Origin of the sequence: Micromonospora citrea, from assembly GCF_900090315.1 — a bacterium.
Taxonomy (GTDB): domain Bacteria; phylum Actinomycetota; class Actinomycetes; order Mycobacteriales; family Micromonosporaceae; genus Micromonospora; species Micromonospora citrea.
On sequence record NZ_FMHZ01000002.1, the window covers coordinates 6,203,371 to 6,318,713 of the forward strand.

General features: G+C 73.7%; 90 protein-coding genes, 4 tRNA genes, 3 rRNA genes and 2 pseudogenes (2 of these 99 only partly in view). 47 read left to right on the forward strand and 52 right to left on the reverse strand.

Annotated elements, in window-relative coordinates; translation table 11 throughout:
- From GA0070606_RS28280 to GA0070606_RS28315, 6 genes and pseudogenes are all read left to right on the forward strand, one after another.
- Window positions 1–815: the 3' portion of a cysteine desulfurase gene (locus GA0070606_RS28280; protein WP_091106272.1), read on the forward strand. The gene continues 454 nt to the left of window position 1, outside the view; the window shows 815 of its 1,269 coding nt (coding positions 455–1,269); its start codon lies beyond the left edge, outside the window; its stop codon occupies window positions 813–815.
- Window positions 779–2,335: a TldD/PmbA family protein gene (locus GA0070606_RS28285; protein WP_091106273.1), complete on the forward strand. Its 1,557-nt coding sequence runs from the start codon at window positions 779–781 to the stop codon at window positions 2,333–2,335. Before GA0070606_RS28280 ends, GA0070606_RS28285 begins: the two co-directional genes overlap by 37 nt.
- The gene (locus GA0070606_RS28290; protein WP_091106274.1) at window positions 2,332–3,705 is read left to right on the forward strand and encodes a metallopeptidase TldD-related protein; all 1,374 of its coding nucleotides are present in this window, start codon (window positions 2,332–2,334) and stop codon (window positions 3,703–3,705) included. Before GA0070606_RS28285 ends, GA0070606_RS28290 begins: the two co-directional genes overlap by 4 nt.
- 298 nt (window positions 3,706–4,003) lie before the next feature.
- On the forward strand, window positions 4,004–5,206 hold the full coding sequence (locus GA0070606_RS28295) for a DUF6004 family protein (RefSeq protein ID WP_091106275.1): 1,203 nt from the start codon (window positions 4,004–4,006) through the stop codon (window positions 5,204–5,206).
- 89 nt (window positions 5,207–5,295) lie between these two features.
- Window positions 5,296–7,797, forward strand: a pseudogene (locus tag GA0070606_RS33585) (ATP-dependent Clp protease ATP-binding subunit).
- Window positions 7,794–9,332, forward strand: coding sequence for an ABC transporter substrate-binding protein (locus GA0070606_RS28315; protein WP_091106277.1), 1,539 nt, complete (start codon window positions 7,794–7,796; stop codon window positions 9,330–9,332). The pseudogene GA0070606_RS33585 and the gene GA0070606_RS28315 overlap by 4 nt, the downstream one beginning before the upstream one ends.
- Before the next feature lie 114 nt (window positions 9,333–9,446).
- Here GA0070606_RS28315 and GA0070606_RS28320 read toward each other — a convergent pair whose 3' ends face one another.
- Window positions 9,447–10,343, reverse strand: a complete 897-nt coding sequence (locus GA0070606_RS28320; protein WP_091106278.1) for a LysR family transcriptional regulator — start codon at window positions 10,341–10,343, stop codon at window positions 9,447–9,449.
- A gap of 79 nt (window positions 10,344–10,422) precedes the next feature.
- Between GA0070606_RS28320 and GA0070606_RS28325 the strand changes: the two genes are divergently transcribed.
- Window positions 10,423–11,328, forward strand: coding sequence for an EamA family transporter (locus tag GA0070606_RS28325; protein WP_245724844.1), 906 nt, complete (start codon window positions 10,423–10,425; stop codon window positions 11,326–11,328).
- On the forward strand, window positions 11,325–11,951 hold the full coding sequence (locus tag GA0070606_RS28330; protein WP_091106279.1) for an NAD(P)-dependent oxidoreductase: 627 nt from the start codon (window positions 11,325–11,327) through the stop codon (window positions 11,949–11,951). The genes GA0070606_RS28325 and GA0070606_RS28330 overlap by 4 nt, the downstream gene beginning before the upstream one ends.
- Before the next feature lie 203 nt (window positions 11,952–12,154).
- Here the strand turns inward: GA0070606_RS28330 and GA0070606_RS28335 are convergent, their stop codons facing one another.
- The 4 genes from GA0070606_RS28335 to GA0070606_RS28350 all read right to left on the reverse strand — a co-directional run bounded on the left by GA0070606_RS28335 (window position 12,155) and on the right by GA0070606_RS28350 (window position 17,028).
- Window positions 12,155–13,525, reverse strand: coding sequence for an ABC1 kinase family protein (locus tag GA0070606_RS28335; RefSeq protein ID WP_091106280.1), 1,371 nt, complete (start codon window positions 13,523–13,525; stop codon window positions 12,155–12,157).
- A gap of 35 nt (window positions 13,526–13,560) precedes the next feature.
- Window positions 13,561–14,196: a YncE family protein gene (locus tag GA0070606_RS28340; RefSeq protein WP_091106281.1), complete on the reverse strand. Its 636-nt coding sequence runs from the start codon at window positions 14,194–14,196 to the stop codon at window positions 13,561–13,563.
- Complete coding sequence (locus GA0070606_RS28345; protein WP_091106282.1) at window positions 14,193–15,086, reverse strand: class I SAM-dependent methyltransferase; 894 nt, start codon at window positions 15,084–15,086, stop codon at window positions 14,193–14,195. Before GA0070606_RS28345 ends, GA0070606_RS28340 begins: the two co-directional genes overlap by 4 nt.
- Before the next feature lie 76 nt (window positions 15,087–15,162).
- The gene (locus GA0070606_RS28350) at window positions 15,163–17,028 is read right to left on the reverse strand and encodes an ATP-binding protein (RefSeq protein WP_091106283.1); all 1,866 of its coding nucleotides are present in this window, start codon (window positions 17,026–17,028) and stop codon (window positions 15,163–15,165) included.
- 285 nt (window positions 17,029–17,313) lie between these two features.
- Between GA0070606_RS28350 and GA0070606_RS28355 the strand changes: the two genes are divergently transcribed.
- A complete protein-coding gene (locus GA0070606_RS28355) occupies window positions 17,314–18,144 on the forward strand; it encodes an NADPH-dependent F420 reductase (protein ID WP_176737457.1) in 831 nt (276 codons plus the stop codon).
- Here GA0070606_RS28355 and GA0070606_RS28360 read toward each other — a convergent pair.
- Window positions 18,072–18,785 carry a winged helix-turn-helix transcriptional regulator gene (locus GA0070606_RS28360; RefSeq protein ID WP_091106284.1) on the reverse strand — a complete coding sequence of 238 codons (714 nt, stop codon included), beginning with the start codon at window positions 18,783–18,785 and terminating at the stop codon, window positions 18,072–18,074. The two genes, GA0070606_RS28355 and GA0070606_RS28360, sit on opposite strands and share 73 nt — an antisense overlap.
- Window positions 18,786–18,941: 156 nt before the next feature.
- Between GA0070606_RS28360 and add the strand changes: the two genes are divergently transcribed.
- Window positions 18,942–20,006: an adenosine deaminase gene (gene add, locus GA0070606_RS28365; protein WP_176737458.1), complete on the forward strand. Its 1,065-nt coding sequence runs from the start codon at window positions 18,942–18,944 to the stop codon at window positions 20,004–20,006.
- 10 nt (window positions 20,007–20,016) lie between these two features.
- Here add and GA0070606_RS28370 read toward each other — a convergent pair whose 3' ends face one another.
- From GA0070606_RS28370 to rfbD, 5 genes are all read right to left on the reverse strand, one after another.
- Window positions 20,017–20,931 carry a homocysteine S-methyltransferase family protein gene (locus GA0070606_RS28370; RefSeq protein ID WP_245724845.1) on the reverse strand — a complete coding sequence of 305 codons (915 nt, stop codon included), beginning with the start codon at window positions 20,929–20,931 and terminating at the stop codon, window positions 20,017–20,019.
- Between the two features lie 171 nt (window positions 20,932–21,102).
- Entirely contained in the window at window positions 21,103–22,281 is a 1,179-nt protein-coding gene (locus GA0070606_RS28375; protein ID WP_176737459.1) for an aminotransferase class V-fold PLP-dependent enzyme, read from the reverse strand.
- A gap of 312 nt (window positions 22,282–22,593) precedes the next feature.
- Window positions 22,594–22,866, reverse strand: coding sequence for a hypothetical protein (locus GA0070606_RS28380; RefSeq protein ID WP_091106287.1), 273 nt, complete (start codon window positions 22,864–22,866; stop codon window positions 22,594–22,596).
- A gap of 39 nt (window positions 22,867–22,905) precedes the next feature.
- Window positions 22,906–23,934, reverse strand: a complete 1,029-nt coding sequence (rfbB, locus tag GA0070606_RS28385) for a dTDP-glucose 4,6-dehydratase (RefSeq protein WP_091106288.1) — start codon at window positions 23,932–23,934, stop codon at window positions 22,906–22,908.
- Window positions 23,931–24,926 carry a dTDP-4-dehydrorhamnose reductase gene (gene rfbD, locus GA0070606_RS28390; RefSeq protein WP_091106289.1) on the reverse strand — a complete coding sequence of 332 codons (996 nt, stop codon included), beginning with the start codon at window positions 24,924–24,926 and terminating at the stop codon, window positions 23,931–23,933. The genes rfbB (GA0070606_RS28385) and rfbD overlap by 4 nt, the downstream gene beginning before the upstream one ends.
- 168 nt (window positions 24,927–25,094) lie before the next feature.
- Between rfbD and GA0070606_RS28395 the strand changes: the two genes are divergently transcribed.
- Window positions 25,095–25,667 carry a dTDP-4-dehydrorhamnose 3,5-epimerase family protein gene (locus GA0070606_RS28395; RefSeq protein WP_091106290.1) on the forward strand — a complete coding sequence of 191 codons (573 nt, stop codon included), beginning with the start codon at window positions 25,095–25,097 and terminating at the stop codon, window positions 25,665–25,667.
- Between the two features lie 60 nt (window positions 25,668–25,727).
- Here GA0070606_RS28395 and GA0070606_RS28400 read toward each other — a convergent pair whose 3' ends face one another.
- On the reverse strand, window positions 25,728–26,663 hold the full coding sequence (locus tag GA0070606_RS28400) for a hypothetical protein (RefSeq protein WP_091106291.1): 936 nt from the start codon (window positions 26,661–26,663) through the stop codon (window positions 25,728–25,730).
- Window positions 26,664–26,935: 272 nt separating this feature from the next.
- On the opposite strand from GA0070606_RS28400, the gene GA0070606_RS28405 reads away from it, so the two are divergent.
- A complete protein-coding gene (locus tag GA0070606_RS28405) occupies window positions 26,936–27,556 on the forward strand; it encodes an acyl-CoA-like ligand-binding transcription factor (protein WP_245724846.1) in 621 nt (206 codons plus the stop codon).
- Between the two features lie 62 nt (window positions 27,557–27,618).
- Window positions 27,619–29,211 (forward strand): MDR family MFS transporter, encoded by a 1,593-nt coding sequence (locus GA0070606_RS28410; RefSeq protein ID WP_091106292.1) that lies wholly within the window; start codon window positions 27,619–27,621, stop codon window positions 29,209–29,211.
- Window position 29,212: 1 nt separating this feature from the next.
- Here the strand turns inward: GA0070606_RS28410 and GA0070606_RS28415 are convergent, their stop codons facing one another.
- The 7 genes from GA0070606_RS28415 to GA0070606_RS28445 all read right to left on the reverse strand — a co-directional run bounded on the left by GA0070606_RS28415 (window position 29,213) and on the right by GA0070606_RS28445 (window position 36,845).
- The gene (locus GA0070606_RS28415; protein ID WP_091106293.1) at window positions 29,213–30,118 is read right to left on the reverse strand and encodes an STM4011 family radical SAM protein; all 906 of its coding nucleotides are present in this window, start codon (window positions 30,116–30,118) and stop codon (window positions 29,213–29,215) included.
- On the reverse strand, window positions 30,115–31,437 hold the full coding sequence (locus GA0070606_RS28420) for an STM4012 family radical SAM protein (protein WP_245724847.1): 1,323 nt from the start codon (window positions 31,435–31,437) through the stop codon (window positions 30,115–30,117). The genes GA0070606_RS28415 and GA0070606_RS28420 overlap by 4 nt, the downstream gene beginning before the upstream one ends.
- Entirely contained in the window at window positions 31,434–32,237 is an 804-nt protein-coding gene (locus tag GA0070606_RS28425) for an STM4013/SEN3800 family hydrolase (RefSeq protein WP_091106295.1), read from the reverse strand. Before GA0070606_RS28425 ends, GA0070606_RS28420 begins: the two co-directional genes overlap by 4 nt.
- Window positions 32,225–33,496, reverse strand: coding sequence for an STM4014 family protein (locus GA0070606_RS28430; protein WP_176737460.1), 1,272 nt, complete (start codon window positions 33,494–33,496; stop codon window positions 32,225–32,227). Before GA0070606_RS28430 ends, GA0070606_RS28425 begins: the two co-directional genes overlap by 13 nt.
- Before the next feature lies 1 nt (window position 33,497).
- Window positions 33,498–34,454, reverse strand: a complete 957-nt coding sequence (locus GA0070606_RS28435) for an STM4015 family protein (RefSeq protein WP_245724848.1) — start codon at window positions 34,452–34,454, stop codon at window positions 33,498–33,500.
- Window positions 34,451–35,383, reverse strand: coding sequence for an STM4015 family protein (locus tag GA0070606_RS28440; protein WP_091106296.1), 933 nt, complete (start codon window positions 35,381–35,383; stop codon window positions 34,451–34,453). Before GA0070606_RS28440 ends, GA0070606_RS28435 begins: the two co-directional genes overlap by 4 nt.
- A gap of 262 nt (window positions 35,384–35,645) precedes the next feature.
- Window positions 35,646–36,845: an MFS transporter gene (locus GA0070606_RS28445; protein ID WP_218106082.1), complete on the reverse strand. Its 1,200-nt coding sequence runs from the start codon at window positions 36,843–36,845 to the stop codon at window positions 35,646–35,648.
- Between the two features lie 109 nt (window positions 36,846–36,954).
- On the opposite strand from GA0070606_RS28445, the gene GA0070606_RS28450 reads away from it, so the two are divergent.
- Complete coding sequence (locus tag GA0070606_RS28450) at window positions 36,955–37,830, forward strand: LysR family transcriptional regulator (RefSeq protein ID WP_091106298.1); 876 nt, start codon at window positions 36,955–36,957, stop codon at window positions 37,828–37,830.
- A gap of 50 nt (window positions 37,831–37,880) precedes the next feature.
- Here the strand turns inward: GA0070606_RS28450 and GA0070606_RS28455 are convergent, their stop codons facing one another.
- Window positions 37,881–39,092: an AfsR/SARP family transcriptional regulator gene (locus tag GA0070606_RS28455; protein ID WP_091106299.1), complete on the reverse strand. Its 1,212-nt coding sequence runs from the start codon at window positions 39,090–39,092 to the stop codon at window positions 37,881–37,883.
- A 158-nt stretch (window positions 39,093–39,250) separates the two neighbouring features.
- On the opposite strand from GA0070606_RS28455, the gene GA0070606_RS28460 reads away from it, so the two are divergent.
- The 7 genes from GA0070606_RS28460 (at window position 39,251) to GA0070606_RS28490 (ending at window position 48,603) form a co-directional block, all read left to right on the forward strand.
- Window positions 39,251–42,208 (forward strand): glycoside hydrolase family 183 protein, encoded by a 2,958-nt coding sequence (locus GA0070606_RS28460; RefSeq protein WP_091106300.1) that lies wholly within the window; start codon window positions 39,251–39,253, stop codon window positions 42,206–42,208.
- Between the two features lie 296 nt (window positions 42,209–42,504).
- Complete coding sequence (locus tag GA0070606_RS28465) at window positions 42,505–43,437, forward strand: alpha/beta hydrolase family protein (RefSeq protein WP_091106301.1); 933 nt, start codon at window positions 42,505–42,507, stop codon at window positions 43,435–43,437.
- 215 nt (window positions 43,438–43,652) lie between these two features.
- Complete coding sequence (locus GA0070606_RS28470) at window positions 43,653–44,438, forward strand: ABC transporter ATP-binding protein (protein WP_091106302.1); 786 nt, start codon at window positions 43,653–43,655, stop codon at window positions 44,436–44,438.
- Between the two features lie 67 nt (window positions 44,439–44,505).
- Window positions 44,506–45,228, forward strand: a complete 723-nt coding sequence (locus GA0070606_RS28475; protein ID WP_091106303.1) for an ABC transporter ATP-binding protein — start codon at window positions 44,506–44,508, stop codon at window positions 45,226–45,228.
- 27 nt (window positions 45,229–45,255) lie between these two features.
- Complete coding sequence (locus GA0070606_RS28480; protein WP_091106304.1) at window positions 45,256–46,134, forward strand: branched-chain amino acid ABC transporter permease; 879 nt, start codon at window positions 45,256–45,258, stop codon at window positions 46,132–46,134.
- The gene (locus GA0070606_RS28485) at window positions 46,131–47,240 is read left to right on the forward strand and encodes a branched-chain amino acid ABC transporter permease (RefSeq protein ID WP_091106305.1); all 1,110 of its coding nucleotides are present in this window, start codon (window positions 46,131–46,133) and stop codon (window positions 47,238–47,240) included. The genes GA0070606_RS28480 and GA0070606_RS28485 overlap by 4 nt, the downstream gene beginning before the upstream one ends.
- A 79-nt stretch (window positions 47,241–47,319) precedes the next feature.
- Window positions 47,320–48,603 carry an ABC transporter substrate-binding protein gene (locus tag GA0070606_RS28490; RefSeq protein WP_091106306.1) on the forward strand — a complete coding sequence of 428 codons (1,284 nt, stop codon included), beginning with the start codon at window positions 47,320–47,322 and terminating at the stop codon, window positions 48,601–48,603.
- Between the two features lie 168 nt (window positions 48,604–48,771).
- Here the strand turns inward: GA0070606_RS28490 and GA0070606_RS28495 are convergent.
- A pseudogene (locus tag GA0070606_RS28495) lies at window positions 48,772–49,045 on the reverse strand (thiolase family protein); the annotation flags it as partial.
- A gap of 255 nt (window positions 49,046–49,300) precedes the next feature.
- Between GA0070606_RS28495 and GA0070606_RS28500 the strand changes: the two are divergent.
- The 6 genes from GA0070606_RS28500 to GA0070606_RS28525 all read left to right on the forward strand — a co-directional run bounded on the left by GA0070606_RS28500 (window position 49,301) and on the right by GA0070606_RS28525 (window position 56,959).
- Window positions 49,301–50,071 (forward strand): SDR family oxidoreductase, encoded by a 771-nt coding sequence (locus tag GA0070606_RS28500; protein ID WP_091106307.1) that lies wholly within the window; start codon window positions 49,301–49,303, stop codon window positions 50,069–50,071.
- On the forward strand, window positions 50,068–50,874 hold the full coding sequence (locus tag GA0070606_RS28505) for an SDR family NAD(P)-dependent oxidoreductase (protein WP_091106308.1): 807 nt from the start codon (window positions 50,068–50,070) through the stop codon (window positions 50,872–50,874). Before GA0070606_RS28500 ends, GA0070606_RS28505 begins: the two co-directional genes overlap by 4 nt.
- 210 nt (window positions 50,875–51,084) lie before the next feature.
- Entirely contained in the window at window positions 51,085–51,909 is an 825-nt protein-coding gene (locus tag GA0070606_RS28510) for an acyl-CoA dehydrogenase family protein (protein WP_091106309.1), read from the forward strand.
- A 48-nt stretch (window positions 51,910–51,957) separates the two neighbouring features.
- A complete protein-coding gene (locus GA0070606_RS28515; protein ID WP_091106310.1) occupies window positions 51,958–52,569 on the forward strand; it encodes a TetR/AcrR family transcriptional regulator in 612 nt (203 codons plus the stop codon).
- 81 nt (window positions 52,570–52,650) lie between these two features.
- On the forward strand, window positions 52,651–55,377 hold the full coding sequence (locus GA0070606_RS28520) for a helix-turn-helix transcriptional regulator (protein WP_245724850.1): 2,727 nt from the start codon (window positions 52,651–52,653) through the stop codon (window positions 55,375–55,377).
- Window positions 55,378–55,492: 115 nt separating this feature from the next.
- Window positions 55,493–56,959: a serine/threonine-protein kinase gene (locus GA0070606_RS28525; RefSeq protein WP_176737461.1), complete on the forward strand. Its 1,467-nt coding sequence runs from the start codon at window positions 55,493–55,495 to the stop codon at window positions 56,957–56,959.
- 164 nt (window positions 56,960–57,123) lie between these two features.
- Here the strand turns inward: GA0070606_RS28525 and GA0070606_RS28530 are convergent, their stop codons facing one another.
- Genes GA0070606_RS28530 through GA0070606_RS28540 form a run of 3 tightly spaced genes read right to left on the reverse strand, consistent with a single transcriptional unit; the run spans window position 57,124 to window position 60,326 of the window.
- Window positions 57,124–58,197, reverse strand: coding sequence for an alcohol dehydrogenase catalytic domain-containing protein (locus GA0070606_RS28530; protein WP_091106313.1), 1,074 nt, complete (start codon window positions 58,195–58,197; stop codon window positions 57,124–57,126).
- Window positions 58,194–59,612 (reverse strand): aldehyde dehydrogenase family protein, encoded by a 1,419-nt coding sequence (locus tag GA0070606_RS28535; RefSeq protein ID WP_091106314.1) that lies wholly within the window; start codon window positions 59,610–59,612, stop codon window positions 58,194–58,196. The genes GA0070606_RS28530 and GA0070606_RS28535 overlap by 4 nt, the downstream gene beginning before the upstream one ends.
- A 48-nt stretch (window positions 59,613–59,660) precedes the next feature.
- Window positions 59,661–60,326, reverse strand: coding sequence for a TetR/AcrR family transcriptional regulator (locus GA0070606_RS28540; RefSeq protein ID WP_091106315.1), 666 nt, complete (start codon window positions 60,324–60,326; stop codon window positions 59,661–59,663).
- Window positions 60,327–60,415: 89 nt separating this feature from the next.
- Here GA0070606_RS28540 and GA0070606_RS28545 point away from each other — a divergent pair, with 89 nt between their 5' ends.
- From GA0070606_RS28545 to GA0070606_RS28560, 4 genes are read left to right on the forward strand one after another with little or no spacing between them, the layout of a single operon-like run.
- The gene (locus GA0070606_RS28545; protein WP_091106316.1) at window positions 60,416–61,564 is read left to right on the forward strand and encodes an acyl-CoA dehydrogenase family protein; all 1,149 of its coding nucleotides are present in this window, start codon (window positions 60,416–60,418) and stop codon (window positions 61,562–61,564) included.
- Between the two features lie 17 nt (window positions 61,565–61,581).
- Window positions 61,582–62,340: a 3-oxoacyl-ACP reductase FabG gene (fabG, locus tag GA0070606_RS28550; protein WP_091106317.1), complete on the forward strand. Its 759-nt coding sequence runs from the start codon at window positions 61,582–61,584 to the stop codon at window positions 62,338–62,340.
- A 34-nt stretch (window positions 62,341–62,374) separates the two neighbouring features.
- A complete protein-coding gene (locus tag GA0070606_RS28555) occupies window positions 62,375–63,547 on the forward strand; it encodes an acyl-CoA dehydrogenase family protein (RefSeq protein WP_091106318.1) in 1,173 nt (390 codons plus the stop codon).
- Window positions 63,544–64,011 carry a MaoC family dehydratase gene (locus tag GA0070606_RS28560; protein ID WP_091106319.1) on the forward strand — a complete coding sequence of 156 codons (468 nt, stop codon included), beginning with the start codon at window positions 63,544–63,546 and terminating at the stop codon, window positions 64,009–64,011. Before GA0070606_RS28555 ends, GA0070606_RS28560 begins: the two co-directional genes overlap by 4 nt.
- Window positions 64,012–64,097: 86 nt before the next feature.
- On the opposite strand, the gene GA0070606_RS28565 is transcribed toward GA0070606_RS28560, so the two are convergent.
- A complete protein-coding gene (locus GA0070606_RS28565; RefSeq protein WP_091106320.1) occupies window positions 64,098–64,913 on the reverse strand; it encodes a formate/nitrite transporter family protein in 816 nt (271 codons plus the stop codon).
- Between the two features lie 191 nt (window positions 64,914–65,104).
- On the opposite strand from GA0070606_RS28565, the gene GA0070606_RS28570 reads away from it, so the two are divergent.
- The 3 genes from GA0070606_RS28570 to GA0070606_RS28580 all read left to right on the forward strand — a co-directional run bounded on the left by GA0070606_RS28570 (window position 65,105) and on the right by GA0070606_RS28580 (window position 69,688).
- A complete protein-coding gene (locus tag GA0070606_RS28570; protein WP_091106321.1) occupies window positions 65,105–65,914 on the forward strand; it encodes a SigB/SigF/SigG family RNA polymerase sigma factor in 810 nt (269 codons plus the stop codon).
- Window positions 65,915–66,227: 313 nt separating this feature from the next.
- Window positions 66,228–67,238 carry a dTDP-glucose 4,6-dehydratase gene (gene rfbB, locus GA0070606_RS28575; protein WP_091106322.1) on the forward strand — a complete coding sequence of 337 codons (1,011 nt, stop codon included), beginning with the start codon at window positions 66,228–66,230 and terminating at the stop codon, window positions 67,236–67,238.
- Window positions 67,239–67,522: 284 nt separating this feature from the next.
- Complete coding sequence (locus tag GA0070606_RS28580) at window positions 67,523–69,688, forward strand: heavy metal translocating P-type ATPase (protein ID WP_091106323.1); 2,166 nt, start codon at window positions 67,523–67,525, stop codon at window positions 69,686–69,688.
- A 66-nt stretch (window positions 69,689–69,754) separates the two neighbouring features.
- Here GA0070606_RS28580 and GA0070606_RS28585 read toward each other — a convergent pair whose 3' ends face one another.
- From GA0070606_RS28585 to GA0070606_RS28655, 16 genes are all read right to left on the reverse strand, one after another.
- Entirely contained in the window at window positions 69,755–71,422 is a 1,668-nt protein-coding gene (locus tag GA0070606_RS28585; protein ID WP_091106324.1) for a CotH kinase family protein, read from the reverse strand.
- Window positions 71,422–72,099 carry a DUF4956 domain-containing protein gene (locus tag GA0070606_RS28590; protein ID WP_091106325.1) on the reverse strand — a complete coding sequence of 226 codons (678 nt, stop codon included), beginning with the start codon at window positions 72,097–72,099 and terminating at the stop codon, window positions 71,422–71,424. The genes GA0070606_RS28585 and GA0070606_RS28590 overlap by 1 nt, the downstream gene beginning before the upstream one ends.
- 5 nt (window positions 72,100–72,104) lie before the next feature.
- A complete protein-coding gene (locus GA0070606_RS28595; protein WP_091106326.1) occupies window positions 72,105–73,031 on the reverse strand; it encodes a polyphosphate polymerase domain-containing protein in 927 nt (308 codons plus the stop codon).
- 152 nt (window positions 73,032–73,183) lie between these two features.
- Window positions 73,184–73,849, reverse strand: a complete 666-nt coding sequence (locus tag GA0070606_RS28600; RefSeq protein WP_091106327.1) for a lysoplasmalogenase — start codon at window positions 73,847–73,849, stop codon at window positions 73,184–73,186.
- On the reverse strand, window positions 73,846–74,697 hold the full coding sequence (locus tag GA0070606_RS28605; protein WP_091106328.1) for a sterol desaturase family protein: 852 nt from the start codon (window positions 74,695–74,697) through the stop codon (window positions 73,846–73,848). The genes GA0070606_RS28600 and GA0070606_RS28605 overlap by 4 nt, the downstream gene beginning before the upstream one ends.
- Window positions 74,694–75,419, reverse strand: a complete 726-nt coding sequence (locus GA0070606_RS28610) for a FadR/GntR family transcriptional regulator (RefSeq protein ID WP_091106329.1) — start codon at window positions 75,417–75,419, stop codon at window positions 74,694–74,696. The genes GA0070606_RS28605 and GA0070606_RS28610 overlap by 4 nt, the downstream gene beginning before the upstream one ends.
- A 75-nt stretch (window positions 75,420–75,494) precedes the next feature.
- A complete protein-coding gene (locus tag GA0070606_RS28615; RefSeq protein ID WP_091106330.1) occupies window positions 75,495–76,676 on the reverse strand; it encodes a vWA domain-containing protein in 1,182 nt (393 codons plus the stop codon).
- Window positions 76,673–77,860, reverse strand: coding sequence for an AAA family ATPase (locus GA0070606_RS28620; RefSeq protein WP_425413072.1), 1,188 nt, complete (start codon window positions 77,858–77,860; stop codon window positions 76,673–76,675). The genes GA0070606_RS28615 and GA0070606_RS28620 overlap by 4 nt, the downstream gene beginning before the upstream one ends.
- A complete protein-coding gene (locus GA0070606_RS28625) occupies window positions 77,857–79,518 on the reverse strand; it encodes an ankyrin repeat domain-containing protein (protein WP_091106332.1) in 1,662 nt (553 codons plus the stop codon). The genes GA0070606_RS28620 and GA0070606_RS28625 overlap by 4 nt, the downstream gene beginning before the upstream one ends.
- Window positions 79,515–80,651, reverse strand: a complete 1,137-nt coding sequence (locus GA0070606_RS28630) for a leucine-rich repeat domain-containing protein (protein ID WP_091106333.1) — start codon at window positions 80,649–80,651, stop codon at window positions 79,515–79,517. The genes GA0070606_RS28625 and GA0070606_RS28630 overlap by 4 nt, the downstream gene beginning before the upstream one ends.
- Window positions 80,648–82,012, reverse strand: a complete 1,365-nt coding sequence (locus GA0070606_RS28635) for an SDR family NAD(P)-dependent oxidoreductase (RefSeq protein WP_091106334.1) — start codon at window positions 82,010–82,012, stop codon at window positions 80,648–80,650. Before GA0070606_RS28635 ends, GA0070606_RS28630 begins: the two co-directional genes overlap by 4 nt.
- 24 nt (window positions 82,013–82,036) lie before the next feature.
- Window positions 82,037–82,112: transfer RNA gene (locus tag GA0070606_RS32770), tRNA-OTHER, on the reverse strand.
- 40 nt (window positions 82,113–82,152) lie between these two features.
- On the reverse strand, window positions 82,153–83,736 hold the full coding sequence (locus GA0070606_RS28640; RefSeq protein ID WP_091106335.1) for an ankyrin repeat domain-containing protein: 1,584 nt from the start codon (window positions 83,734–83,736) through the stop codon (window positions 82,153–82,155).
- A 24-nt stretch (window positions 83,737–83,760) separates the two neighbouring features.
- Window positions 83,761–83,833: transfer RNA gene (locus GA0070606_RS28645), tRNA-Ser, on the reverse strand.
- 21 nt (window positions 83,834–83,854) lie between these two features.
- Window positions 83,855–83,929: transfer RNA gene (locus tag GA0070606_RS28650), tRNA-Trp, on the reverse strand.
- Window positions 83,930–83,956: 27 nt separating this feature from the next.
- Window positions 83,957–84,034: transfer RNA gene (locus tag GA0070606_RS28655), tRNA-Glu, on the reverse strand.
- 67 nt (window positions 84,035–84,101) lie between these two features.
- On the opposite strand from GA0070606_RS28655, the gene GA0070606_RS28660 reads away from it, so the two are divergent.
- Together GA0070606_RS28660 and GA0070606_RS28665 are read left to right on the forward strand one after the other, a co-directional pair.
- On the forward strand, window positions 84,102–84,653 hold the full coding sequence (locus GA0070606_RS28660; protein ID WP_091106336.1) for a PadR family transcriptional regulator: 552 nt from the start codon (window positions 84,102–84,104) through the stop codon (window positions 84,651–84,653).
- A gap of 25 nt (window positions 84,654–84,678) precedes the next feature.
- Window positions 84,679–86,400, forward strand: a complete 1,722-nt coding sequence (locus GA0070606_RS28665; RefSeq protein WP_091106337.1) for an acyl-CoA dehydrogenase family protein — start codon at window positions 84,679–84,681, stop codon at window positions 86,398–86,400.
- A gap of 88 nt (window positions 86,401–86,488) precedes the next feature.
- Here the strand turns inward: GA0070606_RS28665 and GA0070606_RS28670 are convergent, their stop codons facing one another.
- The 10 genes from GA0070606_RS28670 to GA0070606_RS28715 all read right to left on the reverse strand — a co-directional run bounded on the left by GA0070606_RS28670 (window position 86,489) and on the right by GA0070606_RS28715 (window position 100,645).
- Entirely contained in the window at window positions 86,489–87,931 is a 1,443-nt protein-coding gene (locus GA0070606_RS28670; RefSeq protein WP_091106338.1) for a coiled-coil domain-containing protein, read from the reverse strand.
- Between the two features lie 202 nt (window positions 87,932–88,133).
- A complete protein-coding gene (locus GA0070606_RS28675; protein WP_245724851.1) occupies window positions 88,134–90,410 on the reverse strand; it encodes a glycoside hydrolase family 44 protein in 2,277 nt (758 codons plus the stop codon).
- A gap of 162 nt (window positions 90,411–90,572) precedes the next feature.
- Window positions 90,573–90,776 (reverse strand): pectate lyase, encoded by a 204-nt coding sequence (locus GA0070606_RS28680; RefSeq protein ID WP_218106083.1) that lies wholly within the window; start codon window positions 90,774–90,776, stop codon window positions 90,573–90,575.
- Between the two features lie 269 nt (window positions 90,777–91,045).
- Entirely contained in the window at window positions 91,046–91,732 is a 687-nt protein-coding gene (locus GA0070606_RS28685; RefSeq protein ID WP_091106340.1) for a hypothetical protein, read from the reverse strand.
- A gap of 427 nt (window positions 91,733–92,159) precedes the next feature.
- Window positions 92,160–93,524, reverse strand: a complete 1,365-nt coding sequence (locus GA0070606_RS28690) for a pectate lyase family protein (RefSeq protein ID WP_091106341.1) — start codon at window positions 93,522–93,524, stop codon at window positions 92,160–92,162.
- A 185-nt stretch (window positions 93,525–93,709) separates the two neighbouring features.
- Window positions 93,710–94,891 carry a Gfo/Idh/MocA family protein gene (locus GA0070606_RS28695; RefSeq protein ID WP_245724853.1) on the reverse strand — a complete coding sequence of 394 codons (1,182 nt, stop codon included), beginning with the start codon at window positions 94,889–94,891 and terminating at the stop codon, window positions 93,710–93,712.
- Window positions 94,892–95,079: 188 nt separating this feature from the next.
- Window positions 95,080–96,570 (reverse strand): mannitol dehydrogenase family protein, encoded by a 1,491-nt coding sequence (locus GA0070606_RS28700; RefSeq protein ID WP_091106343.1) that lies wholly within the window; start codon window positions 96,568–96,570, stop codon window positions 95,080–95,082.
- Window positions 96,561–97,865: an enolase C-terminal domain-like protein gene (locus tag GA0070606_RS28705; protein WP_091106344.1), complete on the reverse strand. Its 1,305-nt coding sequence runs from the start codon at window positions 97,863–97,865 to the stop codon at window positions 96,561–96,563. The genes GA0070606_RS28700 and GA0070606_RS28705 overlap by 10 nt, the downstream gene beginning before the upstream one ends.
- Window positions 97,862–99,286 (reverse strand): glucuronate isomerase, encoded by a 1,425-nt coding sequence (gene uxaC, locus GA0070606_RS28710; protein ID WP_176737462.1) that lies wholly within the window; start codon window positions 99,284–99,286, stop codon window positions 97,862–97,864. Before uxaC ends, GA0070606_RS28705 begins: the two co-directional genes overlap by 4 nt.
- A 30-nt stretch (window positions 99,287–99,316) precedes the next feature.
- A complete protein-coding gene (locus GA0070606_RS28715) occupies window positions 99,317–100,645 on the reverse strand; it encodes a Gfo/Idh/MocA family protein (protein ID WP_091106346.1) in 1,329 nt (442 codons plus the stop codon).
- Between the two features lie 239 nt (window positions 100,646–100,884).
- Between GA0070606_RS28715 and GA0070606_RS28720 the strand changes: the two genes are divergently transcribed.
- From GA0070606_RS28720 to rrf, 11 genes are all read left to right on the forward strand, one after another.
- On the forward strand, window positions 100,885–102,015 hold the full coding sequence (locus tag GA0070606_RS28720) for a LacI family DNA-binding transcriptional regulator (RefSeq protein ID WP_091106347.1): 1,131 nt from the start codon (window positions 100,885–100,887) through the stop codon (window positions 102,013–102,015).
- A 19-nt stretch (window positions 102,016–102,034) separates the two neighbouring features.
- Window positions 102,035–103,381, forward strand: a complete 1,347-nt coding sequence (locus tag GA0070606_RS28725; protein ID WP_091106348.1) for an ABC transporter substrate-binding protein — start codon at window positions 102,035–102,037, stop codon at window positions 103,379–103,381.
- Window positions 103,382–103,409: 28 nt separating this feature from the next.
- Window positions 103,410–104,390 carry a carbohydrate ABC transporter permease gene (locus tag GA0070606_RS28730; protein ID WP_091106349.1) on the forward strand — a complete coding sequence of 327 codons (981 nt, stop codon included), beginning with the start codon at window positions 103,410–103,412 and terminating at the stop codon, window positions 104,388–104,390.
- Window positions 104,387–105,274, forward strand: a complete 888-nt coding sequence (locus GA0070606_RS28735; RefSeq protein ID WP_425413073.1) for a carbohydrate ABC transporter permease — start codon at window positions 104,387–104,389, stop codon at window positions 105,272–105,274. The genes GA0070606_RS28730 and GA0070606_RS28735 overlap by 4 nt, the downstream gene beginning before the upstream one ends.
- Entirely contained in the window at window positions 105,271–105,945 is a 675-nt protein-coding gene (locus tag GA0070606_RS28740; RefSeq protein WP_245724854.1) for a hypothetical protein, read from the forward strand. The genes GA0070606_RS28735 and GA0070606_RS28740 overlap by 4 nt, the downstream gene beginning before the upstream one ends.
- Entirely contained in the window at window positions 105,942–106,793 is an 852-nt protein-coding gene (locus tag GA0070606_RS28745) for a DUF6807 domain-containing protein (protein ID WP_091106350.1), read from the forward strand. Before GA0070606_RS28740 ends, GA0070606_RS28745 begins: the two co-directional genes overlap by 4 nt.
- Complete coding sequence (locus tag GA0070606_RS28750; RefSeq protein ID WP_091106351.1) at window positions 106,790–107,776, forward strand: sugar kinase; 987 nt, start codon at window positions 106,790–106,792, stop codon at window positions 107,774–107,776. Before GA0070606_RS28745 ends, GA0070606_RS28750 begins: the two co-directional genes overlap by 4 nt.
- Window positions 107,763–108,365, forward strand: coding sequence for a bifunctional 4-hydroxy-2-oxoglutarate aldolase/2-dehydro-3-deoxy-phosphogluconate aldolase (locus GA0070606_RS28755; RefSeq protein ID WP_091106352.1), 603 nt, complete (start codon window positions 107,763–107,765; stop codon window positions 108,363–108,365). Before GA0070606_RS28750 ends, GA0070606_RS28755 begins: the two co-directional genes overlap by 14 nt.
- A 635-nt stretch (window positions 108,366–109,000) precedes the next feature.
- Window positions 109,001–110,515: ribosomal RNA gene (locus GA0070606_RS28760) — 16S ribosomal RNA — on the forward strand.
- 372 nt (window positions 110,516–110,887) lie between these two features.
- Window positions 110,888–113,998: ribosomal RNA gene (locus GA0070606_RS28765) — 23S ribosomal RNA — on the forward strand.
- A 73-nt stretch (window positions 113,999–114,071) separates the two neighbouring features.
- A 5S ribosomal RNA gene (rrf, locus tag GA0070606_RS28770) occupies window positions 114,072–114,188 on the forward strand.
- Together the 16S, 23S and 5S rRNA genes form the textbook arrangement of a ribosomal RNA operon.
- Before the next feature lie 91 nt (window positions 114,189–114,279).
- Here rrf and GA0070606_RS32775 read toward each other — a convergent pair.
- Window positions 114,280–115,343 carry the 3' portion of a hypothetical protein gene (locus GA0070606_RS32775; RefSeq protein WP_176737172.1) on the reverse strand. Its footprint extends 676 nt past the window's final position, so 1,064 of the gene's 1,740 nt are visible here — the last part of the coding sequence; its start codon lies off the right edge, out of view — the gene reads right to left on this strand; its stop codon occupies window positions 114,280–114,282.

A 115,343-nucleotide genomic window follows, 5' to 3' on the forward strand; every position in this document is an offset into this window, starting at 1 on the left:
CCGGCGGGCCGGTCCGGCCGGACGACCTGGCCGCCGTACTGGGCCACCGGACCCGCCTCGTCGCGGTCAGCCACGTCTCCAACGTGCTCGGCACCGTCAACCCGGTACGGGAACTCGCCGCCGTGGCGCACGACCGGGGCGTGCCGGTGGTCGTCGACGGCGCGCAGGCGGTCGCGCACCTGCCCGTCGACGTGCGGGAGATCGGCGCGGACTTCTACTGCTTCTCGGGTCACAAGGTGTACGCCCCGATGGGCTCCGGGGTGCTCTACGGCCGCCGCGAGCTGCTCGCCGACCTGCCGCCCTACCAGGTGGGCGGCGGGACGGTGAAGGGCGTCTCGCACGACGCCCCGGTGTCCTACGTGCCGGTCCCGGCGCGGCTGGAGGCCGGCACCCCCGACATCGGCGCGGCGGTCGGGCTGGCCACCGCGCTGACCTGGCTGGACGGCCTCGGCCGGGACGCGGTGCGGGCACACGACGCGGACCTGGTCCGGTACGCCGTCGAGGTGCTGCGCGGCGTCGACCGGGTCCGGGTCGTCGGCGACCCGGCGGCGGACCCGGCGGGCATCGTCTCCATCGCCGTGGACGGCCTGCATCCGTACGACGTGGGCGGGCACCTCGACCGGCACGGCATCGCCGTGCGGTCGGGCGTGCACTGCGCCAGCGCGTTCCTCGACGACCTGGGGCTGCTCGGCACGGTGCGGCTCTCCTTCGCGGTCTACAGCACCCGCGACGAGGTCGACCGGGTCGCCGAGGCGCTGCGCACCGTGCGGGCGGGGGAGTGGACCACCGACTACCCCGACACGCGGTTCCGGTGACCGCCGGGCCGAGCCCGGTCGTCACCCGGGAGCCGGGCTTCGACACGCTGCCGGCCGAGGAACTGGCGTCGGCCGCGCTGGGCGGGGCCCGCCGGCACGGCGCCGCCTACGCCGACGTACGGCTGCGGCGGGTGCGGACGCTGCGCGAGCGCGTCCGCGACGGCCAGCCCGAGGGCACCCAGGAGAGCGTCGAGACCGGGGCGGGCGTGCGGGTCCTCGTCGACGGCACCTGGGGGTTCGCCGCCGGCGTCGACCTCACCCCGCCGGGGCTGGCCGCGCTGGCCGCCCGCGCCTGCGAGCAGGCCCGGACGCTGCGCCCGCTGCGGGGCGCGCCGGCGCGCCTGGCGCCCGAGCCGGTCCACGGCCCGGCGGTCTGGGAGTCGCCGTGCGAGGTGGACCCCTTCGCCGTACCCGCCGCCGAGCGGACCGCCCTGCTGGCCCGCTGGTGCGACGTGCTGCGCGCCGGCGGCGTCGACCTCGCCGAGGCGTTCCTGCAGGTCTTCCGCGAGTCCACCGTCTACCACGACAGCGAGGGCCGGCGGATCCGGCAGCGGCGGACCTGGCTGCACCCGATGGTGATCGGGTTCCGGATCGACTCCGACAACGGCGCCTTCGAGACCATGCGTACCCTCGGGCCGCCGGCCGCCCGAGGCTGGGAGTACCTGACCGGGACCGGCTGGGACTGGGCGGGGGAACTCGCCCGGATGCCCGGCCAGCTGGCCGAGAAGCTGGCCGCCCCCTCCGTCGAGCCGGGCGAGTACGACCTGGTCGTCGACCCGACCAACCTGTGGTTGACGATCCACGAGACCGTCGGGCACGCCACCGAGCTGGACCGGATCCTCGGCCGGGAGGCGGCCTTCGCCGGCACCTCGTTCGTCACGGGCGACGACGTCGGGTCGCTGCGCTACGGCTCGCCCGCGATGAACGTGGTCGCCGACCGGACCACCCCGCACGCGCTCGCCACGATCGGCTACGACGACGACGGCGTGGCCGCCCGGTCGTGGCCGCTCATCCGCGACGGGGTGCTGGTGGGCACGCAGCACGACCGGCAGACCGCCGGCGCCGCCGGGCTGGAGCGCTCCACCGGCTGCGCGTACGCCGAGTCGTACCGGCACCTGCCCGTGCAGCGGATGCCGAACGTGTCGCTGCGTCCCGCGCCGGGCGGGCCGGACACCCGCGAACTGATCGGCCGGGTCCGGGACGGGCTGTACGTGGTCGGCGACAACAGTTTCTCCATCGACATGGCGCGGGTGAACTTCCAGTTCACCGGGCAGCGCTTCTACCGGATCCGGGACGGCCGGCTCGCCGGTCAGGTGCGCGACGCCGCGTACACCGGGACGACGCTGGAGTTCTGGCGGTCCCTGGAGGCGGTGGGCGGCCCGCAGACGTGGCTGCTGTCCGGCGCGGGGCAGTGCGGCAAGGCCCAACCGCTGCAACTCGCCGCCGCCGGACACGGGTGCCCCTCGGCGCTGTTCCGCCGCGTACGCGTCACCAGCACCCGGGCGGAGGTGCCCGCGTGAGGACGCCACGGCCACGGGAGACTGTCGAGATCGCGCTCGCCGCCGCGCGCGGCGGCGACTGCGTGGTGATCGTGGAGCAGGGCCCCGACACGCACCTGCGCTGGGCGGACAACGCGCTGACCGGCAGCGGCAGCGGTGACGTGCACCGGGTGTCGGTGGTGAGCGTGGTCGCCGGCCGGGTGGGCGCGGTGTCGCTGTGCGGGCCGGCCGACCGGGCCGAGATCGTGGCGCTGGTCCGGGCGGCGGAGGAGGCCGCCCGGCAGGCCCCGCCGGCCCCGGACGCGCGACCCCTGCCCGCCCCCGGGGCCGGGTCGCCGCACTGGGACGATCCGGTCCCGGCGGCGCCGCCGGTGCTGGCCGGGCTGGTCGACCAGCTCGCCGCGGGGTTCGCCCGGGCCCGGCGCGACGGCGGCGTGCTGCACGGGTACGCCGAACACCGGCTGCGCAGCACGTTCCTCGGCACCTCGACGGGCGTGCGGCTGCGGCACGACGAGGCGGCCGGGCACCTCGAGCTGACCGCGCGCGGGCCGGACGGCCATCCGGTGTGGACGAACGCCGTGACGACCGACTTCACCGACGTGTCGGTGGCGGCGTTGCAGGACGAACTGGACCGGCGCCTGCGCTGGGGGCGGCGGCGGGTCGAGCTGCCGCCCGGCCGGTACGAGTGCCTGCTGCCGCCGACCGCCGTCGCGGACCTGATGAACTACGCCTACACCACGGCGGGCGCCCGGGCGGCGGCGCAGGGCAGGACGGTCTACAGCGGGTCGGGCGGTCGCACCCGGATCGGCGAGCGGCTCGCCGGCGTGCCGTTGACCCTGCGCAGCGATCCGGCGGTCGACGGGCTGCGCTGCGCGCCGTTCCTGGTGGCGCCGTCGTCGACGCCGACGAGGTCGGTGTTCGACAACGGTCTCCCGCTGGGCCCGACCCGCTGGTGGGACGAGGGCCGGCTGCGGTCGCTGGTGCAGACCCGCGACAGCGCGGACGAGCTGGGCATGCCGCTCACGCCCGTGGTGGACAACCTCATCCTCGAGGGGCCGGGCGGCGCGTCCCCCGCCGACCTCGTCGCGGCGACCCGCAACGGCCTGCTGCTGACCAGCCTCTGGTACATCCGCGAGGTCGACCTCGCCACCATGGCCCTGACCGGGCTGACCCGCGACGGCGTCTACCTGGTGCGCGACGGCGAGGTCGTCGGCGCGGTCAACAACTTCCGGTTCAACGACAGCCCGCTGGACATGGCGGCCCGGGTCACCGAGGTGGGCGCCACGGTGCCGACCCGCGCCCGGGACTGGGGCGACGCCGTGGCGCGTACGGCCATGCCGATGCTGCGCGTCCAGGACTTCCGGCTGACCGCCGCCACCCACGCGGTCTGAGCCCCGCCGCGCCTCCGTGCGCCCCCACCAGCCCGTCCGGGCGATTTCGATTCGTCGTGGCGTGGGCCGGTTGAGGAACAAATAGCGTCCGTGGGATGTGCGGCTGCGGCGATTCGATCCTCCCGTGCGGTGATCCCCTTCAGTCATACGCGAAAGCGGACATTATTTCGCAAACGATCAATGTGAGCCCGTTGACAGTCACTTTAGAAAACAATAGCGTTCGGGTCAGTGGTCCTCCGGGTTGAGCAAGCGTCAAAGACGGCGCCAAGGCATCCGGGGAATACAGGGAGGTGGAGCCGTGACTGACACGGCGAGAGAGACCTACGAGTCACTCAACATCGAGCCGAAGCCGCTGCGGCCGCACATCCTGGCTGCGGCGACGGTCGTCTTCGGCGACGACTACTACGGTGGCCGTCGGGAGACGATCAACCTGTCGGGCTTCGTGCAGATGAACAAGTGGCCGATGCCGGGGTTCAAGCACACCGTCGACGAGGACGGGACGGCGAGCTTCAACCTGGAGCTCATCAGCGCCCCCGAGGTCGGCATCAAGGGGTTCAGCTACACGCTGAACGACCGGATCCAGATCCTGTCGAACCCGTACCTGCCGAACACCGGTCACATCAAGCAGATCGTGCCCGGTAAGAACTTCCCCGCGGAGTTCTACATCCGGCGGTTCGGCATCCTGGAGACCAGCACCATGCGGCTGGCCCACCGGGGTGTCATCGACGTCAAGGGCATCGTGGACGGCCTTCCGCCGTACAAGACCCCGCTCACCTCGCCGTTCCTCGGCCGCCCGTACGGCGACCAGGGCGAGGTCATGCCGGCGCACAACGTGGTCCGGGGCACCAACCTCCCGGCCGCGTGGTACCCGTCGAACGACGACAACGAGGCCGTCGGCAACACGCCGAGCGCCTTCTTCGCGTCGAGCATCGGCCCGTGCGTCTCGATGCTGGTCGACCCGTCGATCATCATCCAGGCCTCGACCGAGGCGAAGATCAAGGTCGAGGTCAACGGCCGCACCGAGGAGATCGAGCTCGCCGGCGACTACCCGCTCGCCGCGGGCGCCGAGATCCTCCTCTTCGGGCCGGAGAAGCACGACCAGGGCTCCGGGGTGCTGGCCCAGCTCGCCCGTGTGGCGCTGGTGGGCAACAGCCCGGCGCTGGGCGGCAAGGTCATGCTGCGGGCCAGCTTCTTCACCGTCTCGGGCGGCCAGCTCGGCGACGGCAACGAGGAGAGCCTGAGCCGGCTGCGCTACCCGGGTGAGCTGCACTTCGACGCTCACTTCGAGCTGGTGACCCCGTCCGCCACGCTCTACGCGGCGGCCCCGGTCCACCTGAGCGGCCAGCTCAAGGACCTGGAGCCGACCGGCACGCTGCTGACCGCCGACCACGCCGACGCCGCGCTGCGGACGAAGGACGGCGAGTCCCGGGCGCGCCTGACCGGCGTGTCGCTGAAGCTCGGTGACGCGCTGGTGGGCTCGGAAGCCTACGTCAGCGCGTGACGACCAACCGCCGTTGGTAGTCCCGAAAGACGTCGTCCCGGGTGGCCTCCTGTCACCCGGGACGCCGTCACTCTCCAGGGGTGGCAGACATGTTCGAGCGGTTCACCGACCGAGCGCGACGGGTTGTCGTCCTGGCCCAGGAAGAGGCCCGGATGCTCAACCACAACTACATCGGTACGGAGCACATCCTGTTGGGCCTGATCCATGAGGGTGAGGGTGTCGCGGCGAAGGCTCTGGAGAGTCTCGGCATCTCGCTTGAGGGTGTGCGGCAGCAGGTCGAGGAGATCATCGGCCAGGGTCAGCAGGCGCCGAGCGGGCACATTCCGTTCACGCCGCGGGCGAAGAAGGTGTTGGAGCTGTCGCTGCGTGAGGCGTTGCAGCTCGGGCACAACTACATCGGCACGGAGCACATTCTGCTCGGTTTGATCCGTGAGGGTGAGGGCGTCGCCGCGCAGGTGCTGGTGAAGCTGGGGGCGGATCTGAATCGGGTCCGTCAGCAGGTGATCCAGTTGCTGTCGGGTTATCAGGGTAAGGAGCCGGCCGCGGCGGGTGCCGCGCCGGGTGAGGCCGCGCCGTCGACGAGTCTGGTGCTGGACCAGTTCGGCCGGAACCTGACCCAGGCCGCGCGTGAGGGCAAGCTCGACCCGGTGATCGGGCGGGAGAAGGAGATCGAGCGGGTCATGCAGGTGCTGTCCCGCCGTACGAAGAACAACCCGGTCCTGATCGGTGAGCCCGGTGTCGGTAAGACCGCCGTGGTGGAGGGGCTATCTCAGAAGATCATCAAGGGTGAGGTGCCCGAGACGCTGAAGGACAAGCAGCTCTACACGCTTGACCTGGGTGCCCTGGTGGCTGGTTCGCGTTACCGCGGTGACTTCGAGGAGCGTCTGAAGAAGGTGCTCAAGGAGATCCGCACGCGGGGTGACATCATCTGTTCATCGACGAGATCCACACCCTGGTGGGTGCGGGTGCGGCGGAGGGCGCGATCGACGCGGCGAGCATCCTCAAGCCGATGCTGGCCCGTGGTGAGCTGCAGACCATCGGCGCGACGACTCTGGATGAGTACCGCAAGCACCTGGAGAAGGACGCGGCGTTGGAGCGTCGGTTCCAGCCGATCCAGGTGGGTGAGCCGTCGCTGGCCCACACCATCGAGATTTTGAAGGGTCTGCGCGACCGCTACGAGGCGCACCACCGCGTCTCCATCACCGACGCCGCCCTGGTGGCGGCCGCGACGCTGGCCGACCGGTACATCTCCGACCGGTTCCTGCCGGACAAGGCGATCGACCTGATCGACGAGGCGGGTGCGCGGATGCGGATCCGTCGGATGACGGCGCCGCCGGACCTGCGGGACTTCGACGAGCGGATCGCGCAGGTGCGTCGGGACAAGGAGTCCGCGATCGACGCGCAGGACTTCGAGCGCGCCGCGCAGTTGCGTGACACGGAGAAGCAGTTGCTCGGTCAGAAGGCGCAGCGGGAGAAGGAGTGGAAGGCCGGCGACCTGGACGTCGTCAGTGAGGTCGACGACGAGCAGATCGCGGAGGTGCTCGGCAACTGGACCGGTATTCCGGTCTACAAGTTGACCGAGGAGGAGACCTCGCGTCTGCTGCGCATGGAGGACGAGCTGCACAAGCGCGTCATCGGGCAGGAGGACGCGGTCAAGGCGGTGTCGAAGGCGATCCGGCGTACCCGGGCGGGTTGAAGGACCCGAAGCGCCCGTCGGGGTCGTTCATCTTCGCCGGCCCGTCGGTGTCGGTAAGACCGAGCTGTCCAAGGCCCTGGCGGAGTTCCTGTTCGGGTCCGAGGACGCGCTGATCCAGTTGGACATGTCGGAGTTCCACGACCGGTACACGGTGTCGCGGCTGGTGGTGCTCCTCCCGGCTATGTCGGCTATGACGAGGGTGGTCAGCTGACGGAGAAGGTGCGGCGTCGGCCGTTCTCGGTGGTGTTGTTCGACGAGATCGAGAAGGCTCACCCGGATGTGTTCAACACGTTGTTGCAGATCCTGGAGGACGGTCGGCTGACCGATGGTCAGGGTCGGATCGTGGACTTCAAGAACACGGTGATCATCCTGACCACGAACCTGGGCACCGCGACGTGGCGAAGGCGGTGTCGCTGGGCTTCCAGGCCTCGGAGGACTCGGAGTCGAACTACGACCGGATGAAGCAGAAGGTCAACGACGAGCTCAAGCAGCATTCCGGCCGGAGTTCCTGAACCGTATCGATGACACGATCGTGTTCCATCAGCTGCGGCAGAACGAGATCCTGTCGATCGTGGACATCATGATCGCGCGGATCGAGACGCAGTTGCGGAACAAGGACATGGGTCTGGAGCTGACCGACAACGCCAAGAAGTACCTGGCCACGAAGGGCTTCGACCCGGTCCTCGGTGCCCGTCCGCTGCGTCGCACGATCCAGCGTGACATCGAGGACAACCTGTCCGAGCGGATCCTGTTCAACGAACTGACCCCCGGCCAGATCGTCGTCGTCGACTGCGAAGGCGACCCCAACAACACCGACAAGTCCACACTCGTGTTCAGAGGGGCCGACAAACCGGCCCCCGGGCAACTTCCCGAAACCGGGGCGGTGACGGCATGACCGGCGTACGCGAGCACGAGCCCGTCACCGACCCGCCCACGGGGGCGGACACGCTTCGCTTCCTGGGCCCGGTGGACGGTGGGCTGCCCGACGAGCCGACCTCGGAACACGTCGGCACCGGGCAGATCCTCCGGCTGCTCACCCGGCAGTTGTTCGCGATCCCCACCACCACCGACCCGTCGGCCCGGCCGGTGGCGGACGCGGCCGTCGAACTGCCCACGGTGGGCAACGGGGGCATCAGCGCCGACGGGCGTACCTGGCGCGTCCGGCTGCGCGGCGGCATCCGGTGGGACGCCCAGGCCGCCCGCGAACTGACCGCCGGCGACGTCGTGCGTGGCCTCAAGCGCAGCGCCCACCCGCTCGCCCGGTCGATGCGCCCGTACCTCGGCGAGATCATCGAGGGCATGGCGGACTACTACCGGGCGTACGACGAGGCGCTCGGGCACTGGGAGGCGCACGCCCCCGCGTTCGCCCAGTTCCAGCAGAGCACCCGGATCCCGGGGCTGCGCGCCGAGGGGGACACCGTCGTCCTTCGCCTCACCGCGCCGGCCAACGACCTCGTCGACCTGCTCGCCACGGGATTCACCGCGGCGGCACCCCGGGAGTACGACTACTACGTGCCCGAGAGCCCGGAACTGTACCGCTGCACGCCCTCCGCCGGGCCGTACCGCATCGCCAAGCGGTTGTCTCCGGGCGGCGACCTCGTCCTGGAGCCCAACCCCCGGTGGGATCCGGCCACCGACCCGGTACGCCGCCGCACGGCGCGGCGCATCGAGGTCGTCGCGGCGGCCGACGGCCAGCCGACCCACCCGGCAGCGGGCTTCGGAGTGCTGTCCTGGTCGGTGCCGTCGCCACCGGCCGGGTTCGCGGCCACCGGGTGCAGCTACTACCTCTCGGCGGGCGCCGGTGGGGCGGCCCAGCCCTTCGCCGTACGACACGCGCTGTCCTGGGCGCTGGACCGCGCGGCGCTCGCCGAGGCGGCGTGCAAGGCCGGCGCCGACGGGGCCGCCACCCAGCACGGCGTCCTGCAGCCGGGGCACCCGGCGTCGGAACGCGACGCCGACGGCGCGCCCGACGTCGGCGACCCGGAGCGGGCGAGGCCCCTGCTCGCCGACGCCGGGCTCACGGAGGGGACCCGGCTGACCCTGGGCGTTCCGGCCGGCTCCCGGGCGGGCGCGGTGGCCGCCGCCCTGGTCGCGGTGTCGGCGCGGTACGGGATCACCCTCGTCCCCGTCCCGTCGGCCTCCACCGGGGGGCCGGGCGTCGACCTCGTGCTGCACGAGTGGGCGCCGGCCTGGGCCGGCGACGCCGGCCGCGACCTGGTGCACCGGATGTGGCCCTCCGACGGCCGCTCCGGCGACCCGGCCGCGGTGGCCCGGGAGGCGCTGCGGGCCATGGACCCGGGCACGGCGCTGGCGCTGTGGCGTCGCTTCGACCGGTCGGCCACGGCGGACCTGCGGCTCGTACCGCTGATCGTGGCGGCCTGGCCGCGGGCGCGGGCGGACGCCGTGGCCGCCGGGGCGGCCCGGTGGTAGGGACCGCCCCGGGCTGACCGGCCCGGCGGCGTGGCGGGCCGGTCGTGGACGCGACCGGCCCGCGCCACGTGCGGAGGCCGTGCACGCGACCGGCGGCCCCGGCGGACGCCGTCGTCACGACCCGCCGGCCTCGGGGTCCACCGGGAGATCCAGCTCGGCGAGGAACGCCGTCGCCGCGGGGGTGAGGGTGAAGCGGTTCCAGACGAGGTGCTCGACCCGGACGGGGGCGTCCCGCACCGGCACCGTGACCACGCCCGTGAGGTGCGGCGTGTAGTTCGACGGCAGCAGGGCGACGGCGAGGTTCTGCCGGATGAGCCGGGTCATCATGACGTCGACGGTGGTCACCTCGAAGGCGACCTCGCGGCGGACGCCGGCGGCGGCGAAGGCCTGGTCGGACTGGGCGCGTCCCGCCGTGCCCGCGGGCAGGTCCACGAACGCCTCGGCGGAGAGCCGGGCGAGGTCGACCTCGGACTCCCCGGCGAGCGGATGGTCGGGCGCGACGACAGCGACCAGCCGATCGTGGGCCAGCCGCCGGGTGCCGACCCCCTCGGGCCGGGCCGTCACGGGCAGACCGAGGAAGGCCACCTCGATCCCGCCCTCCTTGACCTGCTCGACCAGCTGCTCGCTGGCGCCGACGCGCAGGCCGATGCGGACGTGCGGGTGCCTCCGGTGGAAGGCGTGCAGGGCGGCCGGGATGTCGACGGCCGCGACCGTCGGGATCACGCCGACGGTGAGTCGCCCGCGGATCTCGCCGACGGCCGAGGCCACCTCGGCGGCGGCGCGTTCGGCGGCGTCGAGGCACTGCCGGGCCGCCGGAAGGAACGCCGCGCCCGCCGGGGTCAACCGCACCCGGCGGCTCGTCCGGTCGAAGAGCCGGGCGCCGAGTTCCCGCTCCAGGCGGGCGATCTGGTGGCTGAGGGCGGACTGGACGACGAGGCACCGCTCGGCGGCACGGGTGAAGCTGTTCGTCTCCGCGACGGCGACGACGTACCGCATCTGCTGAAGCTCCATCGATCCATCGTGACTCACGATGGATCGGGTGACGAACATGTGTTGGACTCATCGATCCCGGGCGCCGACGCTGGATCCCGTGAAGAACCTGGGAACATCACCGCTCCCGGCCCGCCTCACGGGCACCGCCATGACGGCGTTCGCGCCCATGGTGTGGGGCACGACGTACGTGGTGACCACCGAACTCCTGCCCCCGGGCCACCCGCTGTTCGCGGGGCTCGTACGCGCCCTGCCCGCCGGCCTGGTCGCGCTGGCGGTCACCCGGACGCTGCCGCGCGGCGCCTGGTGGCTGAAGGCGGCGGCGTTGGGACTGCTCAACATCGGCGTGTTCCTGCCGCTGCTCTTCGTCGCCGCGGAACGACTGCCCGGCGGGGTGGCCGCCACGCTGGCCGCGGCGCAGCCCCTGGTCGTGGCCCTCCTCGCCGTGGCGGTGCTGCGCCAGACTCCGTCGGCCTGGAGTCTCGCCTGGGGCGTCGCGGGCGCGGTGGGCGTCGGGCTGGTGGTCCTCGGCCCCGACGCCGGATTCGACGTGGTCGGGATCCTGGCGGGCCTCGGCGGCGCCGCCGCCATGGCGCTCGGCGTGACGCTCACCAAGCGCTGGGGCCGCCCCGACGGTGTCGGCCCGACGGCGTTCGCGGGCTGGCAGCTCGCCGCGGGGGGCCTGTTCCTGGTGCCGGTGACGTTCCTCTTCGAGGGCGCGCCGCCGGCCACCGACGCGGGCGCCGTGCTCGGCTACCTCTGGCTCGGCCTGCCCGGCGGCCTGATCGCCTACATCCTCTGGTTCCGCGGCATCACCACGCTGCCGGTCACCTCCGTCGCCGTCCTCACCCTGCTGTCGCCGATGGTGGCCGCCCTGCTGGGCGCCGTACTGCTCGACCAGGTGCTCGGCCCGCTCCAACTGCTCGGTTTCGCCCTCGCCCTCGCGGCGATCCTCGCGAGCCAGGTCACCCCGAAGTCCATCAAGGAAAGGATCATCACCCGATGAAGATCACCGTGGTCGGCGCCGCCGGCATGGCGGGCTCCCGCGTCGTCACCGAGGCCCTCGGTCGAGGCCACCACGTCACCGCCGTCCTCCGCGGCCCGCGCCCCGACACCCTGCCGAAGGAGGCGACCGTCGTACGCGGCGACGCCACGGACGTCGAGCACATGACCAGCCTGTTCACCAGCGCCGACGCGATCGTGGGCGCCACCCGCCCCGCCCCCGGCGCGGAGGACACCGTCACCGCGACCACCACGGCGCTGCTCGACGCCGCCGCCTCGGCCGGAACCCGAGCCCTGTTGATCGGCGGTTCCGCCCCCCTGCGAAGCCCGTCGGGCGGACTCGTGTTCGACGATCCCCGCTACGTACCCCCGTTCGTACGCGCCATCGCCGCCGCCAGCATCGCGCAGCTGGACGCCTGCCGGTCCCACACCGCCGACTGGGTCTACGTGAGCCCGCCCGCGCTGCTGGAACCCGGGACCCGCACCGGCGGATACCGGCGGGGCACCACCTCTCTCGTCGTGGCGGCGGACGGCTCGTCGCGGATCTCGGCGGAGGACCTCGCCGTCGCCGTCGTCGACGAGTTGGAGAACCCGGGGGCGGAACGCCACTTCGCCGTCGGCTACTGAGACGGGTAGCCGGCGGGCCGGGTGCCACGGGGACCCGGCCCGTCGGCTACCCCGGCTCCGGCTCGGCGACCGGGACCGGGACCGGGATCAGGCCCGCTCCCGGTCCCGGCGTCGGACCGCCCGTGCCCGTCGGACCGCCCGCGCTCAGCGGATGCCGAACAGCGCCCGGTCGGACCGCCCGTGCCCGGTCGGACCGCCCGCGCTCAGCGGATGCCGAACAGCGCCCGGTTGAGCACGGGCTTCGCCGTCTCCTGGAAGTCGATGTCGGGATCCAGCGACCGCACCGTGCCCTCCACCACGAGCAGCGACAGCAGCGGGAACACCAGCTCGGGGGACGCGGCCACCCCGTAGCGACGCTGCAGGTCGAACAGTTCGCCGGCGAAGGCGATGAGGCTGAACTCCTTGGCGGGCAGGCGGTAGCTGCGGGCCACCAGGTCCTTCACGCCCTCGGTGAAGGCGGGCACGTTCGCGTCGTCCGCCACGCCGAGGGCGCTCTCCAGCACGATCCCGGCGCAGCGGTCGCCCCGGCCGATCGACATGTTGAGGAAGAAGTCGGCGAAGAGTTCGCGCATCTTGTCCGACAGTTGGACGCTGAAGCCGGCGTCCAGCACCACCACCTGCCCGCTGCGGGTGAAGTAGAGGTTGCCGGGGTGCAGGTCGCAGTGGACGAAGCCGTTGATGAACAGCATCTGGTAGACCACGGTCAGGGTCGACGCCGCGAACGTCCGGCGCATGGCGCGGGGGCACCGGGCGCCGGTGTCGACGGCCAGGTCGGGGATGAAGTCCATGACGATGGCGGCCGGCCGGCTCGCCGAGGCGTGCACCCGGGGCACCCGTACGCGGGGGATGGAGCCCAGGTCCTCGCGCAGCCGGTCCAGGTCGCGCCCCTCCCGGCCGAGGTCGAGCTGGCCCAGCACCGACTCGCAGAGGTTGTCCACCACCTCGCGGACCGGCACGCCGCGGAACATCGGCAGCCTGGCGACCACCGCGGCGCCCCGGCGCAGCAGGCCGAGGTCGGCGTTCATCTGCGGGCCGATGCCGGGCCGACGCAGCTTCACCGCGACCGTCGCCCCGTCGGCCAGGGTCGCCCGGTAGACGCAGGCGATGCTGCCGCTCGCCACCGGCGTCTCCTCGACGGAGGCGAAGACGGTGTCCAGGCGGTCGCCGTACACCTCGCGCAGCGCGGCGCGGCTCTGCGCGGCGTCCATGGGCGGCACGTCGTCCTGCAACATCGACAGCTCGTCGCAGAGCAGCGCCGGCACGACGTCGCGGCGGGTGCCCAGGACCTGCGCCGCCTTGATGAACGTCGGGCCGAGCCGGGCCACCGTCCGCGCGACCTCCCGGGCGAAGCGGCGCCGGCCCGCCGCCCGGCCGTGCCGCAGCGCCGTCGTGGCGGCCGCGGCGAGCCCCGCGGCGAGGGAGGCGGTCGCCACCGAGCCGATGACGACCGCCCGTGCGCCCAACCCCGCCCCGCCCGACGAGAGCGGGGGGCGGCGGGATCCGGAGGGTGGGGCGGCGCGCAGGGCCGCCGAGCCGAGGGGGGAGAGGCTGAAGATGAACTTGGACGGAACCATCGTGCGCCTTTCTGCCGAGGGGTCAGCAGGCCGGGTCAGGCGGTGGTCGCGGAGAGTCCCGGCACGTCCAGCGCCCGCAGGCGCAGGTTGGCGGCGTCGGCGTACCACAGGCGCAGACCGTCCCAGGTCAGGCTGGTGGGTCGGCCGTCGACGTGGATCTGCAGCACGTTCCGCCCGGCCCGCAGGTCGAAGACGGTGATCGCCTCGCCGAGCCGGTCGGTGTGGGCGACGTACCGGTCGGTCACGGTCACGCCGGTGATCCCCAGCGGCGCGGGTACGGTGGCCAGGAGCCGCAGGTCCGAGGCGTGCCGCAGTTCCAGCGCGTCGGACCAGCCCAGCCAGATGCCGTCCTTGCCCGCCTCCATGCCGCAGATCGGCACGCCCGGTCGCGGGCTCGGCACGTCCCGGAGGATGTCGCCGGTCTGCGTGTCGCACAGCCGCAGCGCGCCCTCGGCGGCGTAGAGCAGGTGCCCGCCGAGCGTGGTCAGCCCGGCCGTGAGCCCCGGGCAGGGCAGGGTCTGCCCGAGGGCTCCGGTGCGCGGGTCGAGGCAGGTGGCCTGCCCCCGGCCCTGGTCGGCGTACCAGAGCGCGTGGCCGGACCAGGTGAGGCCGGCGAGCTGGTCGGCGTCGACGGAGAGGTCGTGCACCGACGCCGCGGTGTAGATGATCATCGCTTGTCCGCCCGGTCGAGGTGACAGTCGAGGCGCCACCGGGTCACGTCCCGCGCGGCGGGACCCTCGGGACGCCGGGGGCGCACGTGCACGGTGTCGCCGGCGGCGACCCGCGTGTGCCGCAGCGGCCAGACGAAGACCGCCCAGTTGCAGCCCAGGTAGGAGGGCATGTTGGACAGCTCCACCCCCGGCGCGAGGGTCGCGGTGAAGTAGCCGAGCACGGCGTGCAGCGTGCCGTCCCGGTCCAGCGGCAGGGTCAGCGGTCTGGCCGTACGCAGGCCGGTGTCGCCACGGCCGGTGTCCACCAGGACGGCCGGCTCGCCGAGCAGGACCGGCTCCCGGCTGAGGAAGTGCAGGTGCGCGGACGGCTCGACCAGCTCCTGCACCACGTCCAGCCGCATACCGAGGAAGTCGTCGCTCCAGATGCCCCAGCCCTCGTCGTCGAACTGGACGGCGGCGAGCCGGGTGACCACCCGCTCCGGCACGACGGCGCCGCCGGGCCGCAGGTTGCGCCGGTTGAACGTGCGCAGGATGCGGGCCATGTCCTCCTCGGGCCCGAGGTTGCCCATCAGCTCGCAGACGGTCACGTCGACCTGCCGGGGCAGGCGGGCGAGGCGGGCGTCCCCGACGACCAGGGTCACCCGGTCGTCCCAGTCGTTGGCCTTGATGATCCGGTCGGCGACGGCGGCGACCTGGGGGTCGGCCTCGACGGCGTAGACGTGGGCGGCGCCGTGGCGCAGCGCCAGCGCGGTGAGCGCCAGGGTGCCGGCGCCGACGTCGGCGACCACCGTGTCCTCGTGTACGACCGTGGCCAGCGCCCGGTCGTAGGACTCGATGCGTCGCCGGTCGCCGAGCATCGCCTGGTGCATGAGCAGGTGGCGCTGGTCCATCGTGGGATCTCCCGCTCGTCGACCGGGCAAATCTACTGGAGAATCATATAGCAAGAATTGACGGTTGTCCCGTCTCTCAGTGACTCGTGTGGCAACCGCAGGTGCACCCGACCGACGGCGGCTCGCCGTCCACGCCGTGCTCCCGCAGGAGCTGCCGGGCCAGGGCGTGCACCGTGCCGAGCATCCGGTAACGCCGGCCCGACGAGCTGTGCCGCACCTCCAGGACCGACTTGTCCACCAGCCGCTCCAGCAGCATCTGCACCGTACGCGGCTCGCCGGCGATCGCCTTGTCGGCGACCGCCGCGGCCTCCAGGCAGAACGCGGCCGGCATCGCGCCGAGCGCGGTGAAGCAGCGCTGCTCGGCCGGATCCAGCAGCTCGATGCTGCGGTGCACGGCGGCGTGCAGCGAGCGGTGGTGGCTGGGCACGCCCCGGCGGGGCGGCTGGATCCGCCGCAGCGGGTCGCCCACCCCGTCCACCAGCGCCTCCAACCGCTGCGTACGCAGGCAGGCCGCCGCGAGCTCGATGGCCAGCGGCAGCCCGTCGAGGGCCCGGCACACCGACGCCACCGCCTCGACGTTGGCTTCGGTGAGCCGGAACCCGGGCCGCACCTGCGCCGCCCGACGCGCGAACAACTGCAGGGCGGGCTGCGCGGCCAGGTGGGCCGGCTCCGCGTCCACGTCGAGCGGTCGCACCGGGTACACCGCCTCGTAGGGCAGCCCGAGCAGCTCCCGCGAGGTCAACAGGACGGTGATCTGGGGACAGTTCCGCAGGACGTCGTCCACCAGGTCGGCGGCCTCGTCGGTGACCAGTTCGGCGTTGTCGAGCACGAGCAGGAGCTTCCGGTCGTGCAACCGGTGCACCAGCGGATCGGCGCGACCGGCGCCCCGGGCCGGCGGCTCGTCGACGGCCACCTCGACCGCCCGCGTCAGGTCCGGCCCGGTGCGGACGTTCGCCAGGTCGGCCACCGCGACGCCGTCGGCGAACCGCTCCCGCAGCTCGTCGGCCGCCGCCAGGCCGAGCGCGGTCTTGCCGACGCCGGCCGCGCCGGTCAGGCTCACCAGGCGGTACTCCCGCAGCAGGTCGCAGACCGCCGCGAGGTCCGTCGCGCGGCCGATCAGCTCGTCCACCACCGGTGCCGGCCCCCGCCACGGCGGCTGGTGGACCCCCGGCCGGGCGTCCAGCACCTCGCGGTACGCCGCCATCAGCTCGGGGCCCGGGTCCACGCCCAGGTCGAGCTTGAGCCGGGTGCGCACGTCGGCGTACCGCTCGATGGCCCACGCGCGCTGGCCGATGTGGGTGAGCGCCTGGAGCACCCGCGCCTGCGCCCGCTCGTTGAGCGGCTCGGCCTGGGCCAGCCGTTCGGCCAGCGGCAGGACCGCGTCCGGCCGGCGCAGCTCCAGGCCGAGCGCGACGTAGTCGAGCGCGGCGGCCAGGAACTCCTGCCGCAGCGGACCGATGTCGTCCTGCTCGGCCAGCAGCAGGGACAGGTCTCCGACCTGCGGGTCCTGCCACCGGTCGATGCTCTCGCCGTAGCGGGCGAAGGCGCTCTCCAGCTCGCCGCTCTCGCGCAGCGCCGACGCCTTCCGGACGCCGGTGCGGAACACGTGCAGGTCGAGCTGGTCGTCGGCGACGGTCAGCCGGTATCCGCCCGGAACCGACACGATGACGTTGGTGCGTTGGCGCCGGGGCGTGTCGGGCTCGACCGCGTGGCGCAGCCGCGCGACATAGGTGTGTACGAGGTTGGCGGCCCGCGTCGGTGGCTGTCCCGCCCAGAGTGCGGCGATCAGATCGTCCAGCGGCACATGTCGTCCGGCCCGCAGGGCCAGTAGGGCGAGGACCGCCCGCTGCTTCGGAGGGCCGAGGTCGACCTCCCTGCCGCGAATCGTCGCTCGGACGGGACCGAGGATCTGAATTCGGAGTTCGATCTCGGTCCGGCTCACACGTCCCCCAGCTGTCGTGGCGCTGTGCTCGGTGCTCCTCCACTTTAAGTGAAGAACTTCCATACACAAAGAGGTGGAGCTGTCGCCCTGGGTAGTCGGCCCGGGTTCATCCCGGCGTCAAGAGCCCGTCAAGAGCGGTGCCGGAGACTGGCGCCGGCCGCCGGCGGCACTCGGTCGGTCGGGTCCGGCGCAGGCCGGGCGGCTCGAGACCACGACCCGGAGCGGAGAGATGCGGACGCTCGTACCCCACGGTTCGTACCCCCACCTCGCCCCACGGAGCCGCCCATGATCGTCGGCATCATCGGCCGTGGCCGAATGGGATCCGCCCTGGCCAGGGCGCTTGCGGCGCACGGGCGGCCGGTGCTGATCGCCGGTCGCGGCGACCCCGCGCGGCCGCCCGAGGCCCTCGCCCCGTATCCCGGAATCCGGCCGGTCCCGACCGGCGCGGTGGTCGCCGGCGCCGACCTGGTCGTGCTGATGCTGCCGTTCGCCGCCGCCGTGGAACTGGCCCTGGCCGGGCGGCTCGACGACGGCCGAGGCCGCACGGTCATCGACGCGACGAACCCGCCGCCGGCCGACCCCGGACAGTCCGCTCCCGCCGGTTCCGGCGGTCGGTTACTAGCGGAACTTTTACCGCAGTGGCGCCTCGTCAAGGCGCTCAACACCGTGCCGGCCGGCATGCTGGGCGATCCCGTCCTCGACGGACGCCCGGTCACCGTGCCTCTGGCCGGCGACCATCCGGGCGCGAAGGCGGAGGCGAGCGCGTTGGTGCGCCGCCTCGGGTTCGCTCCGATGGACGTCGGCGGCATCGACCGCGCTCCGGCCCTCGAGTCGCTGGCCGACCTGCTGATGGCGATCAGCAGCCGGCACGCCCTGCGGGGCCGGATCGGCTTCCAGGTCGCCGTCGCCGAGCCGCTGGCCGTGGTGGACGGCGGGCTTCCCGGCCCGCGGAACGGCGGGCTTCCCGGCCCGTTGGGCGGCGGGCCGCCCACCGCCGCGCAGGTCGAGGCGGCCGGGCGGGTGCCGGCCGCCGGCGGCGAGCGTCAGCGCCGCCCGCCGCCCGCCGCGGAGAGCGCCCGCTCGCCGGCCGGTCGGCCGCCCAGGCCGAGCAGGTAGAGGCAGCGGGGCAGCGCCGCCGGCGGGCCGGTGACGGAGACCGCCCCGCTGACCACGGCCTCGACCGGCTCGATCGCGCCGCTGCCGAGGTCGAAGAAGGTCCGGGCGTCCGTGGCGACCCGCAGCGTCGCGTCGGCCCCGGCGGTGCCCTGCACCGTGCGCGCCTCGCCGTCGGCGACGCGGACGTGGAACACCTCGCCCTCGATGTCGAACTCGTAGACCTCGTCGACGAAGGCCCTGGCCGGGTCGACCATGGACTCGATCGCAAGGACGGCCCAGGAGGCCCGGGTGACCGAGGCGCCCGTGCGGGCGGGCTGCTCGGCGAGCAGGGTCAACCCGAACCGGGCCAGCACCAGGACCGGCTCCCGCAGCTTCTCGCCCAGCTCGGTGAGCGCGTAGCCGGCGGTGCGTCGCTCGGCGTCGAGCGGTTGGATGATGCCGGCCTCGGTGAGGAAGGCCAGCCGGTCGGCGAGCAGATTGGTGCCGATGCCCGGCAGGGCGTCCAGCAGGTCCCGGTAGCGGCGCGGCCGGACCAGCAGCTCACGGATGATGAGCAGCGTCCACCGTTCACCCACCACGTCCAGTGCGAAGGCCAGCCCGCATTGCTGGCCGTATGTCCGACGGTCCCGTTGCTCTTTCACGGCGCTCCTCGATGCCGCAGCGCGGACTCGGCCACGCCTCTTTACTTAGACATAGTACATGACTGCCTCTTCCAGATTGCCCTGCTGCCTCGGTAAATTCCGGCGACGTCGATACGTGGCGGTTTGTCCATCGGCGACGTGCCTAGAATCGGCCCGGTGACGACCGCCGTACCGGCCGGGCCCGATCTCGCCGACCTCCTCGCCCGCCTGCCCAAGGTCGAGTTGCACGTGCATCTCGAAGGGTCGGTGCGCCCGGGGACCCTGCTGCGCGTCGCCCGCCGGCACGGCCTCGACCTCGGCCGGCTGGACGAGGCGGCGGTGACGGAGCTGTTCCGTTTCCGCGACTTCCGGCACTTCACAGATCTGTACGAACAGTGCTGTGCGGCGCTGCGCGACCCGGCCGACCTGCAACTGATCACCGAGGAACTCGGCGACGAGGCCCACCGACAGAACGTCCGCCACCTGGAGGTGACGTTCAGCCCCGGCACGCACTGGCGGGGCGCGGGCATCCCGTTCGACGAGCAGTTGGACGCCGTGGCCAGGGGCGCCGAGCGGGCCCGGCGTCGTACCGGCGTCACGATGCGTTTCATCGTCGACCACGTCCGGGGCGGCCCGCCGGAGGAGTGCCAGCGGGTCGCCGAGTGGGCGGTGGCCGGCGCCGACCGGGGCGTGGTGGCGCTCGGACTCGGCGGTTTCGAGCCGGGGCGTCCCGCGTCGCTGTTCGGGGAGGCCGTCGGGTGGGCCGCGGCCCGGGGGACGCCCCTCGTGCCGCACGCGGGCGAGGCGGTGGGGCCCGAGGGCGTCTGGGACTGCCTGTCGTTCCACCCGCCCCGCATCGGGCACGGCGTCCGGGCGGTCGAGGACCCGGGCCTGGTGGCCGCGCTCCGGGAGCGGGGCGTGGTCCTCGACGTCTGCCCCGTCAGCAACCTGCGTACCGGCGTGGTCTCCGAGCCGGGGGCGCACCCGCTGCGCCGGCTGTGGGACGCCGGGGTGCGGCTGACCCTCAACACCGACGACCCCAGCATGTTCCACACCGACCTACTCGCCGAACACCGGTTCGCCGTCGAGTGGCACGGCTTCACCGTCGCCGAACTCGCCGCCATGACGCTGATCGGCGTCGACGCCGCGCTGCTGCCCCCGACCGAGCGCCAGGCGCTGCGCGAGCGGGTGACGACCGAGCTGGCCGGGCTGGGCGTGACCGCCGCCCGCCTGCCCGCCTGACCGGGCACGGTCAGCCGGGGCACGGCGACAGGCGGGACCGGAGCGCGGCGATGTGCGCCGGCGTGGTGCCGCAGCAACCGCCGACGACGCCGAGCCCGAGCGGGCGCCAGGCGTCCCAGAGGCCGGCGAAGGCGTCCGGCGCCAGGCGGGGCGGCAGGTACCGGTCCACCGGAGTGGCCGGCGGCACGCCGCTGCGGTCCTCCACGTTCGGGTAGGCGCCGAGCAGGCCCGGCCCCGCCTCCCGGAGCCGCCGCAGCGCCCGCCCCGTCCCGGCGGGATCCGTGCAGTTCACCAGGACCGCCGTCGCGCCGGCCACCCGCACCGCGTCGGCCGCCGCCACGAGGTCCTCACCGGACAGCAGGCGCGCGTCGCCGGTGCAGACGAAGCTCACCCAGGCCGGCAGGCCGCGCTCGCGTACCGCCCGGGTCGCGGTCACCGCCTCCCGGACGGTGTTCATGGTCTCGACCAGCGCCAGGTCGACGCCGGCGCGAGCGAGCTGCTCGGCCAGCCAGCCGTGCTCCCGCCGCAGCGCCGCCGCGCCGGGCACCAGGTCGGGCCGGTAGCAGTCCTCGACCGGGGCGACGGAGGCGGCGACGAGCACCCGGCGACCGGCCGCCGCGGCGTCGGCGGCCCGGCGGGCCAGCGTCACGGCGGTACGGACGAGGCCCGCCGCGGTGGCGTCGTCCGCCCCGGCCCGGCACGCCGCCCGCAGGGTGGTGCGGAACGTGTCGGCGGTGAGCACGTCCGCCCCCGCCGCGACGTAACCGTCGTGGACCCGGGAGACGAGGCGGCGGCCCTCGGCGTCCAGCAGGCAGCGCGCCGTCCACCACGGGGCGGTGACGGAGCGCCCGTGGCGCTGCAACTCGGTGCCGAGCCCGCCGTCGAGGAGTAACGGTCCGGCCGCCGGCACCCCCGACCCGTCCACCGGCGCCTCCCCGGTCCCGCCGGCCCCGCGCGCCGGGGCCGGTCCCGCCCGATCGTGGCACGACCCGCCGGGGCGGCACGACGCCCGCGCGCCGCCGTGGGACAACTCCGCAAGCTGCGAGAGCGGCACGACGCCGACGGCCACGACCCTACGGCGCGCGCCGGGCCGGGGTCAGGACCGGGGTGCGGCGATCGCCGCGACGCTGCCGAGCAGCGCCCGCACGTCGTCGCGGGTGGTGTAGCGGGCCACCCCGGCCCGCAGGGAGTCGGGCCGGCCGGGGGAGACGGCCCGCAGGGCCCGCTCCGCGCCGAAGGTGCCGTGCCCCACGGTGATCCCCTCCTCGGCGAGGATCGCCGCCACGTCGGCGGCGGACCGGCCGGCGACCTGGAAGGAGACGATCGGCACCGGGGACCTGCCGTCCGGGCGGCCGAGGACGCGCACCCCGTCGATCATCCGCAGCCCGCGTGCCAGCAGGTTGGCGAGGCGATCGCCGTGCCGGAACACGGCGGCGCGATCCCAGTGCAGCAGCACCTCGGCCGCCACCCCGGCGGCGAGCACCACCTCGATCCCCGGCCCCCGCGCCGCGCCCGCCCGGTCGGCCGTCCGGGCGACCGTCGCCCCGAGCCGCCGGTCGCGGTTCCACAGCAGCCCGCACCGCGGGCCGTACCACTTGTCGGCGGAGGTGACGAAGGCGTCGCAGCCCCACGCGGCGACGTCCACGAACCGGTGCGCCGGCGCCTGCACCCCGTCGACGAAGATCCGCGCGCCGGTGGACCGCGCGGCCGCGCAGATCGCCGGGATGTCCGGCGCGCTGCCCAGGACGTTGGACCCGGCGGTGACCGCGACCCACCGGGTACGCGGGGTGAGCTGCTCGGTCACCGCGTCGACGGTCAGCTCGCCGTTCGGCGACAGGTCCGCCACCCGGACGACGGCGCCCTGCCGCCGGGCGGACTCGCGCCACGGGTCCACGTTCGCGGCGTGGTCGAGGGCCGTGCACATCACCTCGTCGCCGGGGCGGAGGGTGGGCGCGACGGAGCGCACGAACCCCTCGGTCAGGCTCGTCATGTCGGCGCCGAACGACACGACGCCGCCGGGCGCCCCGATCAGTGCCCGGAACCGGCCGGCCGCCCAGTCGAGCACCGTACGGGACCGGGGGTGGGCGACGTCCGCGCCGGGGGCCCCGGCGTGCGCGGGATACCGGGCCATCACGTCGTGGACCGCGTGGTGCACGAGCGTGCCGGCGGGGGCGTCGAACCGCGCGACGCCCGGTCGCAGCTCGGGGAACTGCTCGGTGACGGGCCGCGTCACCAGGGCGGTCAGGGGGAGCGTACTCAGCTCGCCGAAGGTCATCTCAACGGGAGGGATCAGATCGTCGCGGCGGTCGTACGGGCGCGCGCGGCGGTGCCGGTCGACAGCGGGGAACCAGGCAGAGCACGGTCCCGACAGGGCACCGGCACGGTGTCTCCTCGATGGGCGCATGTGGACATCGCGTTCGTCGCAGCTGCGTGCTATCCCAGAGTGTTGCTGACGGGCCGCGTGGAACGGCTCTTCTCAGTTCGGCAAAAACTATCACATCCGACGTCGTACGGGGAGCCCGTGGTGACACTGGTGTAATTCGCCCGTCGCGCTGGGTGCCGCCCGCCCCGAGGAGGGTGCGCCCGGCTAGGGCATGAGCCCGGGGCCGCCCGGCCCGGCGTCGGTCGCCGCCGGGCCGGCGTCCGCGTCGGCGTCCCGGGGGCCGCCCCACCACCAGGGGTCCGTGTCGCTCGCCCGGGCGGGTGGGGGGTTCCGCTGTGCCGCCCCGCCGTCCGGGCCGGTTCCGGTCTGCCACGACATGTGCCGGGCGTCGATCTCGGGCACCTCGGCGGGTGCGCCGGCGTCGGCGGCCCGCCCGTCGTCCGGCGCGAACCCGCCGTGACAGGCGACGGACACCATCGCGGACCTCCCGTCCGGTGTCGATCGAGGACAGCCAGGCTAACCCGCGGCCCGCTGCTGCCGGTCTCCCAGCTTGCGCAACAGCGGGCGTCGTTTCAGCGGCTCCCACCAGGGGCGGTTCGCCCGGTACCAGGCGACGGTCTCGGCGAGCCCGTCGGCGAGATCCCGGCGCGGCGCGTACCCGAGCTCGCATCTGATCTTGTTCCAGTCGACCGCGTAGCGCCGGTCGTGCCCCTTGCGGTCCTCGACGTACCGGATCCGGTCGGGGGCGGCCCCGCACGCCTCCAGCAGGCGCTCCGCCATCTCCCGGTTGGTCAGCTGCGTGCCGCCGCCGATGTTGTAGACCTCGCCGGCCCGGCCCCGCGTCCGCACCAGCTCCAGCGCCCGGACGTGGTCGTCGACGTGCAGCCAGTCGCGTACGTGCAGCCCGTCGCCGTAGAGCGGGACGTCGCCGCCGTCCAGCAGGTTCGTGATCGCCAGCGGCACCAGCTTCTCCGGGTGCTGGTGCGGGCCGTAGTTGTTGGCGCACCGCGTCACCCGCACGTCCAGCCCGTGGGTGCGGACGAAGGCGAGGGCGAGCAGATCGCTGGCGGCCTTCGCGGCGGCGTACGGCGAGCTCGGCAGGACCGGGTCCGTCTCCGGCCACGTGCCCTGCTCGATCGAGCCGTACACCTCGTCCGTCGAGACGTGCACGAAGGCCGCGCCGTCGCCGTGCCGCCGCCGGACCGCCTCCAGCAGCGTGTAGGTGCCCAGCGCGTTGGTGCGGACGAAGTCGCCGCCGTCGGCGATGGACCGGTCGACGTGGGACTCGGCGGCGAAGTGCACGACCTGGTCGTGCTCCGCCACCAGCCGGTCGACCAGGAGGCTGTCGCAGATGTCGCCGCGGACGAAACGGTAGCCGGGGTGGGCGGCGACCGGGCGCAGGTTGGCGAGGTTGCCCGCGTACGTCAGCTTGTCCAGCACGGTGATCCGGACGCCGCGCGGTCCGGCGGGGCCCAGCAGGGTCCGGACGTAGTGCGAGCCGATGAAGCCGGCCCCGCCGGTGACGAGGATCCGCGTCGCCGTCATGCCGGCCTCCGTCGCGTGCGACCCGCGCCGCCGGCCACGGCCGGGCTCCGCTGCTCGGCCACGGCCGGGCTCTGCTGCTCGGCCACGGCCGGGCTCTGCTGCTCGGCCACGGCCGCGCTCTGCTGCTCGGCCACGGCCGCCTCGATCATCCGCCGCCACGGCGGCAGCGGGCCGAGCCCGGCCCGCGCCCACCCGTCGTGCCCGAGGACGGAGATCCGTGGCCGTCGCGCCGGCCGGGCGGCGACCGCCCGGCTGTCCGTCGGGCGCACCCGGCCCGGGTCGAGCCCGTGCAGCGCGAAGACCGCGCGGGCGAAGCCGTACCAGGTGGTCCGGCCGGCCGCGGTGCCGTGGTAGATGCCGGCCGGCGCCCGTCCGGCGGCGGCCAGCCCGGCCAGCGTCACCAGGCGGGCGGCCAGCGCCCTGGCCCAGGTGGGCTGGCCGTGCTGGTCGTCCACCACGTCCACGAACTCCGTCTCGGCGGCCCGGCGCAGCACCGCCCGGACGAAGTTGGGGCCGTGGCGGCCGTACAGCCAGCCCGTGCGGACGACGTAGCCCCGACCGGGTAGCAGGTCACGCACGGCCCGCTCGCCCGCGAGCTTGCTGCGGCCGTACGCGTTCAACGGCGCCGGCGGGGCGTCCTCGGGCCAGGGCACCTCGGTCTCGCCGGAGAAGACGTAGTCGCTGGACAGGTGGATCAGGACCGCCCCGCTGCGCGCGCAGGCCCGGGCCAGGTGGGCGGGGCCGGCGCCGTTCACCGCCGTGGCGCCGGCCTCGTCCGACTCGGCCCCGTCGACGTCGGTCCAGGCGGCGGCGTTGACGACCACGTCGTGGCCGGGCACCGCGCGCCGGACGGCGGCGGCGTCGGTGATGTCGAGCCCGGCCCGGTCGAGGGTGGTGTGCCGGCCCTCGGCGACGGCGAGGACCTCGCACAGCTCGCGGCCCAGCAACCCGCCCGCCCCGGTCACCAGCAGCCGCGGTGCCGGCGCGCTCATCGCCGAACTCCGGTGCGTCGTCGCCTCCGCCGTTCCGAAGTCGTAATCCACAATGGACGATGGACGCTCCGGCGTGGCCGGTGGACGCCGCGTCGGTTTTCGGATTCGCTGGCCCGGCGGCCGACCGTGGCCGGCCGCGGGGTTCCGCGACGGGCGAGGAGGACAGTGGTGGACATCCGGGCGTTGACGATCGAGGGTTCGTGGCTGGTAACCCCGGAGCAGCACCACGACGACCGGGGCATGTTCCTGGAGTGGTACCAGGCGGGCCGCTTCACCGAGGCGGTCGGACGGCCGTTCACGCTGGCGCAGTCCAACGTCTCCGTCTCGGGACGGGGGGTGATCCGCGGCATCCATCTGGTGGACGTGCCACCCGGCCAGGACAAGTACATCACCTGCGTCTCCGGTGCCGTGCTCGACGTCGTGGTGGACCTGCGGGTGGGCTCGCCGACCTTCGGCCGGTGGGAGGCGGTGCGGCTGGACGACGTCGACCGGCGGGCCGTCCACCTCGACGCCGGGCTCGGGCACGCGTTCTGCGCGTTGACCGAGCCGGCCACCGTCGTGTACCTGTGCTCGTCGCCGTACGACCCGGCGGCCGAACGCACCGTCAACCCCCTCGACCCGGAACTCGGAATCACCTGGCCGGCCGGGCCGAGGCGACTGTCGACCCGGGACGCCACCGCCCAGACCGTGGCGCAGGCGCTGGCCGCCGGGGTGCTGCCGGCCTACGTCCCGCACGGGTAGCGGGACGCGGCACCGCCCGGACGCCACCGCGGGTCCGACGCCGGGCCCGCGCGGCATCCCTCACCTGCTGTTGTACGGCATGGTCGGGAACCATCCGTAGTCGAACATCGCCGGTAGCCGGACGTCCCAGTAGACGACCATGAACACGCCCAGCGCGATCAGCATCCCGCCGGTCAGCGCGGCGGTCCGCTGCGGGCTCGCCGCCAGCCAGCGCACGAACCGGCCGCGGGTGAGCACCACGACCAGGGCGAACAGCACCGTGACGATCGCGACGTTGCCGAGGGACTGGAGGACGAACGCGCCGGCCCCGTAGAGCGGGTTGCCGGTCTCCACGGCCCAGTGGAAGAGCTTGTTGAACAGCGGGTACGGCCGGCCGATCAGGAAGCCGCCGACGAGGGCGCCGAGCACCACCACCCGGGCCGCCGGTCGGTTCGCGAACGGATCCCGCAGCACCCCGAGAGCGGCCAGGCCCAGGTAGACGAAGGCCAGCCCGATCACCCCGAAGACGATCATGGACTGGACCAGGCGTACCGGGAGGCCGCCGACGGTCCCGGTGGACAACTGGGGCAGCCCCTCGCCGACCAGCACGCCGACGAAGCCGTAGACCGCGGCGACGGCCACCATGCCGGCCGTGAGCCAGGCCACCGGCCGCACCAGGCTGCGCAGCCCCGTCCTCGTCGCCGAGGCCCCGCCGGCCTGGCTCATCGGCCCGATCGACGCCGCCATGGCGATGTTGCAGGCGGTGAACGTGCCGGCCAGCCCGGACACGAAGGCGAAGACGAGGCCGGCCAGGGTGCCGCCGATCGCGGTCGCCTTGGCGTCGTGGCCGAGCAGCGCGTTGGCCACCGAGTCGCCGATGACGTGGTCGACGAGTTCGTAGGACCACAGCACCGACAGCAGCACACCCGCGGCGGTGGCGAGCAGCACGACCCGTCCCCGCCCGACCGGTGTCTCCCGCGGCGCGACGGCCGCGGCTCCTTGCCCAGTGACAGTCATGACTGGATTTTGGTGACCGGCCGCACGTCGGTGTTCTCGCAGGTTGCCCGATGCCCCGGGAGGCGCCGCCGGCTGCTCGACGCCGGCCGCCGGGCGTCCCCGCCTACGGCCACCGGCCGCACCGCCCGCGGCCGGTGGCCGCGTACGGCCGAGCGGGGCGGTGGTTGGTCGCCGGCGCCGGATGGCGGCGCGTCGCCCGGCGGGGCCGTGGCCCGCGTCACTTGACGGATTACTTATTGCAGAAACTGCAAGATCGCTTGTAGCGTCGCCGCGTGGACATCGAGGCGGCCGGACCCGCTCCCGGCCGGCGTGACCGCAAGAAGCGCCTCACCCGGGCCGCGCTGACGGAGGCCGCCCTCCGCCTGGTGGCCGAGCGCGGGCTGGCCCAGGTGACGGTGGAGGAGATCAGCGAGGCGGCCCAGGTCTCCCCGCGTACGTTCTTCAACTACTTCGCCTGCAAGGACGAGGCGCTGGTCGGCGACCACGCGGGCGACGCGATGCGACTGGTGGCGCGGCTGGCCGCCGTGCCGCCGCAGGTGCCGGTGCTGACCGCGCTGCGGACCGCGCTCGACGAGGTGATCGACGAGGTGCGGACCGAGCGCGAGCTGTGGCGTCTGCGGATGGACGTGGTGGCGCGCAACCCGGTGTTGCTGCCCCGTCTGGTCGCCGGCAACGCCGAGGCCGAGCGGGCCGTCACCGAGGTCGTCGCGGCGCGGATCGGGGTCGGGCCCGACCACGGCTACCCGGCGCTCGTCACCGCCGTGACCGGCGCGGCGTTGCGCGTCGCGATGACCCGGTGGGCCACCCGGTCCGACGGACCGGAGCTGGCCGACCTCGTCGACGAGGCGTTCGCCGCGCTCGCCGCGGGGCTGCCGCAGCCGGACCCGTCCTGACCCTGCAATCTCCTACCGGGGAAACGGTCCCCGGAAGGCCCGTGACCCGTGAGGAAGCGTCAATGACCGCCACCGTGCCCGCCAAGACCCCCGAGGTCGGCGCCGGCCGCATGTCCCGCCGAGAGGTGCTCCAGGCGCTCTCCGGCCTGATGGTCGGCATGTTCGTGTCGATCCTCGCCTCCACGGTCGTGGCGAACGCGCTGCCGCGCATCATCGCCGACCTGAACGGCACCCAGACGGTCTACACCTGGATCGTCACCACCGAGCTGCTGGCCATGACGGCGACCGTGCCGCTGTGGGGCAAGATGGCCGACCTCTACAGCAAGAAGCTGCTGATCCAGCTCTCCCTCGGCCTCTTCGTGATCGGCTCGCTGATCGCCGGGCTGACCCCGAACGTCGAGGTGCTGCTGGTCAGCCGGGTCGTGCAGGGCATCGGCGCCGGCGGCATGACCGCCCTGGCCACCGTCGTGATGGCGGCCATGATCCCGCCCCGGGAGCTGGGCCGCTACGCCGGCATCTTCGGCGCCGTGTTCGGCGTGGGCACCATCGCCGGCCCGCTGATCGGCGGCGTCCTGGTGGACACCTCCTGGCTCGGCTGGCGCTGGTGCTTCCTGATCGGCGTCCCGTTCACCCTGCTCTCCATCTTCCTGCTCCAGCGCACCCTGCACCTGCCGGTGACCCGCCGCAAGGTGAAGATCGACTGGCTGGGGGCGCTGCTCATCACCTCCGGGGTCTCCACCGTGCTGGTCTGGTCGTCGCTGGCCGGCAACAAGTTCGCCTGGGCCTCCGGGTGGACGGCGCTCATGGTCGGTGGCGGCCTCGCCCTGCTGGCGCTGGCCGTCTGGGTGGAGTCCCGCGCCGAGGAGCCGATCGTGCCGCTGGACATCTTCCGCAACCGGACGGTCTCGCTGACCACCGTCGCCAGCGTCCTGGTCGGCGTGGCCATGTTCGGCGGCACCGTGTTCCTGTCGCAGTACTTCCAGCTCTCGCTGGGCAAGTCGCCGACGGTGGCGGGCCTGATGAGCCTGCCGATGATCATGGGCCTGCTGGTCTCGTCGACGGTGGCCGGCCAGCTGATCACCAAGTACGGCCGCTGGAAGCGTTACCTGGTGGCCGGCGCCGCCGTGATGGTCGTCGGCATGCTGCTGCTGGCCACCATCGACACCGGGACCAGCGTGCTGCTGCTCAGCGTCTACATGGCGGTGCTCGGCGTCGGTGTCGGCATGCTCATGCAGAACCTCGTGCTCGCCGCGCAGAACGACGTGCCGGCGCACGAGCTGGGCGCCGCCACCTCCGTGCTGACCTTCTTCCGCAGCATGGGCGGCACGATCGGCGTCAGCGCGCTCGGCGCGGTGCTGGCGAACCGGGTGGCCACGCTGAGCGCGGAGAAGCTCGGGCCGCTGGCCGGCGGCGCCCCGGGCGGGGAGGGTTCCACCGAGGTGCCCGACCTGTCCGCCCTGCCCGAGCCGGTGCTGAGGATCGTCCAGGACGTGTACGGGACCGCCACCGGCGAGCTGTTCCTGGTGGCCACCCCCTTCGCGGTGCTCGCCCTGGTGGTGGTGCTGTTCATCCGGGAGAAGCCGCTGCACACCCTCAGCGGTGACGAGCGGCGGGCCCGGGAGGAGGCGGTCGCGGCCGTACCCGGCGCGCACTGAGTCACCCGCCGGAAGGGGCGGCCCGGCCCGTGTCGGGTCGCCCCTTTCCCGTGTGCGCCGCCGGCCAGGCGGCCGGGATGCGCTCCAGCACCCCGCCGGCGAAGACGTCGCGCAGGCCGAGCGGCTTGAGGTGGACGTACCCGATGTGGCAGTCGCAGACCGCGTTGACGCACGGGCGGGGGCGCAGGGCCGAGCGCCACGAGCCGTCGTAAAGGTTGCCGATCGGCTCGGCGACGAAGTGGCAGCGGCGGACCGTGCCGTCGCCGAGTACCGAGATCGCCGTCTCGCCCGCGTGGCACGGCCGGTCGAGCGACACGTGCGGGCGGACGCTCCAGCCGAACAGCGGATCCAGCTCCGTCCAGGTCGCCTCCTCGGCGGCGTCGTAGCGCCGGCCCTCGGCGGCGTTGACCCACAGGTAGACCTCGGCGGGCAGGGCGGCCCGCAGCGCCCGCGCCTCGTCGAGGTGCTCCGGCAGGCCCACCACCCCCACCGAGTAGCGGACGCCCAGCTCGGTCAGCCGGGCGCAGCGGCCCAGGAAGCGGTCCCGGTCGACCTGGCCGGGGTGGTAGGTCGTCCACAGGGCGGCGGCGCGCGGGTCGGCGTCGGCCAGCCAGTCCACCCGGGCGGCGAGGTTGGTCTGGATGACCACCCGCTCGACGTGCGGCAGGTGCGACAACGACACCATCGCGTCCCGGTACCAGCGGCGGGTCAACCCCTCGCCCCACGGGGTGAACAGCACCGACAGCCGCACGTCGGTGGTGGCCGTCACCCAGCCGGCGAAGCGCTCCAGCGCGGCCCGGTCGGCGCGCAGCAGCTCGGGCGGGTCGTGCCGCTTGGCGAAAGGGCAGTACGGGCAGTCGTAGTTGCAGCTCGCCAGCGGGCCCCGGTAGAGGATCGCGAGGTTCACCTCGGCACGTACCCGGTCATCGCGTCGCGGACCCGGGCCGAGGTCAGCCACGGGCCGATCGCGTCGGAGCGGGCCAGCCCGGCCGGCGTCAGCCGCAGCCCGCCGTCGGTGGCCCAGCCCCGGTCGACCAGCCGGCCCAGCTCCGGGAAGTCCTCGCCGGGCGGGCGGCCGAACCGCGCCCGGTAGGCGGTCGCGTCGACGCCGTCGGCGCGCAGCAGCGACTTGAGCAGCCACCGGCGGCGCTGCTCCGCGCCGTCGAGGGCGAACCCGAACTCGGCGTACCGGAAGTCGTCGGCCGGGCGGGCCAGGTAGTCGTCGAGCACCGCCCGCACCTGCGACACGCCGACGGCGTAGTCGAACGAGTAGTGCAGCGACGTGGTGTAGGAGCGGGCGCCGCAGCCCAGGCCCACCATGCCGTCGTCCTGACAGCAGTAGTCCGGCCCGTCCGGCACCGGCGCGTCGGCGCGGCGGAACTGGCGCATCGACTCCTGCCGGTAGCCGGCCGCGCGCAGCGTCGCCACCGCCTGCTCGTAGAGGGCGAGCCGCTGGGCGTCCCAGTCCGCGCGGGCGTGCGCCCGCCGCCCGAGCCCGGTCAGCGGGCGCACGTAGAGCGGGTAGAGGTAGAGCTCCTCCGGGCGCCACGCCAGGGCCGCGTCGAGGCTCTCCCGCCACGTGTCGGCGGTCTGCCCGTCGATGCCGTAGATCAGGTCGACGTTGAGCACGGGGATCCGGGCGTCGCGGATCGCGGCCAGGGCCGCCTCGACCTCCGCGCGCCGCTGCGGGCGGCCGGCGGCGCGGGCCTCGGCGTCGAGGAAGCTCTGCACGCCGATGCTCACCCGGGTGGCGCCGTGCGCGGCGAGCACCGCGAGCCGGTCCGGCGTGGCGGTCGCCGGCGAGGTCTCCACCGACAGCGGTACGCCCGGCAGCCGGGCCCCCATCGCGGTGGCGACGGCGAACAGCTCGGTCAGTTCGTCGGCGGTCAGGTAGGTGGGCGTGCCACCGCCGAACGCCGCGCGCGCGTAGCCGGCGTCGGGGCCGAGCGCGTCGGCGATCCGCCCGGCCTGCCGGCGCAACTGCCGCAGGTACGCCGTCACCTGCTCGGCGGGCGCGTTGGCGCGGGTGAACAGGTTGCAGAACCCGCAGCGCATCTCGCAGAACGGCACGTGGACGTAGAGGAAGAGCGCGTCGCGCGCCTGCGCCCGCCACACGTCCGTCAGCAGCGGGCGCGGGCGCAGCGGCCGGTAGGAGGTCTTGTGCGGGTACGCGTACAGGTACTGCTGGTAGGGCGAGCCGTCGAGGCCCGTGTCGGTGCTGGTCACCATTCTCCCGGGTGCAGGGTGAAGTGGGCGTACGGGACCGTCCACACCACGTCGTGGCCGATCCGGTGGCCGGTGTGGCCGTCCTCGCCGTAGGCGGTGCCGTGGTCGGCGCAGACGATCGCGAACACCGGCCGGCCCCGCCCGGTGAGCAGGGCGAAGAGCCGGTCGATGCGGCCGTCGACGTACTCCAGGGCGGCGGCGTGGCTGGCCAGGTCGTCGACCCGCGCGCCGGGCAGGTGGTGCCGGTTGGGCTGGTGCAGGGCGGCGACGTTGAGGAACGTGAACAGCGGCCGGTGCGCCGGCACCCGGGGCAGCACCTCGGCCAGCCGGTCGAGCTGCGCGTCCAGGCAGGTGGGGGAGGTGACCCCGAACTCCGGCTCCCAGTGCGCCTCGGCGAACAGCCCCGGCAGCACCGCCCCGAGCGGGCTGCGTCGGTTGAAGAAGCCGACGCCGCCCAGGCAGAGCGTGTGGTAGCCGACGCCGGCGAGCGCCGTGGGCAGGTCGGGGGCGTCGAAAACCCAGGTGTCGGCGCCGGACGTCTCGCTGCCCGGGAAGGCCGCCGCGTACAGCCGCTCGTGCCGGCCCGGCGTGACCGGGGTCGGCAGAAATCCGGCGAAGAACGCGTGGTGCGCGGCGTAGGTGAAGCTGGCGGGGGAGTGCCGACGCTCCCACCGGCCGCCGGGCAGTGCCCGCGCCAGGTGCGGTGTGCGCCCCCGCTCCGCCAGGTCGGCGGCGACGTCGTAGCGGAGCGTGTCGAGGGTGAGCAGGAGCAGGTCGTGGCTTCCGATCAGGCTCCGCACGGCAACGCCTCCCGCCCCACCGCGTCGCGCGTCGCCTGCCGCCCCGGCGCGCCGCCGCGCGTGTTCTCGCGCCCCGGCGCGCCGCCCGGCACCGTCTGCGTTTCCGGCGCGTCGCCGTGCGTGGTCCCGCGCCCCGCCGCGTCGCCGTGCGCCGTCTGCCTTGCCGGCGCGTCGCCGTGCGTGGTCTCCGGGAGCGCCGCTGCGCCGCGCCAACGCTGCCAGCGGCCGTCGGTGAGGGCACGCACCTGCTCGGCGTAGGTGTCCCGCCCGTCGGCCAGCACGCCGGGCAGCAGGTCGCCGAACGCGTTGACCTCGGCCACCGCGTGGCGCCGCCAGCCGACGAGGAACATCAGGTCGACCCCCACCTGGAGGGTGCGGGGAAAACACGCCGCGACCCGCTCGCAGGTCTCCATCGCCGCCGCCCAGCCCGCCGGCCCGGCGGCGGCCCGCAGCGCGGCGAGGTCGCCGCGCGCGTTGCCCAGGTGCAGGTTGGTCAGCGGCCCCCGGGCGGCCCGCACCACGGCGTGGGTGGGCCGCCCGGCGACCACCACCACCCGCAGGTCGACCACCCGGTCGCCGAGCCCCGCCTTGGGCAGCCACCGCTCCACGTGCAGGCCGTCGGGGGCGAGCCGGTCGACGATCGCGGCGACCTCGGCCTCGTCGGCGTAGCGGCGCGGCCGCAGCGAGTTGAACAGCCCGTCGGGGGTGACCTCGACGGTGGTGACCGCCTGCACCCGGTGCCCGGCGACCGCCAGCGCGATCACCCCGGCGGCGGACGAGCCGTGCGCCGGCTTGACGAACACGCGGCTCCAGCCGGCCGCCGCCATCGCCGCCCGCAGCTCCCGCCACCCGCGCACCGGTGGCAGCGCTGCCGGCACCGGCACCCCGGCGGCGGAGAGCCGCGCGTGGCAGCGCCGCTTGTCGCACATGGCCGCGACGTCGGCCGGGTCGTTGAGCAGCTCCGCGCCGCCGGCGGCGACCCGGCCCAGGCCGGACACCAGACCCGCGTACGTGTCGGCCAGGCCGACCAGCTCGCCGTGCCGCGCCGGGACGGCGGCCCGGCGCAGCAGCCGGTCCACCTCCGGGTCCTCACCGGGCGAGTCGACCCGCACCAGCGTGCCCGGCGCCGGCGGGGCGGCCCCGGTGAGCACGTCGGCCCAGGGCAGCACCGTCGGCCGGGGCAGGCCGGCGGCCAGCGCGGCCCGGGCGAACAGGTCGACCCGGCGGTTGCCGGGGTTGCCGACGACGGTCAGCCGCATGTCACTCCGACACCGCCGTGTAGCGGTAGCTCTCGCCGTCGTACTCGTCGGGCTCCTTCGGGTCGGACACGTCGACCCGGACACCCGGCAGTGCGGCGGCCACCGCGGCGGCCATCTCCTCCGACAGGTAGTGGTGGTGCAGGTCCAACTCCGCCAGGTGGGTCAGCGTCCGCCCGCCGGTCAGGGCCGCCGCGCCCCGGTCGCCGAGCGTGCCCAGCGACAGGTCGAGGCGTTCCAGGCGCGCCGTCACCGGCGCCGACGCCAGCGCCTCGGCGAGGTCGTCGGCGATCTCCGCGTTGCGCAACCCGAGCCGGCGCAGCGCGGGGAACCGTTCCCCGGCCAGCAGCGGGGCCAGGTCGGCCACTCGGGCGTCGCCGCCGTAGTCGGCGGTGCCGAGCCACAACTCCAGGTCGGTCAGGGCGGGCAGGTCGGAGTCGAGCACCGCGCCGACGAACTCCCGGGACAGCCCGCCGCTCTCCACCGCCAGCTCCCGCAGCCGGTCGTGCCGGACGGGGGAGAAGGCGAGGTCCTCGCCGCCGCGCACGCGCAGCACCTCCAGGGCCGGATAAGCCGTCAGCAGCGGGCTGACGTCGCCCACCCTGATCCAGGAGACCTCGCAATCCTCGCTGGTCATGTCACCGAGGAACAGGGCACGCAGGGCGGGCAGGCGGGACGCCGCCGCGCAGAGCTGCGCGATCGGGGCGGGGTGGAACGCGGCGTAGCCCCAGGGGCCGACGACCAGGGACTCCACGGACGGCCCGGCCTGCGCGACGAACTGGTCGAACGCCACCCGGAACTCCTCCGAGAGGCCCTCGTCGGTGGCGCCGTCGAAGTGCCAGACGCCGAACCGCCACGAGACCGGGCCGTCCACGGTGGGCAGTGGCCCGTCGTCGGGGACGTCCACCACCGGCCGGCCGGCGAATTCGCGCGCGTGCGAGACGAAGGTCAACGCGATCACTCCCCGACCGCGGTGTAGCGGTGGAGTGTGCCGTCGTAGTCCTCGGCGGTCTGCGGGTCGGACAGGTCGACCCGCACGCCCGGCAGCGCGGCGGCCACCGACGCGGCCATCTCCTCGGAGAGGTAGTGGTGGTGCAGGTCGAGGCGTGCCAGGTGGGTCAGCGGCTGGCCGGCCAGCAGCGCCTTCGCGCCCTCGTCGGTCAGCGTGCCCTTCGACAGGTCGAGGATCTCCAGCCGGGGCACGACCGGCGCGGTGGCGAGCGCCGCCGCCACCGCGTCGGCGATCTCGGCGTTGCACGCCCCGAGGTGGCGCAGGGCGGGCAGGCCGACACCGGAGAGCACCCCGGCCAGGTCGTCGACGCTCGCGTCGCCGCCGTAGTCGGACCGGCCGAGCCACAGGTCGAGCCGGCGCAGGGCGGGCAGCTCGCAGGCGCCGACGGCGCGGACCACCTCGGCGGGCAGCCCGCCGGACTCGAACCGCAGCTCGCGCAGCCCGGTGTGTCGGACCGGCTCCAGCCGTAGGTCCTGCGCGCCGCGCACCCACAGCACCTCCAGCGCCGGGTACGCCCGCAGCAGCGGGGTGAGGTCGCCGTGCCGGAGCCAGGAGATCTCGCACTGCTCGTAGGTCAGGTCGGCGAGGAAGACCGCCCGCAGCCCTGTCCACGCTCCGGCCGCCTCGACCAGCGGCTCGATCGGCAGCGGCCGCTCGTACGCCTCGCCCCACTCGCCGATCACCAGGGCGCGCACCGCGTCGGCGGGCACCTGCCCGCGCATCGCCCCCATCAGGCCGGCGAACTCCTCGGGCTCCGCGTCGAAGTCCTCGACCTCCAGCCGCCAGGCGACCGCCGACGGATCGTCGGGGAGTGTCATGCCCGGGGTGAACGGGACAACCGGCAATCCGGCGAACGACGACACGTGCGAGCTGATCACGCCTACCTCCGGTCGACTGGCGCAGCGGCGGCGCGACCGTAACAGGTCCGCCCGACAAGATGATCAGCGACGGCCGACCGGCCGGTTCCGGCCCGGCCGCGGCCGGCGCGCGTCCGGCCGCCGCCTGCGTCGGCCCGGACCGTCCGCCGGCCCGGACCGTCCGCCGGCCCGGACCGTCCGCCGGCCCGGACCGTCCGCCGGCCCGGACCGTCCGCCGGCCGGACCGTCTGCCGGCCGGGGGGACCGCCGGCCGGGGGACCGGTCAGGGCGCCGGGCGGTCGAGGCGCCGCGCGCGGCCCGACCCGGCCGCGAGGACGGCCAGCCCGACCAGCACCAGCGCGCCACCGACCACCGTCGCGGCGGCCGGGCCGGCCGTGTCGACGGCTCGACCGCCGAGCAGCGCTCCGCCGGCGATGGCCAGGTTGAACACCGCCACGAAGAGGGCGGTCACCGGCTCACCGGCCCCCGGCGCGGCCCGCAGCAGCCAGTTCTGACAGGTGACGGAGACGCCGCCGTACGCGACGCCCCAGGCCAGCATGGCCGTGGCGGCGCCGGGCAGCCCCGCCGCCGCGAGCAGCGGCACCGCGAGCACGGCCGCGCCGAGCGCCGCCGCGACCGCCAGCAACGTGCGGTGCGGGGTGCGGGCGGCGAGCGCGCCGCTGACGAAGGTGCCGGCCACCCCGGCCAGGCCGTACGCGAGCAACAGCGCGCCGACGAGTCCCGCCTCGACGCCGCCGAGCCGCTCCAGCACGGGCCGCACGTACGTGTAGGCGGCGAAGTGCCCGACGACCACGGCCGCGACGGCGACCAGTCCGACCCGCACGAGGCGGTCACCGAGCAGTTCGCGCATCGCCCGCAGGCGCGTCGGCTCCCGTACCGGCATCGCCGGCAGCGTGGCGGCCAGCAGCCAGGTCACCGCCAGCGACAGCCCACCCACGGCCAGGAACGCGGCCCGCCAGCCGACGAGGTCGCCGAGCAGGGCCCCGGCCGGCACGCCCAGCACCGAGGCGACGGCGACGCCGCTGAAGACGATCGACGTGGCGGTGCCGACCGAGCGGGCCGGCACGAGCCGGACGGCGAGCCCGCCGGCCACCGACCAGATGCCGCCGATGCACACGCCGACGAGCAGGCGCAGCGCCACCAGCGGCGCGATGTCGGTGACGGCCGCCGAGGCGACGTTCGCGACGGCCAGCAACGCGCCGAGCGCGACCAGCAGCCGGCGGCGGTCCATGGCCCCGGCCACCAGCGGCACCAGTGGCGCCACGGCCGCCGCGACCAGGCCGGGTACCGTCATGGTCAGCCCGACCGTACCGGGGCTGCTGTCCAGGCTGGCGCCGATCGCGGTGAGCAGCCCGACGGGCAGCATCTCCGTGGTCACCACGGCGAACACGGCGCCGGCCACCGCGCCGACTCCGGTCCACCGGGTGCGGGCGGCCGAGGCCGCATCGTCGATCTTGGTCATGTTGCTCAGCCTGGTCCGGCCGGGACGGCGGAACAACGGCGAAGTGTTCGTCGGACGATGAGCCTGGCTCATCGATCGGGCGGGCGGCACGACGGGGGAGGGGTGCGGCATGGCCGGCGGGCCGGAGCTACGCGAGCTGGAGTGCTTCCTGGCGCTCGCCGAGGAACTGCACTTCGGCCGCGCCGGTGAGCGGTTGCGGGTGTCGCAGAGCCGCGTCAGTCAGCTCCTCGCCACCCTGGAGCGGCGGATCGGTGGCCGGCTCGTCGACCGCACCAGCCGCCGGGTCGCGCTCACCCCGCTGGGGCGACGGCTGCTCGCCGGGGTGGGGCCCGCGTACGCGGCGCTGCGGCAGGCGGTCGAGGAGTCCCGAGACGCCGCCCGGGGCGTGCACGACGTGCTGCGCCTCGGATTCCAGGGGCACGTCGACGCGGGCATCGCCGCCGCCGTCAACGCGTACCAGGCGCCCGGCCGGCGGGTGGACCTGACCGAGCTGCCGCTCAGCGACCCGTTCGGGGCGCTTCGGCGCGGCGAGGTGGACGCCGCGATAGTGCTGCTGCCGGTGCGGGAGCCGGGCCTGGCGCTGGTGCGGGTCTTCTCCCGGCAGCAGCAGACCGTCGCCGTGTCAGCGCGGCACCCGTTCGCCGCGCTCCCCGCCGTGGACGCCGAGCGGTTGGCGGGGCTGCCGTTGATCGGCCCGGCCACGCCCGCGCCCGAGTACTGGCGGGCCGAGCAGGCGCCCGCCGTCACGCCCGACGGCCGGTCGATCCCGCCCGGGCCGGCGGTGACCACCCTGCAGGAGGGCATCGCGCTCGTCGCGGCCGGCCGCGGCGGCATGCTGGTGTGCCGGCGTACCGCGGGATTCCAGCCCCGCCCGGACGTCGCCTTCGTGCCGGTCACCGGGCTGCCGGAGTCGGCGCTCGGCCTGGTCGTGCGGGCGTCGGGCCCCGACGCGCGGGCCTTCGCCGCCGCCCTGCCCGCCGCGTGACCCCTCGGACGGTCGGCCGCAGCCGCCCCGGCCGGGCCCGGCCGAACCGGTCAGGCCGGTCCGCCCCCGGCGGCCTCGACGTCGACCGGGCCGGCCCAGCTGCGCTCGAAGAGGTCGGCGAGGGCGGCCACGACGCCAGGGTTGCGGATCACCAGCGCCCCGCCGCGGCGTCCGTCGCCCGGCGCGCCGGAAAGGAACGCGATCCGCCGGTCCACCAGCACCATCCACTGCACCGGGTGTTCGGCGGCCCGGTGCCGCTCCCCGCCCTGGTGCGCCCCGGCCGACCGGGACGCAAGGCGCCGGTGGACGATCGTGCGCCACCCGGAGCCGGCGCGACCCTGCCCCGGCGGGAGACGGAGCAGGGTCTCCAGGTGCGCCCCCCGGTCGGGTTGCACGGTGAGCACCTCGTGCGCGTCGCGGGTCACGGACCACAGCCGGTCGGCCACCAGCGTCGGGTCGTCGATGCGCTCGACGTCGGTGCCGTACCGGCCGGCGGTGTGCGCGACGTCGGCCTCCGGCGGCGACGCGGCGTGGCCCCGGCGGATCGAGGCGTACAGCCGGCGCAGCTGCGGGCCCGGCTCCGTGCCGAGCTCCCGGGCCAGCCGCCGGTCCAGCGCCCGGTAGGCGGCCACCGCCTCGGCCGACCGGCCGGTGCCGTGCAGGGCCCGCATCAGCAGACCGTGCACCGACTCCCGGTACGGGTGCGCGGTGGTCAACGCGACCAGCTCGCTGACCACCTCGTGGTGCCGGCCGGCGTCGAGGTCGAGGGCGATCCGTCGGTGGAGCGCGGCCAGCCGTTCCTCGACGAGCACCGGCACGAGCGACTGCGCCAGCGGGGCCTCGCCCAGGCCGGCGAGCGGCACGGCGCCGCGCCACTGCGTCAGCGCCCGGCGCAGCAGTTCGCGGGCGTGCTCGCCGGTCGCCGCGCCGGCCGCCCGAACGAGCGCCCGGAAGCGGTGCACGTCCACCCGGTCGGGCGCGACGTCGAGCAGGTAGCCCGGCGGCCGTCCGCGCAGGTCGAGAGTGGGCAGCGCGTGGCGCAGCCGCGAGGCGTACACCTGCACGGCCTTGCGGGCGGCGGCCGGCGCGCGCTGCCCCCAGACGGCGTCGATCAGGTCGTCGACCGGCACCACCCGGCCGGGCTCCATCAGCAGCGCGGCCAGCATCGTGCGCTGCTGCGGCGCGCCCAGTGGTATCTCGGTCCCGTCCCGGGTCGCGGTGACAGGCCCGAGCAGGTGCAGATCGATGACGGCGTGTGACATGCGGCCTCCCCCGAAGACGGCCGCAATCCTACGGACGTCCACCGTGGACGGGATGCCAGCCGATCGTTAACCGACCGTCGCTACCGTGCCCGCCGCGGCCGGTGCCGCCGCGTCGCGACGGCACCGGCCGACGTCGGTCATCGATCACAGGGAGCGAGATGAGAAACCCTCTTGCCCTGGTCACCGCGGCGGTCGTGCTGACCGCCGCCGTGCTGACCAGTGGCGCCGCGCAGGCGGCCCCCGACCCGGGCCCCGCGCCGGCCGCGGGCCGTACCGTCGGCACCGCCCAGCAACCCCAGGCGCCGGACGTGGGGGCGAAACCGCCGCCGGTCCAGCGTGCCAAGCCGTTCAAGGCGGTGCCACCCACCGGCGGGAAGCGGAAGAAGGCCGCCCCGCCGGACTTCGGGCCCGACGAGAAGATCCTCTCGGCGTACCACCGGGGGAAGCTCTCCCGCGACGAGGCGGTGCGGTACGGCCTGGCCGCGATGCGGGCGCCCGGTTCGGTGCCGACGCACCTGCGGCCCACCGGTGCGATCCGCGATCCGCAGCGCTACCTGACCTACCTGTCCATGTTGGCGGCGGACGCCGCGCCCGACGCGGCACGGAGCATCGCCCCGAGCGTCACCGCGCCGGCCGGTGCCTCCGCCGCGCAGGAGGAGTACAACGACTGCGTCGAGCCGCACGAGTACCTCAACGTCACGTTCCGGTGCCGGGCGGCCTCGGGTGATTTCCTCATCATGTACAACATCGCCTCCGGCAGCCAGCCGGGCGTTCCCGCGAAGTTCAACGGCAACGGTCGAGCGACCGCGGTGCAGTACATGCTGAACGCGCTCAACCTCGCGGTGGCCGAGTACCGGGCGATGGGCTATCCGCTGCCGGTGCGGGAGGACAAGCCCTGGGTGCTGGTCTACGGCGTGGACGAGCTTCCCGTGATCGGTGGCTTCGGCATCGAGATCACCGCGCCGTTCGTGCTGCCGTTCGGGATGAACCAGCAGGCCACCATCCTGGTGCCGCACAGCGAGGACGACTGGGACTACATGCCCAGGCACGAGCTGTTCCACGTCATGCAGTACCAGTACTGGGACCGCAGCGACGTCGGGATCGACTTCATCACCGACTTCCTCGGGGGCAAGGAGTTCGGCTCGATGAACTGGTGGATGGAGGCCACCGCCGAGTGGGCCGCCCACCAGACGTACGTGCGCATGCCGTACGTGCCGATCTCGGGCAGCGACAGGCTGTACGCCCGCAACGTCTACGACGTGCTGAGCAAGCCCGGCGCGGCGATCAACTCGTGGGGCGGGCTCGGCGGCGGGCCCCAGTACGGCGCGTTCCTGCTGCCGGCCTACCTCACCGAGCAGGTCGACGCGGCATTCGTGCGGCGCACGTGGGAGAGCGTCCGGGACCACGACCACCTGCCGATCGAGGCGATCCGGCACACCGCGCAGGGCTACGGCCTCAACTTCAAGGACATGCTGCTCGGCTACCACATCGCCAACTACCGGCTGGCCAAGGCGAACGCCGCGCCCGCCCCCACGCCGGACGCGTGGCGCAACTACGGCTACACCGACGCCCACGCCGGCACGTTGTGGCGCAACGAGCTCATCGGCATCACCCCGACCGGCGACGACGGGCTCGGCTTCGCCCGGCCGGCCCGCAAGAAGCACTCCACCCCCGCCGGCACCCACGTCACGTACCAGGACATCCTGCGCAAGGGCGGCGCCGTCTACCACGACTTCTGGGCGGTGCAGAACTCCGGCGACTCCAGCTGCGGGTACTGCTCCACGCTGCTGGTCGACGTCACCAAGGACACCAACCGCAGCTCCGCGGTGGTCGTCTGGAACCGCTCCGGCGGCGGCGGGACGGAGTACCCGAGCATCCAGACCGTGCGCTACCCCGACGCGGGCGGCCTGATCACCGTGCCGAACTTCAAGTACCCGATGGTGGCCACCCTGGTCTCCACCTGGACCGAGCTGGACATCCACTCCGAGGACGCGGCCAACAGCCCGAAGACGTTCTCCACCTACGTGGAGACGACGCTGCCGCTCAAGCCCCGCTCGTGCACGCTGCGCCCGCTCTCGGTGAAGAGCGTGGAGATCAACGTCGAGCCGCAGGGCACCTTCAACCGGTACGCGGCCAGCACGCCGGACGGCTGGACCGGCGGCGACTCCACGTACTCGGTCAAGCTGCCGGACGGCCGGCTCGTCTGGCTCTTCTCCGACACGTGGATGGGCCCGCTCAACGGCGACGGCACCCGGCCGGTCAGCGCGCCGCTGGTGAACAACACGTTCGTGGTGCAGAACGGCGGCAACCTGAGCACCTACCACGGCGGCACCTCGGGGTCGCCGCAGCCGCTGATGCCGCCCTCCGGCCCCGGCAAGTGGTACTGGGTCGGTGACGGCCACCTCTCCGACGGCCAGCTCCAGGTCGTCTACCAGGAGTACGAGCGGTTCGGCTCGGGCGCCTGGGACTGGCGGTTCAACCGCAACGTGGTGGCGAACTTCGCCCTGTCCAACCTGCGCGAACCGGTCAGTGTGCGGCAACTGCCGTCGGCCAGCGGGGTGGCGTGGGGCTCGGCGCTGCTGCCGGCCAGCCGCAGCATGGACGGTTTCACCTACGTCTACGGGGTCGACGACTCGCCGATCAACAAGCAGATGCGCATCGCCCGGGTCTACGGCGACGACCTGGCCGACGGCACCTGGCAGTACCACACCCCCTGGGGGTGGACGTTCCGGGAGCAGAGCTCCCGCAACCTGCTCACCGGCATCGCCAACGAGTACAGCGTCACCCCGTGGGGCGGGCAGTTCCTGCTGCTCAGCCAGGACAGCACCCAGGCGTTCAGCGGCCAGATCAACGCCTGGACGTCCTGCTCGCCGTTCGGCCCGTTCACCCAGAAGACGCCGGTCTACCGGATGCCCGAGCCCGGGCCGTACGGCAGCTACTGGAACCCGAACGTCATCTCGTACAACGCGCACGTGCACGCGTCGCTGAGCTCGGGTGACACGTTCATCGCGTCGTACAACGTCAACAGCATGGACACCCGGATCTCGCCGGACGGGGACCACTACCGCGATCCGGGGATCTACCGTCCCCGGTTCTTCCGGTTCACGCTCGGCTGAGTCCTCCGGTCGGGCCGGGGCGCGCCCCGGCCCGACCGGAACCTGCGGCCGGCCGTCGGGCGGCGTCCCGCGTCCGGCCGCCGCGGGTCAGGCCGTGGCGGGCGCGCCGATCGGGCTCCACGACGGGCTCGCGCCGGTCGCGGTCCTGGCTCTGCGGTGGAACCTCCCCGTGGTCCAGCGGACCGGACACGGTACGGGGTGCCAGGCGGTCGCCCCCGAGGCCTGGCCGAAAGCTCGCGGCCGGGGACTGGCGATTTCACCGATGCGCGGTCCCCGCCACCGACGAAGACTGATGCATGTCGATATGCCCCGACCCGCAGGGAGTGCCCGACGTGTCATCACCCACCACCACCCGCCCCCGTTCCGCCGTCCGCGCCGCCGGGCTGGCCCTGGCCGCCGCCCTGGCCGCCACCGCCGCCCTGGCGGCCCCACCCGCAGCCAGCGCCGCCGACAACCCGTACGAGCGCGGTCCCGCCCCGACCGTCGCGCTGCTGGAGGCCAGTCGCGGCCCCTTCGCCACCGCCTCGCAGAGCGTCTCGTCGCTGAGCGTGACCGGCTTCGGCGGCGGGGTGATCTACTACCCGACCAGCACCAGCGAGGGCACCTTCGGCGCCGTCGCCATCTCGCCCGGCTACACCGCCGCCTGGTCCAGCATCGACTGGCTCGGGCCGCGGATCGCCTCGCACGGCTTCGTGGTGATCGGCATCGAGACCAACACCCGCCTCGACCAGCCGGACAGCCGGGGACGACAGCTGCTCGCCGCGCTCGACTACCTCGTGGAGCGCAGCTCGGTGCGCGGCCGCATCGACCCCACCCGGCTCGCGGTGTCCGGGCACTCGATGGGCGGTGGCGGCAGCCTGGAGGCCGCCGTCGCCCGGCCGTCGCTGCAGGCCGCCGTGCCGCTCGCGCCGTGGAACCTGGACAAGAGCTGGTCCGACGTCCGGGTGCCGACGCTGATCATCGGCGGTGAGAACGACAGCGTCGCGCCCGTCTCGTCGCACTCCGAGCCGTTCTACACCAGCATCCCCGCCAGCTCCGAGAAGGCGTACCTGGAGCTCAACGGGGCCAGCCACTTCTTCCCGCAGACGGTCAACACGCCCACCGCCCGGCAGGCGGTGGCCTGGCTGAAGCGCTTCGTCGACAACGACACCCGCTACGAGCAGTTCCTCTGCCCGGGCCCGAGCGGCAGCGCGATCCAGGAATACCGCAACACCTGCCCGAGCGCCTGACGGGCACCGGGGCGGCCGCCGCGGGCGGCCGCCCGCGGCGGCGCGTCCGGCCCCGCGATCGACTGCCCCGCCGGTGCGGAAACCGAATGGTCCCGCCGCCCGGCGGACGGAGATCGTGGTGCGTGGCGCGACGGCGTATCGAAGGTATTGACGGCGGACCTCAGAAACGTACACTCCCAGTGTAAATAACTGCCATCGAACTCCGAGGATGGGTGATGGAGCAAGGGCTCGCGCTGCACCACGTCGGGGTGCGTTTCGGTGGCCTCACCGCCCTCGACGACGTCTCGCTGCGGGTGCCCCCCGGCCGGGTGGTCGGGGTCATCGGCCCCAACGGCGCCGGCAAGACCACCCTGTTCAACGTCGTCTGCGGCTTCGTCACCCCGGACGAGGGCTCGCTGACCCTCGACGGTCGGCCGCTGCGACCCCGCCCGCACCGGCTGACCCGGCTGGGCATCGCCCGGACGCTCCAGGGCACCGGGCTGTTCGCCGGCCTCACCGTGCTGGAGAACGTCATGACGGGCGCCACCCACACGGCCCGCGCCGGGTTCCTGCCCGCCCTGCTCGGGCTGCCGCGCAGCGACCGCGACGAGCGCCGGCTGCGCCGGCACGCCCTCGACGTGCTCGACGGCCTGGGCATCGCCGGGCACGCCGACGCCGCGCCGGGCACGCTGCCCTTCGCCGTACGCCAGCGGGTCGCACTGGCCCGCGCGCTCGCCGCGCGGCCCCGGCTGCTGCTGCTCGACGAACCCGCCGGCGGTCTCGGCGGCGACGACGTCGCCGAGCTGGCGGAGCTGATCCGTGCGCTGCCCCGGCGGGCGGCCGACCCGTGCGCGGTGCTGTTGGTGGAGCACCACATGGACCTGGTGATGTCCGTCTGCGACGAGATCGTCGTGCTCGACTTCGGCCGGGTGATCGCGGCCGGCACGCCGGACGAGGTGCGCGACGACCCGGCCGTCACCGACGCCTACCTCGGCGCCGCCGTCGACGAGGCCGCGGCATGACCGAGCGGACCACCGGGCTCGGCGCGCTGCCGCCGCCAGCCCGCCCGGAGCGGAGCGGGGCGCGGGCATGAGCGACGGGGACCTGCTCGTGGTGCGCGGTCTGGTCGCCGGCTACGGCGGCGCGCCGGTGCTGCACGGGGTCGACCTCACCGTCCCGGGCGGCACCATCGCGGCGGTGGTCGGGGCCAACGGCGCCGGCAAGACCACCCTGCTGCGGACCCTGTCGGGCATGCTGCGCCCGGCCGCCGGCCGCGTCGTGCTGGCGGGGGAGGACCTGCGCGGCGTCCCCGTGGAGCGGCTCGTGCGCCGCGGCATGGCGCACGTGCCGGAGGGGCGCGGCGTCGTCGGCGAGCTGACGGTGGAGGAGAACCTGCGCCTCGGCGGGCTGTGGCGGCGCGACCGGCCCGACGCGGCCCGCGCGCTCGACGAGGTCTACCAGCTCTTCGAGCCACTGGCCCGGCGGCGACGCCACCTCGGCCACCAGCTCTCCGGCGGCGAGCGGCAGATGCTCGCCCTCGGCCGGGCCCTCGTGGGCCGCCCCCGGCTGCTGCTGCTCGACGAGCCGTCGCTCGGGCTGGCGCCCCGGGTGGTGGCCCAGACCATGGCCCTGCTGCGCCGGCTGCGCGACCGCACCGGGCTGACCGTGCTGCTCGTCGAGCAGAACGTGCGCAGCGCGCTCTCGGTCGCCGACCAGGGCGTGGTGATGTCCCTGGGCCGGGTCGTGACCACCGCGCCCGCCGCCCGGCTGCGCGACGACACCGACCTCCGCCACGCCTACCTCGGCTTCTGACCACCTCGTCCCCGCATGGGAGGACCGTTGGACCGCTTCGTCTTCCTCACCCTCGACGGCCTGTCCAGGGGGGCGGTCTACGCGGCGTTCGCGCTGGCCCTGGTGCTCATCTGGCGGGCCGCCCGGATCGTCAACTTCGCCCAGGGCGCGATGGCCGTCGCCTGCGCCTACGTGGCCTACGGCGTCGCCGCCGCCACCGGCTCGTACTGGCTGGGGTTCGTGGCCGCGCTGGCCGCCGGGCTGCTCCTCGGCGCGCTCGTCGACGTGGCCGTGATGCGCTTCGTCGACCACGCGTCGCCGCTCAACCCGGTGATCGTCGCGCTCGGGCTGGTGCTGCTGATCCAGGCGGTGCTGGGCATGGTCTACGGCAACGAGTTCCGCCCCGCCGAGGCGCCGTTCTCCCGCACGGCGCTGACCGTCGGCGGGGTCGCCGTCCTCTCCCCGTACGACCTGTTCGTCTTCGCCGCGGTCGCGGTCGTGGTCGTCGGGCTGGCCTGGACCTTCACCCGCACGGCGGTGGGCCTGCGGATGCGCGCGGCGGCGTTCGCCCCCGAGGTCTCCCGGCTGCTCGGGGTGAACGTCGGCGGCATGCTGACCCTCGGCTGGGCGCTGGCCTCCGGGGTCGGCGCGCTGGCCGGCATGCTGGTCGTCCCCACCGAGCTGGGCCTGCACCCGCACGCGATGGACCTGGTCTTCGTCTCGGCGTTCACCGCCGCCGTGGTCGGCGGGCTGGACAGTCCACCGGGGGCGGTGGTCGGCGGCCTCGCCGTCGGCCTGGTGCTCTCCTACGTCAGCGGGTACGCCGGCAGCGACCTCACCCCGCTCGCGGTGCTGGTGCTGCTGCTGGCCGTGCTGCTGGTCCGCCCGGGCGGCCTGTTCGCCCCGGTCGCGGCGAGGCGGGTGTGACCGCCACCCGGGCGGCGACCGCGCCGAGCGCGCCGGTCACCGCCGCCGGTCCGGACGACGCGCGCCGCGTCCCGACCCTGCTGCGTCACCTCGGCGTCGCGGCCGTCGCCGCGCTGCTGCTGGTGGCCGCCAGCTACGGGCTGGAACCGTTCCGCAACTTCCAGCTCGCCACCGTGGCGGCCTACCTCTGCGCCACCGCCGGGCTGACCGTCCTCACCGGCCTCAACGGGCAGCTCTCGCTGGGGCACGGCGCGCTGATGGCCACCGGGGCGTACACCGTCGCGCTGTGCCAGAACGCGTTCGCCGACGCCGGGGCGACCGGCGGCTGGCTGCTGGCGGTGTCGCTGGGCGCCGCCGTCCTGGCCGCCCTCGCGGTCGGCGCCGTGGTCGGGGTGGCCGCCGCCCGGCTGCGCGGCCCGTACCTGGCCGGCGTCACCCTCGCCGTCGCGGTGGTGGTGCCGGCGCTCACCGTCACCTTCGACGGTGTCCTCAACGGCGAGCAGGGGCTGGCGGTGCCGGTCGAGCCCCCGCCGGCCGCGCTCGGCCCGTACTTCCCCTACGAGCGGTGGCAGCTCTGGGTCGCCGCGGCGGCCACCCTGCTCGCCCTGCTGCTGCTGGCCAACCTGGTCCGCAGCCGCTACGGCCGCACCTTCCGGGCGGTCCGCGACGACGAGGTCGCCGCCCGGCTCGCCGGCATCCACGTCGCCCGCACCCAGGTGCTCGCGTTCGTGGTCAGCGCCGCCGGCGCCGGACTCGGCGGTGCCCTGCTCGCGGTGCTCGCCCAGAGCGTGTCGCCGGGGGCCTTCTCGCTGACGCTGTCGCTGTTCCTGCTGATGGCCGTCGTCGTCGGTGGCCTGGGCAGCCTGAACGGTGCGGTCTGGGGCGCCGTGCTGCTGGTAGTCCTGCCCGACCTCACCCACGCCCTGACCGAGAAGCTCGATCTCTCCCCGGCGGCGGCGCAGCGGATGGAGGGCAACCTCCCGCTGGCCATCTTCGGGGTGACGCTGGTCCTCGTCATGATCGCCGCTCCCGGCGGCGTGCAGGGCCTGCTGGCCCGGCTCGGCCGGGCCCTGGCCGCTCGCCTGCCGGGCCGGCGACGCTCCTGAACCGTCCGGTCCCCCGCACGCGCACCCACCCCATCCGCCCACCACCACCCAACCGGACCGAGGAAAGGTCGGTGTCCCCATGCGACCCTCGACACGACGCGCTGTCGCGATCGCCAGCGCCATCACCCTGCTCGCCGCCGCCGCCGGCTGTGGTGACGACGGCGGCGGCGCAGGCCGCGGGCCGGTGCCCGGTGTCACCGACACCGAGATCGTGGTCGGCACCCACATGCCGCTCACCGGCCCGGCGGCGGCCGGCTACTCCAAGATCGCCCCGGCGACGAAGGCGTACTTCGACCACGTCAACGCCAACGGCGGGGTGCACGGCCGCAAGATCACCTACAAGGTGATGGACGACGGGTACAACCCGGCGAACACCCAGCAGGTGGTGCGCCAACTGGTCCTTCAGGACAAGGTCTTCGCCATCCTCAACGGGCTCGGCACGCCGACGCACAGCGGCGTGCTGGACTTCCTCAAGAGCAACCGGGTGCCCGACCTCTTCGTCGCCTCGGGCAGCCGCAGCTGGGACCAGCCCGACCGGTATCCCGGCACGTTCGGGTTCAACCCCGACTACACGGTCGAGGGCAAGATCCTGGCCCACCACGTCAAGACCGAGCTGCCCGGACGCAAGGTGTGCTTCCTCGGCCAGGACGACGACTTCGGGCGGGACAGCCTGGCCGGCGTGGAGAAGGTGCTGGGGGCCGGCGCCGTGGTGGCCAAGCAGACGTACGTCACCAGCAACCCCAACGTGGCACCCCAGATCGGGGCGTTCAAGGCGGCCGGGTGCGAGGTCGTCATCCTCGCCACCGTGCCCGGCTTCACCGCGCTCGCCGTCGGCACCGCCGCGCGGCTGCGCTTCAGGCCCCAGTGGCTCGTGTCCAACGTCGGCGCCGACCAGCCGACCTTGGCCAAGCAGCTCGGCGCCAACGCGGGGCTGCTGGAGGGCATGATCGGCGCCAACTACCTGCCGATGCAGAACGACACCGCCAACCCCTGGATCCAGCTCTTCACCAAAATCAACAAGGAACACAACGGTGACGCGCCGTTCGACGGCAACACCGTCTACGGCATGGCGGTCGGCTACCTCTTCGTCCAGGTGCTCCAGGCCGCCGGCCGGGACCTCACCCGGGAGGGCGTGCTGGAGGCGGTCGGCAGGGGCGGCCACCAGGGCCCGGGGCTGGCTCCGCTGCGGTACTCCGCCACCGATCACTCCGGCTACGGGGGGCAGCGGCTCAACCGGGTCAGCGGGGGAGCGCAGACCTACTTCGGGCCGACGTACGAGACCGACGAGGGCGACGGGCCGGTGCGCGAGTACGCGGCCCAGCCGGTGGCCCCGCCCGCCAACGGGATCCCGTCGGCCTCCTGAGTCCCGCAGACCGGGCGCGGCCGGCGACCGCGCGAGCGCCCGACCGGTCGGCGCGGCGGTGCCGGCGCGAGTGCCGTGACCGGTGGGTGCGGCCGGTGCCGGCGCGAGCGCCTCGACCGCGCCCGGTCCAGGGTGGCCGGGCGCGGTCGGGCGCGCCGTGGGCCGGGGTCAGCTCAGCCGCTCGATGATCATCGCCATGCCCTGGCCGCCCCCGACGCACATGGTCTCCAGCCCGATCCGCCGGTCGTGCCAGCGCAGCGAGTTGATCAGGGTGGTGGTGATCCGGGCGCCGGGCGCTCAGGCCCGTGGCGACTATCCGGGCCAGCGGGGTCACCCCCAGCTCGCGGGCCCGCACGTCGGACATCACGACGAGCGCGGCGGCGCCGTCGTTGAGCGGGCAGCGGTTGCCGGCGGTCACCGTGCCGTCGGGCCGGAACACCGGCGGGCGGCCCGCACGCTCGTGGCGGCCAGGTCGTCGGCGCGCGGGTCGCGCAGGGAGCCCTTGTGCGCCCGACCGATCGGTGATCGGGCGGCGGCGACGATGACGGCCTCCGGCAGGGCGGAGGTCCCTTTCCCGAGCGGGGAACAATACATGCACCGGCGGTGCAGTTATCTTGGCGGCCGTGTCAACGGAATGTGAGAAGCTCACCGGAGTTCCTCGTTGACGCCCCGGCACCCCCCTCCTACTATCTGCATCGTGAATGCAGATTCAGGCCGGTTGTCCGGCCAGGTGGCTCTCGTCACCGGGGCCAGCCGCGGGATCGGTCTCGCGGTCGCCCGCCGGCTGGTCGCCGAGGGCGCCCGGGTCGGTCTGACCGCCCGGCGTCCCGAGGCGCTGGCCGAGGCCGTCGCCGAGCTGGGCGGCCCCACCCGCGCCGTGGCCGTGCCCGGCCGGGCCGACGACGCGGAGCACCGCCGGGAGGCGGTCCGGCTGGTCACCGAGGCGTTCGGGCCGGTGGACGTCCTGGTCAACAACGTCGGCATCAATCCGGTCCACGGGCCCCTCGCCGAGCTGGACCTGGCCGCGGCCCGCAAGATCCTCGACGTCAACCTGGTCGGCGCGCTCGGCTGGGTGCAGGAGGTGTGCGCCGCGGGGATGGCCGAGCGGGGCGGCTGCGTCGTCAACGTCTCTTCGATCGCCGGCCTCACCCCGTCGCCCGGCATCGCGTTCTACGGGGTGAGCAAGGCGGCCCTCAACCACCTCACCGCGTGCTTGGCCGTCGAGCTCGCCCCGGCGGTCCGGGTCAACGCGGTCGCCCCCGCGGTGGTGAGGACCCGCTTCGCCGCGGCGCTGTACGAGGGCCGGGAGGAGGAGGTCGCCCGCGCGTACCCGCTCGGGCGGCTCGGCGTACCGGAGGACGTGGCCGGTGCGGTCGCCTTCCTCGCCTCCGCCGACGCCGCCTGGATCACCGGGCAGACCCTCGTCCTCGACGGCGGCGTCGGCCTCGCCGGCCGGATCGCGGGATGACCCCGCCGCCCGCCGCGCGCGGGCTGACGGTGGCCGGGGCGGGTGTGGTGGTCACCGGTGCCGGGTCCGGCATCGGGGCCGCGCTGGCCGCCCGGTTCGCCGCCGACGGCGCCCGGGTGGTGGTCAACGACGTCGACGCGGTGGCGGCCCGCGCGGTGGCGGCGCGCATCGGCGGGCACGCCTGCCCGGGCGACGCGGCCGATCCCGCCGGGGTGGCCGCACTGGTCGGCTTCGCCCGGGAGCGCCTCGGCGGGGTCGACCTGTTCTGCGCCAACGCCGGGGTGGCCCCGGGCGGCGGCGTCGACGCCCCCGACGAGGCGTGGGAGCGGGCCTGGCGGGTGAACGTGATGGCGCACGTGCTCGCCGCGCGCGAGCTGCTGCCGCACTGGCTCGCCGCCGGCCGGGGCCGGCTGCTGGTCACCGCCTCCGCGGCGGGGCTGCTCACCCTGCTCGGCAAGGCGCCCTACTCGGTCACCAAGCACGCCGCGCTGGCGTTCGCCGAGTGGCTGCGGGCCAGCTACGCCCACCGGGGGATCACCGTCCAGGCGCTCTGCCCGCAGGGGGTACGCACGCCGATGCTGGCCGCCGCCGACGACCTGAGCGCCGCCCTGCTCGACGCCGGCGCGGTCAGCTGCGAGCAGGTGGCGGAGTGCGTCAGCGCGGCGCTGGCCGACGACCGCTTCCTGGTGCTGCCCCACCCGGAGGTGGCCGCCTGGTACGCCCGCCGCGCCGCCGACCCGGACCGCTGGCTGCGCGCCATGAACCGGACCCAGCGCGCCGCCGAGCGCCGCCGGCATGGCTGAGTCGCCGGACCCCCACGGGCCGGCCGGGAGGTCTCGCCGCCGCCCCGCGCCGGTCGGCCGGCGGGGACCCTGCCGGCGGCGCCGTGACGTGGCACGCCGGCCCGGCGGGCGCGCCGCCGCGGTCTCGCGCCCGCGGGCCTGCCGGCGGGACCCCGGGGTGGCGCCCCGGCCGGCGGGCGGGCCGCTTCCACCGAGGACGGAGAACGCCTGATGGACTTCCGCCACGACGAGACCACCGAGCGACTGCGGGGGCGGCTGCTCGCCTTCATGGCCGAGCGGGTGTACCCGGCCGAGCCGGCGTTCGAGGAGCAGGTGCGCGCCCGGGCCGATCCGTGGGCCGCCCCGCCGGTGGTCGCCGAGCTGCAGGCCGAGGCACGTCGCCGCGGCCTGTGGAACCTCTTCCTCCCCGGCGGGCACCCCGGGGTCACCGTCCGCCGCGGCCTGCGGACCTTCGGGTACGACGACGGCGACCACGGCGGCCACGCCGAGATCGACTTCGTCGACGTCCGGGTGCCGGCGGGAAACCTGATCGGGGCGGAGGGCGACGGCTTCGCCATCTCCCAGGCCCGCCTCGGGCCGGGCCGGGTGCACCACTGCATGCGGCTGCTCGGCATGGCCGAACGGGCCCTCGAGCTGATGTGTCGCCGGGTCGGCGACCGGAACGCGTTCGGCGCGCCGCTGGCCGAGCAGGGCGTGATCCGGGACTGGATCGCCGAGGCGCGGGTCCGCGTCGAGCAGGCCCGGCTGCTGGTGCTCAAGACCGCCTGGCTGATGGACACCGTCGGCAACCGGGCCGCGCACACCGAGATCCAGGCGATCAAGATCGCGGTGCCGGCGACCGTCGAGTGGGTGATCGACCGGGCCATCCAGGCGCACGGGGCGGCCGGGCTCAGCCAGGACACGCCGCTGGCCGGGCTCTGGGTCCGGGCCCGCGCGCTGCGGCTGGCCGACGGCCCGGACGAGGTGCACCGGCAGTCGCTGGCCCGTCGTGAGCTGCGCCGGCACCAGCCGGATCGCGACACGGCGCGCGTCTAGACTCGCGAGGCGGTGGGCGCGATGGCGGCGGCGAGGGGGAGAGCGCGGATGGGCGGGGTCGAGGCGCCGGGCCGGGTCGACGGGCGGACGGCCCGGGCGGCGCGCACCCGGGCGGCGATCGTCGAGGCGCACCTCGCGCTCATCTCGGAGGGCGACCTGCGACCGACCGGCGAGCGCATCGCCGAGCGGGCCGGCATCTCGCTGCGGACGCTCTGGACCAACTTCAAGGACATGGAGACCCTCTTCGAGGCCAGCGGCGCGGAGGTGCTGCGGCAGCAGGACGCCGCGTACCGGCCGATCTCGCCCGCGCTGCCGCTGGCCAAGCGGGTCGACGCCTACTGCCGGCAACGCGCCCGGCTGCTCCAGCTCATCGCGCCGTCGGCCAGGGCCGCGCAGATGCGCGAGCCGGTGTCCGAGCAGCTGCACCGCAACCGGCTCAAGCACATCGCCCGGGTCCGCGACGAGGTGGAGCGGCTCTTCGCGGCGGAGCTGGCCCAGGCGGGGCCGGGTCGGGAGCAGCTGGTGCACGCCCTGGTCGCGGCGAGCATGTGGCCGGCGTGGTCGATGCTGCGCGACGGGCTGGGGCTCGGCGTCGACCAGGCCAGGGCGGTGATGGCCCGCACCGTGGGCGCGCTGCTGGCCGGCGCGGCGGCCGGCTGACGCTGCCCGCCCGGGCGGCAGCCGACTCTTTCCTTCCGGTTACTTATGGGTAAAACTCGATGCATGGTTAGTGCATCGAGAGTGCAACTATCCGGGCTGTGGGGCCGCGACGCCGAGTGCCTGGCCGTCCGCCGGCTGCTCGACGGCGCCCCGGACGCGGGGGCGGCGCTGCTGCTGCGGGGCGAGCCGGGCACGGGCCGCAGCGCCCTCGTGGCCTACGCCCACCGCCACGCCGGGGATCGCGCCGTCCTGACCGGCGCCGGCCTGGCGGAGGAGGCGGAGCTGCCGTACGCGGGCCTGCAACGCCTGCTCGACCCCGTGCTCGACCGCGCCGTCGCGCTGCCCGAGCCGCAGCGCCGGGTGCTGTGCCGGACGCTGGCCGGCGAGGGCTGCCCCGCCCACCGTCGCCTCGCCCTGTCGACGGCCGTGCTGAGGCTGCTCGCCGTCGCCGCCCGGGAACGCCCGCTGCTCTGCACCGTCGACGACGTCGACCGGGGCGACCGGCCGACCGCCGACGTGCTGGGCTTCGTGGCCCGCCGGCTGCGCCACCTGCCGGTCACCGTCCTGCTCACCGCCGGTGCCGACACCGCGTTCGGCGGGGTGCCCCAGCACCGGCTCGCGCCCCTCGACGAGCGCGCCGGCACCGCCCTGCTCGCCGACCGCGTGCCGGGGATCGCGCCGGCGGTGGCCGCCGCGCTCACCGCGATCGCCGGCGGCAACCCGCAGGCCCTGGTCGACCTCGCCGAGGTGCTCAGCCCCGGGCAGCGCCGGGGCGACGAGCCGCTGCCCGAGGCGCCGCCGGTCGACGGGGCGCTGGGCCGCGGCTACCGGGCCCGGCTGGAGCGGCTGCCCGCCGACACCCGCCGCGTGCTGCTGCTCGCCGCGCTCGACGAGGACGGCGAACCGGCCACCCTGGTGCGGGCCGCGCGCGCCGCCGGCACGACGGTCGAGGCACTCGCCCCGGCCGAGGCCGCCGGCCTGGTCCGGGTCGGCCCAGGGCGGGTCGCCCTGCCGCAACCGCCGGCCCGGGCGGTGGTCGTCGACGGCGCGCCGCTGGCCGAGCGGTGCGCGGCCCACCTGCTGCTCGCCGGCGTACTCGACGGCCCCGCGCAGCGGCTGCGCCGCGCCCTGCACCTCGCCGCCGCGGCCGAGCGCCCGGACCCGGCGCTGGCGGCGGAACTCGAGGCGGCGGCCGCCGACGCGACGGGGGAGGACGCGGCGGCGGCGCTGCACCGGGCCGCCGAACTCAGCGTCGAGCCGCGGCACGCCGCCGCCCGCCTGGTGGCCGCCGCCCGCCACGCCTGGTCGGCCGGCCGGCCGCAGCGGGCCCGCCGGTTGCTGGCCGGGCTGCCGCCCGGCCCGGCCGACCCCGTCGTGGCGGGCCGGGCCGAGCTGCTCCGCGGGGAGCTGGAGCTGCGGTGCGGCTCGCCGTCGGTCGCGTCGGCCACGCTGCTGGCCGCCGCCGGGCCGGTGTCCGGCGCCGACCGGCTCGCCGCCCTCGGCGCGCTGGTGCGGGCCGGCGAGGCGGTCTGCTTCGCCGGCGACCAGTACCGGTACGCGGAGGTGGCGCGACGGGTGGCGGCACTGCGCCGCCCCGGCGACCCGCCCGCCGCCGAGCTGATGGCCTCGCTGGTCACGGGGGCGGCCGCCACGCTGCGCGGGGACCACGACCAGGGCGGGCCGGCGTTGCGGCGGGCCGTCGTGCTCGGGAACCGGTTGACCGGGCCGGCGCTGACCCCGACCGCCCTGACCTGCGCGGCGGTCGCCGGCCTGCTGGTCGCGGTGGACAACGCCGCCCACCGGCTCGCCGGGCGCGCCGTCGAGCTGGCGCGCGCCGGGGGAGAGCTGTCGGTGCTGCCCCGGGCGCTGGAACTGCGCGCGATCGCCGAGTACTGGCTGGGCCGGCACGAGGCCGCGGCGGACAGCTCCCGGGAGGGCCTGCGCGTCGCCCGCGACACCGGTCAGGTCAACTCCGCCGGCGTCCACCTGGGCATGCTGGCGGTGCTGGCCGCCGTCCGGGCCGACCGGGACGCGAGCCTGCGCCGGATCCGGGAGATCGGCGAAGGGCCGGCCCCGCACAGCCGGCCCCGGGCCCTGGCGCAGTGGGCCCTCGCGGTGCTCGACCTGGTCGACGGCCGGCACGCCGCCGCGGCGGCGCGGCTGACGGCGCTGGCCCGGCCGGGCACCGGCCGCGGGCAGGTGCTGATCCAGGTGATGGCCACCCCGTACCTGGTGGAGGCCGCCGCGGGCTCGGCCCACCGGCCGGCGGCCGCCGCCGCGCTCGCCGTCTTCGACCGCTGGGCCAGCAGCACCGCCAGCCCGTCCCGCCGGGCGCTGTCGGCGCGCTGCCACGCGCTGCTCGCGCCCCGGGGCAGCGCCGAGGCCGAGCGCCGGTTCCGCGACGCGTTGCGGCTGCACCCGGGGGACGCCGCCGCGTTCGAGCGGGCCCGCACCGAGCTGCTCCTCGGCCGTGAGCTGCGCCGCAGCCGTCGCCCCCGGGACGCCCGCGAGCACCTGCACGCCGCCCGGGAGACCTTCGACCTGCTCGGGCTCGCTGCGTGGGCGGAGCAGGCCACCACGGAGCTGCGGGCGGCCGGGGAGTCCGTCGGCGGGCCGGACCTGTCGGCGGCCCGGCTGCTCACCGGCCAGCAACTGCGGATCGCGCAGCTCGTCGCCGAGGGCGCCACCAACCGGGAGATCGCCGCCCGGATGTTCCTCTCCACCCGCACCGTCGACCACCACCTGCGCAACATCTTCCACCGGCTCGGCATCCGCTCCCGCACCGAACTGGCCCGAGCGCTGTCCTAGTTCGACAGCCCGGTCGCGGACGCGGCGCCCGGAATCCGGACCACGCGGCGACCCGGCCGGCCCCGCTTCGTCGACCTGGTTGGCCGGTACCCCTGACGCCACTAGGCTGCGTCCCGTGCAGTCCCTCGTGTCCACGGATCCAGGAAACATCGCCGACTTCCGCCTGTCGGGTGTGCTCGGGAGGGGCGGACAGGGCACCGTCTATCTGGGACAGGACTCTGCCGGCCACAAGGTAGCGGTGAAGGTGCTCAACATCCACGTGGCCGCCGATCAGGCTGCCCGCCGGCGATTCGAGCGCGAGGCGGAGGCGGCGCGCCGCGTCGCGGGATTCTGCACGGCACGGGTGCTGGACGCGGGCGTCGCGGACGGCAGGCCGTACATCGTGAGCGAGTTCGTCGCGGGGCAGACGCTCGACAGTCTGGTGCGCGGCGACGGCGTGCGGTCCGGCAGCGGCCTCGAACGACTGGCGGTGGCGACCCTCACCGCGCTCACAGCCATCCATCGGGCGGGGATCGTGCACCGCGACTTCAAGCCGAGCAACGTCGTCATGGGCGCCGAGGGGCCGGTGGTCATCGACTTCGGGATCGCCCGGGCCTTCGACCAGACCGTCACGAGCAGCGTGATCGGCACGCCGGCGTTCATGGCTCCTGAACAGTTCATGGGCGGCGCGATCGGTCCCGAGGCGGACCTGTTCAGCTGGGCCGGGACGATGGTGTTCGCCGCCACCGGACGGCATGCGTTCGCGGGCGACACGACGCCGTCGGTGATGCGCGCCATCCTGGAGGCCGAACCGGATCTGACGGGAGTGCCGGGCGCGCTGCGTCCGGTGCTCGGGAAGTGCCTGGCCAAGGACCCGAAGCGCCGGCCGAACGCCGCCGAGGTGCTGCGCTGGGTCACCGGGGAGCAGCCCGCGCTCTCGGTCGATGATCAGGCGACCGCCCCGCTGACACCGCCTACGCGTCCGATGTTCGCCCAGCCGCGAACGCGACTGCTCGACCCGGACGAGCGGACGCCCCCGGCCGCCGTGCCCGGTGCTGACCGGCCGAACATTCCACTGCTGACTGCTGCATCGGTAATCATCAACGCCGCCGGGTTGGTCGGGCTCTTGTCCATGCCCATGGCGCTCGACATCAGCATTCTGGCGACAATCAGTATGAGCCTCCTGTTGCTGTCCAGCCCTGTCCTGGGGGCGGCAGTCTGGCGCTACCACATCGGTGCACGGTTCGCCCTGTGCTCGACGCTCCCGTTCAGTCTGCTCTTCCTGGCCTGGCTGGCCACTCCAGAAATGAGTTACGGCTTTCCGGACATGTTGTTCGTGTTCATGCCTCTCGCCCTGCAGGGTGTCGCGTTCGTCGTGGCGGCAGCCTTCCTGCGGCGGACAGGCACGACCGTGACGATCCTCGGGGTGGCCGCCGGCTCGGCGCTGGCGGTCTGCGCGACCGGACGCGTCCTGGCCGGGCTGCCGACCGTCCACGTCGATGACGGCCTTTTTGTATTCCTGATGATGATGGGCGCGGCCAGCATCGTCCTGGGATGCGCATGGGTCACCCTTCTCAGCATCGCGTCGGTGCGCCGGCCCTGACCTGGCTCCACCACTCAACGATTCTCGGCCCTGGCTCTCATCCGCCGCTACGACGGAAGTTCCAGAGGTGGACCGGGTCGCAGCGGGCGCTGCTGACGATCACGCTGCTGATGATCGCGGGGCGGCTGTCGGGATCGGGCGACCGGAGCGCGCGGGCGGCTGGGTCAGGGCCGCACGACGGTGCGGGCGCCCTCGCCGCGGGCCATCCGGTCGAACGCCGCCGCGACGCTGTCCAGGTCGCACCGGTCGGTGATCAGGGGAGCGAGGTCGAGGGTGCCGTCGAGCACGGCCCGGGCCAGCTCGGGCACGTCCCGGTCGGGATCGGACGAGCCGTACACCGAGGAGCGCAGCGTCCGCGCCGAGTGGAAGATGTCCAGCGCGCCGAGGCCCACCACGTCGTCCTTGGCGCCCATGCCGACGACGATGACCTGGCCGCCGCGCCGGGCGGCCCGCCACGCCGTACGGATGGTGGCGCTGCGCCCGACGCACTCGATCGCGTGGTCGACGCCCCGGCCGCCGGTGCGTTCCCGGATCGCCCGGGTGAGCGAGTCGTCGGCGAGCAGGAAGTCGGTGGCGCCGGCGGCGGCGGCCAGCCCCGCCTTGGCCGGCGAGACGTCGACGGCGAGCACCTGCTCCGCGCCGGCGGCCCGGGCGGCCGAGACCACCGAGAGCCCCACCCCGCCGAGCCCGATGACGGCCACCGACTCGCCGGCGGCCACCCGCGCGGTGCGCCGCACGGCACCGACGCCGGTGAGCACGGCGCAGCCCAGCAGCGCGGCGGCCTCGAACGGCAGCTCCGCCGGGACGGGGATCACCGCCTCCTGCGGCACCACCACCGCCTCCGCGAGGGCGCCGAGGCCGAGCGTGACGTGCAGCGGCTCGCCGGCCGCCGTGTTGCCCCGGGCCGCCGCCGGCGAGCCGGAGCGTTCGCAGAGCCAGGGCTCGCCGTGCCCGCAGTACCAGCACCGCCGGCAGGGCGGCGCCCAGTTCAACACCACGTGCGCGCCGGGCGCGACGCGGGAGACCCCCTCGCCGGCCTCGACCACGACGCCCGCCGCCTCGTGCCCGAGCACCAGCGGGTACGGCGGCGCGAGCGTGCCGTCGACCATGGACAGGTCGGAGTGGCAGACCCCCGCCGCCCGGACGTCCACCCGCACCTCGCCCGGCCCGGGCGCGGGCAGGGCCACCTCCTCCACCCGCGGCGGCTCGCCGACGGCCCGGGCGACGAGCGCCCTCACCGCTGGATCGCCTTGGTCTGGAGGAACTCGTCCAGCCCGTAGCGGCCCAGCTCCCGGCCGAGGCCGGACTGCTTGTAGCCGCCGAACGGGGCGAGCGGGTTGAACGGGGCGCCGTTGACGTCGACGGCGCCGGTACGCAGCCGCCGGGCCACCCGCAGCGCCCGCTCGTCGTCGGCGGACCAGACCGCGCCGGCCAGCCCGTACCGCGAGTTGTTGGCGATCGCCACCGCCTCGTCGTCGTCGCCGAACGGGATGACGGCGAGCACCGGGCCGAAGACCTCCTCCTGGGCCAGGGCGCTGTCCGGGTCGACGTCGGCGATCACCGTCGGGGCGACGAAGAAGCCGCGCTCGGGCAGCGGGGCGTCGGGACCGCCGGCGACCAGCCGGCCGCCGTCGGCCAGCCCCCGCGCGACGTGGCCGGTGACCCGTTCCCGCTGCGCGGCGGAGACGAGTGGGCCGAGCCGGGCGGCCGGGTCGAACGGGTCGCCGAGCCGGTAGCCCGCGGCGGCCTTGGCGGCCAGGGTGACGGCCTCGTCGTAGCGGTCGCGGTGCACCAGCAGCCGCGTCCAGGCGGTGCAGGTCTGGCCGGAGTTGAGCAACGCGTTGCCGACCCCGACCTTGACCGCCGTGGCCAGGTCGGCGTCGTCTTGGACGACGTTGGCCGACTTGCCGCCGAGTTCCAGGGCGACCCGGGCGATCCGGTCGGCGGCGAGGTGCGAGATCCGCCGGCCGGTGGCGGTCGAGCCGGTGAAGGAGACCATGTCGACGTCGGGGTGCGCGGCGATCGCCTCGCCCACCACCGGGCCGGTGCCGGTGACCAGGTTGACCACGCCGGGCGGGAAGCCGGCCTCGTGGATCGCCTCGAAGAGCAGGTACGCCGTCAGCGGGGTCAGCTCGCTGGGCTTGAGCACCACTGTGCAGCCGGCGGCGAGGGCGGGGGCGAGTTTCGCGACGACCTGGTGCAGCGGGTAGTTCCACGGGGTGATCGCCCCGACCACGCCGACCGGTTCCCGGACCACCAGCGAGTTGCCGACCGTCTCGTCGGCCGGCGGCCGGGCGGCCAGCTCGACGTAGCTGTGCAGCACGGTCAGCGGCAGGCCGGCCTGGACCCGGATGGCCACCTTCAGCGGGGTGCCCAGTTCGAGGGCGACGGTGCGGGCGATCTCGTCGGCCCGGGCGGTGAGCGCGGCGTGCAGCCGGTCCAGCCGCGCCGCCCGGTCGGCGGGCGCGGTGTCGGCCCAGCCGGGGAAGGCGGCGCGGGCCGCGGCGACGGCCCGGTCGACGTCGGCCGCCGTGCCGGCCGGCACGGTCGCGATGACCTGCTCGGTGGCCGGGTTGCGCACCGCGACGGTCTCCCCGGATCCGGCGGCGGTCCACTGTCCGTCGAGGTAGAAGTCGGTCCGTGCGAGATCCATCGCGCCCCTCACGTACGTCGGCCGAAACTAGCGGTGCAAGTTTTGACCTTAGTACGCCGCGCCGTCGGGCGGGAGGGGCGGCAGCGGCCCGATCTGCGCCTCGTACGTGCGCGACAGCCCGTCGACGAGCGCGTCGAGGCCGAGGGCGAACGCGCCCTCGTCCACCCGCTGCTGGTGCTCGGCCAGCCGGTGGGCCTGGGTCAGGTGCGGGTACTGCTCCGCGTACAGCCCGGGGTCCTCCACGAAGCCGCGGGCGAACGACCCGAGCGCCGAGCCGGCGACGAAGTAGCGCATCAGCGCGCCGATGTGGGTGGCCCGGGCCGGCGGCCATCCAGCGGCGACGAGCCCGCCGTAGACGGCGTCGGCCATGGCCAGCGCGGCCGGCCGGCGCCCCGGCCCCCGGGCCAGGTACGGCACGATGTTCGGGTGCGCCGCGAGCGCCGCGCGGTAGGAGTGCCCCCATCGCCGCAGCGCCTCGCGCCAGTCGACGTGGCCGAAGAACGACACGTCGACCTGGCCGGTGATGCTGTCCGCCACCGCGTCGAGGATCTCGTCCTTGGTGGCGAAGTGGTTGTAGAGCGAGGGGCCCCGCACCCCGAGTTCGGCGGCGAGCCGGCGGGTGGAGAAGCCCTCCAGGCCCTCGGCGTCGATCAGCGCGGCGGCGGCCTCGACGATCCGCTGCCGGCTGAGCAGGGCCTGCCGTGGCCGGGGCATGCGTTCCTCCTACCTCGGGGTGGGTCCGCCGCAGACTCTGCCACACAGGGTCTGGACGGAATTAAACTTGCACCGCTAGTTTATGTCGCATGGACCTTCAGCTCTCCCCCGAGCAGGTCGCGGTCCGCCGGCTCGCCGCCGACTTCGTCGACCGGGAGGTGCGACCGCACGCCACGGCCTGGGACCGGCGCGAGTCGGTCGACCCGGAGATCGTCGGCAGGCTCGGCCGGCTCGGCTTCCTCGGGCTGACCATCGGCGAGGAGGACGGCGGCTCCGGCGGCGACCACCTCTCCTACTGCCTCGTGCTGGAGGAGCTGGGCCGGGGCGACTCGTCGGTGCGAGGCATCGTCTCCGTCTCGCTCGGCCTGGTCGCCAAGTCCATCGCCGCGCACGGGTCCGCGGAGCAGCGGGCGCGGTGGCTGCCCCGGCTCTGCTCCGGCGCCGCGCTCGGCTGCTTCGCGCTGACCGAGCCGGACAGCGGCTCGGACGCCGCCGCGCTCGCCACCCGGGCGGTCCGCGACGGCGGCGACTGGCTGGTCACCGGCGCGAAGACGTTCATCACCAACGGCACCACGGCCGACGTCGCGCTGGTCTTCGCCCGCACCGGCGGCTCGGGGCACCGGGGCGTCACCGCGTTCCTGGTGCCCACCGACGCGCCCGGCCTGACCCGCCGGGAGATCCACGGCAAGCTGGGCCTGCGCGGCCAGGCCACCGGCGAGCTGCGCCTCGACGGCGTACGGGTGCCCGACTCGGCGCGCCTCGGCGAGGAGGGCGCCGGCTTCCGGCTCGCGCTGGCCACCCTGGCCAAGGGCCGCATGTCGGTGGCCGCCGGCTGCGTCGGCATCGCCCAGGGCTGCCTCGACGCGGCGGTCGGCTACGCCGGGCAGCGCACCCAGTTCGGCAAGCCCATCGCCGCCCACCAGCTCGTGCAGCGACTGCTCGCCGCCATCGCCGTCGACACCGCCGCCGCGCGGCTGCTGGTGTGGCGGGTGGCCGACCTCATCGACCGGGGCGAGCCGTTCGCCACCGAGGCGTCGATGGCCAAGCTCTTCGCCAGCGAGGCCGCCGTCCGTGCCGCCGACAACGCCGTGCAGGTCTTCGGCGGCTACGGCTACATCGACGAGTACCCGGTCGGCAAGTACCTGCGCGACGCCCGCGTCGCCACTCTCTACGAGGGCACCAGCCAGATCCAGCAACTCCTCATCGGCCGCGCGCTCACCGGCGTGAACGCCTTCTGACCCCCAGGGAGCACACCGTGACCAGATTCGCCGACCGGGTCGCCGTCGTCACCGGCGCCGCGCGGGGCATCGGCGCCGCCACCGCCCAGCGGCTCGCCGCCGAGGGCGCGGCCGTCGCCGTGGTCGACCTCGACACCGACCGCAGCCGGGCCGTCGCCGACGAGATCGCCGCCGCCGGCGGTCGCGCCGTCGGCATCGGCTGCGACGTGACCGACCCCGACGCGGTCGCCGCGATGACCGAGCAGGTGGTCCGGGCGTACGGCGGGCTGCACGTGCTGGTCAACAACGCCGGCATCACCCGCGACAACCTGCTGTTCAGGATGCCGCTGCCGGAGTGGGAGGCGGTGCTCACCACCAACCTCACGAGCATGTTCCTCTGCTGCCAGGCGGCGCAGCGGCACATGGTCGAGGCCCGCTACGGGCGGATCGTCAACCTCGGCAGCCGCTCCGCCCTCGGCAACCGCGGGCAGGTCAACTACGCGGCGGCCAAGGCGGGCGTGCAGGGGCTGACCGCCACCCTCGCCGTCGAGCTGGGCCCGTTCAACGTCACCGTGAACGCCGTCGCCCCCGGCTACGTGGCCACCGCGATGACCGCCGCCACCGCCGAGCGGGTGGGCAGCAGCCCGGAGGAGCACCAGCGGACGGTCGCCGAGCACACCCCGCTGCGCCGGGTCGCCGAACCGGCCGAGATCGCCTCGGTCGTCGCCTTCCTGGCCAGCGACGACGCCTCGTACGTCAGCGGCCAGACCCTGTACGTCAACGGCGGCGCGCGCTGAGGCGCGCGTACCGTCTCACGGACCCGGAGGGGACATGGACTTCGCACTTTCCGACACCGAGCGGGCCGTCCGCGACACCGCCCGCGACTTCATCACCAGGGAGGTCGTGCCGCTGGAGCAGGAGCTGCTCCGGCGCGAACGCGAGCACCGGCCCGGCCTGGAACCCGGCGAGCTGCGCGAGTTGCAGCTCAAGGCGCGGGCGTTCGGCTTCTGGGGGCTCGCCACCCCCGAGGAGTACGGCGGCATGGACCTGCCGGCGGTGACCCAGTCGCTGATCTGGACCGAGATCGGCCGCTCGTTCGTGCCGTTCCGCTTCGGGGGCGAGGCCGACAACATCCTGTTCCGCGCCAACGAGGAGCAGAAGCGGGAGTTCCTGCTCCCGACCATCGAGGGCGAGCGGCGCAGCTGCTTCGCGATCACCGAACCGGGGGCCGGGTCCGACGCGGCCAACATCAGGCTCAGCGCCCGCCGCGACGGCGGCGACTGGGTCCTCAACGGCGAGAAGACCTTCATCACCGGCGGCAACGAGGCGGACTTCGCCATCGTCATCGCGGTGACCGACCGCGACAAGGGGGCCCGCAACGGCGGCGCCACCGCCTTCCTGGTGGACCGGGAGATGGGCTGGCGCTCGGAGTTCATCCAGACGATGGGCGAGGGCGGCCCCGCCTCGCTGGTCTTCGACGACGTACGCGTGCCCGGGCGCAACATCCTCGGCGAGCCCGGCCAGGGCTTCGCCCTGGCGATGGAGTGGATCGGCAAGGGGCGCTACACCATCCCCTCGCACGCGGTCGGCATCGCCGAGCGGGCCCTGCGGATGGCCGTCGACCACGCCAACACCCGGCACACGTTCGGCCGCCCGATCGGCGAGAACCAGGCGATCCAGTGGATGATCGCCGACTCCGAGACGGAGCTGGAGGCGGCCCGGTGGCTCATCCTGCGGGCCGCGTGGACGGTGGACCAGGGCATGGACCCGCGGCACGCCTCGTCGATGGCGAAGCTCTACGGCGCCGGCATGGTCAACCGGGTGGTGGACCGGGTCCTCCAGATCCACGGCGGCATGGGCTACACCCGGGAGCTGCCCGTCGAGCGGTGGTACCGGCAGGTCCGGCTCTACCGGATCTTCGAGGGCACCGACGAGATGCAGCGGCTGATCATCGCGCGCGACCTGCTGCGCGGCTACACGAAGCTGGGAGGGCACCTGGCATGAGGACCTTCGCCTCCCTCGACGACCTGGCGGCCGCGGTCGGCGAGACCCTCGGCCCCGGGCAGTGGCAGCGCATCGACCAGGGCCGGGTGGACCTGTTCGCCGACGCCACCGACGACCATCAGTGGATCCACCTCGACGCCGAGCGGGCCGCCGCCGGCCCGTACGGCGCCACGATCGCCCACGGCTTCCTCACTTTGTCCCTGGTGCCGGCGCTGGTCGGCCGGCTCTACCGGGTGCGGGGGGTGCGGATGGGGGTCAACTACGGGCTCAACCGGGTCCGGTTCCCCGCCCCGGTGCCCGTCGGCAGCGCCGTGCGGGCCACCGCCACCATCGCCGGGGTGACCCCGGTGGACGGCGGGGTGCAACTGGTGACCGGGGTGAGCGTGGAGTGCGACGCCGGCACCAAGCCGGTCTGCGTCGCCGAGACGGTCAGCCGGCTCTACGCGGGGCCGGCGACCGACTGAGCCTTCGTCGCCCGCCCCGCGCCGCGCGCGTGGGGCGGCCCGGTCCGGCTCCGGGAACCCGGTTCCCCACGCCGGGCGTCGCCGACTCAGCCCCTGCCGTGCCGGCGGCGCTCGTCGGCCACCCGGTGCGGGACGCGGGCCAGGCGGAGGAAGGCGACCAGCCCGACGCCGCCGACGACGTTGCCCAGGACGGACCAGGCCAGCGCCCCGAGCCAGTCCAGGTAGCCGAACGGCGCCGAGCCGGCGGTGAGGGCGGCGAACATGAGGATCGAGTCGAGCACGCTGTGGAAGAGCCGCCCGCCCGCCAGGAGGGCGCCGAACAGCAGGGCGGCGACCAGCCGGATGCCGAGACTGTCGCTGGCGAGCTGCGTGCGGGTCATCAGGGTGATGACCATGCCGGCGAGCACGGCCAGGACGAAGGACCGTGCGTTGATCCCCAGGTCGGCGTAGTACGCGCCGGTGGCGACGGCGGTGGCGCCCAGCTCCGGGTAGGCCCGGGTGATCAGCCAGGCGACGAGCCAGCCGCCCAGCAGGTTGCCGGCCAGGGTGACGCCCCAGAGCCGGGCGAGCGCCGGCGGGGTGCCGTGGCCGGCGGCGATCGCGGTGACCGGCACCAGGAAGTTCTCGGTGAACAGTTCGCCGCGGGCCAGCAGCAGCGCCACGAAGCCGATGCCGAAGGCCGCCCCGGCCAGCAGCGGCTGGCCGGTGGCGTGCTCGACCAGCAGGTACGCCAGCACGCCGGTGCCCACGTCGATCCCGCCGAGCAGCCCGGTGGCCACCAGGGACAGCCACGGGCGGGCCAGCCGGGTGTCGCCCTCGGCGACGACGCGGTCGAACGCTTCCTCGATCTCCTGGTCGGGTCGGCCCGGCCGCCCGGCGAGGCGGTGACGGATGTCGCCCATGCCGGCATGTCCCCGTTCTGCCGGCCGCCAACCCGTCCGAATTTCGGCTCGCTCAGGCGCCTTCCGCCCGTTTTGGTCGCTTCGTCCATCGGCCGTTCGGTTGATGTGACGGCAACCTTTGGTCTAGGGTGGCTGCACTGCGGTCGACGCCTCCGGGCGCCGCCGCGCCGAAGTGGGACAGGAAGGCAGACATGATCACCACGACCACCGCGCCGAAGACCACCACCGACGCCGACACCCTGGCCGCCGGCGACGAGTCCCGCGCGAGCGAGCTGATCACCGCTCTCGCCGCCCTGCCCGAGGGGCACCCCGACCGGCCGGCGCTGCGGGACCGCGTCATCGAGGCGTGGCTGCCGCTGGCCAACCACCTCGCCTACCGCTACAGCGGGCGCGGCGAGCCCACCGGCGACCTCGCCCAGACGGCCGCCCTCGGGCTGATCAAGGCCGTGGACCGGTTCGACGCCTCCCGCGGCGTCGACTTCGCCGGCTTCGCCATCCCGACGATCCTCGGCGAGATCAAGCGCCACTTCCGCGACCGCACCTGGAACATCCGGGTCCCGCGCCGGCTGCAGGAGCTGCGGCTGCGCATCTCGGAGGCCAACGGCGTCCTCACCCAGACGCTCAACCGGGCCCCGACGGTCGCCGACATCGCCACCCACCTCGACATCACCGAGGAAGAGGTCCTGGAGGGCCTCGAGGGCGCCCGCGCCTACAATGCGGTCTCCCTGTCCACCCCGATCGGCGACGGCGACAGCGCCACCGAGCTGGGCGACACGCTGGGCGCCGAGGACGACGAGTTCGCGCTGGCGGAGCTGCGGGTGGCCCTCGGCCCGGCGCTCGCCACCCTCGACGAGCGGGAGCAGAAGATCCTCACCCTGCGCTTCTACGGCAACCTGACGCAGAGCGAGATCGCCGCCCAGGTCGGCGTGTCCCAGATGCACGTCTCCCGGCTCCTCGCCCGCGCCCTCGGAAAGCTGCGCGGCCAGCTCGCCGACTGCTGATCCCGGCTTTCCGTCGCGCCGGCGGCGCCAATCGGTTCGGCTCGACCGGATCGCGCAGGCCGCCGCCCCCGGCTCTGCCGGCAAAGGGCCCTCCTCCCGCTCCGGCGGGGGGAGGGCCCTTGCCAGTGCCGCGGCGCGCGGGTGCGCGCCGACGCCGTGGACGTACGACCCGCCGCCCGGGACGCCGCGCCGCCGGGCAGACTCGTCGGAGGCAACCACCCACGCGGGCCGGTCGACGGGCCGCGTCGCAGACGACGGGCCGGACGTCGCCGACGCAGCCGGCCGGGGCGACCGGCGAAGGCAGGAGAGAACAGTGAGCGCGATTCTCGTCACGGGCGCGGCGGGCTTCATCGGATCCAACTTCGTCCGGCACTGGCGCCGCGCCCACCCACAGGACCGGGTGGTCGCCTTCGACCTGCTGACCTATTCCGGCACGCTGGCCAACCTCGCCGACCTCGACGACCCGGTCACCTTCGTACGGGGAGACATCCGGGACCAGCCGGCCGTGGAGGGGGTGCTGCGCGAGCACGGCGTCGACGTCGTGGTCAACTTCGCCGCCGAGTCGCACAACTCCCGGGCGGTGCTCGATCCGACGGCCTTCTTCGAGACGAACGTGCTGGGCCCCGTCGCCCTCATGGAGGCCGTCCGGCGGGTCGGCCGCGACGGGATCCGCTTCCACCAGATCTCCACCTGCGAGGTGTACGGGGACATGGCGCTCGACGACCCCGGCGCCTTCACCGAGGAGTCGCCCTACCGGCCGCGCACCCCGTACAACGCCGCGAAGGCCGGGGGCGACCACGCGGTACGCGCCTTCGGCCACACCTACGGGATCCCGTTCACGATCACGACCTGCGCCAACAACTACGGGCCGTACCAGTTCCCGGAGAAGGTCATCCCGCTGTTCGTCACGCGCGCGCTGCGGGGGTTGCCGCTGCCGGTCTACGCCTCCAGCCGTAACCGCCGGGAGTGGCTGCACGTGGCCGACCACTGCCGCGCGGTCGAGGCGGTGCTGCTGCACGGCCGGCTGGGGGAGACGTACAACGTCGGCAGCGGCGTGGAGGTCGACGTCGAGACGCTCGCCGACGCCGTGCTCGCGGAGCTGGGCCTCGGCCCGGAGCTGAAGCAGCGGGTGCCCGACCGCCCCTCGCACGACCGCCGCTACCTGCTCGACTCCGGCAGGCTGCGGGGCGAGCTGGGCTGGGCCCCGACGATCGGGTTCGACGCCGGGCTGGCCGAGACGGTCGCCTGGTACCGGCAGCACGAGGCCTGGTGGCGGCCGCTGCTCGACCGCGTACAGGTGGCCGAGGAGACCGCGTGGCGGTGAGCCGGCGCTGACGCCGCCGCCCGGCGGGTGCCCGTCGCGGAAGGCAGCTCGGCCTCGGCGCGTGCTGTCCGGCGGCCCGGTCGGGGCGCCGTCGCCGTCGAGGACCCGGTCGGAGAAGGCCGCGTCCCGCCGATCGCGGCGATCGCCGGCCCGGCGGCCTCCGCCTCTCCTACAGTGGTCCCTGCGGCCCCGCCGAGCGTGCGCCGGACGCCCGTCCCGGGTGCCGACCAGGTGGCGGGGCCGATGGCCCGGCCCGGTGGGCGGGGCCGGAAACGGGGGTCCCGGTGTTCTCACGGCCGTTCCGCGCGGACCGCCGGCACCGCAGCGCGGCCCGCCCGGCCGGCGGCCACGGCGACGACGCGGCCGCACCCGCCGGTCAGGGCCGGCACGACGACCACGCCGGTCCCGGCCGGCGCGCCGCGCCCGGCCCGGCCGGCGGGCACGGGGGGCACGACAAGCATGCCGGGCACGACCCGGAGCAGTTCCGCCGCAGGTTCTGGCTGTGCCTCGCCCTCACCGTCCCGATCGTGCTGACCAGCGACATGGTGATGGACTGGCTCGGCTACACCCTGGACTTCCCGGGCTTGGGCTGGGTCGGGCCGGTCCTCGGCTCCGTGGTCTTCCTCTACGGCGGATGGCCGTTCCTGGTGGGCGCCGTACGGGAGGTCCGCGACCGCGCCCCCGGGATGATGCTGCTGGTGTCGATGGCGATCACCGTGGCCTACGTGGCTTCGCTGGCGACCAGGCTGGGCGCGTTCGACCTGGACTTCTGGTGGGAGCTGGCGGCGCTGGTGACCATCATGCTGCTCGGGCACTGGCAGGAGATGAAGGCGATCGGCCAGGCGCGCGGCGCCCTCGCCGCCCTGGCCGCGCTGCTGCCCGACGACGCCGAGCGGCTCGGCGACGACGGCGTCCCGCGGCGCGTTCCGCTGGGCGAACTGCGGGTGGGCGACGTGGTGCTGGTCCGCTCCGGGGGCCGCGTGCCGGCCGACGGGTCGATCGTCGACGGCGCCGCCGAGCTGGACGAGTCGATGATCACGGGGGAGTCCCGGCCGGTGCCGCGCGGCGTCGGCGACCGGGTGGTGGCCGGCACGGTGGCGACCGACTCCGCGCTGCGGGTACGGGTCGACGCGGTCGGCGAGGACACGGCGCTGGCCGGCATCGGCCGGCTGGTCGCCGAGGCGCAGGCGTCCAGCGGCCGGGCCCAGGTCCTCGCCGACCGGTTCGCCGCGACGCTGTTCTACGTCGCCACAGCCGCCGCGCTCGTCACCTTCGCCGCCTGGTGGGCGCTGGGCGACCCGGACCAGTCGGTGGTGCGGTCGGTCACGGTGCTGGTGATCGCCTGCCCGCACGCGTTGGGGCTGGCCATCCCGCTGGTGGTCGCCCTCTCCACGGCGGTGTCGGCGAAGGCCGGCATCCTGGTCAAGGACCGCCTGGCCCTGGAACGGATGCGCACCGTCGACGCGGTGCTGTTCGACAAGACCGGCACGCTGACCAAGGGCGCCCACACGGTGACCGGCACGGCCGCCGCCGGTGGCGCCAGCGAGGACGAGGTGCTGCGGATCGCCGGGGCGGTCGAGGCCGACAGCGAGCACCCGCTCGCCAAGGCTCTGGTCGAGGTCGCGCGGGAGCGGGGGCTGGAGGCGACCGCCCGGGACTTCCGGTCCCTGCCCGGCCGGGGCGTCCAGGCCGTCGTCGACGACACCACCTGGGCGGTCGGCGGGCCGACCCTGGTGCGCGAGCTCGGCGCCACCGTCCCGGACGACCTCACCGCCGTGACCCGGGACTGGTCGTCGCGGGGCGCGGCGGTGCTGCACCTCGTCCGGCTGTCGACCAACGGCCCGCCGGCGGCGGTGGGCGCGTTCGCGCTGGAGGACGAGGTCCGCCCCGAGGCCCGTGCGGCCATCGCCGAGCTGCGCGAGCAGGGCGTGCGGACCATCGCGATGATCACCGGCGACGCCCGGCCGGTCGCCGAGGCGGTCGCCGCCGACCTTGGGTTCCGGCCGGGGGTCGACGAGGTCTTCGCCGAGGTGCTGCCCGCCGACAAGGACCGCGCCGTGGCCGACCTCCGGGCGCGCGGGCTCAGCGTGGCGATGGTCGGCGACGGCGTCAACGACGCCCCCGCCCTGGCCCGCGCCGACGTGGGCGTGGCGATCGGGGCCGGCACCGACGTGGCGATCGAGTCGGCCGGGGTCATCCTGGCCTCCTCCGACCCGCGCGGCGTCGCCGGCGTGCTCCGGCTGTCCCGGGCGTCGTACCGGAAGATGATCCAGAACCTGGCCTGGGCAGCCGGCTACAACGTGGTGGCGATCCCGCTGGCCGCCGGCGTCCTGGCCTGGGCCGGCGTCGCGCTCAGCCCGGCCGTGGCGGCGGTGCTGATGTCCGCCTCCACGATCGTGGTGGCGGTCAACGCGCAACTGCTGCGCCGGGTCCGGCTGACCCCCGGATAGCGCGGTGGGCCGGCCCGGAAGGGCGTTGCCGGTCGGCGGCCGGCGCCACCCTCCCGGGGCGGGCGGTCAGCTCCTCGTGATCACCTCGTCGGTGGCGAGGCGGGACGTCCGCTCGCGGATCAGCGTGCGCAGCCGCTCCGCCTCGGTGCCGACCGCCCGCGCGTCGTGGCCGTCCACCGTCGACACCACGGCGACCAGCTCGTCCACCGAGGCCAGCGCGGCGCCGCCGGCGTACGCCTGCCGGTACAGCTCCCGGTACGCCTGCTCGTAGGTGGCCTTGAACGCGGCGCTGGCCAGGAACCGTTCCTTGAGCCGGTTGCCGCCGCCGCGACCGGCGTCCGCGTCGCCGCCGGGCACCGCCGCGTCGGCCGGTGGGCGTGCGCCACCCGGGGCCGGTACGCCCTCGGGACGCTGCCCGCCAGCCGGCGGCGCCCCGCCTCCCATCCGGCCCGTGTCGTGCGGTCCCTGGTCGGCCCTGCCGCCGAAGGTGAGGTTGTAGTCCCAGCCGACGACGGTGAACCGCTTCGTCGCCAGGTCGTACCAGAGGTAGTAGTTGCGCCCGGGGCCCGCCATGTCGTCGAAGTTGAGCAGCAGGTTCTGCCAGGCCACGTAGCGGGCGAAGGACTCGACGTCGACGTGGTCGGCCAGGTGCGCGTCGAACTCGGCGTCGCTGCTGTCCGCCACCCACCGCACCAGGTCGATGACGGGCTGGAGGTCCCGGCTGCCCTTGGCGGTGACCTGGCGGAAGTCGTCCTGGTAGTCGGTCGGGTCGTCGCCCTGGTCGGCGAAGCGGCCCGTGGCCAGCGCCTTGTAGAGCACCCCGTCGTCGCCGAGGTCGTCGGCGAAGGTCGCGTCCGGGTGCTCGACGACCAGCCGGGCCACGGCGGGCCGGTCGTTGACCACGAACCGGGTGTACGCGTAGCCCGGCGCCGCCTCCCCGGCGTCGGCGAGCAGGCGCAGGGAGACCGCCTCGTTGAGCACTGCCGAGCCGCCGCCCATGCCGCCGACGCGGACGGCGACCTCCCGGTGTCCCTGGTACCGGCGGCCCGCCACGAACTCGTCGAACCGGATCAGCCACGGCAGCGTCTCCGGCTCCTCGGCCTTGAGCGACGTACGCGCGCCGCCGGGCCGGGCCCCGCCGGCTGCCGGACCACCGCCCTGCGGCGCCCCGCCCGGCCGGCCCGCCGCCGCGTCATCCCCGCCCGGCCGGCCCGCCGCCGCGTCACCCCCGGCCGGGCGGCCGGCTTCGGCGTCGCCCTCGCCGGGCCGGCCCGCCGCCGGGTCGCCCCCGCCGGCCGGGCCGCCGGGCCGGCCGCCGATGGACTCGCCGCCGCGGGTCAGCCCGGCCAGGGTCGAGTTGCCCTTGAGGCGGATCCCCACGCTCGGGATCGTGGTGCCGTCGACAATCAGGTCGGCCTCCACGTACTCCTTCTCGCCCTCCCCGGCGAACGCGTCGACCATCCGCTCGTAGTCCGCGTCGCGGAACGTCAGCGAGATGTCGTGCGCGACCGTCGCGTCGAACAGGTCCCGGGTGCCGGCGATGTCCTGGGTGACCTCGTCGCCGCCGCGACCGCCGCCGCCGGTGACGTACGGCTGCACCCGCACCGTGCTGAACACCACCGTCAGGACGGACACGAACGCGGCGCAGCCGACCAGCAGCTTCCAGTGGTGCCGGACGCGGACCGGTACCCGGCGCAGCAGGCGCCGCCCCGGGCCGGTGGCGGGCGCCGGCATCACAGGTCCGTCTGGTCGTAGCCGGTGAGCACCGTCACCCGCTGGCCGGACGTGCGCTCGCTGAGGGCCGACACCAGCTCGCCCGGCTCGCGGCCCTTGCGCAGGCGGACCGTGTACATGATCTCGGTCAGCGCGCCGCCACGGATCGTCTCCATGCTGACCAGCTCGAACTCGCTGGTGAGGCGGATCAGCACGTCCTGGATGGCCTCCGTGTGGCCGCCGTCCGGCGGGACCTGCACCTTGACCACCTGCCGCTGCACCTGGGAGGCGAACCAGTCGAAGCGGTACATCACGAGGACGACCAGTCCGATCGCGACGGCCGCGACGACGGCGAGGGTGTAGAAGCGGGTGCCGCAGGCCATGCCGACGCCCATGACCAGGAAGATGAAGCCGACGTCGCGGGTCTCCTTGATCGCGTTGCGGAAACGCACCACGGACAGCGCGCCGACCAGCGCGAAGGCGCGGGCGATGTTCGACCCGACCACCAGCATGATCAGCGAGATCAGCATGCCGAGAACGACGAGCGTCTGCACGTACGACTGGCTGTACGACACGTTGCGGTGGGTGAACCGGTAGACCCAGCCGATCGCCGCGCTGAGCACGAAGGACAGCGACAGGGCGACGGCGATGTCGGCGACGCTGAAGGTGCCGGACAGGTCCTGGAAGGTGAAGTCCACGGTGTTCAGGCCTCGCTCGTGATGGTGGGGACGTGGGGCGACAGGCCGGCGGCGGGGTCGTCGTCGGCGACGTGGAAGACGGATCGTGGCGCCCGGCCGAACGCCTCGACGCTCTGGCAGTACTTGGACATCCGGACGACCGACATGTTGGAGCGGACGGCCAGGTCGGTGAGCCAGTGCGGCACCCGCTCGTTGGCCTTGACCTCCACCACCGTCAGCTTCGCCGGCACGATCAGCCGGTTCTCGGCGTCGGCGCCCAGGTGGAAGTCGCGGTCGCGGCCCCGGACGCGGCGGTCGAGGGTGACGCGCAGCCCCACGTCGGCGTCGCGCCCGACGAACGCCTCCCGCTGGTAGCCGGTCATCGCGACCGGCCGCAGGTCGAGACCGGCGACCAGTTCGAGCACCTCCTCGACGAAGGCGCGCGGGCAGCCGTCGTGGTCGACCGGCACCCGGCGGTCGCACAGCTCGCGGGCGAGCCGGTACGGCAGGGCGATCCGGCGCTTCTGGGTGACCCGGTTGACCCGCTGCTTGATCTCGACGTAGACGGTGGTGTCGTCGGTGACGGCGAAGCGGTCGCCGTAGTGGCGGATCCGCAGCTTGCGGCGGAACCTGAGGCCCTCGATCTTCTCCCAGTAGAAGCGGAGCCCGGTGGTGTCGTAGTAGACGCTCCAGACGCCGTACCCGCCGGTGTCGCCGTGGCTGTCGCGCTCCATCCGGGCCGCGAACTCGTCCCGCAGGGCCCGTGCGGTGGCGTCGTCCACCAGATACTTGATCTCGTACCGGTTGAAGGCGTGCAGCCTGCTCGGCGCCCGCAGGGCGTGCCCGGCCCGGTCGGCGTCTCCGGCCGTCGGCGGCGGGCCGCCCGGATCCGGGGGATCCGCCCCGGCGGCACCGGCGGACGGCAGGGGGCGGGCACGGAGCGGAAAGGGCATGGTGGCAGCCGATCTCGCGTAGGTGGACGAGGTCAGGCGCCAGCAAAACCGGCCCACCTGTGCGCGGGATGTGGATGCCGTATGAATCCGGGGTGAACGTGCCGGCGCCCGCCGGCCCCGGAGCGGGGCCGGCGGGCGCGGGGGAGCGTCGGCTACCGGGCGTTGCCCGGCACCGGCCCGGGGAAGCGGGCGGGGTCGCCGCCGCCGGTGACGCCCGGGGCGCGGCCGGTGGCCCGGACCCACCCGGTGGTGATGAGCAGCAGGGCCGCGATGTAGGTGCTCATCACGGCCAGGCCGTGGCCGGTCAGCCGGGAGCCCGCCGCGTCCATTCCGATCAGCAGGTCGGAGATCAGGAACAGCCCGCCGCCCAGGGCCACCTGCCGGGAGACGCCGGCCGCCCCGGCGGCCATCAGGCTGAGCGCGAGGCTGTAGCCGAGGACCGGCAGCCGCAGCGGGCCGAGCGCGTTCCACAGCACCAGGTTGACCGCCACCCAGCAGGAGAGGTAGCTGGCGACCGCGACGACCGGGGGCCGCCGGTGGCGCAGGAAGGCGGTCAGGAAGGCCACCTGGGTGCCGAGGAAGAACGCCATGCCGGCGAGGAACGCGGCGCGGCCGTCGAGCAGGAGCGCGACGTCACCGGCGGTGGCGAAGACCAGCCCGACGGCGACGCCGTCGACCCGCCGGCGCACCCGCAGCAGGTACGCCAGCAGCAGCGGCGCGAGCAGGGGCTTGGCGAGCCACTGCAGGACGGTCAGGTCGGTCGCGACGCCGACCAGCTCGACGGCGGCCACGACGCCGAACGGCCAGAGGCGCCTCACCGGGCGACGACCGGCTGCGCGTGGGGGGCGGGCTGCCAGCCCGGTCGGCCGAGCACGTAGCCGAGGCGGTGCCGCCAGGACGAGGCGGACCGGGCGTCGGCCCAGATCGCGCGGTACTCGTGGGTCGCCACCCGCAGCGGGTTGTAGGTGTCGATGTTCTTCGTCAGCCCGTACCGGACGGCGGCGCGCTCGGGCTCGAAGGTGCCGAAGAGCCGGTCCCAGACGATGAGGATGCCGCCGTAGTTGCGGTCGAGGTATTCGGCGTTGGCGCCGTGGTGGACCCGGTGGTGCGACGGCGTGTTGAAGATCCACTCGATGGGCCGGGGCAGCACGGTGATCCGCTCGGTGTGCAGGAAGAACTGGTACAGCAGGCTGACCGACTGCTGGAGGAAGATCATCCACGGCGGGATGCCGAGCAGCGCGAGGCCGAGCCAGAACGGCACCGACGTCATCGGGGTCCAGCTCTGCCGCAGCGCGGTGGAGAGGTTGAAGAACACGCTGGAGTGGTGCACGACGTGCCCGGCCCAGAGCAGCCGCACCTCGTGGTGGGAGCGGTGGAACCAGTAGTAGGCGAGGTCGTCGGCGAAGAACAGCAGGACCCAGGTCCAGACGCTGGTGGGGGAGAGCTGGATCGGCGCGACCGTGTACGCGGCCGCGTACAGGCCGATCGTCAGCAGCTTCCACGGCACGCCGATGACCTGGCTGCCGGCGCCCATGGTCAGGCTGGTGGCGGTGTCGCGCAACTCGTACCCGCGTTCGTCGTCGTCGGGGGCGAACCGGTAGGAGAGCGCCTCGACGGCGATGAGGAGCAGGAACGCCGGTACGGCGTAGAGCACGGCGGGGATCATGCCCGGGCTTCCCTTCTCGGCGGTGCGGTGGGGGTGGTGAGGGGGGCGGTGAGCAGGGCGTGCGCCTCGCGGGCGGCGTCGGAGGCGCGACCGGTGACGATGGCGTCGGCGAGCCGGCGGTGGCCCGCGACGTCGAGCAGTTCCGCCGCCCGCCGCTCCGGCGGCACCTCGCCGACGGCGAGCGCGCCGGCCACCAGGCTGTTGAAGGCCAGCAGGTAGGCGGTGTTGCCGGAGCCGGCGACGACGTGCCGCCAGAGCGCGATGGTGGCCTCGCCCATCCCGGTCAGGTCCGGCGCGAGCCCCGCGTACTCCTCCACGGCCCGCAGGATCGCCGCCCGGACCGCCGCGTCGCCGCGCTCGGCGCAGAGCCGGGCCGCGTCGACGCCGATGCAGGCCCGCATCTCCAGCATGTCCCGCACCAGCGTGTCCACCGGCAGGGCGTCGTGGGAACGGGTGAGGGACAGGGCGAGGTCGAGCCCGGCGTGCACCCGCCAGTCCAGCACCCGGGTGGCGCCGCCCTGGCTGACCCGGACGAGGCCGAGCTGCTGCAACCGGCGCAGGGCCTCGCGGACGGCGTGCCGGTTGACCCCGAAGGTGGCGGCCAGCTCCCGCTCGCCGGGCAGTGCCTCGTCGGGGCGGTAGGAGCCGCGGACGATCGCGTCGCGGATCTGGCCGAAGACGTGGTCGGAGACCGAGGAGCGGGGGACGGGGGCGAAGTCCATGCCGAGGAGTGTGGCGCAGCACACATCAACCCGTCAACTGGTTGGACCAGTCGGCCGCCGACCTCGGCGGCGGGCTCAGTCGTCGACCGTGACGCTGGCGATCCAGGACGGGGGCTGCGGCGCGCCGGCGCCGATCAGCCCCGCGATCACCCGGACGGACTCCAACGGTGCGGCCGGCCACGGCGTGAGCCCGTCGGTCAGCACCACCACGACGTGCGGTCGGCCGCGCAGCGCGGCGTCGATCCCGACCCGCATGTCGGTGCCGCCGCCCCCGGCCAGCCGCACCTCGCCGACGGTGTGCACCCGCCGTACGACGTGCACGGCCGCGTCGCAGGAGAGCACCGTGACCCGGTTGCCGCCGACACCGACCGCCCGCAGCACCCCGGCTACCTCGGCGAGCGCCGCCGCGAGCTGACCGTCGCCCATCGAGCCCGACGTGTCCACCACGATCGCCACCCGGGGCACCGGCCGGCGGAGGCTGGGCAGCACCACGCCGCGCGTCGCCCCCGAGCGCCGCGAGGGGCGCCGATAGGTGTAGTCGACCGCGCCGCTGGCCCAGGCTGCGGCCTCGCGTACCGCGCCGGACAGCGCTCGACGCCAGTCCACCCGGGGCTCGAGCACCTGGGCGGCCCACCGTTGCCAGCCTGCCGCGATAGTGCCCCGGGACCGGACGTGGGCGCGGATCGCGTGTGCCGTCTCCCGACGGATGGCCCCCGCCTCGACCGCGCTGACGCCGCCCGTGCTGCCGCTCTCCCACGCCCGGTCGACGCCGTGGGCGCCGGAACCGCAGTCGGGCGCCTCACGTCCTCGCACGTGTGCCGGCAGCAGCGGCAGGTACGCCTCGAACAGCAGGCCCACCGGCAGTCCGAAGGTTGCCGGCTCGATCCGGTCGGCCGGTAGCGGCAGCCGGTCCGCCACGAGGTCGTCGTTGATCTCACAGTCCTGCGCGACGTTGACCCGGTGGTGGTCGCGCTGCTGATCCGCCGGAAGACGGTCGGCCCGACCGTGGTGGTCGCGGAGCAGGTGGGCGACCTCGTGGATCCACACCGCCGCGAGCTGCGGCACCGGCAGCCGGTCGACGAACTCCGGCGAGACGTGGCAGCGCCACCGCCGGTCGACGCCCATGGTGGACACGTCCCGGGACTCCACCACCGTGAGGCTGTACAGCGCGGTGGCGAGGTAGGGCCGGTCCTGTGCCGCCCGGAACCGGGCCGCGAGCAGTTTCGTCCGGTCCAGCCGGGGACCGTCGGGGCTCATCCGGTCAGACGCCCCGAGAGCCCGAGCACCTCGGCGAAGGCGTGGATGGCCGGCGGCACCGGCCAAGAGGTGTCGCGCAGCGCCGCGAGGTCCATCGCGGCACGCGCCGCCACGTCCGGCACGCCTGCCTCGACCGCCTTGCCCAGCACCACCCAGCCGGCCTCCCAGCGCGACCGGTCGACCTTCGCCTGCACCGCCGAGATCACCGCGGTGAGGAACGCCAACTGCCGGTCGCCGCGTTCGGGCAGCCGGAACGCCTCCGGGTCGGCGAGCACCCGCTCCGGGTCGGGCAGGTCGAGGTTCTCCAGGTAGGTGACGAACTCCAGCCCTGCGCCATCGCCCACCGCGCCGACCACGGCCAGCGCCAGCGCCTCCGCCCCGGCCCCGGCCCCGGCGGCATGGTGGACGGCGAGCAGTCGTAGCACCATCTCCCAGGTGCGCGGGGACGGCCAGGCGCCGCCGCGGGCCTCGGCGTCGGCGGGCAGATGGTGGGTCAGCCCCGGACGGGCGGTGAGGAAGCCCGCGACGGCCCCGCGCGCCCGTGCCAGCGCCGTGCCGGTGCGCGCGGGGCGGACCGCCGGCACGCTGACCGCCGGCCAGGTGCCGGCCAGGCCCCGCGCGACGGTGCGCGGGTCGTGCTTCCAGTGCAGGTGTACGAACCGGTTTGCCAGTGGCGGGGCCAGATGCCAGCCGTCCGCCGCGCTGGTCGGTGGGTTCGCGGCCGCCACGATCCGCACCGACGGCGGCAGCGAGAGGCTGCCGACCCGGCGCTCCAGCACCACCCGTAGCAGCGCCGCCTGCACCGCCGGCGGTGCCGAGGAGAGCTCGTCGAAGAAGAGCAGCCCCGATCCGGTACGCGCCAGCCGGACCGCCCAGTCCGGCGGGGCCATCGGCACGCCGTCGGTGGCCGGGGAGTCCCCGACGATCGGCAGCCCCGCAAAGTCGGACGGCTCGTGCACGCTGGCGATGACCGTCTCCAGCGGCAGGCCCAGCCCGTCGGCGAGCTGTTGCAGGGTGGCGGACTTGCCGATGCCCGGCTCGCCCCACAGCAGCACCGGCAGGTTCGCCGACACCGCCAGGGCCAGCGCCTCCACCTTCGGATCGGCGGCCGGCTCCGTCCGCCACGCGCGGGTCGCGGCGACGAGGTCGTCCGCAGCGGTCAGCGCCCGCGCGGTCGCCGTCACCGGCCCGTCCACTCGGCCAGTACGTCCCGGATCTCGAACACCGGCCGCACGTCGTCCCCGTCGTCGTCGTACATGCTCGCCTTCGCCTCCGCCAGGGCGCAGGGGGTGGTGCCGTTCTCGTCCGGAGTGTGCGGATCGGCGCCGGCCGCCAGCAGCGCGCGGACCAGATCCGGGGTGCCGCCGTCGCCCACGGCCACGTGCAGGGCGGTACGCCCTCGGCGGTCAGCGGCCCCGATCGGGACGCCGGCTTCGCACAGTCGCCGCAGCAGCGCGACGTCCTCCACGGCGCGCAGGTGGTGCAGCAGGATCCCACCCCGGCCGTCGGTCACCCTCGGGTCGAGCCCCGCGTCGAGCAGCGCCGCCAGCGCCGTCGCACCGCCGTGCTGGATCCGGAGCAGCACGTCGCGCCGCAGCTCGCGCAGCGGCCGGGGCAGCCGACCGGTGCCGCCCCGCCACGCCTGGACGGCGGCGAAGCAGCCCGCCGACCGCCCGCCGAGGGCGCGCAGCAACTCCTCCGCGGCGACCTCCTCGGAGGTGTGCGAGACCGGATCGAGCCGGCCGTCGCCGTGCACGAGGGTGTGCCAACCGCCCCCGCAGCGCACCGGCACGCGCACCCGGGTGCCCGACGTCGCCGCGCCGGAGCCGGCCCCCGACGGTGTCGTCGGGAACAGGGCCCGGCGCACCAGGGGGTGCAGATCGGCGGGGTCGAGCAGGCCGTGCCGCACCAGGTCCAGGTCGGGGGGCCGCTCGTGCACCAGGGCGGCGAACCGAGGGCGGGTGAAGTGCTGCCGGTCATACCCGACGAACGAGGCGGCCACCGAGCCGTCGCCCAGCCGGTGCACCTCGGCCACCAGCCGCCACCCCGAGCCGATCATGACCCGGTCGGCGCCGTAGCGGGCCTCGAGCCGGGCGAGTTCGGCGTCCAGCCCGAGCGGGACCAGGCGATCCTGCTCGGCGTCCGCCACCCCGTGATCGAGGCGGTGGACGTCCGGGGCCAGGTCGACGCCGGCCACGGCCCACGCCTGGAGCACCTCGCCAGCGGCGATGAGCCGGTCGAAGACCTCGGCCCGGCTCGCCGGGTCGTACGGGTCGACCACCGTCGCGTACGACTCGACCGGCCGGAGGGCGCTGTCGGCCTCGAAGCCGGGCAGCCGGGCCGGTGAGCCGCCGTACGCGACGGCGAGACCGTCCACGTGCGCGGCGCTCCAGTACGCCGGCGGCAGGTCCTGCCGGACGACGTCCTCCGCCAGCGCGGGGCTGACGGTCAACCGCAGCCGCTGCGACCCGTCCACGGTCTTCGGCGTCTGCACCACCAGCGCGACGTCGCCGTCGCCGACCCGATCGTCCCTCGTGGACAACAGGAACTGCTGGTGGGTGGCGACACCGGTGCGGCCGCCGAGCACGCGCGGCAGGTGCCAGCGCAGCAGATCCGGGGCGAGCACGCCGAGGTCCGCCTCGATCCGGCCGGCCCGGGACCGGCCGTGCTCCCGGGCCACCTCGGCCAGGTCGAACGCTACGTCGATCCGCCCGGCGGCGCAGGCGGCCCGCCAGTCGCCGGCCTCCCGGGCGGCGGTGCACGCCTCGATCATCGGGGCGGGCACGGCATACCGGCGGATGCGCTGCCAGGTGCGGATCTCGTCGATGACGGGCGGGGTCACCGGTAGACGCTCGCGATCGCCTGGATGTCCTCGTGGGGTGCGGTGACGGGCCGCTCGGCGAGCAGCGTCGAGGCGCGGCGGCGCTGTCGGCGTGGTACGCCGCCGTTGATGCCGAGGTACTCCAGCGTCGGGTGTCCCTCGATGGCCTCGACGAGCCGCCGTGCGCCCCGCCCGCCGATCTCCGTACGCCGCAGGTCCAGCCGACGCAGCCGGGCGGCGGGCAGCGCGTCGGCGAGCATTGCCGCGCCCTCGTCGGCGACGACGTTGCCGCGCGCCCCGAGGGCCCGCTCCGACGGAGGCCGGGCCAGGTCGAGTGCCCGCCAGGACCCCAGGTGTCGGGCCAGCACCGCCACCCCGGCCGGGGTGATCCCGTTGCCGCCCAGCCCGAGCGTCAGCTCCACCCCGTCGACCAGTTCGGCGAGGGCGGCCACCCCGGCGTCGCCGAGGTGGTTGGCCGCCAGGTACAGCTCCCGCACGCCGGCGGCGTTGACCAGCGCGCCGAGTACCGGCACGGCGTCCGGTCCGAAGCCGTTGCCGCCGAGGAAGAGCCGCCGTACGGGTCGCTCCCGGGCGGTCAGCGCCTCCGCGAGGGCGGTCAGTCCTGCCACGCCCATGCCGACGTTGACCAGGTCGAGCGTGCGGATGGTGGAGTTCACCGCGAGCGCCGCGGCGAGCCGGCGGACACCCTCGTCGCCGACCGGGTTGCGCTTGAGCCACAGCGCCCGCACGGTGTCGTCGCCGGCCAGCCGGTCGGCGAGCGCGTCGACCCCGGTCGGGTCGATCCGGTTGCAACCCAGGTAGAGCGTCTGGAGGTGGTGGCCCGGACGCAGGGCCTCGGCCACCGCCCGGGCGCCGTCGGCGCCGAGGCCGTTGGTGCCCAACAGCAGGTGCCGCACCAGCGGGGAGTCGACCGCGGCGGCCACGATCCGGGCGGTCTGCACCGGGCCGACGCCCTGCTTGCACAGGTCCAGCCGGCCGTCGGGCTGCACCGTGCCGCGCGGGAACACCTCGGGCCCGGCGACCGTGTCCGGCGCGGCGAGGCGGGCCAGCAGGGGGTCGAAGTCGCCGGGATCGGCGAGGCCGGCGTCGGGGTTGGCGATGGCCGGGCAGCGCACCGGCGTCGGGTCGGTCACCAGGGCACGCTCCGGTAGTCCTTGAGGAACTGGCCGCTCACCGGCGTCCCGCGTACGCCGCGCACGATCGGGTCGTAGACCCGGGCGGCCCCGTCCACGACGTCGAGCGGTGGCCGGAAGCCGAGTTCGCGCTGGGCCACCTTGCCCGGGTGCGGCCGCTCGTCGGTGACCCAGCCGGTGTCCACGCTGTTCATGTGGATGCCGCTGGTCAGGTAATCGGGTGCGACCGTGCGGACCAGCATGTTCAGCGAGGCCTTGGCCATGTTGGTGTGGGGGTGTCGGGTGGTCTTGCCGGAGCGGGAGTAGCTGCCCTCCATCGCGGAGACCTGCACGACGTGTCGCTGCGGATGGGCGCTCGCCCGCATCAGCGGGCGCAGCCGGGAGGTGAGCAGGAACGGCGCGAACGCATTCACCACGTGCACCTGCAACCACTCGTCCGGACTGACCTCGGCGTCGCTGAGCACCCAGGAGTTGACCTCGCGCAGATCGAGCGGCTGACCCGTCTCGTCGGCCCGCCCGGCGGGGAAGAACGCGTCCAGCCCGGAGGGCAGCCCGGCCGAAGGAGCCGTGGCGGGCGCGGCGCCGATCGCGATCCGCGCCGCCGGCCCCTCCAGCGCCGTGGACTCGGCCGCCCGGACCTCCCGGTGGTACGCCGCCGGCCGGTAGAGCGTCTGTGCGGCGTTGTTGACCAGGATGTCCAGCCCGGCGAAGCGCCGCCGGACCAGCGCGACGAAATCGAGCGTGCCGGCCAGGTCGAGCAGGTCCAGCCCGTGCACGTAGAGCCGGCCGACCCAGTCGTCGGCGTCCGGCACGGCGGCGAAGCGGCGGGCCGCGTCGCGGGGGAACCGGGTCGTCACGATCACGTCGGCACCGTCACGGAGCAGCTTGAGCGCGGTGTGGAAGCCGATCTTCACCCGGCCGCCGGTCACCACGGCGGTGCGGCCGGTCAGGTCGCAGCGGGCGTGGCGCCGCTCGCGGTTCTCCGCCGCGCACGGCGGGCACATCAGGTGGTAGTCCACGTCCACCTGCCGGTAGGCGACCTTGCACACGTAGCAGTGCCGTGCCCTGCGGAGCGTCCCGAGTCCGGCCGTGCCGGGGTCGGCACCGGATGGTGCGGAACCGGTGCCGGGCGGTGCGGGATCGGGGATTTCGGTGTGGAATCGCGTGGCGGTGGCCAGCAGCGCGCGGTCCGCCGCCCGGGTCGTGGCGTCCCGGCGCGCTCTGGCGCGCCTCTTGATCCCCCGGTGGGCGGCGGTGACCGCCCGCTCCAGTTCCTGCCGGGTCGCCTCGTCCAGGTCGGCGTCGTCGAGCCGGGCGAGGACGGCGAGGCAGGCCGCCAGCTCGGTGGGATCGACGGGCACGGTGCTCCTTCATGGAGGGTGGGATGGCGAGACCGGCCGGATTCGAACCGGCGTCCTCCAGCTTGCTGTCAAGGCGCGTCGACCTCTGCGCTACGGCCTCGCCGCGCGGGAGCATACCGAAGGCCACCGACAACCGGCCCCTACCGTCGTGTCAGCGTTCGTGCGAAGGCGAGCACTTCGGCGGCGGTACGACCCCGCTCGTCCACAGCGTCCGGATCGGCCCCGGCCGCGAGCAGGGCCTCCATCACCTCGGTGGCGAGCGAGAGGGCGGCGGCGTGCAGGGGGGTGTGCCCGTCCCGGTCGGGTGCGTCGGGGTCGACCCCGGCCGCGGTGAGCGCCGGGAGCACCCGGTGGTGGTCGACCCAGGGCAGCCAGTGCGCCAGCGTGCGACCCCGGTTGTCGCGCAGCTCTGGGTCGATCCCGTCGGCGAGCAGGGCGAGTAGTCCTTCGGTGTCGCCGTGGAACGCGCGGGCGAAGAGGTCCTGCCGGAGCCTGCGGATCTCCTTCGGCATCGGCTTCGCCCCGGTACGCCAGGCGCGCACCGCCGCCGCGCAGCCGCCGACCGGCCCGCCCAGCCCGGCGAGCAGGAACTCCCGGCGCAACTCCTCGTCGGTGTGCGCGGTGACGAGGCGGCCGGCCGCGAGCTGGACGGAGTGCCAGTCCCGCCCGCACCGGATCCGGATCGGTGGGCACGGCGCCGGCTCCGGAGCCCGCCATGCCTGGGTCCGCCCGGGGAAGAGGGCCTGGTGCACCAGCGGGTGCAGCTCGTCCGGGGTCAGGTCGCCCCAGCGCAGCAGCGCCACGTCCGCCGGCGCGGGCGCCCCGAAGGCGTACGGCCCGGCGACCGGCTCGTCCCAGGCCGCCTGGCGGACGGTCAGCTGGCCGTCGCCGGCGATCTCGACGGCCAGCCTGTGGCTGTCGCCGAACTGCGTCGTCGTCCCGTAGCGGTGGGCGAGCCGCCGGGTCTCATCGGCGAGCACGGACAGCGCCGGCGCGTGGGCGACGAGTGCGGGCGCGAGCCAGGCGGGGTCCTGCCGGCCCACGTCCGGGTCGACGGTGAGCCCGGCCGCCTCGTAGGCCGCCACCGGCTGTCGGGCCGCCAGCAGCGCGGCCACCGTCTCCACCTCGGTGGCGCGGTCGTCGGCACGGCCGGCCGCGGCCGTGCCGCCCTGCGGATACGGACGGCCGTCGGGCGTGTGCCAGGCGAGTCGGACGGCCGAGGCGCCGTAGGCCCAGCGGCGGGTGGCGACCGCCTCGGCGTCCCAGCACCAGCCGGGCAGGTCGTGCCACCGGGTCGGCAGGCGCAGACTGTCGGTGACCCGCAGCCCGATCCGCTGAGGGCTGTGGTCGGTGAGCGGCAGGGTCGCCACCAGCAGCGGGACGCCCCGGCGGAGCAGCCGCGCGGTCGTCCGGACCGGGCCGGGCAGCCGGGAGAGCACGACAGTAGCGCGGGGCAGCAGGGCCAGCGACCCGGTACGGGGCAGGAAGCGGCGCAGCAGGTCGGGGGCGAGGCCGCGCAGTTCGCCTTCGACGCGGGCGGCCTCGTCGGTGCCGTACCGGGCGGCCACGTCCCGCAGGTCGACGTGCACGTCGACCGCCGCGGCGGCGCAGGCGCCCCGCCAGTCACCGGCCCGTCGGCGGGCGGTGGCGGCGGCGATCACGGCCGGTGGGGAGGCGTATCCCAGGAGTCGCAGTTGCTTCTCCCGCTGCCGGCGGCGTTCCATCTCGGCGTCCCCGTTCCGTCGGGAGCGGGTCGGCCGGGATCGAACCGGCGTCCTCCCGATGAGCAATCGGGCGCGACGACCGCTGCGCTACGACCCGCTCGTCGGCGAGTGTAGGAGTGCGGGCCGGCCGGATTCGAACCGGCGTCCTTCCGGTTTTGGAGACCGGACGCGACGACCGCTGCGCTACGGCCCACACGTGGTGGCCGGGCGACGCCCGGGCGGCGGACGGGCCGGATTCGAACCGGCGTCTTTCTCCTTGAGAGGGAGACGCGACGACCTCTGCGCTACCGCCTGCCGCGAGCAGTGTAGGGCACCTCACGCGCCCGGGCTTGCTATGCAACGAGTTGCATAGCAGGATGGCGGGCATGGCGCTCGAACACGCGATCCTGGTCTCCCTGCTCGAACGACCGGGCTCCGGCTACGAGCTGGCCCGGCGGTTCGAGCGCTCCATCGGCCGCTTCTGGACCGCCACCCACCAGCAGATCTACCGCGTGCTCAAACGGATGGAGACCGACGGCTGGGTGACCGCCGAGGAGATCGGCCAGGAGGGCCGCCCCGACAAGCGGTCCTTCTCGGTCGCGCCGGCCGGTCGGGCCGCGCTGGTGACCTGGCTGCGCGCCCCGGTCCAGCCGGAGGCGGTGCGGCACGAGTTGGCCGTCAAGATCCGTGGGGCCGCCTTCGACGACGCCGCCGGCCGCGCCGCGCTGGTCACCGAGGTCGAGCGCTACCGCGCCACCCACGAGGCCACGCTCGCCCGCTACCTCACCGGCGAGCGGCGCGACTTCCCGGACCCCGCCGCGCGCGACGCCGAGACGGCGCTCCAGCACGTCGTGCTGCGCGGCGGCATCGCGTACGAGCGGATGGTGCTGGCCTGGCTCGACGACGTGCTGGCCACCCTGCGCACCCTCGACGACTGACAGCCCGACCGAAGGGAGTCCCGCCGTGACGGGCTCGCCGCTGCTCAACCCGCGCACCTACGACCCCGCCCACCTCGACGACACCTCCCGCCGGCTGCTGCGCGCCACCGTCGACTGGTTCGAGGGCCGGGGCAAGCGGGCGCTGCTCGACACCTACAACCGGCACGAGTGGTACGGCGACTTCCTGGACTTCGCCGCCAAGGAGGGGCTCTTCGCCGCCTTCTGCACCCCTGCCGCCGAGGGCGGAGGGGATCCGGCGAAGCGCTGGGACACCGCCCGCAACGCCGCGCTCAGCGAGATCCTCGGCTTCTACGGCCTCGGCTACTGGTACACCTGGCAGGTCACCGTGCTCGGCCTCGGCCCGGTCTGGCAGAGCGACAACGCCGCCGCCCGGGCCCGCGCCGCCGGGCTGCTGGCCGACGGCCACGTGATGGCGTTCGGCCTCTCCGAGCGCGCCCACGGCGCGGACATCTACTCCACAGACATGCTGCTGACCCCCGACGGGGCGGGCGGGTTCCGGGCCACCGGCGCCAAGTACTACATCGGCAACGGCAACGTCGCCGGGCTGGTCTCGGTCTTCGGTCGCCGCGCCGACGTCGAGGGCCCGGACGGCTACGTCTTCTTCGCCGCCGACAGCCGCCACCCGGCCTACCACCTGGTCCGCAACGTGGTCAACGCGCAGATGTACGTCAGCGAGTTCCGCCTGGCGGACTACCCGGTGCGCGCCGAGGACGTGCTGCACACCGGCCGGGCCGCGTTCGACGCCGCCCTCAACACGGTCAACGTGGGCAAGTTCAACCTCTGCACCGCCTCGATCGGCATCTGCGAGCACGCCATGTACGAGGCGGTGACCCACGCCCACGACCGGGTCCTCTACGGCCGGCGGGTCACCGACTTCCCGCACGTGCGGCGCGAGCTGACCGACGCGTACGCCCGCCTCGTGGCGATGAAGCTGTTCAGCGACCGCGCCGTCGACTACTTCCGCTCCGCCGGCCCGGACGACCGCCGGTACCTGCTGTTCAACCCGATGACCAAGATGAAGGTCACCACCGAGGGCGAGCGGGTGATCGACCTGCTCTGGGACGTCATCGCCGCGAAGGGCTTCGAGGCGGACACCTACTTTGACAAGGCCGCCAAGGACATCCGCGGGCTGCCCAAGCTCGAGGGGACGGTGCACGTCAACCTCGCGCTGATCCTCAAGTTCATGGCGAACTACCTGTTCCACCCGGTCGACCACCCGCCGGTGCCGACCCGGCACGACGCCGCCGACGACGAGTTCCTGTTCCGGCAGGGCCCGGCCCGGGGCCTCGGCGCGATCCGCTTCCACGACTGGCGGGCCGCCTACGACGCGCACGCCGACGTGCCGAACGTCGCCCGCTTCCGGGAGCAGGCCGACGGCCTCTGCGCGCTGCTGGCCGCGCACGCCCCGAGCGAGGAGCAGCAGCGCGACCTCGACTTCCTGCTCGCCCTCGGCCAGCTCTTCGCGCTGGTCGTCTACGGCCACCTGATCCTGGAGCAGGCCGCGCTGACCGGCCTGGACCGCGACGTGCTCGACGAGATCTTCGACGTGCTGGTCCGCGACTTCTCCGGGTACGCCACCGAGCTGCACGGCAAGGCCGCCGCCACCGAGGCGCAGGCGGCCTGGGCGCTGGCGCACGTCCGCCGGCCGGTGCCGGACGCGGAGCGGACGGCCCGGGTGTGGGCGCGGGTGGCGGCGCTCAGCGGCGCGTACGAGATGCGTCCCTGACCCGCGCGGTGGCGGCCGTCCGGGCGGCCGCGCCCCCGGCCCGGACGGCGGGCGGGGTGGCGCCCCGCCCGCTCCGCCGGTGCCCGGCTCAGCCGGCCGCCACCACCGGGTCCGGCAGAGGCTGCGCCGTGCTGCGGGCCGGCTCCCGCCCGCCGTCGGCCGAGGTCCCCGGCGCCTCGTCGGCCCCGGTCGCCGCGTCGCCGGCATCGTCGCCCACGGTGGCGACGGTCGGCACCGGCCGCTCGACGCGCGGACGGGCGGCGACCTGCGGGTACTCGGCGGTCTCCGCGCCGCCCGTGGCGGCGGCCATGACCGCGGCCGCGGCCAGGTCCGCCACCCGCTTCGCCTCCCGCTTCACCCGGGCGCGGACCTCCTTGGCGTGCTGCTCGGCGGAGTCCGCGGCCCGTCGCGCCTCGTCGAGCCGGCGCAGCTCGTCGGTCAGCTCCCGCCGGGTCTCGACGAGCCGCTGCTGCAGCTCGGCGAACTCGTGCTCGGCGGCACCGCTCTCCTGCCGCGCCTGGGCGAGCTGCTGCTGCGCCGCGTCCAGCTCGGACTGCAGCCGGGTCAGCGCCTCCCGCCGGTCCCGGATGCCCTGCTGCGCGGCGACGAGCTGCTGCTGGTGCGTCGCGGCCTGTTCGTCGGCGTGCTGGCGGACCTTGGCCGCGTACTGCTGCGCCTCGGCGATCAGCGTCGCGATCTCCTGTTCCGCCGCCGTACGCTGCCCGGCCAGCTCCCGCTCGGCCGCCGCGAGCTGCTCGGTGATCTCCTGCTCGGCGGCGGACCGCCGCTCGTTGATCTCCCGCTCCACGCCGGCCTGCCACTGGCCCAGCTCCTGCTGGGTCTTGGCGCGCGCCGCCTGCACCTCCTGCTGGATCTGGGTGCGGGCCGCGGCCAGGAACGCCTCGGCCTCGGCGCGGGCCTGTTCGAGCTGCTGGGCGCTCTGCTCGTCGATCCGCTTGGCCTCCTGGAGGGCGTGGTCGTGCGCCGCCTCGCCGGCGGCCCGCAGCCGCTCCGCCGCCTCGCGGATCCGGGTCAGCTCGGCCTGGGCGTTGGCGCGGCGCTCCTCGTGCTCGCGTTCGTCCTCGGCCCGCCGGGCCGCCGTCGCCTCGGCCAGTTCGCGCAGCGTCGTCGCCGCCTGTTCCCGGGCCTGGGTGAGCGCCTGCTCCGCCTCGGCGCGCAGCTCGGCGGCGTGCTGGTCGGCGGCGTCGGTGATGACCCCGGCCTGCTTCTCGGCCAGGGCCAGGATCTGGTCGACCATCGGGCCGAGGTCGCGGAAGGACGCCCGGTCCGGCTGGGCCGGCCGCTCGCGCAGCTCGGCCACCTCCGCCCGCAGCCGGTGCAGCTCGGCGGTCAGCTCCCGCACCTGCCCGGAGGCCCGTTCCCGCTCGGCGGCCAGCGCCGACAGCTCGCCGTCGACGCGTTCGACGTACCGGTCGACCTGTCGTTTGTCGTAGCCGCGCAGCGTCAGGTCGAAGCTGGGCCGCGAGGTCGCGTCCTCGCGTACCGCGAACGGCTCCTCGCCGTGGGACATGCACCCTCCTCCGTGTGATCGCGAGCGCCACGACCTTCCGGCGGTGAGCGCCCCGGAGGCCATGGTGTCGCGCAACGCTACCGCCGCCGATGCGTCGGTATCGGCCCGCCCCGCTCACCGGACGAGGGCCACGACGCCCCCGGTCTCGGGCGCCGTGGTCGGCGCCGGAGTGGTTGAACACCCCGGCGCCGGTCCACGTCGGTCAGTCAGCGCAGGTGCGGCCGTTCAGGGTGAAACCTGTCGGCGCCGGGTTGTGACCGGACCAGGTGCCGTTGAAGCCGACGTCGGTGGACGCGCCGGAGGCGAGCCTGCCGTTCCAACCCATGCTCCCGGCGGTGACGGTGGTGCCGGTCTGCCGCCAGGTCGCCGACCAGCCCTGACCGAGTCGTTGCTGGGCGTCCGGGAAGTCGAAGGCGAGGGTCCAGCCGTCGATCGCGGTGGTGCCGGTGTTCGCGATGGTGATGTTCGCGGTGAAGCCGCCCGGCCAACTGTTGGTCTTCCAGGTCACCCTGCACCCGCCGGTCGGTGCCGGCGCCGTCCGTACCGGCAGCCCCGGCGACGCCGTCGAGACGTTGCCCGCCGCGTCCCGGGCGGTCACCACGAAGGTGTACGCCGAGTCCGGCGCCAGCCCGGTGACGGTGTACGCCGTGCCGGTGACGCTGCCGAGCCGCACCGTGGAGTTGCCCTCGACCCGGTGCACGTCGTACCCGGCCACGCCGGTGTCGTCGGTCGACGGCGCCCAGCTCAGCGCGACGCTGGTGGCGGTGACGGCACCCGCCGTCGGCTTGCCCGGCGCCGTCGGCGCCTCGGTGTCGGCCGGAGGGTTACCGTCACCGCGCGGCAGCACGATGTGCGTGACGGAGTTGGCCGGGAACGTGGCGGTGAAGCCGGTCGAGGAGACCGGCTGGTCCGCCTCGCGGACGATGCCAGCCAGGTTCGCGCCGCTGTAGCGCCACACCTGCGCGATGCCGGCGGACTCGCCGGTGAGCGCCAAGGGGCTGCTGAGGTCGTCGCCGGTCTTGTTCACCACGACCATCGTCAGCGCCTTGTCGGCGGCCCGCTCGGCCGCGTAGATCGCCAGCCTGCCCTGGTCGGCGCTGGTTGCCCGGACCGAGGTCTCGCCGAAGGCCCCACCCTTGCCGTCGTAGTTGCGGTAGATGCGGAAGGCGTGCGCCACCGGTTCGTCGCTGCGCGGCGCCGTCCAGAGGTTGGCCATGTCCAGGCCCTCCCGGCCGAAGATGCCGAGGACGTCCGCCTGAGTGAGCGCCCCGTTGAGGTGCCCGAACGCGCCCCAGCTGTACTCGGTCATGGCGATCTTCGTGCCCGGGTAGTGGGTGTCGACCAGCTCCCGCATCCGGGGGATCATCCGGACCGGCTTGTTGATCCAGCTCTCGTCGACGTACGTCGGGTCCCAGAGTTGCCGGGTGGAGCGAAGGCGCAGCTGCTGGGTGGCCGCGTCACCGGCCGCGGAGTTGTGCACGCCGGCCTGCTGGGGATAGATGTGGATGTCGAAGTAGTCCAGAATGCGGGTGCCGTGCCGCTGCTCGTAGGCGCGCATCTGCTCCAGGTACCAGGGGCCGAGCTCCTTGCCCCCGTGCGCGGCGCGGTCCGGCGGGTTCGACCAGCAGCCGGTGCGCCCGCAGACGTCCTGGTCCAGTCCGGAGTAGTGAATCGAGTTCAGGCCCCAGCCGACCGGCCCGAGGGTCTTCGCGTCGGGGTCGGCCGCCTTGATCGCGGCCGCGTACTCGTAGGTGCGGTCGCGCAGCTCGTCGTAGCCGAGGCCGACGGGGCGCACATCGCGGTGGGTGGAGTGCCACAGGTCGGGTTCGTTGTCGAGGTTGTAGAAGGCGACCCCGCCGTCCGCCGCGCCGCCGAACCGGCTCTTGAGGTGGTTGACGAAGTCGGTGACGTACTGCGGCCCGACCGCGGCGCTGGTGTCCTCGGGGTCGTTCCCGGTGATCGGTGTGCCGTCCGGCTTTCTGCCGTTGCCGCAGTCGGGGGTCCACGGGTCGGTGGACTGCTGGGGGCCGTATCTGGCCACGCTGAAGCCGCACGACCTGGCGCGTTCCTTGGCGATCCAGCCCAGCATGGGAACCGTCATGACGGTCTCGCTGCCGGTGGCCCTGTCCTGCTCGACGAATCTGTCGGTCTCGGAGCCCCGGGGCAGGCTCGCCGGATCGGCGTTGTCGTTCGGGATGTTCTCGAAGTACCAGTCGGCGGCCCGGTTGCTGGTGTCGGCGCGGAAGTTGTAGCGGGTGGTGTGGTTGCCGCCGTAGCGGTGGATCGGGAGCCGGATGTCGCGGGCCAGCGCCTCGTCGGCGAAGTTCATGCCGTAGACGTGCGGACTGATGGCGTGTCGGCCGGCGGTGGCGTCGACGGTGAGTGCCGGACCGGTGGCCGCCGCGGCGGGAGCCGGCAGTGCGACGGCCCCGACGGTGGCGGCGAGCGCCACGGGGAGCAGGACGTTGCGGAGTTGCACGGGCCTTACCTTTCGTGGTCTGGATAAGGCCGCCGATGGGAGCGCTTCCATAGTTTGTCGCCCCGCCTCAGCGGCGTCAACGGGCAGCTCGGGGCGAGCGTTCCTCCCGGGCGTGGGGCGGCCCCCAGGGGCGTCTCGCCTGCCCTGGGGGCCGCCGGACGGTTACCGCCAGGTGATGTCCGAGGCGGAGTAGAGGCAGTTCACGCCGTCCGCGCCCTCGCCGATCTCGGTCGGCTCGCTGCCCTTCGGTACGCCCTTGTACTTGACGCAGATCCGGGTCGTGCGGTTCGGGTCGTCGAGGATGGTGATCCGGCTGAACCGGGCCGTGTCGCCCCAGTTGGTGTTGATGCCGGCCAGCACCTTCATCGGGGCCGGGTGTCCGCCGGCCGACGCGCCGGATGCCCGGGGTCCGACGTGGCTCGGCGGGGCGGTGCCGATGGCGTGAAAGCGCTTGCCCGCGCGGTCAGCCTATGGCCCGGGAAAGAGAAGGGTCAATGCCGCCCGTGTGCAGGTCTGTTGCAGGATCCCGGGGCGTCGGTCCGCCCCGGGCCGCCGCGATCAGGCGACGGGGCTCGACGACCGCCCGTCGGATCCGGTCGTACCCACCGCCGACGCGTGCGGCGCCTCCGCTGTCTCTAACGACGCTTGAGGGCCAGGTCCAACCGTCGCCGGAACGGCTCGTAGTCATGGTCGGGAAACCACGTCGGAAACAGCTCGAGCATCGTGCGGAGCCTCCGGGTCGTGCTGGCGTCGCCCCTGAGCGAGGACTCGGTGAACAGGTACTGCCAGCCGAAGGTGCCCTTCGTGACGCGCAGGGCGTCGAGATAGCCCCGGTAGTCGAGGTCGAGCTTGTAGTGGTGGTCGTTGGTGTTGTCGAACCAGATCTCGGGCTGCTCGACGCCCGGCTGCACCCGGAGCGCGGCGAGATGGCCGGTGCCCCACTCGGGCGTGCCGTCGATGGCGCGGAGTTCGGGCTGCAGCCGTTCCTGCTCGGGCGTCATGTCCGCCCACAGCTCGGGCGGCCGCTGACGCAGCACGGCGTTCTCCAGTGCCTCCAGGCAGAACTCCCCGGCGATGAAGTGATCCTGACCCTCGGCGCTCTCCCAGGCGCTGCCGAGACACTCGAACCGGAAGTGGCAGTCCCGGAATGAGGCCCCCAGCGGCATGCCGGTGGCGCCGGAGACGAAGTCGAGGCTGGTCGCGGCATCCTCGATGTCGGGGTCGATCTCCCGGTACTCGTTGTGGACCTTGATACCGGGACAGTTCCGCAGCTCGTCCAGGACGTCGATCCAGGTCTGTTCGTAGGGGGTCAGGTCGGCCACCGGTCGAGGGTAGCGGGCCCCACCGACGCCCGGCGGGCGCAGGCTGGCAGGTACGTACCGGTAGAGCGTGTCCGGGAACCAGGACCGACTTCCCTCGCGGGTGTCCGGTGGATGCGCCCGGGGGACGACGGCCGCATCGGCCGTCGTCCCCCGGGCCTCTCTCAGGGGGTGATCCGGCCCGCGCCGGCTCCGGCGGTCACCGCCGCCTTGACCCCGCTGGCGTCGTCGAGCCGGGCCGACGGCCAGGGCGGCGGCGGTGAGCGCCGCGGCGAGCAGTCTCGGCGTGCGCGTCCGGGGACGGGTCGTCCGGTTCATGGTGGGCCTCCTGGTGGTGGGGTGGGCGCCGGTGGGTCGTCGTGCTGAGCGCCGGGCACGGCGACCCACCGGCCGTCCGGCCGCCGCGCGGGACGACGCGGCGGCCGGCGTCCTACAGGGGCAGCCGGTCCGCGCCGGCCAGCGCCCCCACGACCGCCGGCACCGCGGGCGCCGGCAGCACGGGGCCGCGCCGTAGGGTCGGCGCCCAGCCGGCGTGCGGGGCCAGGTCCGGTTCGTGCGTCGCGTTGTAGGCGGCCACCAGGTCCACCGGCCGGGGCCGGTCTCCACCGGAGCGGACCCAGTTGCCCCGGGTGGTGACGGCGGTGCCGCCCCAGTCGTACAGCAGGTCGTCGGCCGCGACGCCGGCGGCGAGGCCGAAGAAGTTGTTCTCGGCGACCACGGCGGACTGCACCCCGACGCCGATCGCGTACTCGAACCCGTCGCCGGTCAGCCGGTAGTGGTTGTTCCACACGTCCACCTGGCCGAACCGCACCCGGGGCAGGCGCTGGAGCACCCCGTCGAAGAGGTTGTGGTGCAGGCTCACCTTCAGCCGCCCGACGTCCGGGCCGACGGTGTTGGACGAGCCGATCAGCATGACCTTGTCCCGCCCGACGAACCGGTTGTGCGAGACGGTCACCAGGCTCGCGGTGTGCGTGACGTCCACCGACCCGTCGTGCACCTGGTACGGCCGGCCGAAGCGCAGCGGCTGCGCGCTGTCGGGGTTGTCGCCGTCGGTGAAGGTGTTGTGGTCGATCCAGACGTGCTCGCTGCGGCGCACCGAGATCTGGTCGTACTGGGAGTTCCAGTTGCCGGCGGCGCCGTCGGTGGGGGACCAGGCGGGGAAGCAGTCCCGGGCGTCGTCGAAGGTCAGGTTCCGCACGATCGTGTTGTGCGCGCCGTCGAGCATCAGCGTCATGCCGGTCAGCCGCGCGCCGCCCAAGCCGACGATTGTGGTGTTCGGGCCGACGTTGATCTGGGTCTGCCGGGTCTGGTTCGTCACGGACCGCACGCGCGCCGCCTCCAGCGGGCCGCTCGGCGCCACCCGCCCCCAGACCGCCGGGTCGTACGCGGCCAGGTACGCCGCCAGCGAGTACTCCGGGTCGGCGAGGTCGGCGCAGTCGAGCGGGGTCCCGTCGGGCCCCTCGAAGCCGTCGACCTCGCCCTCGACGTAGATGATCTTCGGGGTGGCGTTGCCCCGGTTGGTGGTGTTGTCGCCGCCGAGGGCCGCGACCAGCTCGGCCCGGCTGGTGACCACGTGCACCTCGTCGGGGGCGGCGGCCGACCCGCCGGTGGTGCCCGGCCCCTCGGCGGCCCAACCGTCCCCGGCGGGCAACGCCTGCCGGCCGAGGTGCCGGGCGGCCCAGGAGAGCGTGTCGGCCGCGTCGACGGTGCCGTCGCGGGCCGGGGCGGCCGGCGCGCTTCCGGGTGTCGCCACGAGCGTCATGATCAACGCCGCACCCACTGCCTGCTTCCACATGACTCGGACCACCTGTTCGTCGCCTGTCATCCGCTACGGCAACGGTAGGTATAGCTATTTATATGAGTCAATGCGGATCGTGTGCAGAAGTGTTGCAGTGATCCCGATCGGCCGGAATCGTCCCGACCGCTCCGGGTCGGGATGACGCCCGTATGTCCGATGTGGGCCCGCGCCGGGCCGGCCGGTCAGTTGCAGTGCGTTGCGGTCCCTCCTGCCTCCTCCAGGTCCCGGCGGTGCGGTCGCGTCGCCCAGGGCACCCCCAGCTCCGACAGGAGCGCACCCTCGTCTGCGGCCCGGCGCAGCAGCCGGTTGATCCCGCGCACGGTCAGCACCCGCTCCGCGCCGGTGCCGGTGGCGCTCACGAGATCCCCGCCCAGGGGCGTCGGCTCCGGCGCGGCGGTGACCGCCTCCAGCACCGCCGTGAACGGCGCCGTGCGGGCCAGCGGCGCGATCAGCGGCACGCCCGCCGGGTCGGCCCGGTGGGCGAGGAGGTTCTCCAGCAGCCCGCGCCGGCCCGGCACCTCGCGCGGGCCGGCGTCGCCGGGCAGCAGCAACCGGTCGGTCGGGTACTCCAGCACGGCGCGGCCGGCGGTGCCGGTCACGATCACCTCGCCGGCGACGAAGTCCTCGCCGGCCAGGGTCACCGCCGCGACGACCGGCGGCCCCGAGCGGGACAGCACCCGCAGGGTCGCCGTGTCGTCCACCTCGATCGGCCGGACCCGGTAGCGCTCCACCTCGACGCGCACCGGCCGCACCGGTCCGTCCCCGGCCGCCGCCTCGGCCACCGCCAGGCACTGCATGACCGCGTGCGCCAGCGGGTTGGCCAGGGCGCCGTCGAGCACCGGCCGGCCGTGCAGCGTCCGCCGCCCGGCCCAGGGCGCCCGCGCGTAGTAGCCGTCGGGGCGCTGCCAGGCCGCCACCGTCGCGATGCCGGTGACGTCGCCGAGCCGCCCGGCCCGGATCGCGTCGGTCAGCCGGGCCAGCGCCGCCGAGCCGAGCGCCTGGAAGCCGACCTGGCACGCCCGGCCCGTCGCCGCGAGGGCGGCGGCCAGCTCCCGGTGCTCGGCGGTGGACAGCACCGGGGGCTTCTCCAGCAGCAGGTCGGCGCCGGCGGCGAGGCAGTCCAGGGCGATCGGCAGGTGGGTGTGCGGCGGGGTGCAGACCACCACCACGTCCGGCCGGGCCGCCCGCAGCATCTCCCGGTGGTCGGTGCCGACAAGCGTGCCGTCCGGCACCGGCGCCGCCGGGTCGTCCTCGACCGGGCGTACGTCCACCAGGGCGACCAGCCGCAGCCGCCCGGCGGCGTGCAGCGGGGCGACGACCCGCCGGTGCCACCGCCCGTGCCCGTTGGCCCCGACGATCGCCACCCTCGGCACGCCCCCCGCCGCGCGCGTCCGCCGTCCCGCGCCGGGAGCCGCGCGTCCCGCGCCGGTCTCCGTCCCGCGCGTCTTTCGTCCCGCGCCGGCCCCCGCCGCGTACGTCTCCCGCTCCGCGCCCGGGGTCGCGCGTCCCGCGCCGGTTGTGGTCGCGTGGGAGGCACGCTCCGCGCCGGCCGTCACCGGGCACCGGCCAGCGTCGCGGCGACCCCGTGGTGCTCCAGCGCGGCCAGCCAGCCGGTCACGTCCGCGCGGATCTCGTCGTCCTCGGCCACCTCGGCGGGGAAGACCTCGCGCAGCGCGAACACCGCGTCGACGGTCCCCGCCGGGGTCCGTGGGGCGGCGGCGAGCGCCGCGCGGATCTCCCCGGCGAGCGGATCGGCCAGCGGCAGGAGGCTGCCGTCGTCGGCGTGGCCCTGGGCGAAGCGCAGCCAGGCGGCCACCACCAGCGTGGCCCAGCGCGCCGGCCGCCCGGCGGCCCGCAGGTCGGCGATCGTGTGCAGCACCCGCTGCGGCAGCTTCTGCGAGCCGTCCATCGCCACCTGCAGGGTGCGGTGGTGGATCGCCGGGTTGGCGAACCGGGCCAGCACCTCGTCGCCGTAAGCGACGACCGAGACGCCCTCGGGCGGGTCGAAGCTGGCGGCCACGTCCTCGGCGACCAGCCGGCGCAGCACCGTCGTCAGGTGCGGCAGGGCGAGCGCGTCGGCGATCGTCTCCCGGCCCGCGAGGGCCCCCAGGTACGCGGCGGCCGAGTGCACCCCGTTGAGGGCGCGCAGCTTCAGCCGCTCCCAGGGGCCCGCGTCGTCGGTGAGCACCGCGCCGGCCCGCTCCCAGTCGGGCCGGCCGCCCGGGAAGTCGTCCTCCACCACCCACTGCCGGTACGGCTCGGCCACCACCGCCGCCAGGTCGACGACCCCCAGCGCGCGTTCGGCGTCGGCGAGGGTCTGCGCCGTGCTGGCCGGCACGATCCGGTCCACCATCGTGCCGGGGAAGCTGACACACCCGCGTACCCAGCCGGCCAGCGGCTCGGGCGCCCCCGCGTACGCCAGCGACTGCTCGACCAGGCCGCGCAGCCGGCGGCCGTTCGCGGGCAGGTTGTCGCAGCTCACCAGGGCCAGCGGCGGGCCCTGCGCGGCGGCGCGGGCGAGCAGCCCCCGCAGCAGTAGGCCCGGCACGGTGACCGGCGCCCGGTCGGTGCGCAGGTCGGCGGCGACCTGCGGGTCCGGCCGCAGCCGCCCGGTCACCGGGTCGAGCTGGTACGCCTTCTCCGTCACCGTGAGGGTGACCACCCGGATCGCCCGGTCGGCCAGCAGCGCCACCACGGCGGCGGGGTCGGCGGCGGCGTGCCGCGTCCCGGCCAGCGCGCCGACGGCCCGGGTGTGGCACCCCTCGGCGCTGGTGGTGGTGACGCTGAACAGGTTGTCCTGCGCGGCCAGCGCCGCCACCACGTCCGGGCTTCGCGGGGCGACGCCGACTATGCCCCAGTCGCCGCCGGCCCGCGCCATCGCCTCCTCGGTGTAGACGGCCTGGTGGGCGCGATGGAACGCGCCGAGCCCGAGGTGGACGATCCCGGCCGGCACGGTGCCGGGGCGCAGCAGCGGGCGGCTGTCGGTGGGCAGCCGCCGCAGCGTCCCGAGGCCGAGCCGGCCGGCGCCCACGGTCACCGCCACGCCGGCCCGTCCGGGAAGCGGAACTCGGCGATCGACTCCGGCCGCATGGTGGCGCTGTAGCCGGGCGCCTCCGGCAGCAGGTAGCGGCCCCCGCGCGTGCGCACCGGGTCGACGAAGTGCTCGTGCAGGTGGTCGACGTACTCCACCATCCGGCCGTCCAGGCTGGTGCCGACCCGCAGGTAGTCGAAGACCGCCAGGTGCTGCACGTACTCGCACAGCCCCACCCCGCCGGCGTGCGGGCAGATCGGCACCCCGAACTTCGCCGCCATCAGGATCTCGGCGAGGACCTCGTTGACGCCGCCGACCCGGCAGGCGTCGATCTGCATCACGCCGATCGCCTCGGCCTGCAGCAGCTGCTTGAAGATGACCCGGTTGGCGGCCACCTCGCCGGTGGCGACCCGGCACCGGCCCCCGGTCAGCCCGGTCACCGCCCGCGCGATGCGCGCGTGGCCGAGGATGTCGTCGGCGTGCGTCGGCTCCTCGATCCAGTACGGGTCCACCTCCGCCAGGGCGGTCATGTTGGTGATCGCCTCGTCGACGTCCCACACCTGGTTGGCGTCCATCATCAGCAGCGCGTCCGGCCCGATCTCCGCCCGGATGATCCGCGCCCGCCGCAGGTCGTCGGCGGGCGGGCCGCCGACCTTCATCTTCATCGCCCGCCACCCGTCGGCGTACGCCTGCCGGGTCAGCGCCCGCACCTTGTCGTCGGGGTAGCCCAGCCATCCCACCGAGGTGGTGTACGACGGGAAGCCGTCGCGCTCCAGTCCGGCGCGGCGCTCGTCGAGCCCGACCAGCCCCTTGTCGAGGATGGCCGCCGCCTCGTCGGGGGTGATGGCGTCGGTGATGTGGTGGAAGTCGACGCTGGCCACCAGCTCCTCGGTGGGCAGCTCGGCGAGCAGTCGCCACATCGGCTTGCCGGCCAGCTTCGCCCGCAGGTCCCAGACCGCGTTGACCAGCGCGCCGGTGGCCATGTGGATGACCCCCTTCTCCGGGCCCAGCCAGCGTAGCTGCACGTCGGCGCTGAGCGAGCGCCAGAACGCCACCGGGTCGGCGAACATCTCCTCGACGGTGCGGCCCCGCACGTGGTGGGCGAGGGCGCGGATGGCGGCGCAGGTCAGCTCGTTGCCGCGGCCGTTGGTGAAGGTGAACCCGGCCCCGGTGACCCCGGCGTCGGTGCGCAGCTCCACGTAGCTGGCCGAGTAGTCGCCCCGGTTGATCGCGTCCGAGCCGTCGCCGGCGGCGGCGGTCGGGAACCGCACGTCGTGCACGTCGACGGCGGTGACGGTGACACTCACAGCAGGCTCTCTCCGATCTTGAAGACCTTCTTCGGCAGCCGGTACGCCAGGTCGACGACGGTCTCGGCGGCCTCGTCCTCGCCGAGGCGGTGCTCGGTGACCAGGCGGGCCAGGTAGGCGGCGTCGACGCGGCGGGCCACGTCGTGGCGCACCGGGATGGAGCAGAACGCGCGGGTGTCGTCGACGAACCCGGCGGTGTTGTAGAAGCCCGCCGACTCGGTGACCGACTCGCGGAACCGGCGCAGCACCTCCGGCGAGTCCAGGAACCACCACGGCGCGCCCAGGTACAGGGCGGCGTACCCGCCCGCCAGCGGAGCGAGTTCCCGGCTGAAGGTGTACTCGTCGAGGGTGTAGAGCACCACCCGCAGCCGCGGGTCGTTGCCGTACGCGTCCAGCAGCGGGGTCAGCGCGTGCAGGTACTCGGTGGCCTGCGGCAGGTCGCCGCCGACGTCGCGGCCGTGGCGCGCGTAGAGCCGGCGGTTGTGGTTGCGCACCGCGCCGGGGTGCAGCTGCATGACGAGCCCGTCGTCCAGCGACATCCGGGCGAACTCCAGCAGCATGTGCGCCCGGAACGCCTCCGCGTCGGCCGCGTCGGCGAGCCCACGCAGGCCCTTGTCGTACAGGCGCGCCGCCTCGTCCGCGCCCAGCGCTAGGGTGCGCGCGGTGGGGTGGCCGTGGTCGGTCGAGGTGGCGCCCGCCGCGACGAAGGCCTCCCGCCGCCGGCGCAGCGCCGCCAGGTAGCCGGCGTACGTGCCGGTGTCCTCGCCGGTGATCTCGCCGAGGCGGGCGACGTTGCCGGCCCAGCCGTCGAACTCCATGTCGGCCACGTTGTCCGGCCGGAACGTGGTGATCACCCGCCCGCCCGGACCGCCCCAGCCGTCGGCGGCGAGCTTGGCGTGCTGCCCCAGGTCGTCCAGGGGCGACTCGGTGGTGGCGAGGACCTCGATGCCGAACCGCTCGAACAGCGCCCGGGGCCGGAACTCCGGCTCGGCGAGGCGGGCCGCCAGCTCGTCGTAGACGGCGTCGGCGGTGGCCGGCGAGAGCGGGGTGTCCACCCCGAACACCTCGCGGAAGGTCTGCTCCAGCCACAGCCGTGACGGGGTGCCGCGGAACAGGTGCCAGTGCGCGGCGAAGCGCCGCCAGATCACCCGGCCGTCGGTCTCCGTGGGGCTGCCGTCGACGGTGGGCACGCCCAGGTCGGCCGGGGGCACGCCCTGGCTGAGCAGCATCCGGGTGAGGTAGTGGTCGGGCACGATGAGCAGCCGCGCCGGGTCGGGGAAGGGACGGTCCTCGGCCAGGATCGCCGGGTCGACGTGCCCGTGCGGGGAGATGATCGGCTGTGGCGCGGCCAGCGCGTACAGCCGGCGGGCCACCGCGCGCTGCGCGGGGTCGGCGGGGAAGAGCAGGTCGGTCGTGGGCACGGATGGGGCTCCTCGGATGGTGTTCGCGGCTCAGGGGAGGTCGAGCAGGTCGGCGACCCGGACCGGGGCTCCGGTGGCGAAGGAGCGGTTCGCGGCCAGCCCGGTGAGCAGGGCGAGGGCGCCGTCGCGGGCGGTGGCCGTGCGTCCGAGGGGGTCCGGCTCGCCGCCGAGGAGGACCCGGGTCATCCGGACGTCGGCGCCGCCGTGCCCGGACCGGGCCCGATCCCGCACCGGTACGACCCGCGGCGGCGCCCAGAACGGGCGCAGGGTCAGCGTGGCGGAGCCGGACTCGACGGCGGCCTCGTCGCCGTGCAGCGCGGCGCCCTTGAGCGCGCCGGCCGCGGCCGGGCTGACGTGGTCGCTCTCCACCACCTCCAGTTCGAGGCGGCCCCGGCTGCCGTTGACCATCACCCGGTAGCCCTCGTAGGGGGCGTACGCGGTGAGGTGGTAGGTCATCGTCGCGCCGGTGGAGTAGCGGGCGAGCACCGCCATGTCGTCCTCGATGGTCACGCCGGGGGCGAAGACGTTGCGGTCGCGGTGGTAGCCGTCCTCGGCCTCGGCGTCGAGGTAGAGCTCGCGCAGTCGCGGGTGCGCGTCGAGGCGCAGCGCGAACGGGTCGTCGGCGGCGGCGGGGGAGCCGTGCGCCCGGTCGTAGTCGCGGGCGTAGCCGTGCCGCCGGCCGGCCTCGCCGTAGAAGAACAGCCGGCCGGCCGCGTACACCTCGACGGGGGTGGCGTCGAGCCACCAGTTGACCAGGTCGAAGTGGTGGCCGGCCTTGTGCACCATCAGCCCGCCCGAGTGCGCCTTGTCGCGGTGCCAGCGGCGGAAGTAGTCGGCGCCGTGCCGCACGTCGAGCAGCCACTCGAAGTGCACCGAGCCCACCTCGCCGACGGCTCCCTCGGCGATCAGCTCGCGCAGCTTCTCGTGCAGCGGGTTGTAGCGGTAGTTGAAGGCGACCCGGACCTGCCGGCCGGTGTCGGCGACGGCGTCCAGGATCTGCCGGCAGCCCGCCGCGTCGACGGTCATCGGCTTCTCGGTGATGACGTCGCAGCCGGCCCGCAGCGCCGTGTCGACGTGCCCGGCGTGGGTGTCGTCCACGCTGGTCACCACCAGCACGTCCACGCGTTCCTTGTCGAGCATCGCCGCCAGGTCCCCGGCCCGGTACGTCGGCACCGGCGGGTGGCCCAGCTCGCCGAGCCACCGGTTGTGGGCGTCCATGCGGGCCTGGTTGACGTCGGCGAACGCCACCAGCTCGGCCGTGTCGGCGTGGTCGCGCACCAGCGACCGGACGAACATCTCGGCCCGGGACCCGGTGCCCACGAGGGCGTGGCGGACCCGCTGACCGGCTCTGGACGACATGGCGACCGCCTCCCCGGATGCTGCAAAGGTTTGCAGCGAAATAACCACGAGCCGAGTCGCTCAGTCAACGATCGATGTCAAACCCGTGGCATAGATCCGCCTTGATGGCGATTTGGCGGCATGCTGGGAGCGCGGCCGAAATGCAGCCGTAACCATCCGCCGTTGACACCGGCGCAACCGTTTGCATTAATTGGCGGCACCTGACGTGACCCCAGCCACACTGGACGAAGGGCCCCGCCGTGCCAGCCACCATCCGAGACGTCGCCCGGGCCTCCGGCGTGCACATCTCCACGGTCTCCCGCACGTTCTCGGCCCCGCACCTGGTCAACCCCGAGACCCGGGGCCGGGTGCTGGCCTGTGCCGAGGAACTCGGCTACCGGCCCAACCGCGCCGCCCGCGCCCTCATCACCGGCCGTACGCACAACATCGGCCTGATCATCGCGGACATCGCCAACCCGTTCTTCCCGCCGCTGATCAAGGCGGCGGAGAGCCAGGCGCGGCAGCGCGACTACCACGTCTTCGTGGCCGACACCAACGAGGACCCGGTGGCCGAGGAGGAGCTGGTCCACGCCCTCGCCAAACAGGTCGACGGGGTGCTGCTGTGCAGCCCTCGGATGAGCAACAGCCTCATCGAGCAGCTCAGCCGCGAGGTGCCGCTGGTGGTGATAAACCGCCAGGTCGCCGGCCTGCCCTGCGTCACCATGGACGTCGGGCAGGGCGCCCGCGCCGCCATCGAGCACCTGACCGGCCTGGGCCACCGCCGCGTCGCGCTGCTCAGCGGGCCGCGCGGCTCGTGGACCAGCCGGGAGATCCGCCGGGCGGCCGGCGTCGCGGCCCGCGCCGCCGGCGCCGAGCTCACCGTGCTCGGGCCCAACGCGCCCACCGAGACCGGCGGCGGCGCCCTCGCCGAACAGGTCCGCCGCAGCGAGGTCACCGCGGTCCTCGCCTACAACGACCTGATGGCGATCGGCCTCATCGAGGAACTCGACGCCATCGGGCTGCGCGTCCCCCAGGACGTCAGCGTCGTCGGCATCGACGACATCACCCTGAGCCGGCTCACCCGGCCCAAGTTGACGACGGTGGCCACGCCGACCGCAGCCGCCGGCCGGACGGCCGTCGACATGCTCCTGCAACACGACGCCGTCGCCGCACGCGGATCACGCGGCGGCGGCCGGAGCGGCGCCAGCGACGACCGTCGTACCACCGCACAGGTAATGCTCCAGACCGAACTGGTCATCCGCGACTCGACCGCAGCCGTGCCGGCTGACGGTCGGCCCCGCCCCGAAGCCGGGTCGGTCACCCCGGGCCCGCATCGCCTTGCGGGCCCGGGTCGCCCGACCGCGACCACCGGCGGTGTCGTCGCCTCCTAACGCCAAGGAGTGAGCGCACATGCACCCCGCAACGCCCCCCACCACTGGCACGCCGGCCGTGCCCGTTCACCGTACCCCCGTCCCCCGACGGCGGCTGATCCGCGGCCTCCTCGCCGCGGTCGTCGCCCTGCCCCTGGTCCTCGGCGCCGCCGGCTGCGGCGACGACGAGGCCAGCACCGACCCGAACGCCCCGGTCAAGCTCTCGATCTTCTGGTGGGGCGGTGAGGCCCGGGCCAAGCTGACCGAGGAGGCCCTCGCCCTCTACACGAAGAAGCACCCCAACGTGACCTTCGAGAAGACCTGGCAGGCCAACCAGGGCTACTTCGACAAGCTGGCGACCCTCACCGCCGGCGGCAACCCGCCGGACATCTTCCAGATCGACGACAACTACCTGGCCGAGTACGCCGCCCGCAGCACCACCCTCGACCTGACCTCCTACAAGGACTCCGGCGACCTCGACGTCTCCAAGTTCCCCAGGAGCCTCTGGCAGTACGGCGTCGTCGACGGCAAGCTCGCCGGCCTCGCCGCCGGGGAGAACACCCAGGGCCTGGTCTACAACAAGACGCTGCTGACGAAGAACGGCCTGCCCGAGCCGACCACGGGGATGACCTGGGAGGAGCACATCGCCTGGGCCGAGCAGGTGGCGAAGAAGACGAGGGTCCCCGGCACCCAGGACCCGAGCGCCGACTACAAGGCGTTCTGGGTCTGGCTGCGCCAGCAGGGCAAGGACCTCTACAGGGGCAAGGAACTCGGCTTCACCGCCGAGGACGTGACGAAGTGGTTCGAGCTGTGGAAGGGGGCCCGTGATCGGGGCGCCACCCCGACCCCCGACGTCATCCACGAGGGCAACTCGAGCGACATCACCAAGCAACTCGTGGTCACCGGCAAGTCGGCGACCTCCTGGGTCTGGGTCAACCAGCTGCCCGACCTGAAGAAGAACACCGAGAACGAACTGGGCGTCGTGGCGTACCCGGGTGATCCGAGCGGCCAGTGGGCGCGGGCCGCGATGTACTGGTCGGTGTTCAAGAGCAGCAAGCACCGGGACGTCGCGGTCGACGTGATCAACTTCTTGGCCAACGACCCAGAGGCGGTGGCGCTACTCGGCACCGACCGCGGCCTGCCCTCGAACATGGACCTGCGGGCCAAGGTCAGCGAGACGACGAGCGATCCGGCGATGAAGCAGTCCATCCAGGTCGAGACCGAACTCGCGCAGAAGTTCGGCCAGGCGCCGCAGGTGCCGATCAAGGGCCACAGCAAGGTCAAGTCCGAGCTGATCAAGGCCGCCGAGAACGTCCAGTACGGCCGTGCCACGCCGGCCGATGCGGCGGCGCAGTACGTGGCGGCCTGCAAGTCCGCGATCGCCTGATTCCAGGTCGACGGAAAGGAGCCGGCCTGTGGCCCTCACCACGGCCCCCGGCCGGACCATGCCCAGCAGTTCCCCCCGGCCCCGCGCCACCCGGCGTGGGGCCGGCCGGGACCGGCACGGCGACGGTCTGGCTGGTTACATATTCCTCTCGCCCTGGCTCGTCGGACTGATGGCCGTCACGGCGATCCCCATGCTGCTCTCGCTCTACCTGAGCTTCACCAACTACGACATCCTCACCCCCTTCTCCGAGGTCGAGTGGGTCGGGCTCGCCAACTACGAGCGGATGTTCACCGCCGACCCGTCCTACTGGCACTCGGTGCGGGTGACGCTCACCTTCGCGCTGGTCGCCGTGCCGCTGAAGCTGGCCGCCGCGCTCGGGGTGGCGCTGCTGCTCAACCGGGCCTGGCGCGGCGTCGGCCTGTTACGCGGCCTGTTCTACCTGCCGTCGCTGCTCGGCGGCAGCGTGGCGCTGGCCATCGTCTGGGTCAACATGTTCAACCGCGAGGGCGCGTTCAACTCGCTGCTGGGCCTCTTCGGCATCGAGGGCGAACCCTGGGTCAACGACCCCGACTGGGCGCTGGAGACCCTGATGGTGCTCGCCATCTGGCAGTTCGGCGCACCCATGGTGATCTTCCTGGCCGGCCTCAAACAGGTGCCCACCGAGCTCTACGAGGCCGCCGCCGTCGACGGCGCCGGCAGGTGGCGGCAGTTCGTCGCCGTCACCCTGCCCATGCTCTCGCCGGTGATCTTCTTCAACCTCGTGCTGGAGACCATCAACGGCTTCCAGGGCTTCACCGCCGCGTTCGTGCTCAGCAACGGCACCGGCGGCCCGGTCGACTCCACCCTGATGTACACGCTGAACCTCTACATCACCGGCTTCACCGACCTGGAGATGGGCTACGCCTCCGCGATGGCCTGGGTCTTCCTGGTCGCCATCGCCATCATCACCGCCATCTTCTTCAGCACCGGACGCTTCTGGGTCCACTACTCCGACGGGGAGGACCGGTGACAGCCACGGCAACCCCGGCGACGACCGGGCGGCGCGGCCCGCGCCGCGCCGCCGGTGGGCAGGCCCTGCGCCTGCTCGTCCTGGTCGCGATCGTCGCGCTCGTGCTCTACCCGCTGTTCTGGATGATCGGTACGTCGCTGAAGAGCCAGGAGGAGATCGTCAGCAACGTCGGCCTGCTGCCGAAGGAGTTCACCCCCGGCAACTACGCCGACGGCTGGACGAACTTCGACCTCAGCTTCGGCCGGTTCTTCCTCAACAGCGCCATGGTCAGCCTGCTCACCGTCGTCGGCAACGCGGTCTCCTGCCTGCTCGCCGCGTACGCCTTCGCCCGGCTGCGGTTCCGGCTGCGCGGCGTCTGGTTCGCCGTCATGATCGGGACACTGCTGCTCCCCGGCCACGTGCTGATCGTGCCGCAGTACATTCTCTTCCGCAGCCTCGGCCTGGTCGGCGGCGACTGGCCGTACCTGCCGCTGCTGATCCCGCAGTTCCTGGCCACCGAGGCGTTCTTCGTCTTCCTGATGGTGCAGTTCATGCGGGGCATCCCGCGCGAACTCGACGAGGCGGCCAAGATCGACGGTGCGAACGCCTTCGGCATCTTCCGGCACGTCATCCTGCCGCTGAGCCGGCCCGCCCTCGTCACCACGGCGATCTTCTCGTTCATCTGGACCTGGAACGACTTCTTCCGCCAGCTCGTCTTCCTCTCCGACCTCGGGGACTACACCGTGCCGGTGGCGTTGACCCTGTTCATCGACTCGACCAGCCAGAGCGCCGTCGGCCCCATGTTCGCCATGTCGGTGCTCTCCCTGCTGCCGGTGTTCCTGTTCTTCGTGGCCTTCCAGCGGATGCTGGTCGAGGGCATCAACACCAGCGGGATCAAGGGATGACGCCGCACCGGGCCTCCGGGCCGGACCGGAGCGGCGGGCAGGGCCGGGACGCCGCGCCGGGCCGGGACGCCGCGCCCACCCGCCGCGACTGGCGGGACGTGCTCACCGACGCCACCGACCTGGCCGTGGTCGGCATCGCGCTGACCCTGGCCGCGCTGCCGGTGCTCACCGCGGCGGCAGCCGTCGCCACCGCCAGCGCGGCCGTGCACCACAGGTACGCCGACGGGTCCTGGCCCTCCGCCCGGGAGAACCTGACCCGGTTCGGGCGGGCGCTGCCGGCCGGCGCCGGGGTCAGCCTGCTGACGGTCGCCGCCCTCGCCCTGCTCGCCCTGGACGTCGCCGCGCTGGCCGGCGGCCGGGTACCCGGCGGCGCGCCCCTGCTCCTGGTCACCACGCTGGTCGCCGCCGCCCTCACCGGGTACGCCGGGCTCGTCGTGGTGCAGATCGGGCGCGCCGGCGGGCGGGGCTGGCGGGAGGCCGCGCGGCGCGCCGCCGAGGTCTGCCACGCCCACCCCGGCACCTGGGCCGCGGCCGGCGGGGCCAGCGCCGTCGCCGCGCTGCTCGCCGTCATGGTCACCCCGGTCGCCGTGCCCATCCTCGCCGGGTACGCCCTCGCCGCCCTGCACGCCGTCGCCCGACGGACCGCGCCCGCCCCGGTGGGCCAGTCGTGACCGGCGACGACCCCCGGCTCAGCGTGGACGGGGTGCCCGTGGCCCGGTACGTCGTCGACCCGGCGATCGACCCCCGCCACGGGCCCCGCCCGTACCTGCACCCGGTGCGCACCCTGGGCGGCACGGTGGTCACCGACGCGTTCCCGGCCGACCACGTCTGGCACCTCGGCGCGTCCCTGGCCGTGCAGGACGTCGACGGCACCAACCTCTGGGGCGGGCGCACCTACGTCCGCGACGTCGGCTACACCTGGCGCGACGACCACGGCCGGATCGCGCACACCCGGTGGGAGACGCGGGAGCCGCACCGGCTCGCGCACCACCTCCAGTGGCGCGACCCCACCGGGACGGTGCTGCTCGCCGAGCGCCGGGAACTCTCCGCCCACCGGCTCGACGATCGAGCCTGGGCCCTCGACGTCGGCTACACACTGACCGCCCCCGCCGACCGGGACGTCACCCTCGGCAGCCCCGCCACCAACGGCCGGCCCGGCGGCGCCGGCTACGGCGGATTCTTCTGGCGGGCGCGCAGCGCGACACCGGCCCGGGTACGCACCGCCGCCGCCGAGGGGGAGGAGGCGGTCAACGGCAGCGCCGAGCCCTGGCTGGCGTTCGCCGGCACCGGGCCGGACGGGTCCGCGTACACCCTCGTCCTGGCGGGGCTCGCGCCCGGCGACCGGTGGTTCGTGCGGACCGCCATGTACCCAGGCGTCTGCGCCGCGTTCGCCTTCGACCGCCCCCGGCTGATCGCGGCCGGCACCACCCACGTCGGCCGGCACCGGGTGGTGGTCGCCGACGGCGACCTCGACCCGGCCACGGCCGCCGCCCTGGCCACCGGGCCGGTGCCCGGATGACCGGCCCCGACCTGGTCACGGTCGGCGAGACGATGGTCGTGCTCACCCCCGCCGACGCGACGCCGCTGGACCACGCCGACGGCCTCGCCGTCGGCGTCGGCGGGGCCGAGACCAACGTGGCCGGCTACCTGGCCCGGCTCGGTCACCACGCCGTCTGGGCCGGCCGGGTCGGCGACGATCCCTTCGGGCGCCTCGTCGTCCGGCACGTCGCCGGGACCGGCGTCGACGTCACCGCCGTGCTCGTCGACCCCGACGCCCCCACCGGCCTCTACGCCAAGGACCCGGCCCCCGGCGGCACCCGCGTGCACTACTACCGGGCCGGCTCGGCGGCCTCCCGGCTCGACCGCACGGTGCTGGACGACCCCCGCCTCACCGGCGCCCGGGTGCTGCACCTCTCCGGCATCACCGCCGCCCTCTCCGGCAACTGCCGGGCGCTGGTGGAGCACGCCGTCACCCGACGGCCGCTGGCCGGCGCGCTGGTCAGCTTCGACGTCAACCACCGGCCCGGGCTCTGGCCCGCCGCCCTGGCCGCGCCCGTGCTGCACCGGCTCGCCGACCGCGCCGACCTCGTCTTCGTCGGCCTCGACGAGGCGCGCACGCTCTGGGGGGTCGACACCCCCGACGACGTACGCCGCCTGCTTCCCGGCCCGGACACGGTGGTGGTCAAGGACGCGGCGGTGGCCGCGACCGCCCTGCCCCGACAGGGACCGGCCACCGTCGTTCCGGCTGTCCCGGTCACCGTGGTGGAACCCGTCGGCGCCGGCGACGCCTTCGCCGCCGGCTACCTGGCGGCCCTCCTGCGCGACCTCGATCCGACGTCCCGGCTCCGCTGGGGGCACCTGCTCGCCGCCCACGCGCTGCGGGTGACCGGCGACACCGCCCCGGTGCCGGCCGCCGAACGGCTCGCCGAACTGGCCGCGCTGCCCGCCGAACGCTGGACCACCCTCGACCTGACGGAGGAGACGCCCGATGCCCGCACATGACTTCGCGCCGGTCCTCGGCGCCGCGCGGGTGATGGTGATCCTGCGCGACCTGCCGCCCGACGAGACCCTCCGGCTCGCCCAGCGCGCCTGGGACCTCGGCATCGACGTCGTGGAGGTGCCCGTCCGCACCCCGGAGGCCCTGCCCGCGCTGCGGGCGGCGGTCGCGGCGGGTCGCGAGCGCGGCCGACCCGTCGGGGCGGGCACGGTCCTCAGCGTCGAGCAGGTGGCCCGCGCCGCCGAGGCCGGCGCCGCGTTCACCGTCGCGCCCGGGCTCGATCTCGCCGTCGCGGACGCCGCCGCCGAGCGGGGGCTGCCGCACCTGCCCGGCGTGGCGACGCCCACCGAGGCACAGCGCGCCCGGGACCACGGCCTGCGGTGGCTCAAGGCGTTCCCCGCGGTCAGCCTCGGTCCGGCCTGGTTCCGGGCCGTCGCCGGGCCGCTGCCCGAGCTGCGTTTCGTCGCCACAGGCGGCCTGGACGCCGGCAACGCGGGGGAGTTCCTCGCCGCCGGCGTACGGGTCGTGGCGGTGGGCTCCGCACTGGCCGACCCCGGCCAGGTCGACCGGCTCGCCGAGCTGGCCCGCGCCTGACCGGCCTGTGATCCGCGACGCCGGCTCCGGATTTGACGATCTTGCCGCGGGCCGCGTAACTTTCTCTCTGCCAGCGCGGAACGGACGAAGCAGGGCGAAAGTCCTGAAGGCCGGAGCGCGGGAACAACCTCAGGCGCCGACGGGTTCACCTCGTCGGAGCTTGGACCGGGCGGTGCCCCGGATTCGCCGCAGGGCGGATTTGGTGAGGCGGAGCCGACCGGGTATGGTTGACGACCGGCAGGGCACCGGGCGAGTTCGCGGAGATCCGCGGCGGCCGGCCTGCTGAAATTCACAATCCGTCCGGCAGGAGCCGGTCTGTTTGTGGTGCCCGGAAATTGGGTGGAAGTGGTGCGGATCGCGACAGAGCGGTTTGACACGGCGGAAATCACCGGGTAACGTAGTAAAAGTGCCCGGCGCGGAAACGCGGCGGGGGCGCGAACGAAATGCCCCGGGTCGGGGGCTCCACGGTGTGGGGTTTCCGGGCGGTGTGTGGTTGTTCTTTGAGAACTCAACAGGGTGCTTGATAAGCCAGTGCCAAATTGTTTATACCCCGGACTGGTCAGGCCTTTGGTTTGGCTGGTTTCGGATTCCTTTGGCAACACTTTTTGTTGTCGGGACAGTTTTTCAACAAGTTTTTGTTGGAGAGTTTGATCCTGGCTCAGGACGAACGCTGGCGGCGTGCTTAACACATGCAAGTCGAGCGGAAAGGCCCTTCGGGGTACTCGAGCGGCGAACGGGTGAGTAACACGTGAGCAACCTGCCCTAGGCTTTGGGATAACCCCGGGAAACCGGGGCTAATACCGAATAGGACCTCCGATCGCATGGTTGGTGGTGGAAAGTTTTTCGGCCTGGGATGGGCTCGCGGCCTATCAGCTTGTTGGTGGGGTGATGGCCTACCAAGGCGACGACGGGTAGCCGGCCTGAGAGGGCGACCGGCCACACTGGGACTGAGACACGGCCCAGACTCCTACGGGAGGCAGCAGTGGGGAATATTGCACAATGGGCGGAAGCCTGATGCAGCGACGCCGCGTGAGGGATGACGGCCTTCGGGTTGTAAACCTCTTTCAGCAGGGACGAAGCGTAAGTGACGGTACCTGCAGAAGAAGCGCCGGCCAACTACGTGCCAGCAGCCGCGGTAAGACGTAGGGCGCGAGCGTTGTCCGGATTTATTGGGCGTAAAGAGCTCGTAGGCGGCTTGTCGCGTCGACTGTGAAAACCCGCAGCTCAACTGCGGGCCTGCAGTCGATACGGGCAGGCTAGAGTTCGGTAGGGGAGACTGGAATTCCTGGTGTAGCGGTGAAATGCGCAGATATCAGGAGGAACACCGGTGGCGAAGGCGGGTCTCTGGGCCGATACTGACGCTGAGGAGCGAAAGCGTGGGGAGCGAACAGGATTAGATACCCTGGTAGTCCACACTGTAAACGTTGGGCGCTAGGTGTGGGGGGCCTCTCCGGTTCCCTGTGCCGCAGCTAACGCATTAAGCGCCCCGCCTGGGGAGTACGGCCGCAAGGCTAAAACTCAAAGGAATTGACGGGGGCCCGCACAAGCGGCGGAGCATGCGGATTAATTCGATGCAACGCGAAGAACCTTACCTGGGTTTGACATGGCCGCAAAACTCGCAGAGATGTGAGGTCCTTCGGGGGCGGTCACAGGTGGTGCATGGCTGTCGTCAGCTCGTGTCGTGAGATGTTGGGTTAAGTCCCGCAACGAGCGCAACCCTCGTTCGATGTTGCCAGCGCGTTATGGCGGGGACTCATCGAAGACTGCCGGGGTCAACTCGGAGGAAGGTGGGGATGACGTCAAGTCATCATGCCCCTTATGTCCAGGGCTTCACGCATGCTACAATGGCCGGTACAATGGGCTGCGATACCGTGAGGTGGAGCGAATCCCAAAAAGCCGGTCTCAGTTCGGATCGGGGTCTGCAACTCGACCCCGTGAAGTCGGAGTCGCTAGTAATCGCAGATCAGCAACGCTGCGGTGAATACGTTCCCGGGCCTTGTACACACCGCCCGTCACGTCACGAAAGTCGGCAACACCCGAAGCCGGTGGCCCAACCCTTGTGGAGGGAGCCGTCGAAGGTGGGGCTGGCGATTGGGACGAAGTCGTAACAAGGTAGCCGTACCGGAAGGTGCGGCTGGATCACCTCCTTTCTAAGGAGCACCTTCCGACGAAAGTCGGTGAGGAGCCCGCGACCTGCGAATGTCGGGTCGGGGTGCTCGATGGCGGAGACACTGGTCAGTCAGGCGCCGGCAACGGTCACGGATGTCTAGTACACGCCCTTTCGGGGGTGCAGGAACGATGGATGTGGTGCGGCTGGTGGCTGGTGTATAGCACCCTGTTGGGTCCTGAAAGAACAACCGGTGGTTGTTTCTTTCGGAGCCGTAGGCGAGCGTGAGTGCTTGTCGGGCTGCCAGGCATGGCCTGGTCTCGCATACCGGTCACGGTGGTGGTGCTGGTGTGGGGCTGTGGGTTGTGGGTTGGTCGTTTGTTGAGAATTGCACAGTGGACGCGAGCATCTTTGTGGTCAAGTTGTCAAGGGCGAACGGTGGATGCCTTGGCACCAGGAGCCGATGAAGGACGTGGGAGGCCGCGATAGGCCTGGGGGAGCTGTCAACCGAGCTGTGATCCCAGGGTGTCCGAATGGGGGAACCCGGCATCAGTCATGTGATGTCACCTGCACCTGAACACATAGGGTGTATGGGGGGAACGCGGGGAAGTGAAACATCTCAGTACCCGTAGGAAGAGAAAACAAATTAGTGATTCCGTGAGTAGTGGCGAGCGAAAGCGGATTGAGGCTAAACCGGCTGCGTGTGATACCTGTCAGGGGTTGCGTGGTCGGGGTTGTGGGACCCTGCTGAGCAAGCTGACACTTGTTCGAGGAGTTATAAAGTCAGTGGCTAGCCGAACAGTCTGGAATGGCTGACCGTAGGCGGTGATAGTCCGGTAGGTGAAAGTTGCTGACCTTCTGTGGGTGTTCCCGAGTAGCGGCGGACCCCTGAAATCTGCCGTGAATCTGCCAGGACCACCTGGTAAGCCTAAATACTTCCTGGTGACCGATAGCGGACGAGTACCGTGAGGGAATGGTGAAAAGTACCCCGGGAGGGGAGTGAAATAGTACCTGAAACCGTTCGCCTACAATCCGTCGGAGCCTTGCGGGGTGACGGCGTGCCTTTTGAAGAATGAGCCTGCGAGTTAGTGGCATGTGGCGAGGTTAACCCGTGTGGGGGAGCCGTAGCGAAAGCGAGTCTGAATAGGGCGATTCAGTCGCGTGTCCTAGACCCGAAGCGGAGTGATCTAGCCATGGGCAGGCTGAAGCGCGGGTAAGACCGCGTGGAGGGCCGAACCCACCAACGTTGAAAAGTTGGGGGATGACCTGTGGTTAGGGGTGAAAGGCCAATCAAACTCCGTGATAGCTGGTTCTCCCCGAAATGCATTTAGGTGCAGCGTCGCGTGTTTCTTGCCGGAGGTAGAGCACTGGATGGTCTAGGGGGCCCACAAGCTTACCGAAATCAGCCAAACTCCGAATGCCGGTAAGTGAGAGCGCGGCAGTGAGACTGCGGGGGATAAGCTTCGTAGTCGAGAGGGAAACAGCCCAGATCACCAGCTAAGGCCCCTAAGCGTGTGCTAAGTGGAAAAGGATGTGGGGTCGCATAGACAACCAGGAGGTTGGCTTAGAAGCAGCCACCCTTTAAAGAGTGCGTAATAGCTCACTGGTCAAGTGGTTCCGCGCCGACAATGTAGCGGGGCTCAAGCACACCGCCGAAGCTGTGGCATTCACATTTTTACTTCGCAACGCCTTGATGTGTTGTGCAGGTGTGTGGATGGGTAGGGGAGCGTCGTGCCGGGGGTGAAGCAGCGGGGTGACCCAGTTGTGGACGCGGCACGAGTGAGAATGCAGGCATGAGTAGCGAAAGAAGGGTGAGAAACCCTTCCGCCGGATGACCAAGGGTTCCAGGGCCAGGCTAATCCGCCCTGGGTGAGTCGGGACCTAAGGCGAGGCCGAGAGGCGTAGTCGATGGACAACGGGTTGATATTCCCGTACCCGCGAAAGAGCGTCCCTGATGAACCTCGTTGTGCTAACCACCCAAACCAGCCAAGGCCTTCGGGTTGAGGTTGGGGAGCGTGGGAACCTGGCGGGTAGTAGTCAAGCGATGGGGTGACGCAGGAAGGTAGCTGAGCCCGGCCGGTGGTTGTGCCGGGGTAAGCGTGTAGGCCGTGCTGTAGGCAAATCCGCAGCACATGTAGGCTGAGACGTGATGCCGAGCCGATTCAGGTGAAGTCAGTGATCCTATGCTGCCGAGAAAAGCCTCTAGCGAGTTCTGAGCGGCCCGTACCCCAAACCGACACAGGTGGTCAGGTAGAGAATACCGAGGCGATCGGGCGAACTGTGGTTAAGGAACTCGGCAAATTGCCCCCGTAACTTAGGGAGAAGGGGGGCCGGAGACGTGAAGCCCCGCGCGGGTGGAGCGTTGTATGGCCGCAGAGAGCAGGGGGAAGCGACTGTTTACTAAAAACACAGGTCCATGCGAAGAAGTAATTCGATGTATATGGACTGACGCCTGCCCGGTGCTGGAACGTTAAGGGGACCTGTTAGCTCTTCGGGGCGAAGCGGAGAACTTAAGCGCCAGTAAACGGCGGTGGTAACTATAACCATCCTAAGGTAGCGAAATTCCTTGTCGGGTAAGTTCCGACCTGCACGAATGGCGTAACGACTTCCCCACTGTCTCAACCACAGGCCCGGCGAAATTGCATTACGAGTAAAGATGCTCGTTACGCGCGGCAGGACGGAAAGACCCCGGGACCTTTACTATAGCTTGACATTGGTATCTGAGTTAGCTTGTGTAGGATAGGTGGGAGCCGGTGAAGTCCATACGCCAGTATGGGTGGAGGCAATCTTGAAATACCACTCTGGTTGATTTGGGTATCTAACTTCGGACCGTTATCCGGTTCAGGGACAGTGTCTGGTGGGTAGTTTAACTGGGGCGGTTGCCTCCTAAAGGGTAACGGAGGCGCCCAAAGGTTCCCTCAGCCTGGTTGGCAATCAGGTGTTGAGTGCAAGTACACAAGGGAGCTTGACTGTGAGACTGACAGGTCGAGCAGGGACGAAAGTCGGGACTAGTGATCCGGCACTTGCGTGTGGAAGCGGTGTCGCTCAACGGATAAAAGGTACCCCGGGGATAACAGGCTGATCTTCCCCAAGAGTCCATATCGACGGGATGGTTTGGCACCTCGATGTCGGCTCGTCGCATCCTGGGGCTGTAGCAGGTCCCAAGGGTTGGGCTGTTCGCCCATTAAAGCGGTACGCGAGCTGGGTTTAGAACGTCGTGAGACAGTTCGGTCCCTATCCGCCGTGCGCGTAGGATACTTGAGAAGGGCTGTCCCTAGTACGAGAGGACCGGGACGGACGAACCTCTGGTGTGCCAGTTGTCCCGCCAGGGGCACGGCTGGTTAGCTACGTTCGGAAGGGATAACCGCTGAAAGCATCTAAGCGGGAAGCTCGCTTCAAGATGAGGTATCCCACCATCCTTTGGATGGGTAAGGCCCCCAGCTAGACGACTGGGTTGATAGGCCGGAAATGTAAGCCCGGTAACGGGTTCAGTTGACCGGTACTAATAGGCCGAGGACTTGATTACTAAGCTGCTACGCGTCCACTGTGCAACTCTGAACGAGCGAACACTCCACGTGTGTTTGACATGTTCATAGAGTTACGGCGGTCATGGCGGAGGGGAAACGCCCGGTTACATTCCGAACCCGGAAGCTAAGCCCTCCAGCGCCGATGGTACTGCACTCGGGAGGGTGTGGGAGAGTAGGACACCGCCGGACAATCATTCCAGTCGAGGGCCGCCCCATCCGGGTCGGCCCTCGACTGCGTAGCGCCATGGATGGCGCAATGAGGAAGGATGTACCTGTGAGTTCAGGATCGCAGGGCGGAGATCGTCCCCGTCGTAACGACGACCGTTCGGGCGGGCGCGAGGGCGCCCCGCGCCGCGGTGACGGGCCCTCGTACCGGAACGACCGGGACGGCCAGCGCGGCGGATACGCCGGCGGTGAGCGCCGCGAAGGTGGTTTCCGTGGCGGCGAGCGCCGTGAGGGCGGCTTCCGTTCTGGCCCGCCGCGTGAGGGCGGGTTCCGTGGCGGCGACCGCGAGGGCTCCCGTGGCGGTGACCGCGAGGGTGGTTTCCGTGGCGGCGAGCGTCGTGAGGGTGGTTTCCGTCGTGAGGGCGGCGACCGTCCAGGTGGCGGCTTCCGTGGCGGTGACCGCGAAGGCTTCCGCGGTGGTGACCGCCGAGAGGGCGGTTTCCGTGGCGGCGACCGTCGTGAAGGCGGCTACCGGGGTGGTGACCGCGAGGGCGGTTTCCGGGGTGGTGACCGTCGTGAGGGCGGCGACCGTCCAGGTGGCGGCTTCCGTGGCGGTGACCGCCGAGAGGGTGGCTTCCGCGGTGGTGACCGCGAGGGTGGTTTCCGTCGTGAGGGCGGCGACCGTCCGGGCGGTGGCTTCCGTGGCGGTGACCGCGAAGGCTTCCGCGGTGGTGACCGCCGAGAGGGCGGTTTCCGTGGCGGTGACCGTCGTGAAGGCGGCTACCGGGGTGGTGACCGCCGAGAGGGCGGTTTCCGTGGCGGCGATCGTCGTGAGGGTGGTGACCGTCCGGGCGGTGGTTTCCGTGGCGGTGACCGCGAAGGCTTCCGCGGTGGTGACCGTCGTGAGGGTGGTTTCCGTCGTGAGGGCGGCGACCGTCCAGGTGGCGGCTACCGTGGCGGTGACCGCGAAGGCTTCCGTGGCGGTGACCGTCGTGAAGGCGGCTACCGGGGTGGTGACCGCGAGGGCGGCTTCCGCGGCGGCGAGCGCCGCGAGGGCGGTTTCCGTGGCGGTGACCGTCGTGAGGGTGGCGACCGTCCGGGCGGTGGCTTCCGCGGTGGTGACCGCGAGGGCGGCTTCCGCGGTGGCGAGCGTCGTGAGGGCGGCGACCGTCCAGGTGG

Coding starts and splice junctions, on each gene's coding strand:
- GA0070606_RS28595 (WP_091106326.1), bottom strand. CDS start 73,031: ATGCCCTTTCCGCTCCGTGCCCGCCCCCTGCCGTCCGCCGGTGCCGCC.
- GA0070606_RS28345 (WP_091106282.1), bottom strand. CDS start 15,086: ATGGACCAGCGCCACCTGCTCATGCACCAGGCGATGCTCGGCGACCGG.
- GA0070606_RS28340 (WP_091106281.1), bottom strand. CDS start 14,196: ATGATCATCTACACCGCGGCGTCGGTGCACGACCTCTCCGTCGACGCC.
- GA0070606_RS28750 (WP_091106351.1), top strand. CDS start 106,790: ATGACCGGCCCCGACCTGGTCACGGTCGGCGAGACGATGGTCGTGCTC.
- GA0070606_RS28355 (WP_176737457.1), top strand. CDS start 17,314: ATGATCGTCGGCATCATCGGCCGTGGCCGAATGGGATCCGCCCTGGCC.
- GA0070606_RS28460 (WP_091106300.1), top strand. CDS start 39,251: ATGAGAAACCCTCTTGCCCTGGTCACCGCGGCGGTCGTGCTGACCGCC.
- GA0070606_RS28670 (WP_091106338.1), bottom strand. CDS start 87,931: ATGTCCCACGGCGAGGAGCCGTTCGCGGTACGCGAGGACGCGACCTCG.
- GA0070606_RS28535 (WP_091106314.1), bottom strand. CDS start 59,612: ATGGATCTCGCACGGACCGACTTCTACCTCGACGGACAGTGGACCGCC.
- GA0070606_RS28490 (WP_091106306.1), top strand. CDS start 47,320: ATGCGACCCTCGACACGACGCGCTGTCGCGATCGCCAGCGCCATCACC.
- GA0070606_RS28315 (WP_091106277.1), top strand. CDS start 7,794: ATGACCGGCGTACGCGAGCACGAGCCCGTCACCGACCCGCCCACGGGG.
- GA0070606_RS28450 (WP_091106298.1), top strand. CDS start 36,955: ATGGCCGGCGGGCCGGAGCTACGCGAGCTGGAGTGCTTCCTGGCGCTC.
- GA0070606_RS28755 (WP_091106352.1), top strand. CDS start 107,763: ATGCCCGCACATGACTTCGCGCCGGTCCTCGGCGCCGCGCGGGTGATG.
- GA0070606_RS28560 (WP_091106319.1), top strand. CDS start 63,544: ATGAGGACCTTCGCCTCCCTCGACGACCTGGCGGCCGCGGTCGGCGAG.
- GA0070606_RS28455 (WP_091106299.1), bottom strand. CDS start 39,092: ATGTCACACGCCGTCATCGATCTGCACCTGCTCGGGCCTGTCACCGCG.
- GA0070606_RS28660 (WP_091106336.1), top strand. CDS start 84,102: ATGGCGCTCGAACACGCGATCCTGGTCTCCCTGCTCGAACGACCGGGC.
- GA0070606_RS28330 (WP_091106279.1), top strand. CDS start 11,325: ATGAAGATCACCGTGGTCGGCGCCGCCGGCATGGCGGGCTCCCGCGTC.
- GA0070606_RS28680 (WP_218106083.1), bottom strand. CDS start 90,776: ATGAAGGTGCTGGCCGGCATCAACACCAACTGGGGCGACACGGCCCGG.
- rfbD (WP_091106289.1), bottom strand. CDS start 24,926: ATGAGCGCGCCGGCACCGCGGCTGCTGGTGACCGGGGCGGGCGGGTTG.
- GA0070606_RS28640 (WP_091106335.1), bottom strand. CDS start 83,736: ATGGAACGCCGCCGGCAGCGGGAGAAGCAACTGCGACTCCTGGGATAC.
- GA0070606_RS28410 (WP_091106292.1), top strand. CDS start 27,619: ATGACCGCCACCGTGCCCGCCAAGACCCCCGAGGTCGGCGCCGGCCGC.
- GA0070606_RS28545 (WP_091106316.1), top strand. CDS start 60,416: ATGGACCTTCAGCTCTCCCCCGAGCAGGTCGCGGTCCGCCGGCTCGCC.
- GA0070606_RS28445 (WP_218106082.1), bottom strand. CDS start 36,845: ATGACCAAGATCGACGATGCGGCCTCGGCCGCCCGCACCCGGTGGACC.
- GA0070606_RS28610 (WP_091106329.1), bottom strand. CDS start 75,419: ATGGACTTCGCCCCCGTCCCCCGCTCCTCGGTCTCCGACCACGTCTTC.
- GA0070606_RS28470 (WP_091106302.1), top strand. CDS start 43,653: ATGGAGCAAGGGCTCGCGCTGCACCACGTCGGGGTGCGTTTCGGTGGC.
- GA0070606_RS28505 (WP_091106308.1), top strand. CDS start 50,068: ATGACCCCGCCGCCCGCCGCGCGCGGGCTGACGGTGGCCGGGGCGGGT.
- GA0070606_RS28555 (WP_091106318.1), top strand. CDS start 62,375: ATGGACTTCGCACTTTCCGACACCGAGCGGGCCGTCCGCGACACCGCC.
- GA0070606_RS28605 (WP_091106328.1), bottom strand. CDS start 74,697: ATGATCCCCGCCGTGCTCTACGCCGTACCGGCGTTCCTGCTCCTCATC.
- GA0070606_RS28715 (WP_091106346.1), bottom strand. CDS start 100,645: ATGTCGTCCAGAGCCGGTCAGCGGGTCCGCCACGCCCTCGTGGGCACC.
- GA0070606_RS28380 (WP_091106287.1), bottom strand. CDS start 22,866: ATGGTGTCCGTCGCCTGTCACGGCGGGTTCGCGCCGGACGACGGGCGG.
- GA0070606_RS28725 (WP_091106348.1), top strand. CDS start 102,035: ATGCACCCCGCAACGCCCCCCACCACTGGCACGCCGGCCGTGCCCGTT.
- GA0070606_RS28565 (WP_091106320.1), bottom strand. CDS start 64,913: ATGGGCGACATCCGTCACCGCCTCGCCGGGCGGCCGGGCCGACCCGAC.
- GA0070606_RS28540 (WP_091106315.1), bottom strand. CDS start 60,326: ATGCCCCGGCCACGGCAGGCCCTGCTCAGCCGGCAGCGGATCGTCGAG.
- GA0070606_RS28585 (WP_091106324.1), bottom strand. CDS start 71,422: ATGCCGGCGCCCGCCACCGGCCCGGGGCGGCGCCTGCTGCGCCGGGTA.
- GA0070606_RS28515 (WP_091106310.1), top strand. CDS start 51,958: ATGGGCGGGGTCGAGGCGCCGGGCCGGGTCGACGGGCGGACGGCCCGG.
- GA0070606_RS28740 (WP_245724854.1), top strand. CDS start 105,271: ATGACGCCGCACCGGGCCTCCGGGCCGGACCGGAGCGGCGGGCAGGGC.
- GA0070606_RS28335 (WP_091106280.1), bottom strand. CDS start 13,525: ATGGTTCCGTCCAAGTTCATCTTCAGCCTCTCCCCCCTCGGCTCGGCG.
- GA0070606_RS28465 (WP_091106301.1), top strand. CDS start 42,505: ATGTCGATATGCCCCGACCCGCAGGGAGTGCCCGACGTGTCATCACCC.
- GA0070606_RS28430 (WP_176737460.1), bottom strand. CDS start 33,496: ATGCGGCTGACCGTCGTCGGCAACCCCGGCAACCGCCGGGTCGACCTG.
- GA0070606_RS28475 (WP_091106303.1), top strand. CDS start 44,506: ATGAGCGACGGGGACCTGCTCGTGGTGCGCGGTCTGGTCGCCGGCTAC.
- GA0070606_RS28320 (WP_091106278.1), bottom strand. CDS start 10,343: ATGGAGCTTCAGCAGATGCGGTACGTCGTCGCCGTCGCGGAGACGAAC.
- GA0070606_RS28400 (WP_091106291.1), bottom strand. CDS start 26,663: ATGACTGTCACTGGGCAAGGAGCCGCGGCCGTCGCGCCGCGGGAGACA.
- rfbB (WP_091106288.1), bottom strand. CDS start 23,934: ATGACGGCGACGCGGATCCTCGTCACCGGCGGGGCCGGCTTCATCGGC.
- GA0070606_RS28690 (WP_091106341.1), bottom strand. CDS start 93,524: ATGTGGAAGCAGGCAGTGGGTGCGGCGTTGATCATGACGCTCGTGGCG.
- GA0070606_RS28570 (WP_091106321.1), top strand. CDS start 65,105: ATGATCACCACGACCACCGCGCCGAAGACCACCACCGACGCCGACACC.
- GA0070606_RS28375 (WP_176737459.1), bottom strand. CDS start 22,281: ATGACCTTCGGCGAGCTGAGTACGCTCCCCCTGACCGCCCTGGTGACG.
- GA0070606_RS28510 (WP_091106309.1), top strand. CDS start 51,085: ATGGACTTCCGCCACGACGAGACCACCGAGCGACTGCGGGGGCGGCTG.
- GA0070606_RS28615 (WP_091106330.1), bottom strand. CDS start 76,676: ATGAGCCCCGACGGTCCCCGGCTGGACCGGACGAAACTGCTCGCGGCC.